Source organism: Vibrio sp. 10N.222.49.A3 (genome assembly GCF_041475145.1).
GTDB classification, from domain to species: Bacteria; Pseudomonadota; Gammaproteobacteria; order Enterobacterales; family Vibrionaceae; genus Vibrio; species Vibrio tasmaniensis_A.
This window is the reverse complement of record NZ_JBFRVM010000035.1, coordinates 1-89,175: the sequence shown is the minus strand read 5'-3', so window position 1 is coordinate 89,175 and position 89,175 is coordinate 1. Positions and strand designations below refer to the sequence as shown.

Annotated in this window: 71 protein-coding genes, 4 tRNA genes, 4 pseudogenes and 1 other annotated feature; of the genes and pseudogenes, 26 read left to right on the top strand and 53 right to left on the bottom strand. The window is 44.1% G+C overall.

Annotated elements, in window-relative coordinates:
- Nucleotides 1-61: 61 nt before the first annotated feature.
- The 9 genes from AB4589_RS07250 to AB4589_RS07210 form a co-directional block, all read right to left on the bottom strand.
- Nucleotides 62-1,945 carry a methyl-accepting chemotaxis protein gene (locus tag AB4589_RS07250; RefSeq protein WP_017101414.1) on the bottom strand — a complete coding sequence of 628 codons (1,884 nt, stop codon included), beginning with the start codon at nucleotides 1,943-1,945 and terminating at the stop codon, nucleotides 62-64.
- A gap of 297 nt (nucleotides 1,946-2,242) precedes the next feature.
- Complete coding sequence (locus AB4589_RS07245) at nucleotides 2,243-3,814, bottom strand: BCCT family transporter (RefSeq protein ID WP_009847132.1); 1,572 nt, start codon at nucleotides 3,812-3,814, stop codon at nucleotides 2,243-2,245.
- Nucleotides 3,815-4,086: 272 nt separating this feature from the next.
- Nucleotides 4,087-5,685: a BCCT family transporter gene (locus AB4589_RS07240; protein WP_012604297.1), complete on the bottom strand. Its 1,599-nt coding sequence runs from the start codon at nucleotides 5,683-5,685 to the stop codon at nucleotides 4,087-4,089.
- 169 nt (nucleotides 5,686-5,854) lie between these two features.
- Complete coding sequence (locus tag AB4589_RS07235) at nucleotides 5,855-6,493, bottom strand: response regulator transcription factor (RefSeq protein WP_009847134.1); 639 nt, start codon at nucleotides 6,491-6,493, stop codon at nucleotides 5,855-5,857.
- Complete coding sequence (locus AB4589_RS07230; RefSeq protein ID WP_012604299.1) at nucleotides 6,486-7,841, bottom strand: cache domain-containing protein; 1,356 nt, start codon at nucleotides 7,839-7,841, stop codon at nucleotides 6,486-6,488. Before AB4589_RS07230 ends, AB4589_RS07235 begins: the two co-directional genes overlap by 8 nt.
- Before the next feature lie 104 nt (nucleotides 7,842-7,945).
- The gene (locus tag AB4589_RS07225) at nucleotides 7,946-9,229 is read right to left on the bottom strand and encodes a TRAP transporter large permease subunit (protein ID WP_009847136.1); all 1,284 of its coding nucleotides are present in this window, start codon (nucleotides 9,227-9,229) and stop codon (nucleotides 7,946-7,948) included.
- A gap of 9 nt (nucleotides 9,230-9,238) precedes the next feature.
- Nucleotides 9,239-9,784 (bottom strand): TRAP transporter small permease subunit, encoded by a 546-nt coding sequence (locus tag AB4589_RS07220; protein ID WP_052879091.1) that lies wholly within the window; start codon nucleotides 9,782-9,784, stop codon nucleotides 9,239-9,241.
- Nucleotides 9,785-10,012: 228 nt separating this feature from the next.
- Nucleotides 10,013-11,107 (bottom strand): TRAP transporter substrate-binding protein, encoded by a 1,095-nt coding sequence (locus AB4589_RS07215; RefSeq protein WP_009847138.1) that lies wholly within the window; start codon nucleotides 11,105-11,107, stop codon nucleotides 10,013-10,015.
- 564 nt (nucleotides 11,108-11,671) lie between these two features.
- Entirely contained in the window at nucleotides 11,672-12,064 is a 393-nt protein-coding gene (locus AB4589_RS07210) for a hypothetical protein (RefSeq protein WP_012604302.1), read from the bottom strand.
- Between the two features lie 220 nt (nucleotides 12,065-12,284).
- On the opposite strand from AB4589_RS07210, the pseudogene AB4589_RS07205 reads away from it, so the two are divergent.
- A pseudogene (locus AB4589_RS07205) lies at nucleotides 12,285-13,085 on the top strand (DUF2982 domain-containing protein).
- 107 nt (nucleotides 13,086-13,192) lie between these two features.
- On the opposite strand, the gene AB4589_RS07200 reads toward AB4589_RS07205, so the two are convergent.
- The 15 genes from AB4589_RS07200 to nrfB all read right to left on the bottom strand — a co-directional run bounded on the left by AB4589_RS07200 (nucleotide 13,193) and on the right by nrfB (nucleotide 28,116).
- Nucleotides 13,193-13,846, bottom strand: a complete 654-nt coding sequence (locus AB4589_RS07200) for an MBL fold metallo-hydrolase (protein WP_029223976.1) — start codon at nucleotides 13,844-13,846, stop codon at nucleotides 13,193-13,195.
- Between the two features lie 99 nt (nucleotides 13,847-13,945).
- Nucleotides 13,946-14,494, bottom strand: coding sequence for a YcbK family protein (locus tag AB4589_RS07195; protein ID WP_009848830.1), 549 nt, complete (start codon nucleotides 14,492-14,494; stop codon nucleotides 13,946-13,948).
- 199 nt (nucleotides 14,495-14,693) lie between these two features.
- The gene (locus AB4589_RS07190) at nucleotides 14,694-16,232 is read right to left on the bottom strand and encodes a murein L,D-transpeptidase (RefSeq protein WP_009848831.1); all 1,539 of its coding nucleotides are present in this window, start codon (nucleotides 16,230-16,232) and stop codon (nucleotides 14,694-14,696) included.
- Nucleotides 16,233-16,313: 81 nt separating this feature from the next.
- A complete protein-coding gene (locus tag AB4589_RS07185) occupies nucleotides 16,314-17,402 on the bottom strand; it encodes a DUF1513 domain-containing protein (protein ID WP_009848832.1) in 1,089 nt (362 codons plus the stop codon).
- The gene (locus tag AB4589_RS07180) at nucleotides 17,392-18,453 is read right to left on the bottom strand and encodes an imelysin family protein (RefSeq protein ID WP_372099926.1); all 1,062 of its coding nucleotides are present in this window, start codon (nucleotides 18,451-18,453) and stop codon (nucleotides 17,392-17,394) included. Before AB4589_RS07180 ends, AB4589_RS07185 begins: the two co-directional genes overlap by 11 nt.
- Nucleotides 18,454-18,595: 142 nt before the next feature.
- A complete protein-coding gene (locus AB4589_RS07175) occupies nucleotides 18,596-19,984 on the bottom strand; it encodes a di-heme oxidoredictase family protein (RefSeq protein ID WP_372099924.1) in 1,389 nt (462 codons plus the stop codon).
- Between the two features lie 275 nt (nucleotides 19,985-20,259).
- The gene (locus AB4589_RS07170; RefSeq protein WP_372099922.1) at nucleotides 20,260-21,519 is read right to left on the bottom strand and encodes an imelysin family protein; all 1,260 of its coding nucleotides are present in this window, start codon (nucleotides 21,517-21,519) and stop codon (nucleotides 20,260-20,262) included.
- 177 nt (nucleotides 21,520-21,696) lie between these two features.
- Nucleotides 21,697-22,293 carry a GTP cyclohydrolase II gene (gene ribA, locus AB4589_RS07165; protein WP_009848836.1) on the bottom strand — a complete coding sequence of 199 codons (597 nt, stop codon included), beginning with the start codon at nucleotides 22,291-22,293 and terminating at the stop codon, nucleotides 21,697-21,699.
- Nucleotides 22,294-22,542: 249 nt separating this feature from the next.
- Entirely contained in the window at nucleotides 22,543-22,719 is a 177-nt protein-coding gene (locus tag AB4589_RS07160) for a hypothetical protein (RefSeq protein ID WP_009848837.1), read from the bottom strand.
- An 89-nt stretch (nucleotides 22,720-22,808) separates the two neighbouring features.
- Nucleotides 22,809-23,249, bottom strand: coding sequence for a cytochrome c-type biogenesis protein CcmH (locus AB4589_RS07155; protein ID WP_065680452.1), 441 nt, complete (start codon nucleotides 23,247-23,249; stop codon nucleotides 22,809-22,811).
- Nucleotides 23,246-23,833, bottom strand: a complete 588-nt coding sequence (locus tag AB4589_RS07150; protein WP_371709173.1) for a DsbE family thiol:disulfide interchange protein — start codon at nucleotides 23,831-23,833, stop codon at nucleotides 23,246-23,248. The genes AB4589_RS07155 and AB4589_RS07150 overlap by 4 nt, the downstream gene beginning before the upstream one ends.
- Nucleotides 23,814-25,736: a heme lyase CcmF/NrfE family subunit gene (locus AB4589_RS07145; protein WP_371709172.1), complete on the bottom strand. Its 1,923-nt coding sequence runs from the start codon at nucleotides 25,734-25,736 to the stop codon at nucleotides 23,814-23,816. Before AB4589_RS07145 ends, AB4589_RS07150 begins: the two co-directional genes overlap by 20 nt.
- 128 nt (nucleotides 25,737-25,864) lie before the next feature.
- The gene (gene nrfD, locus AB4589_RS07140) at nucleotides 25,865-26,839 is read right to left on the bottom strand and encodes a cytochrome c nitrite reductase subunit NrfD (RefSeq protein ID WP_029223547.1); all 975 of its coding nucleotides are present in this window, start codon (nucleotides 26,837-26,839) and stop codon (nucleotides 25,865-25,867) included.
- A gap of 2 nt (nucleotides 26,840-26,841) precedes the next feature.
- The gene (nrfC, locus tag AB4589_RS07135; RefSeq protein WP_012604317.1) at nucleotides 26,842-27,528 is read right to left on the bottom strand and encodes a cytochrome c nitrite reductase Fe-S protein; all 687 of its coding nucleotides are present in this window, start codon (nucleotides 27,526-27,528) and stop codon (nucleotides 26,842-26,844) included.
- A 3-nt stretch (nucleotides 27,529-27,531) separates the two neighbouring features.
- Complete coding sequence (nrfB, locus tag AB4589_RS07130) at nucleotides 27,532-28,116, bottom strand: cytochrome c nitrite reductase pentaheme subunit (RefSeq protein ID WP_009848843.1); 585 nt, start codon at nucleotides 28,114-28,116, stop codon at nucleotides 27,532-27,534.
- Between the two features lie 481 nt (nucleotides 28,117-28,597).
- On the opposite strand from nrfB, the gene nrfA reads away from it, so the two are divergent.
- Both nrfA and AB4589_RS07120 read left to right on the top strand, forming a co-directional pair.
- Entirely contained in the window at nucleotides 28,598-30,028 is a 1,431-nt protein-coding gene (nrfA, locus tag AB4589_RS07125; RefSeq protein WP_371709170.1) for an ammonia-forming nitrite reductase cytochrome c552 subunit, read from the top strand.
- A 126-nt stretch (nucleotides 30,029-30,154) separates the two neighbouring features.
- Entirely contained in the window at nucleotides 30,155-30,499 is a 345-nt protein-coding gene (locus tag AB4589_RS07120) for a rhodanese-like domain-containing protein (protein WP_009848845.1), read from the top strand.
- 51 nt (nucleotides 30,500-30,550) lie between these two features.
- On the opposite strand, the gene AB4589_RS07115 is transcribed toward AB4589_RS07120, so the two are convergent.
- Both AB4589_RS07115 and gyrA read right to left on the bottom strand, forming a co-directional pair.
- Nucleotides 30,551-31,180 (bottom strand): hypothetical protein, encoded by a 630-nt coding sequence (locus AB4589_RS07115; protein ID WP_371709169.1) that lies wholly within the window; start codon nucleotides 31,178-31,180, stop codon nucleotides 30,551-30,553.
- 269 nt (nucleotides 31,181-31,449) lie between these two features.
- Nucleotides 31,450-34,122: a DNA topoisomerase (ATP-hydrolyzing) subunit A gene (gene gyrA / locus AB4589_RS07110; RefSeq protein ID WP_017106649.1), complete on the bottom strand. Its 2,673-nt coding sequence runs from the start codon at nucleotides 34,120-34,122 to the stop codon at nucleotides 31,450-31,452.
- A 258-nt stretch (nucleotides 34,123-34,380) separates the two neighbouring features.
- On the opposite strand from gyrA, the gene ubiG reads away from it, so the two are divergent.
- The 4 genes from ubiG (at nucleotide 34,381) to yfaE (ending at nucleotide 39,429) form a co-directional block, all read left to right on the top strand.
- On the top strand, nucleotides 34,381-35,127 hold the full coding sequence (ubiG, locus tag AB4589_RS07105; RefSeq protein WP_065680458.1) for a bifunctional 2-polyprenyl-6-hydroxyphenol methylase/3-demethylubiquinol 3-O-methyltransferase UbiG: 747 nt from the start codon (nucleotides 34,381-34,383) through the stop codon (nucleotides 35,125-35,127).
- Between the two features lie 504 nt (nucleotides 35,128-35,631).
- The gene (gene nrdA, locus AB4589_RS07100) at nucleotides 35,632-37,914 is read left to right on the top strand and encodes a class 1a ribonucleoside-diphosphate reductase subunit alpha (RefSeq protein ID WP_009848849.1); all 2,283 of its coding nucleotides are present in this window, start codon (nucleotides 35,632-35,634) and stop codon (nucleotides 37,912-37,914) included.
- 103 nt (nucleotides 37,915-38,017) lie between these two features.
- The gene (nrdB, locus tag AB4589_RS07095; protein ID WP_004733365.1) at nucleotides 38,018-39,151 is read left to right on the top strand and encodes a class Ia ribonucleoside-diphosphate reductase subunit beta; all 1,134 of its coding nucleotides are present in this window, start codon (nucleotides 38,018-38,020) and stop codon (nucleotides 39,149-39,151) included.
- The gene (gene yfaE, locus AB4589_RS07090; RefSeq protein ID WP_009848850.1) at nucleotides 39,151-39,429 is read left to right on the top strand and encodes a class I ribonucleotide reductase maintenance protein YfaE; all 279 of its coding nucleotides are present in this window, start codon (nucleotides 39,151-39,153) and stop codon (nucleotides 39,427-39,429) included. Before nrdB ends, yfaE begins: the two co-directional genes overlap by 1 nt.
- 239 nt (nucleotides 39,430-39,668) lie before the next feature.
- Here the strand turns inward: yfaE and AB4589_RS07085 are convergent, their stop codons facing one another.
- Nucleotides 39,669-40,904 (bottom strand): CinA family nicotinamide mononucleotide deamidase-related protein, encoded by a 1,236-nt coding sequence (locus tag AB4589_RS07085; protein ID WP_102250188.1) that lies wholly within the window; start codon nucleotides 40,902-40,904, stop codon nucleotides 39,669-39,671.
- A 208-nt stretch (nucleotides 40,905-41,112) separates the two neighbouring features.
- Here AB4589_RS07085 and AB4589_RS07080 point away from each other — a divergent pair, with 208 nt between their 5' ends.
- The 4 genes from AB4589_RS07080 to AB4589_RS07065 all read left to right on the top strand — a co-directional run bounded on the left by AB4589_RS07080 (nucleotide 41,113) and on the right by AB4589_RS07065 (nucleotide 45,146).
- Nucleotides 41,113-42,024, top strand: a complete 912-nt coding sequence (locus AB4589_RS07080; protein WP_009848852.1) for a DUF3943 domain-containing protein — start codon at nucleotides 41,113-41,115, stop codon at nucleotides 42,022-42,024.
- 252 nt (nucleotides 42,025-42,276) lie between these two features.
- Entirely contained in the window at nucleotides 42,277-42,789 is a 513-nt protein-coding gene (locus AB4589_RS07075; protein WP_009848853.1) for a glycine cleavage system protein R, read from the top strand.
- A 192-nt stretch (nucleotides 42,790-42,981) separates the two neighbouring features.
- Nucleotides 42,982-44,604 carry a DUF1566 domain-containing protein gene (locus AB4589_RS07070; protein WP_372099917.1) on the top strand — a complete coding sequence of 541 codons (1,623 nt, stop codon included), beginning with the start codon at nucleotides 42,982-42,984 and terminating at the stop codon, nucleotides 44,602-44,604.
- Nucleotides 44,604-45,146, top strand: a complete 543-nt coding sequence (locus AB4589_RS07065) for a DUF1566 domain-containing protein (protein ID WP_371709164.1) — start codon at nucleotides 44,604-44,606, stop codon at nucleotides 45,144-45,146. The genes AB4589_RS07070 and AB4589_RS07065 overlap by 1 nt, the downstream gene beginning before the upstream one ends.
- A gap of 74 nt (nucleotides 45,147-45,220) precedes the next feature.
- Here the strand turns inward: AB4589_RS07065 and nspC are convergent, their stop codons facing one another.
- From nspC to uvrY, 10 genes are all read right to left on the bottom strand, one after another.
- Entirely contained in the window at nucleotides 45,221-46,360 is a 1,140-nt protein-coding gene (gene nspC, locus AB4589_RS07060; RefSeq protein ID WP_371709163.1) for a carboxynorspermidine decarboxylase, read from the bottom strand.
- 199 nt (nucleotides 46,361-46,559) lie between these two features.
- Nucleotides 46,560-47,813 carry a carboxynorspermidine synthase gene (locus tag AB4589_RS07055; RefSeq protein ID WP_009848867.1) on the bottom strand — a complete coding sequence of 418 codons (1,254 nt, stop codon included), beginning with the start codon at nucleotides 47,811-47,813 and terminating at the stop codon, nucleotides 46,560-46,562.
- 8 nt (nucleotides 47,814-47,821) lie between these two features.
- Nucleotides 47,822-50,761, bottom strand: a complete 2,940-nt coding sequence (locus AB4589_RS07050) for a pyridoxal phosphate-dependent class III aminotransferase (protein ID WP_372099916.1) — start codon at nucleotides 50,759-50,761, stop codon at nucleotides 47,822-47,824.
- 870 nt (nucleotides 50,762-51,631) lie between these two features.
- Nucleotides 51,632-51,707, bottom strand: a tRNA-Gly gene (locus AB4589_RS07045).
- Between the two features lie 36 nt (nucleotides 51,708-51,743).
- Nucleotides 51,744-51,830: transfer RNA gene (locus AB4589_RS07040), tRNA-Leu, on the bottom strand.
- 80 nt (nucleotides 51,831-51,910) lie between these two features.
- Nucleotides 51,911-51,986: transfer RNA gene (locus tag AB4589_RS07035), tRNA-Gly, on the bottom strand.
- A 27-nt stretch (nucleotides 51,987-52,013) separates the two neighbouring features.
- A tRNA-Cys gene (locus AB4589_RS07030) sits at nucleotides 52,014-52,087 on the bottom strand.
- Nucleotides 52,088-52,353: 266 nt separating this feature from the next.
- A complete protein-coding gene (gene pgsA / locus AB4589_RS07025) occupies nucleotides 52,354-52,911 on the bottom strand; it encodes a CDP-diacylglycerol--glycerol-3-phosphate 3-phosphatidyltransferase (protein WP_371709161.1) in 558 nt (185 codons plus the stop codon).
- Between the two features lie 46 nt (nucleotides 52,912-52,957).
- Entirely contained in the window at nucleotides 52,958-54,790 is a 1,833-nt protein-coding gene (gene uvrC / locus AB4589_RS07020; protein ID WP_372087499.1) for an excinuclease ABC subunit UvrC, read from the bottom strand.
- A gap of 15 nt (nucleotides 54,791-54,805) precedes the next feature.
- Entirely contained in the window at nucleotides 54,806-55,450 is a 645-nt protein-coding gene (gene uvrY, locus AB4589_RS07015) for a UvrY/SirA/GacA family response regulator transcription factor (RefSeq protein WP_004729778.1), read from the bottom strand.
- Between the two features lie 426 nt (nucleotides 55,451-55,876).
- Between uvrY and AB4589_RS07010 the strand changes: the two genes are divergently transcribed.
- Nucleotides 55,877-58,240: a DNA polymerase II gene (locus tag AB4589_RS07010; protein ID WP_372099913.1), complete on the top strand. Its 2,364-nt coding sequence runs from the start codon at nucleotides 55,877-55,879 to the stop codon at nucleotides 58,238-58,240.
- A 132-nt stretch (nucleotides 58,241-58,372) separates the two neighbouring features.
- Here AB4589_RS07010 and AB4589_RS07005 read toward each other — a convergent pair whose 3' ends face one another.
- Complete coding sequence (locus AB4589_RS07005) at nucleotides 58,373-59,140, bottom strand: nucleotidyltransferase domain-containing protein (protein WP_371708366.1); 768 nt, start codon at nucleotides 59,138-59,140, stop codon at nucleotides 58,373-58,375.
- Between the two features lie 137 nt (nucleotides 59,141-59,277).
- Between AB4589_RS07005 and yeiP the strand changes: the two genes are divergently transcribed.
- From yeiP to AB4589_RS06990, 3 genes are all read left to right on the top strand, one after another.
- The gene (yeiP, locus tag AB4589_RS07000) at nucleotides 59,278-59,847 is read left to right on the top strand and encodes an elongation factor P-like protein YeiP (protein ID WP_009848748.1); all 570 of its coding nucleotides are present in this window, start codon (nucleotides 59,278-59,280) and stop codon (nucleotides 59,845-59,847) included.
- A 10-nt stretch (nucleotides 59,848-59,857) separates the two neighbouring features.
- On the top strand, nucleotides 59,858-60,187 hold the full coding sequence (locus AB4589_RS06995) for an HI1450 family dsDNA-mimic protein (RefSeq protein ID WP_372099911.1): 330 nt from the start codon (nucleotides 59,858-59,860) through the stop codon (nucleotides 60,185-60,187).
- Between the two features lie 89 nt (nucleotides 60,188-60,276).
- The gene (locus AB4589_RS06990; protein ID WP_004729783.1) at nucleotides 60,277-60,768 is read left to right on the top strand and encodes an RNA methyltransferase; all 492 of its coding nucleotides are present in this window, start codon (nucleotides 60,277-60,279) and stop codon (nucleotides 60,766-60,768) included.
- Between the two features lie 204 nt (nucleotides 60,769-60,972).
- On the opposite strand, the gene rluB is transcribed toward AB4589_RS06990, so the two are convergent.
- The 3 genes from rluB to rnm form a co-directional block, all read right to left on the bottom strand.
- The gene (gene rluB, locus AB4589_RS06985; protein WP_004729784.1) at nucleotides 60,973-62,001 is read right to left on the bottom strand and encodes a 23S rRNA pseudouridine(2605) synthase RluB; all 1,029 of its coding nucleotides are present in this window, start codon (nucleotides 61,999-62,001) and stop codon (nucleotides 60,973-60,975) included.
- A 159-nt stretch (nucleotides 62,002-62,160) separates the two neighbouring features.
- Complete coding sequence (locus AB4589_RS06980) at nucleotides 62,161-62,781, bottom strand: L-threonylcarbamoyladenylate synthase (protein WP_009848751.1); 621 nt, start codon at nucleotides 62,779-62,781, stop codon at nucleotides 62,161-62,163.
- Nucleotides 62,782-62,843: 62 nt separating this feature from the next.
- Nucleotides 62,844-63,698 carry an RNase RNM gene (gene rnm / locus AB4589_RS06975; RefSeq protein ID WP_372099909.1) on the bottom strand — a complete coding sequence of 285 codons (855 nt, stop codon included), beginning with the start codon at nucleotides 63,696-63,698 and terminating at the stop codon, nucleotides 62,844-62,846.
- 120 nt (nucleotides 63,699-63,818) lie between these two features.
- Here rnm and AB4589_RS06970 point away from each other — a divergent pair, with 120 nt between their 5' ends.
- The 7 genes from AB4589_RS06970 (at nucleotide 63,819) to trpA (ending at nucleotide 70,966) form a co-directional block, all read left to right on the top strand.
- On the top strand, nucleotides 63,819-63,944 hold the full coding sequence (locus AB4589_RS06970; RefSeq protein WP_009848753.1) for a trp operon leader peptide: 126 nt from the start codon (nucleotides 63,819-63,821) through the stop codon (nucleotides 63,942-63,944).
- Nucleotides 63,891-64,005 (top strand) — a sequence feature (Trp leader region). (Overlaps the previous gene by 54 nt.)
- A 125-nt stretch (nucleotides 64,006-64,130) precedes the next feature.
- The gene (locus tag AB4589_RS06965) at nucleotides 64,131-65,720 is read left to right on the top strand and encodes an anthranilate synthase component 1 (RefSeq protein WP_371709156.1); all 1,590 of its coding nucleotides are present in this window, start codon (nucleotides 64,131-64,133) and stop codon (nucleotides 65,718-65,720) included.
- 2 nt (nucleotides 65,721-65,722) lie between these two features.
- The gene (locus AB4589_RS06960; protein ID WP_004729794.1) at nucleotides 65,723-66,349 is read left to right on the top strand and encodes an aminodeoxychorismate/anthranilate synthase component II; all 627 of its coding nucleotides are present in this window, start codon (nucleotides 65,723-65,725) and stop codon (nucleotides 66,347-66,349) included.
- Between the two features lie 9 nt (nucleotides 66,350-66,358).
- Nucleotides 66,359-67,354, top strand: coding sequence for an anthranilate phosphoribosyltransferase (gene trpD / locus AB4589_RS06955; RefSeq protein WP_372099907.1), 996 nt, complete (start codon nucleotides 66,359-66,361; stop codon nucleotides 67,352-67,354).
- A gap of 25 nt (nucleotides 67,355-67,379) precedes the next feature.
- On the top strand, nucleotides 67,380-68,831 hold the full coding sequence (gene trpCF / locus AB4589_RS06950) for a bifunctional indole-3-glycerol-phosphate synthase TrpC/phosphoribosylanthranilate isomerase TrpF (RefSeq protein WP_371709154.1): 1,452 nt from the start codon (nucleotides 67,380-67,382) through the stop codon (nucleotides 68,829-68,831).
- A 138-nt stretch (nucleotides 68,832-68,969) separates the two neighbouring features.
- Complete coding sequence (trpB, locus tag AB4589_RS06945; RefSeq protein WP_048607243.1) at nucleotides 68,970-70,160, top strand: tryptophan synthase subunit beta; 1,191 nt, start codon at nucleotides 68,970-68,972, stop codon at nucleotides 70,158-70,160.
- A complete protein-coding gene (trpA, locus tag AB4589_RS06940) occupies nucleotides 70,160-70,966 on the top strand; it encodes a tryptophan synthase subunit alpha (protein WP_017080965.1) in 807 nt (268 codons plus the stop codon). Before trpB ends, trpA begins: the two co-directional genes overlap by 1 nt.
- Before the next feature lie 116 nt (nucleotides 70,967-71,082).
- On the opposite strand, the pseudogene AB4589_RS06935 reads toward trpA, so the two are convergent.
- Together AB4589_RS06935 and AB4589_RS06930 are read right to left on the bottom strand one after the other, a co-directional pair.
- Nucleotides 71,083-71,880 (bottom strand): annotated as a pseudogene (locus tag AB4589_RS06935) (slipin family protein).
- A 69-nt stretch (nucleotides 71,881-71,949) separates the two neighbouring features.
- Nucleotides 71,950-73,370, bottom strand: a pseudogene (locus AB4589_RS06930) (NfeD family protein).
- A 410-nt stretch (nucleotides 73,371-73,780) separates the two neighbouring features.
- Between AB4589_RS06930 and AB4589_RS06925 the strand changes: the two are divergent.
- Nucleotides 73,781-75,100, top strand: coding sequence for a dicarboxylate/amino acid:cation symporter (locus AB4589_RS06925; protein ID WP_012604345.1), 1,320 nt, complete (start codon nucleotides 73,781-73,783; stop codon nucleotides 75,098-75,100).
- Nucleotides 75,101-75,183: 83 nt separating this feature from the next.
- On the opposite strand, the gene AB4589_RS06920 is transcribed toward AB4589_RS06925, so the two are convergent.
- From AB4589_RS06920 to AB4589_RS06905, 4 genes are all read right to left on the bottom strand, one after another.
- Complete coding sequence (locus AB4589_RS06920) at nucleotides 75,184-76,137, bottom strand: class I SAM-dependent methyltransferase (protein ID WP_372099904.1); 954 nt, start codon at nucleotides 76,135-76,137, stop codon at nucleotides 75,184-75,186.
- 8 nt (nucleotides 76,138-76,145) lie between these two features.
- A complete protein-coding gene (locus AB4589_RS06915; RefSeq protein WP_029223967.1) occupies nucleotides 76,146-76,844 on the bottom strand; it encodes a TIGR01621 family pseudouridine synthase in 699 nt (232 codons plus the stop codon).
- Between the two features lie 191 nt (nucleotides 76,845-77,035).
- Nucleotides 77,036-78,652: a methyl-accepting chemotaxis protein gene (locus AB4589_RS06910; protein WP_372099902.1), complete on the bottom strand. Its 1,617-nt coding sequence runs from the start codon at nucleotides 78,650-78,652 to the stop codon at nucleotides 77,036-77,038.
- Between the two features lie 189 nt (nucleotides 78,653-78,841).
- Complete coding sequence (locus AB4589_RS06905; RefSeq protein ID WP_012604350.1) at nucleotides 78,842-80,275, bottom strand: sodium-dependent transporter; 1,434 nt, start codon at nucleotides 80,273-80,275, stop codon at nucleotides 78,842-78,844.
- Nucleotides 80,276-80,642: 367 nt separating this feature from the next.
- On the opposite strand from AB4589_RS06905, the gene cls reads away from it, so the two are divergent.
- Together cls and AB4589_RS06895 are read left to right on the top strand one after the other, a co-directional pair.
- Entirely contained in the window at nucleotides 80,643-82,097 is a 1,455-nt protein-coding gene (cls, locus tag AB4589_RS06900; RefSeq protein ID WP_012604351.1) for a cardiolipin synthase, read from the top strand.
- A 183-nt stretch (nucleotides 82,098-82,280) separates the two neighbouring features.
- Nucleotides 82,281-83,465, top strand: coding sequence for a cystathionine beta-lyase (locus AB4589_RS06895; RefSeq protein WP_135382796.1), 1,185 nt, complete (start codon nucleotides 82,281-82,283; stop codon nucleotides 83,463-83,465).
- Nucleotides 83,466-83,551: 86 nt separating this feature from the next.
- Here AB4589_RS06895 and AB4589_RS06890 read toward each other — a convergent pair whose 3' ends face one another.
- From AB4589_RS06890 to AB4589_RS06880, 3 genes are all read right to left on the bottom strand, one after another.
- The gene (locus tag AB4589_RS06890) at nucleotides 83,552-84,025 is read right to left on the bottom strand and encodes a hypothetical protein (protein WP_371700877.1); all 474 of its coding nucleotides are present in this window, start codon (nucleotides 84,023-84,025) and stop codon (nucleotides 83,552-83,554) included.
- Nucleotides 84,016-85,038, bottom strand: a complete 1,023-nt coding sequence (locus tag AB4589_RS06885; RefSeq protein WP_372099900.1) for a transcriptional regulator — start codon at nucleotides 85,036-85,038, stop codon at nucleotides 84,016-84,018. Before AB4589_RS06885 ends, AB4589_RS06890 begins: the two co-directional genes overlap by 10 nt.
- 109 nt (nucleotides 85,039-85,147) lie before the next feature.
- The gene (locus tag AB4589_RS06880; protein ID WP_372099898.1) at nucleotides 85,148-85,255 is read right to left on the bottom strand and encodes a DNA-3-methyladenine glycosylase I; all 108 of its coding nucleotides are present in this window, start codon (nucleotides 85,253-85,255) and stop codon (nucleotides 85,148-85,150) included.
- Here AB4589_RS06880 and AB4589_RS06875 point away from each other — a divergent pair.
- Nucleotides 85,246-86,790: a recombinase family protein gene (locus AB4589_RS06875; RefSeq protein ID WP_372099896.1), complete on the top strand. Its 1,545-nt coding sequence runs from the start codon at nucleotides 85,246-85,248 to the stop codon at nucleotides 86,788-86,790. The two genes, AB4589_RS06880 and AB4589_RS06875, sit on opposite strands and share 10 nt — an antisense overlap.
- 472 nt (nucleotides 86,791-87,262) lie before the next feature.
- On the opposite strand, the gene AB4589_RS06870 is transcribed toward AB4589_RS06875, so the two are convergent.
- The 3 genes and pseudogenes from AB4589_RS06870 to AB4589_RS06860 form a co-directional block, all read right to left on the bottom strand.
- Nucleotides 87,263-88,213, bottom strand: a complete 951-nt coding sequence (locus AB4589_RS06870) for a hypothetical protein (protein WP_372099894.1) — start codon at nucleotides 88,211-88,213, stop codon at nucleotides 87,263-87,265.
- Between the two features lie 9 nt (nucleotides 88,214-88,222).
- Nucleotides 88,223-88,471: a hypothetical protein gene (locus tag AB4589_RS06865; RefSeq protein ID WP_372099893.1), complete on the bottom strand. Its 249-nt coding sequence runs from the start codon at nucleotides 88,469-88,471 to the stop codon at nucleotides 88,223-88,225.
- A 411-nt stretch (nucleotides 88,472-88,882) separates the two neighbouring features.
- Nucleotides 88,883-89,175, bottom strand: a pseudogene (locus tag AB4589_RS06860) (hypothetical protein); the annotation flags it as partial.

Genomic DNA, 89,175 nt, shown 5'->3' with positions numbered 1-89,175 from the left:
TTAAACGATCGGCATTACAACCTAAGTTGGGGCTTCTATCTATCTATCTATCTATCTATAATTACAGCTTAAAACGGCTGATTTCATTTTCTAGTTCATTAGACAGTTCAGAAAGCTGAGCAGCTTGTTCTGCAGCTTGGTGCGCTTCACCTGCTAGCTCGTTAGATACGTCACGGATTCCTTCAGTGTTACGAGTAATCTCAGACGTTACTGACGCTTGCTCTTCTGCAGCAGAAGCGATTTGAGTCGCCATATCACTGATACGTTCAACAGCAGCATGAATTTGCGTTAAGCTAGCGGCCGCTGAGTTTGAGTCATCAACACTGGTTTCAGCAAGCGTTCGGCTATCGTTCATGATACTTACCGCTTTGCCCGTTGTACCTTGCAGTAATTCAATCGTTTGTTGAATTTCTTGAGTTGAACCGTGTGTACGTTGGCTCAAAACTCTCACTTCATCAGCAACAACCGCAAAACCGCGACCTTGTTCGCCAGCACGGGCAGCTTCAATCGCTGCGTTAAGTGCAAGTAAGTTAGTTTGTTCAGCAATGCCTTGGATATTGGACAAGATAGCGTTGATGCTATTGCCGTGCTCTTCAAGCTCAAGAATCACGTTCGTTGCAACTTGAACTTCTTGTGCAAGGTTTTGGATTGAGCTTTGAGTCTGTGTAACTTGACCCGTACCGTGCTCACACGCGCCAACAGCTTCAGATGAATTCTGTGCAGTTTGATCAGCATTACCCGCAATCTCTTGTGTTGCTGCAGCCATTTCGTTCACGGCTGTTGCTACCATATTGATTTCGTCTTGTTGCATCTGAATGCGAGCACTACGCTCTTCAGCTTGAGAAGCCGTTTGACGTGCTTGGTTACCTAGCGCAGCAGATACTTCGCTTAGCTTGATCACCATGGTGTGCATGTTGCCTACAAAACGGTTGAAGTTTTCAGCAAGCTTACCAATTTCGTCATCGCTCTTAGGCTCAAGACGTTGTGTAAGGTCGCCCTCACCTGAAGCAATTTCTTCAAGTGCCGCTGAAACACGGTTCAAATCACGGAATAGGAAGCTCACTAACCAGGACACTAATACGATTACGATTAACGTAATAATGACCGCCGTTGTGATCAACTGAGTAAGTAGTGTTGAGTGATTCGCTTCTTCTGTTGCTTTGTCCATCTGAACTGCAAAAATCCAGTTCGTATTAGGCACATTAGTGAAGTAAAGAAGCTTCTCAGCACCGCGCTCTTTGATGATCTCGATGCTACCCGTACGCACTGCGTTTTCGATGATAGGCATAGAAATGTCGTTTGAAAGCTGGCTTACAGGCTTAAGGCTCAGTGCTGAGTCTGGGTGTGCTAGGAATGTGCCGTCAGAGGCATCAATGAGCATTGCGTAAGCGTTGTCACCAACATCTAAGCTGATAACATCGTTGACTAGTTGATCAATAAGTACATCCGCACCAACAACACCAACAAGCTTACCGTTATGACGAACAGGTTCAGCAATCGTAACTAGAAGCGCTTGGGTAATCGCATCTTGATAAGCGGTTGTAATAATTTGCTTACCGGCTGCGTTTGCTTCCTGGTACCAAGGGCGTTGACGAGGATCGTAACCGGCGCGATTACGTTCAGGATGTGAACGGTACATTCCGCCTTCTGGAGTACCTAAAAAGATATCGTCAAAGCCACCCGCTACACGAGCTTGCTTAAGGAAAGGAACAACATCATCCTCTCGTGAAAAGTCATTAAATGCTGATGCGATATCGGTGCGGATATCAATCCAGTTTTTAATACCTTCAGATGCTGCTTCTGATACGCTTTCAGCTCGCAGGTATACGCCGTTACGAGTCTGTTCAAATAATTGGTTTGCTGATAACCAAGTTAACGCTGTTGCCATAACGACAACAGCAGATAGGCTAGCACCTATTAACTTCTGCTTAAGTGTTAGTTTCATGTCAAAGTTTCACGAGTAGTGGATAATCTAGCGAATACTACCCAATTTAAGCAAACGATTCGAGCTATTTCACAGTTTTACATCACATTATATTTGCAATAAAACCAAAAACTTAGCTTTCGCCAATTACTTGGCTTTTCGCCAAATTCAAGGCGCCATTTCAACGACGATTTCTACGATATATACAGTTTTACAGGCTGTAAAATGGATAAAAAAAGGCAGGAGAGTTTCCTCTTCTGCCTTTTGTTTTACTTTGTATTCGACATCAAAAAGATGAAAAATCGAATAGTAGGTAGTCTATCTTTTCTCTGTTCGCATACCCATTAGTAGGCTCACACACATCAACAATAGAATGATGGTGAATGGCAATGCTGTTGAGATTGCACCCGCTTGCAGAGCTTGAACGGCTTCAGTACCGCCAACCCACAATAGAGCTACTGCAATCGCACCTTCAAGGAACGCCCAGAATACGCGTTGAGGCACTGGCGTATCAACTTTACCACCAGCGGTAATACTGTCGATGACTAAAGAGCCCGAGTCAGACGATGTAATAAAGAATACGAGAACCAATACAACCGCAATGATTGAAAGCAGAGTACCAAACGGCAATACATCAAACATTTGGAACATTGCCAGTGATACATCAGTTAAGCCATTTTGACCTAGGGTACCAACCTTATTCACGATTTGATCAATTGCCATACCACCGAACACTGACATCCAAATGATAGTCACTGTCGTTGGAACAATCAGTACCGCTGTAATGAACTCACGAACAGTACGACCTTTAGAAACACGCGCGATAAACATACCGACAAATGGAGACCATGAGATCCACCAGGCCCAGTAGAATACAGTCCAACCATGTAACCAAGCTTCATCTTCACGACCGTGAGGGTTGCTCAACGGAATGATGTTCTCGATGTATGCCATCAATGTTGTAGGGATTGAACCTAGAGTCACTGCGTAGCCGATTAGAGCTACTAGGATAAGCAGTAGGAAAGCAACCAACATGTTGATGTTACTGATAACTTTAACGCCACCATCAATACCACGAAGTACGGATACGACCGCTAGCAAAGTTACTACGGTAATAACAATGACTTGTAACCCTAAGCCTGCCTCAATGCCGAATACATGCTGAATACCACTTGCGGCTTGCTGCGCACCAAGGCCAAGCGATGTCGCCAAACCAAACAGGGTTGCAAGTACAGCAAGAATATCAACGATGTGACCAGCCCAGCCCCACGCTCTATCACCTAAAATTGGGTAGAAGATAGAACGAATTGAAAGCGGTAATCCCTTGTTGTAAGAGAAGAAAGCCAGTGAAAGCGCCACAACACCATAAATAGCCCAAGGGTGAAGCCCCCAGTGATACATGGTTGCACCGAGTGCTAGTTTTGCGGCTTCTGGTGTATTTGCCTCTACGCCAAGTGGCGTTTCATACCAACCTGTGTAGTAAGCCGCAGGTTCTGCAACACTCCAGAACATCAAGCCAATACCCATACCTGCAGCAAATAGCATCGATAACCAAGACATGAATGAGTAATCTGCCGTTGCATCAACACCACCAAGGCGGATTTTACCAAACGGAGAAACAATCAAGCCTAAGCAAAATATAACGAAAATATTGCCGGACCAAATGAACAACCAATCAAATGAATTGATAATTTGCCATTTAACACCATCCAATGCTGACTTTGCTGAAGCGGTATCTGTAAGCAGCACACCGATCAAGAACAAAGTGATGAGTCCTGCACTGATACCAAACACTGGGTTATGAACGTCAAAACCCCATTTTTGGACGTTATCTTGACCAACAGTGTAATCCGTACTGTCGATACTGTATTTATCTATACCTTTAGTCATTATTCCTCTCTACGGAATACTTATAAGATCTGTTGACCTCATATCCCTTACTTTCCTGTGACTGAATCACAAACTCGAACATACGATCCAAGTAGTACAAGCTGTTGTCACAATAATTCAAATACTTGGATGTCTGAAGTTTAGCAGGTTAACTTATTGTTTTCAGTAAACTAGAATCAGTTCGATGGATTTTCAAACAAAATATAGATAATCACTTATATTTGCGGCGAAAAAAAGGCCGACTAAGTCGGCCTCTATTTGAAAAAATACTTTTAGCTCAAAGCACTTTGCTGCTTAACCAATTGATTCTCTGTACGTAAACCAAGAAATAAACTTAGGCACATAAGCAATAATATGAAAGCAAATGGTAATGCCATTGAGACTGTTCCAGCTTGTAATGCCTGAATAGATTCAGTACCACCAACCCACAGTAGAACCGCCGCAATCGCGCCGCCCATCAATGCCCAAAATACACGCTGTGGAACAGGTGCATCGACTTTACCGCCAGAAGTAATGCTATCAATAACCAATGAACCTGAGTCTGATGAAGTGATGAAGAACACCATAATCAAACCAATCGATACCACTGAAAGCACTGAGCTCATTGGCAGCGCATCATAAGTGTGGAATAGAGAAAGTGTAATATCTTGCAGACCATTTATACCAATCTCACCCACTTTATTCGCCACCTGGTCAATCGCAATACCACCGAAAATAGCCATCCAAATGATAATGACAGACGTCGGGATAAATAAGACTGCAACGATGAATTCACGAATTGTACGACCTTTAGAGATACGAGCGATGAACATGCCTACGAATGGTGACCATGAAATCCACCAAGCCCAGTAAAATACCGTCCAACCTTGCATCCATGTTTCATCATCACGACCATGAGGGTTGCTAAGAGGAATAAAGTTCTCAATGTAGCCCATTAGCGCGGTTGGTATCGCCTTAATACCCGCCATGCCACCCGCGATAGTTACGAAGATCAGCAAGCCTAATGCAACAACCATGTTGACGTTGCTTAGAACCTTAACACCACCGTTAATACCGCGAATCACCGACATTGTTGCCAACAGTGTTACCACTGCAATAACAATAAGCTGCATACCAATACCGCCATCGGTACCAAATACATGGTTAATACCGCTTGCGGCTTGCTGTGCACCTAGGCCAAGTGATGTTGCAAGGCCAAACAATGTTGCAAGTACTGCGACAATGTCAACGATATGACCAAACCACCCCCAAGTTCTGTCACCGAGTAGCGGGTAAAAGATTGAGCGAATAGAAAGCGGTAAGCCTTTATTGAAAGTAAAGAAGGCAAGAGACAAAGCAACAACGGCGTAGATTGCCCAACCGTGCAAGCCCCAGTTGTAGATGGTTGCACCTAGTGCCAACTTAGCCGCTTCAGGAGAATACGCTTCAACACCGAGCGGTGTTTCATACCAACCGGTAAAGTAAGCTACTGGCTCTGCCACACCCCAGAACATCAAACCAATACCCATTCCCGCGGCGAATAACATCGACATCCAAGATAGGTTAGAGTGCTCTGCTTTAGCATCATCGCCACCTATACGTATCTTTCCGTACGGGGAGATAATGAGGACAAAACAGAAAAATACGAAAAGGTTCGCAGCCCACATAAAGAAACCATCGAAGTTACCGATGACTTTCCACTTAACGCCATCAAGTGCCGCTTTAGCTGTTTCAGGTTCTGCAACCAAAAGCGCAATCAGGAAAGCAATTATCGCCCCAGCACTGATTCCAAATACAGGGTTATGAACATCAAAACCCCATTTCTGAACATTATCTTGTCCTACGGTATAATCAGTATTATCAATACTATACCTATCCTTTACAGGCTCCATGCATCCTCTCTAATTAGTAGCGCACAATTTGCAACATTGCATTTGGCACTTAAATTTCGAAAGGAAGAATAACAACTCGTCGCAAAAATACTAAAAAAACCATCAAAAAACGGGTGTAAACGGCACATTTGGTAATTAAATTACACATTCACTGTAATTTAGCGTAACATCACTCAACAAGCCCAGAGCTAACAGCATACTTGGCAAGCTCTGCCGTAGAGTGAATGTCGAGCTTATGCTTGATATTTTGTCTATGGGTTTCAACCGTTCGGTAACTGATATTTAATCCCTTCGCGATCTCTTTACTGCTCTCCCCTTTAGCCACTAATTTCAACACAGCTTCCTCACGCCTACTCAATGGGTTCTTCACAGATTGTGTGGGAGTAATAGGCTGAGTAAACAAGTTCTGAGTCACTTTTTCACAGAAATAGGTTGAGCCTTGATTGACCGTCTTGATTGCCTGCACCATTTTTTCAGCCGAAATTTCTTTCAACATATAGCCGACAGCACCCGATTGCATCACCTTCATGATGTATTCACGGTTGTTATGCATGGTCAGCATCAGCACCTTAGCTTGAGGATCTTCCTCTTTAATCAGGTGAGTGGCATCAATACCATTCATGATAGGCATGCTGATATCCATCAACACTACATCAGGGCGCAGGTCTTTAACCATTTCAACGGCTTCTAATCCATTGCTGGCTGTACCTATCACGCTAATATCAGGCTCGAGTTCTAATCTCGCCATAAAGCCATCCAGTACCACTTGGTGATCATCTGCAATCACAACTCGAATAACTTCACTCATTCACTAATCCCTCTAGTGTCAGTAACACTGTAATTTCCGTTCCAAAGCCAACCTCACTCATCAATTCAAAGTCACCACCGATGAACTCCACCCGTTCTCTCATGTTACGTAACCCAATACCTCGCTTTTCCATTGCTTTATAGGTATTGAAACCGACTCCATCGTCTTGGATGAGCAACTGCAACACATTTCCAATTTGCTGTGCGATAACCGTTACTTTGGTCGCTTGTGCGTGTTTCTCTATATTATTCAGTGACTCTTGCACCACTCGATATAAAGTCGTCGCAGCTTCTGATTTCAACTTTCCCGGCTGCGTATTAAACAAGGTTTCCACTTCAATGCTCGAGTGCGCCTGAAAGTCTAATAACAGCGAAGACAACGCCGCTTCTAAGCCGATATCATCCAATGAACTTGGTCGAAGTTGATGCGAAATATGCCTCACCTCTTCGATTGCCCGCATCAGTGAATGCTGAGACTTATTCAAATGCACTTTAAGGTCTTCGCTTTGTAGCTTATTACCGAGCAGTTCTAAGTGACAGCGACTCGACACTAATAACTGGTTAATACCATCATGCAACTCACGCGCTAGGTGCTTCTTTTCGTCCTCTTGAAACATCACCGTCTTATGAGCTAGTTCCTTCAAGTTGTTATCCGCTATCCGATGTTCATGCATGTTAATGGCCAAGGTCAGTACAATGATGACCGCGACCGTCACACTCAGAATCACCACAATCGAAAAGAACGTGGTTTCAATATTCTTGTTAATTGCGGCCTGCATCGAGGCCACTTCTTGATGCACATCCTCAATATACAAGCCGGTGCCAATCATCCAGTCCCAGCGCTCTAACCAAGCGGCGTAACTCAGCTTCGAGACCACCTCACCTGTCGAAGGTTTTTGCCACAAATATTGGTGAAATCCTCCGCCTGTTTGTGCTTCTCTTAACAAGGCTTCTATCAGAAAGTCGCCATCTTCATCTTGCAGTTGAAGTAAGTTTTGCCCTATCAACTCTGGCTGGATTGGATGAACCAAATTGGTTCCGTGGCGATCATACGCAAAGAAGTAACCGTCAGAGCCATACCTTAGTTTAGACAATATGGTTCGAACTTCTCTTTTGGCTTGTGCTTCTTGGATATCGGGATCATTGTAGATATGTTCGATGGCATCAAATGCGAGATCAACAGTGTCTTTGAGGGCGTTTTCACGCGACTTAATTAAGCTGTCTCGGAAGATTTCGACCTCTTTCTCACCCAACGTCTTAGTTTGGTGTAACGAGATCCAACTAATGCTCGCCGTTACAATCAGCAACGGGAGTAGCGTCAGCAAAATCAGCTTAACTTTTAGAGGCATTCCTTTTCCTCACAAAAAACGGCTTATTGAACATCAATAAGCCGTTTTACTTTATCAATTTATGGATAGCCGTTGAAACATATCATTCACATTCTAGGCTTCACTCACATTCCATAGAAAGATGGGAAAGCGAGAAGTGATCCAAGTACGAGGATTTGAATCAAAATGAAAGGCATCACGCCTCGGTAGATATCCTTGGTAGTCACACCTTTTGGTGCCACCCCTTTTAGATAGAACAAACTGAAGCCAAACGGTGGCGTCAAGAATGAGGTTTGAAGGTTCATCGCGATAAGGATTGCGAACCAAGTCATGTTGATTCCCATCAGTTCAGCAACAGGCGCAATAATCGGCACAATGATGAAACAGATTTCTACGAAGTCGATGAAGAAACCCAGAATCAAAATCACCAACATGGTAATGATCAAGAAACCCCACTTCTCACCCGGCAACTGCAGCATCCATTCTTCAACCAGATAATCACCGCCAGTATAAGTAAACGCCATTGAGAATGCCGTTGCACCCAACAAGATAGCAAATACCATTGCCGTTACTTTGACCGTCTCTTTAGAGGCGTCATACACCATCGACCAACTAAACTGACCGTAGAGCAAAGCGAGTACCATCGCACCCGCACCACCCAGAGCAGCAGACTCTGTCGGCGTAGCAACACCCGCAAAGATAGAGCCCAATACGACAATAATCAGCGCGAGTGGCGGTATGATTGCTTTCAATGCGTTGATGACTTCTTGTTTACGGCTGATGGAATCATCACGCTCAATTGGTTGAGCGGCTTCAGGGTTAAGCTTCGCGTATATTAAGATATAAACGATATAAGCCCCCACTAACATCACGCCCGGCCAAATCGCGGCTTGGAACAAGTCACCTACCGGAACACCCAATACGTCCCCCAATAGAATCAAGACGATGGATGGCGGAATGATTTGCCCTAACGTACCAGACGCACAGATGGTGCCGCAGGCTAAGCCTTTGTCGTAGTTGTACTTGAGCATGACGGGCAACGAGATAAGCCCCATTGCAACCACAGAAGCGCCTACCACACCGGTTGAAGCGGCAAGCAGTGAACCTACGAGAACTGTCGAGATTGCGATACCACCTCGTACACCACCAAACAGTCGTCCCATAGACTCAAGTAACTGCTCAGCAAGCTTAGTCTTTTGTAAAACAAGTCCCATGAAAACAAACAATGGAACGGCCATCAGCACCGTATTTTCCATGATTGATTGAATTCGATATGGCATGAAGGCAAACATTTCGATGCCTTCCGCCCAAACACCAAAGATTAGTGCGATACCACCAAAGGTAAACGCCACAGGGAAGCCAAGTAAAAGTGCAAACAAGGCTACGAAAAACATTACTATTCCAATCATGTTCAGCCTCTACTTATTCTTTGTATGAGTATTGTTTGCATGGATAAGGTGCGGATTAAAAATCTTGTTCAATGAGTGCAGGATCAAACCGACTCCGCTGAGTGCCATCAAGAAAAATGACAGTGGAATCATGGCTTTGATGATCCATCGATATGGCAGGCCACCCGGGTCACCTGAGGTTTCGCCGAGGTTATAACTCTCTTTGGCAACATCAATACCAAACCAAGCAACCAGCAAACAGAAAGGCATCAGAAAGATCAGTGTGCCTAGCAGGTCAATAATGGCTTGCGCTTTAAAGCTCAATTGTTCGTAGAACACGTCTACTCGAACATGACCACCTGCCTTGATGGCATAAGGAACACCTAATAGAAAAACGGCTGAGAAAAGGTGCCATTCCATCTCTTGGAAGGCGATAGACACATCGTTAAAGGCGTATCGCATCACAACGTCATACACAACGTTAGCGATAAGTAGAATAAACAACATACTGGAAAGCCATCCCAGTGCATCACCGATACGATTAAACAGGCGTTCAATATAAATTAGACTTCGCATTCCCGACTCCATGGAATTTGAAAAGACATCGCGCAGCACAACTGACCCAAACTAAAAACGATTCAGTTTATAGCTAGCAATAGGCACGACGTAGAAAGGGTTCTTGGGCGTATTACAGGATTTAACCTGCTTAATTATTATGGTTAAAATGAACCCGCCGCTTAATCACTCTTAGTTACCTAAAAAGAATAGCTTTGGGTTCATTAGCTTCAGTTCAACAACTGTCGATTATTTCGCTTGGCTATTTAAATAAGCTCTATGTGAAATATCTGTCCATGAACGTACTTGCTCTAGGTAGCTTGCTTGTGAAGCTTGAATCTCTTTTGCCAATGCATCTTTCTCAGCGTGCTTAGCAAGTAGGCGATCGTTCGCTTCTTTCAGTGCAGACATAACCTCTGGTGGGAAATCTTTAACTTGTACGTCTGGGTATTCTGTTTTCATTGAAACCCAGTTCTTTCCACTTTCGTGCGTTGCTTGTGTGTACATGTCGTAAGCCGCTGTACGCATTGCAACACGCAAGATTTCTTGTAGGTCTTCAGGAAGCTTGTTCCATGTACGCTTGTTCACTAGGAATTGAAGCTCTGAACCCGGCTCATGCCAACCTGTGTAGTAGTAAGGCGCGATCTTGTGGAAGCCCATACGCAGATCAAGTGATGGGCCTACCCACTCTAGTGCATCGATTGTGCGACGCTCTAGAGACGTGTAAAGCTCACCTGGGGCAATATTGGTAGGTTTAGCGCCTAGCTCCGCTAGAATCTCACCAGCAAAGCCAGGGATACGCATTTTCAGACCTTGTAGGTCTTCCACACTGTTGATCTCTTTTTGAAACCAACCGCCCATCTGGATATCCGTATTACCACCTGGGAACGACATCAAATTATGTGGAGAGTAAACCTGCTCCATCAACTCCATACCACCACCGTGATAGAACCACGCATATTGTTCAGCTGGCGTCATACCGAAAGGCATAGAAGTGAAGTAAAGCGTGTTTGGAACTTTACCTTTCCAGTAGTAAGAGCCTGAGTGTCCCATGTCGTATTGACCAGACTTAACCATGTCAAAAACGCCAAGCGGTGCTTTGTGTTTGTTCGCAGAATCGATTCTGATTTGCAGTCGACCGTTCGACATTTTCTCAGCCATCGCAGCCATGTTCTTCGTCGCGTCACCGAATACAGGGAAGTTTGGTCCCCATGTTTCAGCAAGCTTCAAGCGATAAACCTTATCAGCAGCAGTAGCACCAGTAGCGACCAAAGCTAAACAAGCCGCTGCAGTAACTGCAACGTTTTTAAAAACTCGTGTGAGGGAGTTAGAAATGAGACTCATATTCACGTCCTTTGTTGGGTTAACACTCTTTCTATGAGCATTTTTTATGATTCAACATAAGAGTGCACCGTGATGTAGCAACAAGATATCAGGGAGAGCACGCACGACGGACTCACATAAACTGCGTATTAGACCAAAGGGTTACGTAGAACTACGTAGGAGATAATTTAGCGATGTCGATTTTAAAGGCTCTGGGAGATTCATTAGGGTAATTAGTATTGATAAATACCTAAGTAGTTATAGTGAAACTGCATTAACAATTGATTTCCATTTCGTGAGGAAGCTCTATTCTCGCCACACATCGAATACGCACTTAAATGCATTTATCCATATAAATCAAAGTTTCAGAGAATTAGACGTCCTACTTTGGTACCTACTGATTCGAAACATGGGACACGCGAAAGACTGGTGAATAACGGAAGGGGCCTGCCGATTGGGAAAAGGCTTCTGGGGCTAGGTTTGAATGTGTGTATGGGGTTAGGGTTAGCATGATCCTCCAGATACAAAAAAGCCTCGATAATCGAGGCTTAAAAACTTTAACGAAGCGAATGTAATCCCGCGGGATTACATAGCTTTGTAGATAACCTTGTTACCTGCAAGTTGCTCTTTCGCTACTAGGTTTTCTTCAAGAAGTTTTTTCAATGCGCCTGTTGCCCATGAAGCTGCTTTCGCGTCTTCTTGACCAGCTGCTAGGCCGATACCTTTAGGGTTAATGCCTTCAGCATTGCTAACAACGATGTCTAGAACTTGTTGTTGCTTAGGAGTCAGTGCTACTGCAACTTCTTTAGTTGCTGCTACTGCTTTCTCTACCGCTGGTTTTGCTGCTACAGTTTTTTCTGCTACAACTTTCTCTGCGACAGGCTTCGCTTTTTTCGGCGTTGCCACTGCTTTAACTACAGCCGCTTTAGTGCGTTTCTGCAGTTTAGCCTGCACCTTACGCTTATGAGCAAGTCTCATTGAATATTTCTCCAGTTCACTGCTCTTTTCGCAGTGGTGAAAATTTGAAGCGCGATTTATACCAAAAAACCGGAGCTATTTGTAGAGTGAAGCGTCGAAAGTCGACGAAAAATACCGATATTGTCTACTAGCGTCTATTATTTAATCATCGACTTATCAATTCAGGGTCATATACACTGGTTATCCATCCAGACAAAAATATGAAAACTTGGTGTTGCCTATGGACACTCGTCACCTTACAAATTTCTCTTTGCCTGCATTTACGCAATCATATCGAATTATCGCCATCATTTTAGGATTCGCTTGCCTAATCATGGCGTTATACATTGATAACTCAAAATTACTGATCGTGGGTGCATTTTGCATTAGCGCACTTTTGGGCACGGGCTATTATTTGATGCTTCGTAGCAGAGTGATGTTCACGCTCACCCCCACTCACTTTCAACAGCATTTTTATAAAGGTGGGTGGGTTTTAAAGTGGAGCAATATTGAAAAGATTGGCATGTGTACCTACGAACAAGAGGGTTGGCATCAACCTCTCCCTTGGGTCGGCATTAAAATGAAAGATTACTCGTCCTACCTTGACTCTATTTGCCCAAAAATAACCTGCGAATTATTGCTCAGCCAACGAGCACTTTTGTACTTGGGAGCGAAGCAAGCGGGTAAAGAATCGAACTTTGAAGATATGGTTTTAGACTCATCGCACTACCACACTCGTTGTACCGAAAACGGGTGTGTGGAATTAAGCCAATATAAAGAATCAAAGAATACCGACAAAGTGAGTTTCAGCGCTCAACAAACGCAAATGGATGCGGATTCATCCGATAAAGCAAATAATCACAACGCGGTGATTAAAGACTATTCTTGATTACAGGCGATGCTTGCCAACAGAATGAAATATCAAAGAGGCTTCCACGGGTATGACATTTTCATATCAACCCATGATCTGAAGATCAGTGGGGAGGAGTTTGTTGGACTGGCTCGACGCTACTTGGCGGCAGCCGAACGTCTTTCTGATTAAAATTAAACTGGTTTAAAAGTAAAACCGCACGCAATAAAAAAGCTTAGCTTCCATAACAAAAGCTAAGCTTCATTTTCAATCGTTCTTATATTAAATCAAAGATTTAATTAATATATAGGCATCTCGTCGGCAACGAATGGATTTGATGCGCGCTCACGGCCAAATGTTGACTCAGGACCATGACCCGGTACGAATGTTACATCACTGCCTAGCGGCCAAAGCTTAGTCTTGATTGAAGCAATTAGCGTGTTGAAGTCGCCTTGCGGGAAATCCGTGCGACCAATAGCACCGTTAAATAAAACATCACCAACAAACGCCATACGCGCTTGCTCACTGAATAGCACGACGTGACCCGGAGTATGACCCGGCGTGTGAATCACATCGATAACTTGGTTACCAAAAGTCACTTTGTCGCCCTCTTCTAACCAAGTGTTTGGTTCAAAGGCTTTACACAGTGGGAAGCCGAACATCTGGCTTTGATTCTCTAGACCTTGAAGCCAAAAGTTATCGGCTTTATGTGGGCCAACAATGTTCACGTTCAAGATTTCAGCAAGCGGTACTGTTCCGCCCACATGGTCTAGGTGACCGTGAGTCAATACCAAATTCACCACTTTAACACCTAACTCTTCGATGATAGCAGCCAGTTGCTGAACATCACCGCCCGGATCGACAACGATGCCTTCCATTGTCTCATCACACCACACAATTGAGCAGTTTTGAGAGAACGAGGTAACAGGGACAACTTGATACTTAAGAGACATATACAAACCTTAGAGGGCAAACTGAAATTTGGGCAAACTATGACATTGGATGTCTACTTTGACAAGTACCTAGCATTCGCTCGTAAATTCAGCTTAACACTACCAACTGCGTGCTGGACCTGTATCAATATGGATAAAGTTGCTACGTGCATAATAACCGACACCACCCGCATTCAAGCTTTTAGCAACGTCTCTTAATTCTTTTAGGTTAACGCCATCAATACGGAAATCGATCGCTTTACCTAACATGTGGTAGCTCTTCTTGGCTACGCCACTCGACTTTGAGCGCAGTGCTTCATTGGTCGCTGGAGAACGGTAACCAGAGATGATTTGAACTTCTTTTTGAATACCCAGTACATTTTGAATCTGAGTGATCTGATCAAACAGGTTCTTATCCATTGGATGAATCTCATTACGACGGAAATCACGGCACAGTTTGCTTAGACGAGCCATTTCATCACCAACATAGTTAGTACCATCGAAATAACAGGTCTCTAATCGTTCACCTGTGTGAAGATTGTTCATGCTAATCGTTCTTGGTTGATCAGGGTATGACGCAAAAGCGATAGAAGGAGTAATTGAGGCGACAACAGCAGTACCACCAGCGTAAGTCAGAAACTGACGGCGTGAAAATAAACTTTGAGACATACAGCAAAAAAACCAATTAGATCGAACGAAAAATGCACGATACATAATGGAAATTGCTGCGTCAACGTACAAAAACCGCCCAAAAGGTTAGTAATTGTAACCTTTGTACGGTTAGTTATTGATCCACATTATAATTTTATCAATAGAAGCTTGGTTGTCATTTTTTGGTCAAGATCACCCTTATTGGCTTCAATGATGGTTAACCACCCTCTTTATCATATTGGTAGATGTCACCACGATACTGTATACCCCCTTCTTCAAACAGCACAGTTTGATAGATGATATGCACGGGGATTCGCTTCTTGAGGCGAACCTTAGTATTAGGAGCAAGATCGTTACTTTGGTTAGGTACTTTCCTTACCTTGGTGGCAAACAACAATTCAGCCAATTCCTCTGCATGTTCGACACGTATACAACCTGAACTGTAAGCACGGAAGTCATCATTAAACAGGCCTTTACTTGGCGTATCGTGCAGATAGATCGCTCGCTTGTTGGGCGTGTTGAACTTGTACAAACCTAATGCATTACGTGAGCCCGCCTGTTGACGCATTCGATATGGGAACGAATTGAAATTGATGGTCTGCCAATCAATATCTGTGGTGTCGACGGTTTCCATGGTGCGCCAACCATCAATCACTTGAAAGTTGTGTGTCTCTAGGTAGCTTTCGTCCGCTTTTACTTTAGGCAAGATGTCTTTGACCATGATTTTCCATGGCACGTTCCAAGTAGGATTTAAGATAACCGAATCTAGGTTTATCTCTAAAAGCGGTGTTTTTCGCGACTTTCTGCCCACGACCACTTTGGACTCAAAGACCTCTTCACCATCTTCCCAATACTTCATATCAAAACTAGGGACATTGACGACGATGAGAGAGTCTCTGTCTCTTGGCCACAAACGAACACGTTCGGCATTGAGAGCCAGCGAAGTCAATCGTTCATCAAAGCTCATGTTGATCCATTTGATCGTATCCGGCCCGACGATCCCATCGTCTGTCAGGCCGTGCATTCGCTGAAAAGACTTAATTGCCGATTGCAGATCTTGGTCAAATACAGGGAAATCGACCGCGATCATCGAGGTATCAACACCAACCAAAGCAATGCGTTCAACAAGAATGGTTTTGTCTGAAAGCTCATCACCTAAGCGTTTCAACCCTTTCTGTCTGTATCGCTCTATATTGAGTTCAGACGCAGTTTCTAGCACGGAGTAGGTCGCCTTGAATTGGTCAAAATCCCCAACAGGCGGCGCATAGGACAATACCATTTCTAATAAGTAATCATTGGTGACACTGCTTTTCAATCTCATCAGGATATGTGGAGAAGGCGCAGGCAACTTGGAATGCAGCTTGCCCGAGAAATACCACTCTTTACCGGCAAGTGGCGCATTCTCAACGTAGCTTAGGTAATAAATAAAGGTATCGGTTAATAAGATGTCCAACTCTTGCCATTGCCCACGAGTTTGATAGTGGCGGATTTGCTTAAGTTGTCGTTCAAAAAGCGGGGCCATTTGCGCTTGTTCGAGAAGCGACAACTGGAATTCAAACGCCTTAACAAGTTCAGGCGAATCCCACAAAATTGGAAGAGATGAGTCTTGATAAATACTTTGGGTAAGCTCTGGATAAATCAGCATAAAAGAGAGCTCTGAATCAGCCGGAATAAATCGGCTCTCGTCAGAACTCGTATAGCTCCATGCATGCACAGAGACTAACACCAATAATCCACAGAAGTATTTTGCTAACATGCTTAACCCCATCACCAATCATCTCATAAGTATGGCAAAGAAATAGGAGTAAGCATGTTATTTTTTAAGGAGTTTTATGAACTAGATTGCACTCCAGTGGTTATCCCACTGGACCGATGATTGCTGAGTTGATTTCTCATAAGGCTTGTGTTGGCTCACCACACTGCCCGCTCCAGAGCTGAGTCGAAATTCACCATCAAGCAGCACTGCGCCAGAAGCATCAGACAACGCAGAGAGCTCCACTAACTCTTTAGTCTCTTTAGACCAAATACCATAACAGTTGCCTCTTGGCGAAGTCGCAATAATCCAATCATCTGACGCCGCAATACTGGCGATATAGTGATTGAACCTTGCCCATTGCTCTGGTTCTGCATTCAGTGATTCAAACTGCCCGCCTTTGGTATGCATCACCAAAAGTGAAGGATACTCATCTGGTTCACCACGATATTGCTGGCCACATAGTACGGTTTCAGCACCATCATGGGCTAAGTGTCGAATGCTCAGCTTCTTGTCTAGCAATTCAACCTGATCAAGCAGCGCACCTTCAGGTGAAACATAACTTAAACTCGGTTGCATTGAATTCAAGTTTTTCGGTGTTCTACCGTCAGTATGAACGCCGCCAACGCCGATCGCGAGATTTCCATCCGGCATGATGATCACTTCATGAGGGCCAATACCAAAGCCAGTGAACTCCTCGACCTTACGATAGCCTTGTGAGACATCGTAAACACCAATCACACCTTGGCTGCTGTCGGTTTTCCCTTCCGTGGCATACAGTAACTTGCCATCTAATGAGTAAACGCCATGACCATAGAAGTGGCGATTGTTACCTTTCACGACCATCTTGATCTGCTGACCATTTTTATAGTCAAACACCATAAAATAGTCACCAGGACGACGAGCAAAAACCACCGCATGTGATGATGTTGGGCAAATCGCGACGCCATGCCCACGATCTGGGATCGGCAGTTGACTCAGCGGCATACCATATTCGTCAGCCACAACCGCTGAATATTGGCCACGACCATTAAGCGCACAGCCGATCAGTTGAGGATCATTAGATGTGCTTGCGGCGCCAGAGCGACTAGCGCAGCCAAACGGAAGTACAGGTACAGCTGCACAACCCAGTGCAGCCTTGAGTAGCGTTCTTCGTGTAGTATCAGTCACCATCGGTAGCATTAAATCCTATTACCACGCCAAGCTCTATCGCCACTTCTTCATGAATCAAGTACTTCAAACGTTCTAGTTTGTTGTATTGAGTCAGCACATTTCGGTAGCCCTCTTTGCTCTGCAGCAACTCGAACAAACTTGAGTCTGTAGGCCAAGTATCTAGCGTTAGCGTGAACTGGTCAGCAACACGGTCAGCAAGATCGTTTAAGCCCCTCTCTCTTAATAAGCCATCAAGACCATTACCATCAGCCAGATAAAGCTTTTGAAGTGCTGCTACATTCGCTTTTAGTTGAGTCATCGAAGTTTGTGCACGCCATGATTCTGAGAAGTAAGGACGCGGATGACCGATTTTGGCCATTGGGCGACTCAGCTTTTTCATGCTGTAATCAAGTTGGTTGGTCAATAAAGCGATGTATTCAGACTCCCAACGAGTCTCGTCTAACGCTAACCAAGGGTTAACCTGCCATGCCTGTGCAATCGAAGATGACTTAATCGCTAAGTTTTCAGTAATCGCTTGTGATGATTGGCAGCCTAGTGTTTTGTCTTGAAGCAGTGGCGATTGCTCGTCATAAAGCGACCATTCCAACGCACCCAGCCCTTGAACGGTCACGCTCTGCTGTGCGATTTCGTCTTGAGACCATGCTTTATCCTGCTGAGTCAATTGACGCATTTTAAGACCGGTGGTGTTCTTCTTATCTGGCCAAAATTGAATATTCCAGCTCTCTTCAAGTGCCGCTGTTGGGCCTCTTTCTTGCCCTTGCAGTGCCATCCAACTGTTCATGGTGAGCTGCCACTGACTTTTTAAAGCATCTAACTCAACATCATTAGTTTGGCAGTAACCCTGCATCAAGACTTCTAGCTCGTTGGCTTGCTTGGCGAATAGGACGGCTGAATCAAACTCTTGTTGATAGACACTGCGACTGATGTGGTCGGTCGTATCTGCTTGATAAGACACACCATTAACCTCAGATGAAGCAGCTTGTTCACCCGATGATTGGCAGCCTGCCATGATTAATACCAACAAAGGCATTAACAAAAATTTATGCGTCATGCTGTTACCTTACTTCCTAATTTTTCTTTTAATTATATGAGTTCATTAAATACCAAACGACCGCTGAACTCGTATTCCTACACGTTCAGCGGTTGTGTTCTTTGGGTTAACTCGATCTTTGAATGTCTGAATCTCAGACCGACTATAGCGAATTCAAAAACGCCAGTAGTGCTTCACGCTCAGTGGCATTCAAAGACAGAACGTTTTGTTTCGCCATTTCTGCTTCACCACCGTGCCAAAGTACCGCTTCCATAACGTTTCTTGCGCGACCGTCATGAAGCAGGAACGTATGACCATTCACTTCTTTGGTATAGCCTAATCCCCATAATGGCGTCGTACGCCACTCTTGGCCATTGGCAAGGTATTCAGGGCGATTGTCGGCTAAGCCTTCCCCCATATCGTGCAACAACATATCGGTATACGGACTGATTAATTGCTTAGACAACGCAGGTAACCCTTCACGCTCTGCTGTGCGAATTTCAGCTTGGTGGCAACTCTGACAACCAACGTCTTTGAATAATTTTTTACCTTGCACGACGGCTGGGTTGTCGACGTTGCGACGAATAGGGACCGCTAAATGCTGCGAATAGAACTCAACAAAATCTAGAATATTGTCGCTGACTTCTGGCTCGCCACCGTTCGCAAAATCATCACAGGTTGATTGCGCTGATGTGCAGTTTTCATTCGGGAATAAGCGACTCGTTAAGCCCAAATCACCGTTAAACGCCGCCGCATTTTGCTGCATTAGGTTTGGCTGGCCAGCTTTCCAACCGAATCGACCCAACGCCATTTCGTTAGTTTGAACATCAAGAACGTAGTTCGCTTTGCCTGAAACACCTTGCTTGTCGGCCAACTGCTGTTTAGCAAATCCGAGAATCGTTTCTTGCGGGATGCTTTCAAGTAAACCAAGGCCAATCATTGGCGGCGCAACACGAGCTGAAAACTCAGTTTTAGGATGCATCTCGCCAAAGGCAAGATCAGTAATCTTTAAAATTGGTTTACGCAAAGTAACGACTGTACCGTCTTTGAATTCAACAGGAACATCGGTGTAGCTGATGTTCACTTTGCCCTCGGGTTTTACACCTTGAAGCGCGAAATCTTGTAACTGGCCGCCGTAAGTTGGTTCAGGAATACCACCATCACGAATGAAGGCTTGTCTCTGTTCTGGCGTTTCAGCAGGGATACTTAAGCGGACCAACAATGAAACCGCGTTCTGGTCATCTTTTTCAGGCGCATGACCACGACCATCTTTGATGTGACAGTTTTGACAACCGTTGGTATTGAACAATGGACCTAACCCATCACGTGCATCGGTTGATGACGGCGCAGGAACCCAAGGGTTTCTAAAGAAGCTGTTACCTACGTTGAAATCCAAGCGTTTGCTCATTGGAAGGTTGGCTGCAGGAAGAGAAAAAGCGTTCGCGCCCTCTTTCTTTACTGTGGTTTTGCCACCAGAGTAGGTTTCATGGGCGTGCAACGGAGATAAGAAAAACAGTGCGGTTAATAGTGAGGCTGAGAGATACGACTTCATACATTGCCTTGCTGTGTTTTTGATTTTAGTTTTTATTAGGGAGTAACTTTTTTGAATAACAAACAATTAAGGGCTCAATAAGAGCCCTTACATTAGTTCTATACCAATCACAGTAAGTAAGTGATCAGAAATAGCTCAGGAAAAAGGCTTGAGAACAAGGCGTGATTTTCTGATAAGTAGTTATTCTACAATCAAAAATTACAACGCAGTTATCGAGCGTTTTAACTAGCTAGGCTGACCAGTTATTTACTACGATTGGTATTAACCTCGGGTTCTTAAAACTCGTGATCCGCTGTGTCTGGGTTTAGGCTATCAATGCCAATAACACCAGCAGCACGCTCGATTGCAGCGGTTTGAGACACTAGCGCAACAATCGTTTTGTTTACTAGTGCGTTACCCGCAGCGTTGTCAGCAGAAATTAGCTGATCGAAGTGCTGGTTATTTTTCTCTGCTGACACAACAAGTTGACCAACTTGTGCACGTGCTAGGTCAAACTGCTTTTGAATCTCTTTCGCCGCTTGCTCGTCTTTTTGCTCAACGAGGTCAAACAGGCTAGGACCAGAAAGTAGAGAACCATCTTCACGCTTGTACAAGCCAGTGTATACGTTGTAGATACCTTGCTCGTTGTAGTAGTGAGAGTTATGCGTGTTATCAGAGAAACAATCATGCTCGTCTTCAGTCGAGTTTGCTTCTAGTGCAACTTTCATACGCTCACCCGCTAGTTCACCTAGAGATAGTGAGCCCATACCAAATAGCATTTTACGTAGACCGTTCTCGCTAGATTCAGAAAGAAGCTCTTGACGGTAGTTGCCTTTTTCGCCTTCAGCCCACTGCTTTTCCATCCACTCTAGGTCTTGGATAAGTAGTTCAGCTGATGCTTTTAGGTATGCGCCACGACGGTCACAGTTACCATTAGTACACTCAGCACCAACAACGAAATCAGTGTAAGCACGCTCACCTGCACCGCTGTTAGTACCGTTTAAATCTTGGCCCCAAAGTAGGAATTCAATCGCGTGGTAGCCAGACGCTACGTTCGCTTCAGAACCACCGATCTCGTTCAGGTCTGCAATTAGCTCTGGAGTAATGTTAGTTGCGTCTACTGTTGTCTGACCAATTTGGAAAGTCTTATTTGCAACGATGTTTGCGCTAGCGCCTTCGTTACCAAGTTCATATTGGTAATCAGTCGAAACGTAATCGATAAGGCCTTCATCTAGCGGCCATGCATTTAATTGGCCTTCCCAATCATCTACAACAACGTTACCAAAGCGAAATACTTCAGACTGTTGGTAAGGTACACGAGAGTCTAGCCAAGCTTGCTTTACTTGTTCGAAATTGCCAGCAGAAGGAGAAGCTAAGAAGGTATCAATAGAAGAGTTCAACGCTTTTGCTGTAATTACTGAATCTGCAAACACTGCATGAGCAATATCGGCGTAATGTTCTACAACTTGATCTTGAGTTACTGCTGCAAAAGAAGAAGCAGAGGCAAAAATGAGTGACGAAGTTACGGCTTTTGTCACTAAAGATTTAATGGTCATGAAGCATCCTTGTTGAGCTTTGAATTATTATTCGTAGTAATAGTGCAAACCATTATCATTTACACTACAGATTTGAATAATACAAACTTACAATTTTATTGCAAGATAAATACAAAAAAACCTCACATTTGTGAGGTCTTTAAATACTTTTGTGCTATAGCAATAAAAGGAAGCTTATCAAATATCCAGATTATGCTTACCGTGTGAGACTTTCGCCTTCAGGTAACTCTCATTTCCCGACTTGATATGTGCAGAAGTATTCACCACTTCTTCAATCTCAATACCGAAAGATTTCAGCTCATTGATCTTCTTAGGGTTGTTAGTAACCAAACGAATTTTTGTGGTTCCTAAAGCGCGAAGCATTTCTGCCGCTTCGGTAAAGTCGCGTAAATCATCACCAAAACCTAGGTGGTTATTCGCTTCATAGGTGTTCATGCCTTCGCTTTGCAGACGGTACGCATCGATTTTGTTATACAAACCAATACCACGACCTTCTTGGCGTAAGTAAAGAATCACTCCCCCCGTCTCACCCATAATTCTGATGGTTTCATCTAACTGCTCACCACAGTCACAGCGAGAAGAATGAAAAACATCACCAGTCAGGCACTCAGAGTGCATACGAACAAGAGGTATGTCTTGTGTCTTATCCGCTGATTTAAATATCACAGCAACATGCTCTTTATCTGTTTTCAATCCATGAAAAGACAGAAGTTCAGCATCAATACTGCTTGTTACCCCTACTTTGAAATCTATTCTGGCACGCACTTCCGCCATAGCTATACTCACTTGAAAATTCGATGTATTTAACAACACTACACTATATGTCTAGGCAATATTTTGTAGCTAACTATCTAATGATAGACACTATGAGGCTGTTAACAATTTTTTTCAAGGTCGACCACGTACAAATTGTTATATTATAACAATTAATTTTCTAGGTAACAAAAAACCCCACGTTGGGATGACCAACATGGGGTTATAAATCAATCAATTGCGGCTAAGACTACACTTTTTGCGGAACGATCAGCTTAGTTGAGTTTGCTTCCAGATAACAAGCTGCACCCAAGCATTTTCTAATTCACTTAACTCTTCTTGTGTCAGTGTAGAGATGCTCGACTTTGCACTGTATTTTTCTGCCCATTTATCAGAACGGACATGAGTATAGAACTCTTTTTTTAAATTTGAGATTACGTTATCCACAAACACATCCTTATATAACAGTGCTTAGCCTTTATAATCCGTTAATATTACAAAATACAGCTCAATTGGTAAACAGTAATACACAATTTTTATGAGTCATTCCTAACACTCGCTACTGATAAATATACAAACAAAAGAAATAATAGACTCGGTAACACCCAAAGTAATATGTTTGAAACACTCATTGCTGGCTTATAAAGCACAAATTCACCAAACCTTTCTGTCATGTACTGAGTGATTTCATTGTTGCTCTTCCCTGCTTTCACCATATTGAATACAACAAGGCGTAAATCTTTTGCTATGGGAGAGTTCGACTCAATCAGATTTTGATTCTGACATTGTGGGCAGCGCAGCGATTTTGCCAAACTAATAGCACGCTGTTGTTGATTAAGGCTTTCAAACTCAAATAACTCTACCTGAATGCTTGTATCTTTATCACTCGCCGTAAACAAATCCTCAGCTAATACAGGGAAGTTGACGACAATAGCAGCGCTAAGTATGAGCACTATGTTGAGCAGGAACTTCATCATCCATTTGTACCTTTAAAATAGTGAGCGAGTTCTTTGCGCCAAACCGATTCATTAATCACGCCTAGCAACTTCTTCACTATTTGGCCTTCAGCATCGACTAAATACGTCTCAGGAGTACCGATTACACCGAGTTCTAACGCCAACTTCCCTTGAGGATCGCTGATCACAGTTGCGTATGGGTTGCCGTCGTTGGACAATACATTGAGCGCAGCACCGGGGTTATCTCGATAATTGAGACCAACAATTGGAATACCTTCCTTTTGTAGTTCGAGTAAAAAAGCGTGCTCGGTTTTACATATTCCGCACCATGAAGCCCATACATTGACCAGTTGGTAAGGATGTTGAGTAATATCAGCGAGCGTAAGCTTAGCCGTTTCATAGCTTAATATTTCAGAACTTAATGCTTCAGAATCGAATGACTCATCAGTAACGAGTTTTTCTGCCGTAAATTCAGGGAAAGTCCTTTTTTGCTCTGAAACGCTGGTCGTTTGTTGCTTACTGTCGAGCGCATATGAAAATGCAACGACCAAAGCAACAGCCACTGAAAATAGAGCAATGAGTTTATTACGAACGCTGGTATGCATACTGTGCAGCCTTAACGGTTTTCTTTTTACGATTGGTCAGTGAAAGCACAGCACCTAGAATTGAGAACAGCCCACCAAGCCATATCCAACGAGCATACGCTTTGTACTGAACTCGAAATGCATAAGCGGTAGCGTCAACTTTCTCACCCATGGTGATATACACATCGCCATGCCAGAACCATTTCATTGCGGGCTCGCTCATGTTCATCACTCGAACTTGATAATGTCTTCTTTCCGGCGAAATAGAAAAACTTTGCTCGCCAGTATCTAGCTTAAGTATCGCCTTTTCAGCGGTAAAATTTGAGGCGACATAAAGCTCTGTATCTTCATGAGCAAGCGTCCAGCCCATAAACTCCACTTGTTCATCTGGGCTTAATTTATAACTGCGCTCAAACGAGTGGTAACTGTTCATTGCAGCGCCTACAGCTAAGACCGCGACACCGACATGGGCAAAGGTCATCACCCAGACTTTTCGTTGGAACTTGGAACTGTGCGTGACCGCTAAGCCATAAACATGAGTGAGTAAAACCCAAAATGCGAGTGACCATGTTATCAGAGCCATCACTTGTCGTTGGACTTGTTCCACTTGCCAAGAATAACAAACGTAACCCAATGCCAACGACACCAGAGCTAACAGTGAAATAACACCTTTGGTTGCTTGAGGTTTAACACTCAACAATGGGGCTAAGCCAACCACGCCAAGTGCGAGCAAAGCCAAAGGCGCAATCAACAGATTAAAGTATGGCGCACCCACCGATATGTTACCCAGCCCAAGCAGTTCAAAGATCATTGGATAAAATGTACCAAACACCACAACAGCGGTCGCTAATACAAAAATGAGCACCGCAACTAGGCTTAAAAAGCTCTTACTGGCGAAGCTAGTAATCGGGTTAGATTCAAAAGATTCACCTCTGACGATAAGCAGAGAAAATGAGCTCACCAGTACCAACACTAATATAAGTAGCAGTGCGATACCTTTGGTTGGGTCAACCGCAAACGCATGCACCGACGTTAATACGCCAGAACGAACAATAAAGGTGCCTAAGATACTCAAACAAAATGTAATGAAAGCAAGGCTTAGAGACCACTTCAGAAGCTGTTGTTTGCCCTTGGCAACACCTAAACAGTGCAGCAAGGCTGTCGAAGTGAGCCACGGCAACAAGCTGGCATTTTCAACAGGATCCCAGAACCACCAGCCGCCCCAGCCTAATTCGTAGTACGCCCACCAAGAGCCAAGAATGATCCCTGCGGTTAAAAAGATCCAAGCGACTAGACACCAACTGCGACAATGGGCAACCCAATCAAACTCAATAGGATCAACCAGCAAAGCGGCAACGGCAAATGCCAGCACCACAGAAAAACCGACATAGCCAAGGTAAAGTAATGGAGGGTGAAAGATCAGGCCGACATCTTGCAACATTGGGTTAAGGTCACGCCCTTCTAGCGGCAAGATCGAATTCATTTCAAATGGGTTTGATGCGAATAAGGTGAACCAAGCAAATATCGCGAGCAGTAGATTCATTACCCACAACACGCGGCTTTGGTATTCATTCGAATAGTGTTTTTGTAAGGCAATCACGCCAGACCAGACGCTGATCGTCAGTACCCAAAATAACAAGGAACCTTCATGGCCTGCCCATACAGCTGCTAGCTTAAAAAATGAGGGTAATTGAGTATTTGAATGTTCAGCGACATAGAGAATAGAGAAGTCATCACTGACAAAAGCATAGCCAAGCAATGCGACAGAAGTGAGAGAAAACAATGCACTTGAAAGAGAGAAACTACGGATTAAACTTATATTTTGCGTCCGTTTGTTTAGCATTTGATAAAACGAATGCACACCAATAATGCTACTGAGTACAGCAACCAACACTAAACTAAACAGCCCCAAAGAACCGACCATATCACCTCAATAAGGCTCCGCTAGAGCAGAGCCGATCTGAACACGCATCTCATGTTTACTAAAAGCATGTTCATTAATAAGCAGATGTTTAGTATCCGACATCTGCTCAATAATAAACTTGCGCGAAATTAAGCTATCGTTAACTGCCCTGCATAAAGGACAAAAGTTCGCAGCATTAATACGCCCATTAGGCTTAGCGAAGTCACGGAGAAAATATACACCGAGCTATGGCGAATTGAGGTTGGTGTAACGGCATTCAACAACAACGGTAAAACCATGCCGACACCGATGACGCCATACCAGAACCAACTCGCCCAGAAACCACTGCCAATTGCGTTCCATACTGCTTGTTCACTTTGACCGCCAGCGAAGATCAGCCCAGTAAAGAAAGTAATAAGAACAAACAACTCAAACATCACAACCGGGCGTTCAAAACCGTGGATCCATGAAATACTCGGGCTATGAGGTGACTCTTTAAAGACCAACACACCAAATAAAATACACGCCGCCGCACCCGAAGATAAACTCGAGAACAAGAACAAAATCGGCAGTACTGGGTTATTCAATAGTGGGAAGGTATTTAAAGCTGACAGCAAGAATCCGGTATAAGCGGCAAGCATCAAAGCAAGAACAGCTAGGAATATTTCCAGAGCATTCTCAAACACTTCTAATTTGCCAATCCAGTTCCCGACAAAGTCGAGTCGCCCTTTTAACCATGTTTGGTCATTCAAGAACACGACAATTTGATCTCTAAATATAATGCCGATCCAAAGGAACAAGATCACCATATACACTTGGAATAAGATCACACCCATCGACATCACAGACGTTGGATTATAGAAGATCATGATCTTCCAAAATGACAGTGGTTTTGTCAGATGGAAAACCAAGATCAGCAGGCCTGAAATGATCCCAAATGGCGCAAGAAAAGCTGTCGCCTTTAACACACCATTATGAGCAGGATCGCCTTCAATAACCTTGCGCTTAAGGTAAATGGAGATCATTACGGCACCCGCCGACATCCCCGCGAGAAATAGATAGATTGCTATAATCCAGTCCCATACCACGGTACCAGACTGAAAAGCTGCGTCCCATGCACTCATAATCAAATCTCCCCTTTTTGGTGTGGCACTTTATAGAGTTTTGGTTGAGTGCCTAGATAGGCTTTATCTCTGTAAACCACCTCGGATTGAAGTACTTGGTTTATCTCACTCTTAGGGTCATTCAAATCGCCGAATGTCAGCGCTTTGGTTGGGCAAGATTCGACACAAGCAGGCAACTTCCCTTGTGCTAGATTGGTATCACGACAGAAGTTACATTTATCGGCTGACTTGTTCTCTGGATGGAAAAAGCGCACTTGATATGGACACGCTAACAAACAGTAACCACAACCGACACACTTCTCTTGATGAACGTCGACAATGCCGGTTTTTTCATCTTTGTAGGCTGCACCTGTTGGGCAAACCATGACACACGGCGCGTTATCACAATGTTGGCAAGAGTTACGAGTAAAACGGTAATCAACATTTGGATATTCGCCTTGGGGTTCGCTCTTAATAATTTCTAAGCGCGACACGCCTTCAGGCACTTTATTCACTTCACGACATGCTTCTGTACAAGCAGTACAACCAATACACGCGGTTTCGTCATGAATCATTCCATAACGTTTAGCACCATCTTCTTGAACATTGGCTAACGTTTTACGACTTGTCACCGCCGCAGTTCCCGCGACACCCGTGGTAAAAATAACGGCACCAGCGCCTGCTAAAAAGTTTCTTCTTGAGCAGCTCATAGATTACTCCCCTTCTTTCTTCTGGTTGAAGTCTGAATGGCAATCCACACACAGCTTAATGGTTTGCTTTTTATCTAAGCCCAACACCTTTGCTTCAGTCGCATGAACATCATGACAGTTTGAACACGTTAAGTTTTGCGCGTGAACATCGTGAGTCCAGCTAGCTTCACGCAGATCATCAGGTTTGTGACAATCGATACATTGGCTATTGGCATCTAAAATTAAGCTAGGATCGAGGAAAACCTTTTCGGTTCCTGGTTGTGATTGAGCCGCGCGATACTTCACCACTTCAGGTGCACCTTCTCGGTGATCGGGGCTAATTGAACTATGACAATCGGTACAATTTACTTCACGGCCAAGTAAAGCGTGTGCACTTTCACCATGTGAACCCAATACCGTTTCTTTTGAATCTTTATGGCATTGAACACACTTGTAGTCTTTGTCGCGGATTAATTCGACTTCATGTCTTGTTGATTCTCCTACTGGCGTAACAGCAGGCTCAGCAACAGCATGAATGGAATAACCATAGAGGCAGAATGCTAGAAGGGATTTAAGCATTATGACTATGGCCAATTTAATATTGCCCATTTTATCCTTTCCTTATACCGGTATTATTTAACTCTCAACTAAATAATATTCCGGTTAAACAAAAGTACCCTTAAACGATATTATTACCGCTTAAATGATATCAATTCTTATTTTGGATAAGCCACAACGCTTTCTATAATCAGAATATACCTCTAATTAGGTAATGCGAAATTTCGATAGGTTAATCTGTGAACGCTATCACCCTATTTATATCATGGTCAATTTAGGTAATTGGTTGTTATATATGATAATAATTCTCAGTTAAATTCTAATTAAACTAACCATCAATACCACTTTAGGGGTATATAAACTTCAACGTGATTGAAGTCACTACCGTTAATTGATCTAAGACAAGCTATATCCAACACGTAACAAAATGTGTTTGTTTATGAATTAATATAAACAGGAATTCTCCAGTTCTTAATTTGAATAGCAAACTCACAACGCTTGGTATAAGAATCAGTATATTGGAGATATCACTGTGAAAAAGCATTGGATACGTAATTCGGTCACAGCACTATTAATGGTTAGCGCATCACTAGCAAGCGCGACCAGTTTTGCTGCGTCTGAAAAAAAAGAAATTGGCGACCCTCGTAACGACCAGTTCGAACAAAACCACCCAGATCAATATCACTCATGGAGACAGACTTCAGAAAGCGAAGTTATTGAAGACGCACTAAAAGAAGATCCAAACATGGTCATCATGTGGGCTGGCTACGGGTTCGCAAAGGATTACAACAAAGCACGCGGCCACTTTTATGCCATTGACGATGTAAGACAAACACTTCGTACTGGCGGCCCAACGGACGAAAGCTCTGGCCCAATGCCAATGGCGTGTTGGAGTTGTAAGAGCCCAGATGTCGCTCGTGTTATCGAAGAGCGTGGTGAAGATGGTTATTTTGAAGGTAAATGGGCGCGTCTTGGCAACGAGATCATTAACCCTATTGGCTGTTCAGACTGTCACGATACCCAAAGCGAAGGCTTTAAGAATGGTGAGCCAGCATTGAAGGTGACTCGTCCTTACGTTGAACGAGCATTTGAAACGATTGGTAAAAAGTTTGATGAACAAAGTCGTTTAGACCAACAAGCTTCTGTTTGTGCTCAGTGCCACGTGGAATACTACTTCACAGGGCCAACCAAAGGTGTGAAATTCCCTTGGGACCAAGGTACAACCGTTGGCGACATGGAACGCTACTATGATGCAATCAACTTTAAAGATTGGACGCATAAAGTATCGAAAGCACCCATGCTGAAAGCGCAACACCCAGGTTTCGAAACATGGCGCGAAGGTATTCACGGCAAAAACAAAGTTGTTTGTGCTGACTGTCATATGCCGAAAGTGACCAAAGAAGATGGCACCGTTTATACCGACCATAAAGTGGGTAACCCATTCGACCGCTTCGAAGATACGTGTGCAAACTGTCACACTCAATCGAAAGAAACTATGCGTAACATCGTTTCAAGCCGTAAAGCGCAAGTACTAAACATGAAGCTGACTGCTGAGAAACAAATCGTTGCTGCTCACTTTGAAGCAGGCGCAGCATGGGAAGCGGGTGCGACAGAGCAAGAGATGGAACCTATCTTACTCGATATCCGTCACGCTCAATGGCGTTGGGACTACGCTATCGCGTCTCACGGTATTCACATGCACGCACCTGAAATCGCTCTAGAAGTGCTAGGTACTGCCGTTGACCGCGCCGCGGATGCTCGTACTAAGATTGTTCGTCTACTGGCGAAGAAAGGCATCACCGATCCAATCGAGATTCCAGATATCTCGACAAAAGAAGCGGCTCAAAAAGCGCTTGGAATGGACATGGATAAGATGAACGCAGAGAAACAGCACTTCTTAGACACGGTTGTTCCTAAATGGGAAGAGCAAGCTGAAAAGCGTGAAGCCAACTACGAATACTAGTTTCTTCCATTAGACCATTAAGTAAAAACCAGTCACACTATTGTTGTGTGGCTGGTTTTTTAGGTTTTAGGGGAATACAGATCAATATCGAATCCCCGATCCACTCGCCAATTCAAGGAATAAACAATGAAAATCTTACTTTCGCTTTCGGCATTATGTATTGCACTACTCAGTTCAAGCGTTCACGCATCTGAGCGTGCTGAGACAGGGTGGGAATTAATAGAGAAAGGTGCATTAGTGGTTGATGTCAGAACACCTGCAGAGTTCGAACAAGGGCATCTAGACAACGCCATCAACTACCCTCTTTCTGAAGTGGCTACTCACTTTGCTAAGATAGATAAAGACCAACCCATCGTGTTGTACTGCCGCAGTGGCAATCGTTCAGGGCAAGCTTATCAATTCTTGCGCGCTCAAGGGTTTACTCAAATCCACAATGCTGGTGGCTTAATCGAAATGCAGGAAAACCAATAGTCTTCGAAATGAGATCTTAAGTAAGATCGCCTCTTTAGCAATTAGCCAAGCTTAACGGATCATCTGTTTGGCTTGGTTGATCGAATGGATAATAGAGACACTATCAATGCCCTTCTGATTGGAATCTAAGATTTGAGTCCACGCATCGATCGCTTGTTGATAGCGCATGCTGATGAAGTGATCGGTCGCAATCAACATCAATGCCGTACGATCATTGGGATCAAGCTGCATGGAGTGCTCCAACAACGCATTAACATCATCACTCATCGCTTGAGAGCTAAGATAATAAAGTGCTGTTGCTTTGGCAGCATAGAGGCCAGAAGGCGCTTGAGGATCTAAGCGAATCGCATAATCGTAGCAAGTGAATGCCGCATCAAACTCCGCTTTCTGCATGTACACACCACCAAGCTTAAACCACAAGTCGGATTGATTCGGGTCTTGCTCAAGGCTTTGCTGAAGCTCATCTTCGAAATCTGTTGCCGTGTAGTTATTGCTATCATCCAAAGGAAGTTGAGGTAACTCTTGTTTCAGTTGAGACCAGACCAGCACGCTCAAAGCCACCGCTGTAAGAGAAATCACCACATTGCCTTTTAGATGGCTGCCATTGTTGCTCGCGGCAATAACGACCGCGATCAAAAACAGACTCATTAGTACCAACGCAACCAACAACCAGATATCCATTCCACATCCCTTTTATTTAGATCTATCTCTACTCTATCGTTTTCGCACTGTCTCGTTATTGATCAAAGTTTAGCGTTCGAGATTTAGTATCAAACTTTTGCATAAAAGCGACGGGTTAAGGTTGGTGCTAAAACCTAAGCCATAAGCCATAAGCCATAAGCCATAAGCCAAATGAGAAGAGAAAAAGAGTGAAATGACAGGCAATAAAAAACCGAGCACTTAGGCTCGGTTTTTTCATTGGTAAGCTTAATTACTTAACGTAATCGAGATTACTCAGTGTCTTGCTCGCTATCACTTTCAGAGTCAGAAGCATCAGATGCTTGCTCTTCACTTGATTCAGAAACAACAGCCGTTTCAGCGTTTACTGCGTCAGCATTTGCTTCTTCAGTTTCTTCGCCTTCAACAATCTCAGCTTCTTCTACTTCGTCGATACGTTGTAGACCTACAACATTCTCGTCTTCAGCAGTACGAATCAGTGTTACACCTTGAGTGTTACGACCAACTTGGCTTACTTCCGCTACGCGAGTACGTACTAGTGTACCTGCGTCGGTGATCATCATCATTTCATCGCCTTCTTCAACCTGAACAGCACCAACTACTGGGCCATTACGATCAGAGACTTTGATAGATACTACACCTTGCGTTGCACGGCCTTTCGTTGGGTATTCAGCCAGCTCAGTACGCTTACCGTAACCGTTTTGAGTCACAGTTAGGATATCGCCTTCGTTTGAAGGAACAATCAGTGAAACCACTTGATCGTCTTCTGGAAGCTTCATACCACGAACACCAGAGGCAGTACGACCCATTGGACGTACTTTGTCCTCGTTAAAGCGAACAACTTTGCCCGACTTCGAGAACAGCATGATGTCGCTATTACCGTCAGTAATATCAACGCCAATCAGTGAATCATCGTCACGTAAGTTAACTGCGATTAGGCCGTTAGCACGTACGTTTGCGAATTGATCCAGTGATGTCTTCTTAACGGTACCGTCGCCTGTTGCCATGAAGATGAATTTCTCGTTAGAGAACTCAGAAACAGGCAGGATAGCCGTAATACGCTCACCTTCTTCTAGAGGAAGAATGTTAACGATAGGCTTACCACGAGCCGTGCGGCTTGCTTGAGGCAGTTGGTAAACTTTCAAGCGGTACGTTTTACCACGAGTAGAGAAACATAAGATGTTATCGTGAGTATTAGCAACAAGCAGACGCTCAATGTAATCCTCATCTTTCATCTTAGTTGCACTCTTACCTTTACCACCACGACGCTGAGCTTCGTAGTCGCTTAGGATTTGGTACTTAACGTAACCTGCGTTAGAAAGCGTTACTACCACGTCTTCTTGAGCAATTAGCTCTTCCATGTCGATGTCATGAACCGCTGCTGTGATTTCTGTACGACGTTCGTCGCCATAGATATCACGTACCGCTTCAAGTTCTTCACGGATCACTTCCATCAAACGCTCAGTGCTTGCAAGGATATGCATTAGCTCAGCGATCTCTTCTAGAAGTGCTTTGTATTCGTCTAGAATCTTCTCGTGCTCAAGGCCAGTTAAGCGGTGAAGACGAAGTTCTAGAATAGCTTGCGCTTGAGTTTCCGTTAGGAAGTATTGACCATCACGGATACCGTATTGGTCTTCAAGCCAATCTGGACGAGCTGCATCAGTACCAGCACGTTCAAGCATTGATGCAACGTTACCAAGATCCCAACCACGAGATACTAGACCAACTTTAGCTTCTGCTGGTGTTGGTGCGTTCTTGATCAGTTCAATGATTTCATCAATGTTTGCAAGCGCTAAAGATAGAGCTTCCAAGATATGTGCACGGTCGCGCGCTTTCTTCAATTCGAAGATAGTACGACGTGTCACAACTTCACGACGGTGATCAACAAAACACTTCAACATATCTTTAATGTTGAAAAGTTGTGGTTGGCCGTTGTTCAGAGCAACCATGTTGATGCCGAAAGTTGTTTGCAGTTGAGTTTGTGAGTAAAGGTTGTTTAGTACAACTTCACCGACAGCGTCACGCTTACATTCAATAACAATACGCATACCATCTTTATCAGATTCGTCACGCAGTGCACTGATGCCTTCAACTTTCTTGTCTTTTACAAGTTCTGCAATCTTCTCGATCAGACGAGCTTTGTTCACTTGATATGGAATTTCAGTAACGATAATTGTTTCTTTACCGTTCTTTTCCATTTCAATGTTCGCGCGCGAGCGCATGTAAACTTTGCCACGGCCAGTCTTATATGCATCGACAATGCCCTTACGGCCACTGATTAATGCTGCTGTCGGGAAGTCTGGACCCGGGATGTAGTCCATTAGCTCATCAATAGTGATGTCTTCATTATTGATAAATGCTAAACAGCCATCAACAACTTCGCCAAGGTTATGTGGCGGGATGTTGGTAGCCATACCTACTGCGATACCAGAAGCACCGTTAACCAATAGGTTTGGTATTTTTGTTGGTAAAACTGCTGGTATTTGCTCGGTTCCATCATAGTTAGGAACGAAGTCAACCGTATCTTTATCAAGATCCGTTAATAGCTCACCAGCTATTTTTGACATACGAACTTCGGTATAACGCATTGCCGCAGCTGAATCGCCGTCAACCGAACCAAAGTTACCTTGGCCATCGACTAACATATAGCGTAGTGAAAACGGCTGAGCCATACGAACAATTGACTCGTATACCGCACTATCACCGTGTGGGTGATATTTACCGATTACATCGCCTACTACACGAGCAGACTTTTTATATGCTTTGTTCCAATCATTACCTAATACATTCATCGCGAACAAAACGCGGCGGTGTACTGGTTTTAGGCCATCACGCACATCTGGAAGGGCACGACCAACGATGACGGACATCGCGTAGTCTAGGTATGAACCTCTAAGCTCATCTTCAATATTTACGGGCGTGATCTCTTTCGCTAGATCGCTCATAGAGCCATTTTCCCTCTATAGTCAGATCGTATTTTTGAATACGTATAAGACCGAAAAATATAACACAAATTTACCTACGGAGGCATCACTTTCCCTCTCCTTTTACCATCTTGTGACCCTTGTAGCCAATCTATTGATGAGAAATTGCACCTCAGCGTCATATCTTGCTGAAACATGGTCACTTTACACTCAATAAACTAGCAAAATTGTAGATCTTCTGGTCAGCAGGAAAAGGCAAGTTATAATGCCTGCAATTTCATGGATGCATTATTTAACTTGGAAATGCCGATTATGACTAAATCACAAAACGTAGACCCAGCAGAAATCAAAAAATTCGAAGACATGGCGTCGCGCTGGTGGGATCTAGAAGGCGAGTTTAAGCCACTACATCAAATCAACCCACTGCGCCTAAATTACGTTCTAGAGAAAACCGAAGGCCTATTTGGCAAGAAAGTTCTCGATGTTGGCTGCGGTGGCGGTATTTTGGCTGAGAGCATGGCCGTTGAAGGTGCGCTAGTCACTGGTTTAGATATGGGTAAAGAACCGCTAGAAGTCGCTCGTCTGCATGCATTAGAAACCGGCACCAAGCTTGATTACATTCAAAGCACCATTGAAGATCATGCTGAGCAAAACCCACAAACTTACGATGTGGTGACCTGCATGGAAATGCTAGAGCACGTACCAGACCCACAGTCGGTTATCTCGGCTTGTTCAAAGTTGGTTAAACCGGGCGGCCATGTGTTCTTCTCGACATTGAACCGTAACTTTAAGTCTTACCTATTCGCTATAGTAGGTGCAGAAAAGCTACTTAAGATTGTCCCAGAAGGTACTCACGACCACGAAAAGTTCATTCGCCCAGCGGAACTTATCAAGATGATAGACAACACTCCGCTGCAAGAATTGGGGATTACAGGACTGCACTACAACCCGTTAACGGACACTTATCGTTTGGGCACGAATGTAGATGTTAACTACATAGTCCACACGCAAAATCTCACCCAATAACTATTAATATCCCCAGCTTAAAATCTTTTAGAAAAAGACGATTGAAAAGAGTTGTAATTAACATAACTTTACGACTTTTTTCAGTCTAAATTTCGTGCGCTCGCTTCCATTTTGACCACCTAGATTTAATTTTAATCATCCAAAATCCATTGCCCATTTTGCTCAAAGATCAAGGGATTTTTTTTTATGTGTGCGCAAAAATAAAGCAACCTTAAAAGGCTATTTTTATACAATCAAGTCACATCGAACCTCGTCAGTTAGTGGTCACTTACAGTTTTTTTTCAATCCACCACTTATCCACAAGCACTCCCATTTCTTTACCTTGAAAAATATAAGCTGTAGCACTATCTTGTAACCCAACAAACAAATGACCCCTATATGTTGTGTTTGAACTACAATGTATGGGTAGACCAAGATCACAAAGCCGAAACGTAATTTACAAAAATTACACAGAAATACACAAAAACACGGCTTTGTTCAGTTTTGTTAGGGAAATTAAGCAGAATGAACCAACAACTTACTGTTACCAAACGTAACGGGCGCAAAGAAACAATCGATTTAGAGAAAATCCATCGAGTGATCACTTGGGCAGCTGAAGGCTTGCACAATGTTTCTGTATCACAAGTAGAATTGAAAGCTCACATTCAGTTTTACGATGGCATCACCACCACTGACATCCATGAGACAATCATTAAGTCAGCAGCGGATTTAATCTCTGAAGAGACTCCTGATTACCAATATCTAGCAGCACGTCTGTCAGTATTCCACCTACGTAAAAAAGCGTACGGCGAGTACGAGCCACCGGCTCTATATGACCACGTTGCAAAACTGGTTGATATGGGTAAATACGATAGCCACCTAATGGAAGACTACACGAAAGCTGAGTTTGACGAGCTTGACGCGTACATCGACCACAAGCGTGACTTAGACTTCTCTTATGCAGCGGTCAAGCAGCTTGAAGGTAAATACTTCGTGCAAAACCGTGTAACAAAAGAAATTTACGAGAGTGCTCAGTTCCTTTACATCCTAGTTGCTGCTTGTTTATTCGGTAAATACCCGAAATCAACTCGTCTGGATTACATCAAACGTTTTTACGACGCCTCATCTACGTTTAAGATTTCTCTACCTACACCAATTATGTCTGGTGTACGTACGCCTACTCGTCAATTCAGTTCTTGCGTACTGATCGAGTGTGGTGACAGCCTTGATTCTATCAACGCAACAGCAAGCTCTATTGTTCGTTACGTATCTCAACGTGCTGGTATTGGTATCAACGCAGGTCGTATCCGTGCGCTTGGTTCTGAAATTCGTGGTGGTGAAGCGTTCCACACTGGCTGTATCCCTTTCTACAAATACTTCCAAACAGCAGTAAAATGTTGTTCTCAAGGTGGTGTTCGTGGCGGTGCAGCAACCGTGTTCTACCCACTATGGCACGGTGAAGTTCAGTCTCTATTAGTACTGAAAAACAACCGTGGTGTTGAAGAGAACCGTGTTCGTCACATGGACTACGGCGTACAGCTTAATAAGCTTATGTATTCTCGTCTTGTTCAAGGTGGCAACATCAGCCTGTTCTCCCCTTCAGATGTACCTGGACTTTACGATGCGTTCTTCGAAAACCAAGAGCGTTTTGAAGAGCTGTACGTTAAGTACGAAAACGATCCTTCAGTGAAACGTGAAACTGTGAAAGCGGTTGAACTGTTCTCTCTACTAATGCAAGAGCGTGCTTCTACTGGTCGTATCTACATTCAGAACGTTGACCACTGTAATACACACAGCCCGTTTGATTCTGAAGTAGCACCTGTTCGTCAATCGAACCTATGTCTAGAAATCGCGCTACCAACTAAGCCACTTTCTAACGTGGAAGATGACGAAGGTGAGATTGCACTGTGTACGCTTTCAGCGTTCAACCTTGGCGCAATCAATGAACTCGACGACTTAGCAGAGCTTTCTGAGTTGGTTGTTCGTGCACTTGATGCACTGCTTGATTACCAAGACTACCCGCTTCCAGCAGCATACAAATCGACAATGAATCGTCGTACTTTAGGTGTGGGTGTCATCAACTATGCATACTACCTGGCGAAGAATGGTGTTAAGTACTCTGACGGCAGCGCAAATGGCCTGACTCACCGTACTTTTGAAGCAATTCAATACCACTTACTAAAAGCGTCTGTTGAACTAGCGAAAGAACAAGGCCGTTGCCCATCTTTCCACGAGACCAACTACGCGAAAGGCCTACTGCCAATCGATACTTATAAAAAAGATATCGACTTAGTCTGTGAAGAGCCTCTGCACTACGATTGGGACACGCTACGTGAAGAGATCATGGAGCACGGTCTGCGTAACTCTACGCTAACAGCGCTTATGCCTTCTGAGACTTCGTCTCAAATCTCGAACGCGACTAACGGTATCGAGCCACCACGTGGTTATGTATCAGTGAAAGCGTCGAAAGACGGTATCCTGAAGCAAGTTGTTCCTGATTTCTTAAATCTTAAAAACAACTACGAGCTACTTTGGAACATTGGCAATAACGACGGTTACCTACACTTAGTGGGTATCATGCAAAAATTCGTTGACCAAGCTATCTCTGCAAACACTAACTATGATCCAAGTGTTTACGACAGCGGTAAGGTTCCAATGAAGCAGCTGCTTAAAGACCTACTAACTGCATACAAGTATGGTGTTAAAACGCTTTACTACCATAACACGCGTGATGGTGCTAAAGACGACCAAGGCGATGCAGTTCAAGTGCCGGAAGAAGATTGTGAAGGCGGCGGTTGTAAGATCTAAACCGCAATAAACATTAAGACCCCAGAGAAGAGTTATCTTCTCTGGGTTTAAAGCATTAACAGGGTCCGTTTTATTGCGGGTCTTTAAAGGATTTGAGGCATTTATGGCTTACAGTACTTTTTCTCAACAAAAAAATGACCAACTAAAAGAACCAATGTTCTTGGGTCAGTCGGTAAACGTTGCACGTTACGACCAACAAAAATTTGAAATCTTCGAAAAGCTTATCGAAAAGCAGCTTTCTTTCTTCTGGCGCCCAGAAGAGGTCGACGTGTCTAGTGACCGTATCGACTACAACAAGCTTCCTGAGCATGAAAAGCACATCTTCATCTCTAACTTGAAGTACCAAACGCTTCTAGATTCTATCCAAGGCCGCAGCCCTAACGTTGCCCTACTTCCATTGGTATCACTACCAGAAGTTGAAACTTGGATTGAGACATGGTCATTCTCTGAAACGATTCACTCTCGTTCTTACACGCACATCATCCGTAACATCGTAAATGATCCAGGCGTAGTATTCGACGACATCGTTGAAAACGAAGAGATCCTGAAGCGTGCTAAAGACATCGCATTTTACTACGACGATTTGATCAAGCTGACGGCTGACTACCACCGCTACGGTGAAGGCAACCACAACATCAACGGCGAAGACGTTAAAATTTCACTTCACGACCTGAAGAAGAAGCTTTACGTATGTCTAATGTCTGTAAACGCACTGGAAGCGATTCGTTTCTACGTGAGTTTTGCATGTTCATTCGCATTCGCTGAACGTGAGCTAATGGAAGGTAACGCGAAGATCATCAAGCTAATCGCTCGTGATGAAGCACTTCACCTTACTGGTACACAGCACATGATCAACTTGCTGCGTAATGGCCAAGATGACTTCGAATTCATGCAGATCGCTGAAGAGTGTAAGCAAGAATGTTTCGACCTATTCAAAGAAGCAGCAGAGCAAGAGAAAGAGTGGGCAGAATACCTATTCAAAGATGGCTCTATGATTGGTCTAAACAAAGACATTCTTTGCCAATACGTTGAGTACATTACTAACATCCGTATGCAGGCTGTTGGTCTAGGTACCGCTTACCCAGAAGCAACGTCGAACCCAATTCCATGGATCAACGCTTGGTTGTCTTCAGATAACGTTCAAGTTGCTCCACAAGAAGCTGAAATCAGTTCTTACCTAGTTGGCCAAATCGACAACGAAGTAAAAGCTGACGACTTTGAAGGGTTTGAGCTGTAATGCCAACAATCAAAATCAACAAGCTGACTTCTATTGAATCTAACCCTTCAAATACTCTATTGGAAACAATGGAACAAGCAGGGTTAGAGCCAGAATACAACTGCCGAGATGGCCACTGTGGCGCTTGCCGCTGTACGTTGGATTCCGGTGAAGTTGAGTACGTTGGTTTTGCTATGGCTTACACGCAAGGTAATGAAATATTACCTTGTATCTGTAAAGCAAAAACAGAACTATCGCTGAGTAACGTTATTCACAGAAATAAGCAAAAAAGTGCTTAATACTTGTACTTAGATCTTATACTTAGCTACTTAGCGCGATTAGTACAATGTTGAATCGTTAACAGAAAAGCTTAAAAATTTAAGGGCCCGATAATCTTCATTATCAGGCCCTTTTTGTTTTTCATGTTGGCTCAATCAGACAACTCGCTTATTGCACCAACTCGGCTTTGTTGATGTATATGATTTATTACATATATAGCTTTATAGCTTTAACTTGGACTTTATAGCGTTAACTTGGTTTATAGTACCGCTTTAGGAATAAACATGTCTTTCAATCGCTTAACCGAAGAGTAAGTACCAAACATCGGTTTGTTGTCTAGATGCCTTCTCAGCATATCGGCGGCAACGGTCTTAATCACGTTGCGTTGGTCTTCGCGTGAGTACTGACGATAAAACTCAAGCACCTGTCCCCACTCTCCTGCTTCAGTCGACAATGCGACGCTAAATGTGTTGCCTTCTAATTTACCAGTCACCAAAGCCAATTCTGTACCGCACTTCTCTCTTGTAGCGCCAGCCAGTGCAAAAGTTGCGGCTAATGGATCACTCTTTTCAAGTTCGCTCTCTTTTGGCTCAGCCATGACCCATGAATGCCCAAAGCAGTCTTCAACCTGCTCATTCAATTGCAGCCACGCTGATAGGGCTCCTTTGGTCGACACTTCAGATACAGATAACGTCTTCTTTTTTTCCGCCATGATGTGTCCAATATGGTCAATCATTGGCTCATCAACGCTCACGACATTACTCTCTAGGAGCTTGTAAACCATTTGCAGAAGCTTAACGCGAGTTTCTAAGTCTGCCTTAGGACCAAACAGTTTGACCTCAATAAAAGGCAGATAAGAGCGGTAGCCAAGTTCATAGCCTGCTGGAAGCTTAAGCTGGTCTAACACATCCGAGATACCCGATTCAGACAAACCAAACGTAAACAATCGACTGCATTCAGAGGCAACCACTTGAGGGTAGGTACGCGACAAGTCAGGAAGAATCTCAAACGTAACCATACGTTTGAATTCACTCGGTACACCAGGAGTGAAATAGAAAGTAGCATCATTGATTTTCAGCTTGAAGCCGCAAGCCGTACCCACAGGATTATCAACAATCTCTGAACTCGCGGGCAATAAAGCTTGCTTAAGGTTACTGTCAGGCATCGGCATGCCACGTCCAGAGAACATCTCTTCCATACGAGTCAGCCACTCAGGGAACATGACAAGCTTTTGATCTGAGGCCGCAGCCGCAGCGGCCGCACTCATATCATCAGTTGTCGGCCCCAAACCACCATTGACGATAACCACATCATAGTTGAAGCTCAGCATCAGCAGTTCTTCAATCAGAGCGTTCATTTGGTCGCCCACAGTTGAACGCTTTGCCAAAGCAAAGCCGTGCTGATAAAACTCAGCAGACATCCAAGCTGCGTTTGTGTCGACAATGTCCCCATGAAGAACTTCTTCACCAGTGCTTAACATTGCGATTTTCGTCATATTTATATCCCTTGTGGCCATTAAAAGACACGGCATTATTTACAAACTAGTCTAAGGTTGAGTTTGAGTCATTCACCTTTTCACAAATATTACTAATGCTTAATCTAAGGTTTTCTTAGGAAAAGCAATAAATTATTAGTTCCCTAAACTAAGCATTTAATAGATAATTGTGACTCGGATCAATTATTAACTTCTCATGGAGACCCTTGTGGCCAAATCACCGTTACTAACGAAGGTTACTGCTGCATTTACAATGCTAATGTCAGTTAACTCGGTTGCAAGCCAATACGACTTCGACCAACCAATCAACCTTTCTTATTCGGATGAATGCGCTCAAGATTACTGTGTTAATGAAAGCTTGTACACCTATAAGCCTAGTAACAATTATGCGCTAAGCGAAACAAGCGACCAATATGATTTAACGATCGAAAAACAACCACTCTACCTTACCGTTAGCGATGGCAAAGATTGGGATTACCTCATGGGCCAAACTTATACCATTCTTGGTTTAAGTGTCGCAACCGTTGGCCTCATGACGCTTTTACCTGAAAGCATCACTAAGTGGGATGATGACCAGCGTGATATCAGTGCACTAGGTAAAAAATGGAAAGATAACGTTTCTGAAGGCCCAGTATGGGACCGTGATGAACACTTCCTAAACTACGTAATGCATCCGTATTTCGGTGGTGTTTACTACACCGCAGCTCGACATGCTGGTTATGACGAGTTTGAGTCTTTCTTATACTCTTGGACAATGTCGACATTTTTCTGGGAATACGGCGTAGAAGCGTTTGCTGAAGTACCGTCATGGCAAGATATATTTATTACACCATTCTTTGGGGCTGTTGTCGGTGAAATGATGCTAGAAGCAGAGCAAGACATTGTTGCTTCAGGTGGCGAAGTGATGGGCTCTCAAACCATGGGTGATGTTTCATTATTCTTCCTCAACCCTGTTGGCCATATCCACTACTGGGTAAGTGATGCATGGGGTGGTGACGCAGAAGTTAATCTGAATACTAACCCTTGGTGGGATAACAAAGACGCAGCCCGATTCGCCTACGATGCAGGGGCAACATATGACTCTCAGTTTGTTGGTATGAACTTTAAAGTAACGTTTTAAATCGGCTTCCAGTCTCTGAACTCTAAGTTACTGCATTTCAAATAAATGCGACAACTCTTCTAAAAGCGGCTCTCTAGCCGCTTTTTTTGTGCCCTACTCTTCATTCTCTTTTTTTGCATCACAGCTTAGTTTCAAAAATTGACACAGGTCAAACATTGTTCGATGTAACCTTCTACACTGAAATTAAAGAACTTTATCGCGTGATATCAAACATTTAATTAGCAACGAACAATTGAGACTTTGGGGGCTGATATGAACAGTACATTTATCGTAAACTTTATCGGACAAGCATCACCAGCAACAATCAAGCAACTTGCTGCGGTTACTCACGAAAACGACGGAAAATGGCTCATCAGTAAAGTTAACTTTATTGAAGATCAAGTTGCAGGCGTATTAAAGATTCAACTTCCTGCCATCAACGAATCAATTGTTAAGGATGCTTTCAGTGCCAATGCTGACTTGATCGTGCAGTTTGTTGATTCAGACCACACTCACAACGCACAAGACACAATACATCATTTACGACTCGACTCTAACGACCGAGCTGGCATCGTCAACGAAGTGACACATGTACTAGACAGACAAGGGATCAGCATTCTTGATATGGATTGCCACCGAGTCTTCATCGCTGGCGGCGGTGGTGTTAGCTCAAGCTTATTTACTTCCAAGATTGCCGTTAAGCTACCAATCGAAGTTTTGATTGATGACGTAGTGAATGAATTAGAAACGCTCAGTGAAGATACTCGAGTGATGATTGAAAGCTAACAAGCTAGCCTCCTGATGATAAATTCATCATTGGGAGGCTCCCCTCCAGACAGCCCCCTCCTCTTACATAACCTACAAAAACCCATATGGAAACATTCGAAATACATAACTTAACCATATGAATTCAGGCATTCGTATAATATTTTTGTTACCATAGATTATCTTATACAATTTAATGGTTTAGGTTCAAACATGGAAAGAAACACGTCGAGTTGGCAGCTCAATACCATCTCAGTAATCCTTCTCATAACACTATTCAGTGGCTGTAAAAGCGGTCATGAGAATAATGGTAAAACAACGTCTACTTCGTCATCATCACAAATTAACGTTAGCATCCCGAAAAGTGTTTCATTTTCTGAACCACAATCAGGGTCGAAGACAGAGTCAATTACAGTTTCTTTTTCCAAAGCCTTAAGCCAAGAGCTCACTCTCACTATCGTCACCAGCGATATCACAACACGCTCTACTGGTATGTTTAAAAGCTACGATGCTATCTCTAGCCAAAACGTCAAGGTTTCGGCGGGTGCAACTAGTGCAGCTCTTCCTTTGAATCTTACCCATAATAATCTTTACGAAGGGAACAAGACCTTCCACTACACCATTGGTGTGGATAACAGTGCAAATTACACTCTGACCAACAAGCAAACCGAAGTAACCATTAATGATATTGACGCTCAGCCAACAGTCCGGTTTAGCAAAGACTTAAGTACCGTTGTTGAGGGTGACAGCGTTGTTCAGCAAGCGACTTTAAGCCACTACACCTCTAAAGAGGTTACGCTGACACTCGCTCAAACGGGCATCGCCACCGCTAAAGACTTCAGTGTTGATATCGCTGGTTCAAGTATCAAGATACCCGCAGAAACACTATCAACAAACATCAAATTTTCTGCGATTACCGACAGTTTCAATGAAGGCGGAGAATCCGTCATCTATACCATAGCTAGTGCAGGAAACGCGGCTATCGATGCTAAGAACAATTCTCTTTCGTTCTATATTCCCGGCCAAAAAAGCTTCAACGATACGGGTTATGTGACCTATTTCGATGGTACAGACTACGACAGTGTCACTCCACCAGCCTCGCACCCTAATCAAGATGCCGATTTTGGTTTAGATAAAACAGATGGAATTGAACACGCTGATGGGGAATATGGCTTCCGCTACACCAAGATCGATGCGAATTCTAACCCTGTCAGCTCATCAGCGTCGAGTTGGCGTTGTGTAAAAGATGGACGCACTGGGCTATACATCGAGAATAAACAACCAGCTAAAGCACTGCCTTCGACAGGTGTCATCGAAGATTGGGTGAAAAAACACAAGCTAGATGCGAACGCAAACCCTTACCCTTGGGTAGATGAATCAAGCTCTTGGCGAAGTGCTTCATACACCTACACTTGGTATGACTCCGATGCGACCACCAATGGCGGTTATGCCGGTGCGCCTAACGACCTACTCTATAACGAAGGACCAATATCTTCTAAATGCGCTTACCCTGATGACAAGTCAGGTAACCGCTATTGCAATACCAGTAGCTATATTAATGCCCTAAACAGTTATGCCATCTGTGGTATTACCGATTGGCGTCTGCCTTCTCCTGCTGAGGCACGCTCATTTATAAGCTTTAATGTGGGTAACAAGCCATCAACTAGCGTGAACTTCTTCCCTCACTTAGGGAGCAAGATTTTTACAAAAACAAGCTCAGTAAAACAAAATGGTAGCGTGCGATGCGTTGATACGGCTACAGGAGAGCTCAAGCTTTGTAGCAAAAACATTTTTGGCTCAGCAGGTATTGTCGCTGTGAGCGGAGGTTTAGATTAATGAAATTCCATATATGCTTAGGAGCACTGACCGCCTTACTATGCGGTAACGTATTCGCACAAACATGTGTAACGACGCAGCCAGCATCGATCAAAGACGGGCAGTTTATTGACCGTAAAGATGGTACATTACTGGACGTTACCACTAATTTACTTTGGTCTAAATGTAACGTAGGTGAAAGCTACAATTCGGCACAAGATAAATGTGAAGGAACAGCGCTGAAATACAAAAACTGGCAAGATGCACTCAATGCAACTAAAGATACAAGCCTAACTACCATTGCGAGTCAAACGGGCTTTCGCTTGCCAAATATTAAAGAGCTGAGTTCAATCGTAGAGTATCGCTGTACTAAACCTGCAATTAACCTGACCTATTTCCCAACAACAACCAATGAACCTTACTGGACGAACACGCCAGACGCACACAAAATTAATAGTGCCTATGATGGTTTGATCATTGATTTCGAAGACGCTCTGGAAACGATTACCGTTCCAAGTAACTTTCCTTCCCCTCTTATTAGATTAGTTAAACCATTTAACTAGTTTTGTTCGAAACTGGAAATAAAAAAGAGCAGCTCAATCGCTGCTCTTTTTATTTATATGAAGATACAATTCAGTTACTTAACCGACCATTGTGACAATGAGCGTTTAAAGTCTTGATAGCCGAATTCATTCAGCTTTTGAATGTCGCCATTACTGCGCTCGCAGTAAATTGATGGCATCTTCAAACCATTAAACCAGTTCAGCTTCACCATGGTGTAACCTGCACTGTCCAACAAATGAAGCTTTTGACCAATCTTCAACGGCTCATCAAAACTCGCTTCGCAAAACTGGTCGCCCGCCAGACATGAACACGAACCAATCACATAATCATGTTCGCCATTTTCAGAAGCTTCCAATACCGATGCTGGCTCATTGTAGATAAGCGTGTCTAAACGGTGTGCTTCGGTTGCTGAATCGACAATTGCTGTTTTCTTCACGTTCTCAACAATATCAACCACGGTCACAACTAGGTCGGTTGTTTTAGTGATGATCGCTTCACCCGGCTCAAGGTACATCTGCACGCCGTGCTTTTCAGAGAAGGCTTTTAGCGCAAGACCCAGTTTCTCGATGTCATAACCCGGCCATGTGAAGAACACACCACCGCCCATGCTCACCCAGTCCAACTTATCTAGGTGCTCACCAAACTGCTCTGAGATTGAATCAAGCAAACCGATAAATGCATCGACGTCTTTGTTCTCACAGTTCATGTGGAACATCACACCATTAATCTCATCGAAGATCTCTGGCTTGATGTGATCAGCTTGTACGCCCAAACGCGAGAATTGACGTGCTGGGTTTGCCAGATCTTGCCCTGCGTAGCTCACACCTGGATTTAAACGTAAACCCAGCGAAGCCTTACCTTCAACAATATGACGGTAAGCGGCAAGTTGGCTTTGTGAGTTGAAGATCATCTTGTCGCAGATGTCAGCAATTTCTTTCACGTCATCTTCGCTGTAACCCACACTGTAAGCGTGCGTCTCACCACCGAAGGTTTCGTGGCCAAGCTTCACTTCGTATGGACCAGAGCTTGTCGTGCCATCGAGGTAAGGTTTGATGATGTCAAACACACCCCATGTCGAAAAACACTTCAGTGCCAATACCAATTTCACACCTGAAATCTCTTTCAGTTGCTTGGCTTTCTCTAGATTCGCAATCAACTTGTCTTCGTTGATCATGAAATATGGGGTTTTTAGTTCTTCTTTCTTAAACGTCATTTTTGTAAACACTCAAGCAGTATCTATAGATGGAAAGGTAAATTAACAATTTTGGTGTGATTTATTTTGATTTTGTCCTGTCCGAGCGCAGTGAGTTACAAAATCAAAATAAATGATACCAAAGCTTCAAGGCTATCATCATCGAAAAGGGAACAATCCATGTCCCCTTTAATTAGCAATCAAAACAAGAAATCAGTTCTTATTTTTTCAGCTCTTGAATCACAGGAAGACCTTGGCCTGCATCAAGTTCTTGAACATGCCAATCTAGACCGATTTCCGGCATGGTTGCTAGGAACGGGTCTGGGTTTAGCTGTTCCATGTTGAACACGCCTTTATCAGCCCATTCGCCACGGAAGAACTGAAGTGCAGCAGTAATCGCAGGTACACCCGTAGTGTAAGAGATTGCTTGGTGTTCTACGTCTTCGTAAGCCACTTCGTGGTCTGCGTTATTGTAGATGAATACGCTGCGCTCTTTACCGTCTTTCTTACCTTGAACCCAAGTACCGATACACGTTAAACCAGTGTAACCCGGAGCCAGAGATGTTGGATCTGGTAGTAGTGCTTTAAGAACATGTAGAGGCTGAACCACAGTGCCGTCATGTAGCGTTAGTGGATCAGGGCTAAGAAGACCGATGTCACGCATGCAGTTGAAGTAGTTCAGGTATGCATCACCAAAGCCCATCCAGAATTCGATACGCTTAGCTGGGATGAACTCTTTCATTGAACGCACTTCATCGTGTGCCATTGAGTACACTTTGTGAGAGCCGCAGTTAGGGAATTCAAACTCAAGCATACGAGAGTGACAAGGTACTTGTTTCCACTCTTCATTTTCCCAGTAGAAAGAATCGCCTTGAATCTCAAGCATGTTGGTTTCTGGGTCAAAGTTCGTCGCAAACTTCTTGCCGTGGTCGCCAGCATTCACGTCCATTACATCAATTGAGTCAATCTCATCGAACAAGTGCTTAACCGCGTACGCAGCAAAGATTGATACCACACCTGGATCGAAACCAGCGCCAAGAATACCTGTGATGCCCGCTTCAGCGAACTTCTCACGGTAGCCCCACTGCCAATCGTAAGCTTGTGGTACTTGTTGACCTTCAGAACATAGGTCAACCGCTACCGATGTATCTAAGTAAGATACTTTAGATTGGTAACACGCTTCCATGATCGCCATGTTTACCCAAGGAGGACCAGCGTTGATCACTAGATCCGGCTTAACTTCTTTAATCAAAGCAACAAGCGCATCAACATCGTCAGCGTCTACTGAACGTGCTTCTAGTTTCTTAGTTGAATCTTTAAGGTTGTTTTTACCTTTGATCGATTCGATGATTTTTTCACATTTCGCGATTGTGCGCGAAGCGATTGTGATATCACCCAGTACTTCGTTATTTTGTGCTGCTTTGTGTGCAACAACCCAACCAACGCCGCCTGCACCAATTTGTAGAATAGCCATAGTTTTAATTACCCTTGTTGTTCTGCTAGCTCAATGGCTAGAGTTTGAATTTTGTTAATTAGAGATTTGAAATCTGATGTCGTTAAGCACGGATTCAAGATGGTGAATTTCAACGCGCTTTTACCATCAACGACCGTTTCGCCAAGTACTGCAACGCCACGAGTCAGCGCCTCCAGTCTTAACGTCTGATTCAGTTTGTCTAAATCTAGCTCACCGTTTGCTGACGGCTTAGATCGGAACAGCACTGTTGATAGTGAAGGCTCCGCGAGTAGCTCTAAGTCCGCTTGGTTTTGAATCAGGCCTGCCACTTCTAGCGCTTGCTCAAGAAGGTGGTCGTACATATTGCCCAGTTGCTTTGGACCGACACTTTGCATCGTCATGAAGACTTTCAACGCATCGAAACGCTTGGTGGTCGCGATAGACTTATCGACTAAGTTCGGTAGCTCATCGTGTTCGCGATTCAAATAGTCTGCGTGATGCAGTAGGTACTTAAAGTTCGCTTTGTCTTTCAGCAGCACAGCGCCACAGCTGATGGTTTGGAAGAACAACTTGTGGAAGTCGACACTCACTGAGTCCGCTTTTTCGATACCTTTTAAACGAGCTTTGTGGCTACTTAAGATAAGCGCGCCACCGTAAGCACTGTCGACATGGAACCAAAGATCTTGTTGGTTGGCGATGTCAGCAATCGCTTCAAGATCATCAATAGCACCGTGATCGGTTGTGCCCGCCGTACCAACCACAGCAAAAGGAATCAGACCTTGAGCTTTAAGTGCTTTCACTTCTGCGTCTAGCAAATCTGGCTTTATGGTGCCATTTGCATTGGTATCAACGCAGCACACTGCTGTTTCGCCTAACCCTAGTAGAGAAGCTGACTTTTGAACCGTGAAGTGAGATTTCTTTGAACATAAAATACGAAGCTTGCTTGCGTATTCTGGTAAGCCAAGCTTTTGGATTGAGTGGCCATTGTGCTTATCTGCAACCCAGTCTCTCGCAAGCAATAAGCCCATTAGGTTACTTTGCGTGCCACCGCTCGTGAAAACACCGTCAGCTTGTGCGCCAAGTTGGTATTTCTCACACATCCAATCAACCACTCGTTGTTCAACATAAGTCGCTGCAGATGCTTGGTCCCATGAATCCATTGATTGATTCAACGCTGCGATAATCGATTCCGCAGCTACCGAAGCCATAAGAGGTGGAGTGTGAAGGTGTGCAATGCAATCTGGGTGTTGCACGAAGATGGAGTTTGCAGCGACAAGGTCTGCCGTGCTATCTACAACATCAACCAAAGTGTGTTGATTGTTATCGAGGTCAACAGCATTGATAGCGGCTTCTAGCACTTTTGGATCTAAACCCGAATAAGGGGTTTCAACCTGTTCAAAAACGGCTTTCATTGCTTGAGTGGTTTGGTTCATCACGCTAGCAAATTCGTCGCTACCGCCTAAACCTGTCTGAATGAAATGCTTGTTCCATTCTTGGTTAGTTTGTTCGCTTGAAGCTGGGTCTTGTTGTAAACCACCACCCGCTACGATGATCGCTTCTTCCATGACGCGCAGTGCAAAGTCGATCTGCTCGAAAGAGATAATCATTGGCGGAAGGAAACGAATGACCGAGCCATCACGACCACCCTTTTCAACCATCAAGCCGCGCTCTAATGCTGCTCGTTGAATCGCTAACGTCAGTTCGCCGTCGGATTGCGGCTCTCCAAATTTGTTGAGCTCACCGTTTGGTTGCTTGATCTCAGCGCCAAGCATCAGGCCTTTACCACGAACTTCAGCAATACAGTTCACGCGTGCTTGAATTTTCTCGAGCCCGTGACGTAAGTATTGGCCGGCGATGTTCGCGTGCTCAACCAAACCATCACGTTCGATGATTTCCAACGCCTTAGCGCCAGATACCATTGCCAACTGATTACCACGGAATGTGCCAGTGTGCTCACCCGCTTTCCAAGTATCGATGCTCTTATCGAATACAAGCAGCGACATAGGCAGTCCGCCACCAATCGCTTTAGACAAACACAAGATATCAGGATTAACACCAAATTCTTCAAACGCAAAGCGGTGGCCGGTTTTACCCACACCACACTGAATTTCATCAAAAATCAGTAGGATGCCGTGCTCATCACAGATGCGACGTAGACCTTGTAGCCAAGACGCTGGAGCTGGAATCACACCGCCCTCACCTTGTACAGGCTCAACGATCATCGCGGCAGGTTTCATGATGCCAGATTCGTCGTCATTCAACATACGCTCGATATAACGAATGCTCGCGTTAGCACCCGCCTCACCACCAATGCCAAACGGGCAACGAAGGTTGTATGGGAAAGGCATGAAATGTACGTCAGACATTAAGCCACTACGACGTTCTTTAGTGCCAAGGTTGCCCATCATGCCCATGGTGCCGTTAGTCATGCCGTGGTAAGCACCACGAAAAGCAAACATGATGTTGCGACCTGTAGTTTGCTTAGCTAGCTTGATCGCGGCTTCCACAGCATCAGCGCCAGACGGGCCACAGAATTGAAGAACCGAGTTCGTTGAAAAGTCTTGAGGGAGAAAAGCTTTAACTCGCTTGATAAACGTCTCTTTTGCTTGAGTCGTAATATCAAGGGTCTGGTATGGCAAACCTGAATCGAGTTGGTCTTTAAGTGCTTGGTTAATCTCAGGGTGGTTGTAACCCAGAGAAAGTGTACCTGCACCGGCCAAGCAATCGAGAAAGAGTTGGCCACGAGTATCTTCAACTAAAACACCACATGCTCGTTTAATAGCAATCGGTAGGCGTCTTGGGTATGAACGAACATCCGATTCATGCTGTTCTTGCTCAAGCAAAATAGCGTCGGGTGTTAGGTCATAAGTTCCCTCTACGATAGGAACCATCGTTGAAAATGAATTTGCGATAGTATTAATATCGACTTCAAAGGCGGTAGTCATAAAAGTCCCCTTGAATGTGTTCATACTCACCTCCATCAGACGCAATTGCACACCGTCCCTCTATTGATTTAGAGAGAATTCATAGTGAAACACGCGTATTGTCTAGAAATGAGATATAGCTGTACGCTCGCATAAGTCAAATGACGAATACGAAATTAGGCCGTCTTAGGACAGCAAAAAAATTAGTTAGCGTGAGCTCAAGGTTCAGTAATGCTACTGTTTTGAAGAATTGGACATTTTTGCAGGATCGGGCAGCTATGAGGAGCTGGTCCCTTTGGAAATGCAGAGCTGATTAGCAATGTTGTTATTAGTGTGTTCAATGTTGGGTTTCCCATTAACATGACGAACTGCGCCATAAGTATCCCGTCTATCAGCTAAAGAATTAGCCGATACCTACCCTACGTAATGTCCCAATCAGCAAGAATGGTCACTACGCGTATCCCCCAGAAGCAATCGCTGCTCTTTTTGAGCATTGTTCATTCCGAGATTGCACGAAAAATAACATAAAGTGAAATGAACGATCAATAGTTTTTAATAATGACTTAAGAAATAAGAGTAACGATTAAGCAAGAGCTGCAAATATCGTCAACACTATCGTTTAGGAAAGAGATCCCCGGTTCGCTCGTTCCTCGCGCCCGAGGATGACGACATGGGTATATAAACGTTGTTAGTGAGGCTTTGAGATCCTGCATCCTTTCGTCACTTCTTAGTACAAAGAACCAGTTCATAGGGAATCTCGCTTTTAAAAGCTAAGTAATGTAAACGAACTTGATAGCAACATTTTGAGATAGAAAAGGAAGTTTGGGTGTGTTCAAACAGAAAGAGGAATAACGCATAAAAATCAGAACAGCAGAAACCAAAAAGCCCGAACATTTCTGTTCGGGCTTTTTAATTTGGAGCGATACATCGGGTTCGAACCGATGACCTCAACCTTGGCAAGGTTGCGCTCTACCAACTGAGCTAGTATCGCATTTGCTACATCTGTTAAGACGTAGACTTTAATAGATGGTGCCCCGGGCCGGACTTGAACCGGCACAGCGCGAACGCCGAGGGATTTTAAATCCCTTGTGTCTACCAATTCCACCACCAGGGCACGCAATTCTTTATTGCGATGCCGATTACTGAAAAGTAAAACACCATCTTAATGCTGACGCCAATCAACATTACAAATTTTGGAGCGATACATCGGGTTCGAACCGATGACCTCAACCTTGGCAAGGTTGCGCTCTACCAACTGAGCTAGTATCGCATATTCATTACTCTACGAAAGAGATAATGGAGGCGCCTCCCGGAGTCGAACCGAGGTCCACGGATTTGCAATCCGCTGCATAGCCACTCTGCCAAGGCGCCTTAGTAACTCCAATCGAATCGCTTATTGCCATCCTCTTGGGTACGGGATGCATTCTACGGATTCGAGCGTTTGAGTCAATATTATTTTTGTATTTTTAATTCGTTTGAATAGATTTTATACGAAACAGGCTAAATAGCTGACTTTGTGTGCAAAGCACTTTGTGGACAGGCTATTCAAAGGAGATCTATATCACATTAGATATCCACTATTGATAATTTAACCTTAGGTTAAAGATCAAAAAAGCGAGCCTCAGCTCGCTTCTTCATCAATGGTGTTTTTCGTCTAACAAATCATCTTTGGCGGCCATCAAGTATTGCGCCATTGACCAGTAAGTAAGAACGGTTGCAACATAGAGTGCAATGTAACCCACCCAAACCATCCAGTCGTCGTATCGCCAGATAAGTATCCAAAGAGCGAACATCTGAGAAACGGTTTTTACTTTACCAACCCAAGATACCGCAACGCTTGCACGTTTGCCGATTTCAGCCATCCATTCACGAAGCGCCGAGATGATAATTTCACGACCAATCATGGTCACAGCAGGAATAGTCACCCAGATCGAGTGATAATGCTCGGTAACTAAGATAAGAGCAGTAGCAACGAGCACTTTATCCGCCACTGGGTCAATAAAGGCACCAAAGCGAGACGTTTGTCCTAGTTTACGAGCCAGCATGCCATCTAGCCAGTCAGTAAAACCCGCTACCCAAAACACCATTGCAGCAGCAAAAGGAGCCCATTCATAAGGTAGGTAAAAAACAACAACGAATACTGGGATTAAAAATAGTCTCAGTAAGGACAAAATGTTAGGTATATTCAAACGCATATTATTAGGCTCTTATCAATTGCGCTTTAATGGTGCGGGATTTTTACTATTGTTTCAATGCTTGATAAATGTTTTCTGCCAAAGAATGACTAATGCCCGGCACTTTGGCTATTTCTTCGACAGTTGCACGCTTAAGTTCTTGTAAGCCACCCATATATTTCAACAAAGATTGACGACGCTTAGGCCCTACCCCTTCAATTCCTTCAAGTGCACTGGTTCTACGCGTTTTACCACGTTTTGCTCTGTGCCCGGCAATAGCATGATTATGGCTTTCGTCACGAATATGTTGGATAAGGTGTAGCGCTGGCGCATCACTGGGTAAATTGAACTCTTCGCCTTCAAGAGTCACCAAGGTTTCTAAACCCGGTTTACGCGTAACCCCTTTGGCTATACCCATCATTCTTGGTCGAAATGGCCAATCACCCCAATATTGAGAAATGATCTCATGAGCGCGGTTGAGCTGACCTTTACCACCGTCGATAAAAATGATGTCTGGGATCTTATCGACATCAAGTTGCTTCGAGTAACGCCTCTCAAGCGCCTGAGCCATGGCCGCGTAATCATCACCACCGGTAATGCCAGTGATGTTGTAACGGCGGTATTCCGGCTTAACAGGGCCTTCCTGATTGAACACCACACAAGACGCTATCGTACTTTCACCCATGGTATGACTGATATCAAAACATTCCATCCGTTTAATCACATCCATCGACAACACTTCTTGAAGCTCTTTAAAGCGCTGGTTGATGGTCATCTTGTGATTAATTTTGGTGGTAATAGCCGTCAATGCATTGGTATTCGAGAGTTTAAGGTAACGACCTCGAGTACCTGAAGGGTAGGTATTGAAGTGAATCTTACGACCCGCCACTTCACACAAGGCTTCTTGAATCGGTGTGATATCTTCCATCAAATCGGCATTGAGAATCAAACGAGTTGGGATGGTTCTCGCTTCATTATGCGCAAGATAGTATTGGCTTAAAAAGCTCGAAAAAACCTCTTCTCGCACCGTATTGTTGGGAATTTTCGGGAAATGGCTTCTACTGCCTAAAACCTTGCCTTGGCGAATCATCAAGATATGAATACACGCTACGCCATTCTCTTGAGCAAAGCCCAACACGTCCATATCTTCCATTGAATCGTCGGATACATATTGTTGTTCTTGCACGCGTCGAATCGCTTGGATTTGGTCACGGAACGCGGCAGCTTGCTCAAAGCGAAGCTCTCGGCTTGCTGTGTCCATCTTTTCGATGAGCGTCTCAAGGACTAACCTGTCCTTCCCTTGCAAGAACAGACGAACGTAGTCGATAAGTTCACTGTACTCTTCATCAGAGATGATTGAGCTGACACATGGCGCAGCACAACGGCCAATCTGATACATCAAACACGGGCGCGTTCTGTTGGCATAAACCGTATCTTCACACTGGCGAGCAGGAAAGATTTTTTGTATTAGGTGCAACGTCTCACGCACAGCGCCGGAATCAGGGTAAGGACCAAAGTATTCGCCCTTTTTCTTTTTAGCACCACGATGCATCGACAAACGAGGATGCTTGTGACCGCTAATAAAAATATAAGGGTACGACTTATCATCACGCAAAAGTACGTTGTATTTAGGCAAGTACTGCTTGATGTAGTTATGCTCAAGGATGAGCGCTTCTGTTTCCGTGTGCGTTACAGTGACATCGATCTTGTCAATATTGCTGACTAAAGCGCGTGTTTTTTCACTGTCGACTTTTTTACGGAAATAACTGGAAAGGCGTTTTTTGAGGTTCTTAGCTTTACCGACGTAAATAACAACAGCCTCGGCGTTATACATTCGATAAACGCCGGGCTGCTCTGTTACTGTCTTGAGGAATGAGACTGAGTCAAACAAGTTGGTCACTATACGATCTCAGTGTTAAAGGGTCTCAGTGTCTAACATTCCATGTCTAATCGCTAAATGCGTCAGCTCTACATCGCCACTGATATCCAGCTTACTGAACAAGCGGTAGCGGTAACTGTTGACTGTTTTAGGACTTAGATTGAGTTGTTCTGAAATATCCGTCACTTTCTGACCTTTGGTAATCATCATCATGATTTGAAGTTCACGTTCAGATAAGTCTGCGAATGGATTTTCAGACGCAGGCGAGAATTGGCTCAAAGCCATCTGCTGCGCAATTTCTGGCGAAATGTATCGTTGGCCACTATTAACCACTCGAATTGCATTTACCATTTCATCCGGACCTGCCCCTTTAGTAAGGTAACCAGCAGCTCCAGCTTGCATCACTTTAGTTGGAAACGGATTTTCCGTATGAACAGTTAAAACGATGATTTTAACATCAGGGTTGAAACGCAAGATTTTCTTGGTTGCTTCTAAGCCACCAATACCAGGCATATTCATATCCATCAAAATAACGTCAGTATTATTAGTACGACACCATTTTGCAGCATCTTCACCGCTTTCAGCTTCCCCTGCTACGTTCATTCCACGGACGTCTTCAATAATACGTCGTATCCCTGTGCGAACCAGCTCGTGATCATCTACAAGGAAAACATTTATCAAACTTGTATCTCCACACTATTAATTGGCTCTGCAACCACTGTGTCATTTCATCTGTTTGAAACAATTGAACAAAGGAACAGTGAATCGCAGCATTGAGTACATCTTAACTTAATTACTAAAAAAAAGCTCTGTTGAATATGTGCTGAAACACGAACTTTAGCAAGTACTTATTAACAAATAAGCTAACTAAAACAACAAGCTTTTTCTAAAAATCAACCAGTTAAAACAACACCCAATAAAATTACACAAGATAAAGATATTTTCAATACCATTGAATAACCATTCGCGACAATTTCACTTATTTGCTTATGGAGTCCCGTTATTTGCCTCTGTTAACTAGAATTTAGTTAGTATTTTGGTTGCCTGTTGTGCGCAGAGAGCTGCTAGATGGTAGTATTCGATTCCCCATTTCAATAGGTTACTACATTGGATATTCAGCAAGGCTTTGTACTCACAAGACAAGCAAGAGACTTTTCAGGGCGCACACAAATCGACTTGTGGTTAAGCACCCCTCAAGGCCCTACTCTACTGACAATTCAAAATGAAAAGCCTGTCTTTTTTGTTGCTCAATCTGATATCGAAACGTGCCAATCTATTGCCGATAAAGAGGCCATAGATTGTCAGTTTAAGCCTTTAGAGTTGGCGACATTTGACCAAACCCCTTTAGCCGCTTGTTACACTTCCTTATCGAGAAGCAGCTTCGGGTTAGCTCAAGCCTTTAACGGTGAAGAAATCCAAACCTTTGAAAGCGATATTCGACTCGCCGATCGATTCTTAATGGAACGCTTTATTAAAGGCAGTATCGAATTCACAGGGACTATCACCCCAAAAAGACAGCATCGCAGAGTATCGAACGCAAAATGTCGAGCTGGCGATTACTTGCCAAACTTGTCTGTGGTTTCGCTTGATATTGAGTGTTCGGAAAAAGGTGTGCTTTATTCCATCGGTCTAGACAGTCCAATGGATAGCCGAGTGATAATGATTGGCGATCTACAAGAAGCAGACACCAATATCCAATGGGTTACCAACGAGAAAGCGCTGCTTGAAGCTATGATTGCGTGGTTCTCCGAGTTTGACCCGGACATCATCATCGGTTGGAATGTCATTGATTTCGACTTTAGGCTGCTGCACAAGCGTTCGGAATGGAACGAAGTGAAACTCAGTATCGGTAGAGACAATCAAGCAAGCTTTTTCCGTAGTTCTGCACAAAACCAGCAGGGCTTCATTACCATTCCTGGTCGCGTGGTTTTAGATGGCATCGACATGCTCAAGACAGCGACCTACCATTTCCGTTCTTGGTCTCTTGAGTCCGTCTCACAAGAGTTGCTGGGCGAAGGCAAAGACATTCATAATGTTCATGACCGCATGGATGAAATCAATCGAATGTTTAAGTTCGATAAACCTTCGCTTGCCAAGTACAACCTTCAAGACTGTGTGCTCGTAAACCGAATCTTCGAACACACTCACCTACTCGATTTTGCTATTGAACGTTCTCGCTTAACTGGTGTTGAACTTGATCGCGTTGGCGGCTCTGTCGCGGCTTTTACTAACTTATACATGCCTCAGATACACCGAGCGGGTTATGTCGCGCCGAACTTAGAACCCGAGAACTGGATCGCTAGCCCCGGTGGCTATGTGATGGATTCGATTCCCAACCTTTATGACTCGGTTTTGGTACTCGACTTTAAAAGCCTGTACCCATCGATAATTCGATCTTTCTTGATTGATCCTATGGGGTTAATTGAAGGGCTAAAGTTAGAGTTAGGCTCTGAAGAAGACCAAGCAGTAGCTGGGTTCCGTGGCGGTCAATTCCACCGTTCTAAGCACTTTCTACCAGAGATGATCGAAAACCTCTGGGCAGCGCGTGATGTCGCAAAGAAAAACAACGAGAAAGCTTTTTCTCAAGCGATTAAGATCATCATGAACTCTTTCTATGGCGTGCTGGGTTCTTCTGGTTGTCGTTTCTTTGATACTCGCTTAGCATCCTCTATCACCATGCGTGGGCATGAGATCATGAAGCAAACCAAGGTTCTGATAGAAGATAAAGGGTATCAAGTAATTTACGGAGATACCGATTCAACTTTCGTGTCTCTTAATGGCAGTTTTGAGCAAGAACAAGCAGACGAGATTGGTCACTCCCTTGTGGATTACATCAACGACTGGTGGACGAATCACCTTAAAGAGGTCTACAACCTCACCTCGATACTTGAATTGGAATACGAGACCCATTACCGCAAGTTTCTAATGCCGACCATTCGAGGCTCTGAGACAGGATCGAAGAAACGTTATGCAGGCTTAATCAACCAAGGTGACCAAGAGAAGATCATCTTTAAAGGCCTTGAAAGTGCACGAACCGATTGGACGCCCCTCGCACAACAATTCCAACAAACCTTGTATGAGATGGTCTTTCACGACCAAGATCCAAGTGATTATGTTAGACAGTTTGTCGATGAAACATCCGCGGGCAAACACGATGATTTACTGGTGTATCAAAAGCGCTTGCGCCGTAAGTTGCATGAATACCAGAAGAACATTCCGCCACAGGTTCGCGCAGCAAGATTGGCCGATGAGATCAATGCCCAGCTTGGTCGCCCACTTCAATACCAAAACAAAGGGCGTATTGAATATTTGATTACGCTGAGTGGCCCCGAGCCCAAGGAGTATTTGAAGAGCGGTATCGATTATCAACATTACATCGACAAGCAGATTAAACCGGTCGCAGAAGCGATTCTGCCATTTATAGGGTTAGATTTTGAAAGAGTCAGCGGCCAGCAGCTAGGTCTGTTCTAGATTGAATCCTCTTTTAGAGGCGACATTAAACTCGATATACCATTAAAACTCGAACCAGGCATCAAAACGAAAAAAGCAGAGGAGTGCTTAACTCGCTCTGCTTTTTCATATCAATGGATAGCTTACGACCCCCTACCCGATTCGAAACTCAGTTTTCTGATACTGCTTAACCAGCCATTCACCAAAGCCATCAAGAATACCTATTACTGAACGTTTAGGAATCGCTCGCCCAGATAGTAAAATACCCAACCTTTGAATCTCAACTTCTTTCTCTGGATGATATCTCAAGAACTGTTGACCGCACTCAATAGGTGCGTCGAACCAATTCTTGTCTCGGTACATAACCAAAGAATAACTGGCTCGCAGAAGCTTCTTGGCAATAATCACTTGCGCGGCTACTTGCTGTTCTGGCGTTGTTGCTCGGGCTATCTTATTACGATAAACCGCTAACCAATTTTCCGCGTCCATATTCCAATGCTTAGCAATTTCCCAACTCGTTTCGAAATCACCATAGCAATCAGATAAGTCTTCACCATGCACACACACAGCTAAATGCTTGAGCATAAAGCCCCACGTAAAGATATTGTCGAAATCAACTATCTCGCTCACCAAGGTAGTTTTGATCGCCACTTGAGTGACCTGAGGGAAGCTCTTTTGGAAGCGCCATTTGATGGTATTCAGCAGCGTGGTTCGTTGGTCTGGGAAAGAACGATGAGTAACCACAACCACATCTAGATTCGAGCGACCGACAACGGCTTGCTTGCGTGCCACACTGCCATAAACATAGACACTGTGCAGATTAGAACCTAACCCACCTTTTAGAAAGGTAATCAGATCGTTAACCACAGGTTGAAATTCAGGTTGAAATGGCTGTGTTGGGTCAATAACAGGTAGCTGCATAGGTCGTTTCGGTAAATAAAATAATGATTTAACTGTCTCTCTATGATCGCTTAGGTGACTTTATGATTCAAGCTATTCCTATTTATAGCGTCTACGAGATATAATCACCGGATAGACCCAATAAGGACAAACACAAAATGCCTAGAGCAAGTGAGATTAAAAAAGGTTTTGCGATCAATGTTGATGGCAAAACAGTACTAGTTAAAGATATCGAAGTAACAACACCAGGTGGCCGTGGCGGTCAAAAGATTTACCGCTTCCGTGGTCACGATGTAGCAACTGGCGTTAAAACAGAAGTTCGCCACAAGGCTGACGAAATCGTTGAAACGATCGACGTAACTAAGCGTGCGGTGATGTTCTCTTACGTTGATGGCAACGAGTACATCTTCATGGATAACGAAGATTACACACAATTCATCTTCAACGGTGAAATGATCGAAGACGAACTGCTGTTCATCAACGAAGATACGCAAGGTATGTACGCGATTCTTATCGACGGTACTGCGGCGACTCTTGAGCTACCAACTTCAGTTGAGCTAGTAATCGAAGAGACAGACCCTTCAATCAAAGGTGCATCTGCTTCAGCTCGTACTAAACCAGCTCGTCTGTCTACAGGCCTTACTGTTCAAGTTCCTGAGTACATTGCAACTGGCGACAAAGTTGTTGTGAACACAGCTGAACGTAAATACATGAACCGCGCAAGCTAAGATACTGATTATGACCGAAGCTAACGACCTAATGTCTTACGACGATGCAATTGACGCTGCATACGACATCTTTCTAGAGATGGCTGCTGATAACCTTGAACCTGCAGACGTGATCTTATTCACGGCTCAGTTTGAAGATCGTGGCGCTGCAGAACTTGTTGAAACTGGTGACGATTGGGTTGAACATGTTGGCTTTGAAGTCGACAAAGAGATCTACGCTGAAGTACGCATTGGTCTTGTAAATGAAGCTGATGATGTCTTAGATGACGTATTCGCTCGTCTACTGATCAGCCGTGACCCTGAACACAAGTTCTGTCACATGTTGTGGAAACGCGACTAGGCTCTTCTTAAACCAGCTCAGAGTACTGAGCTGGTTTTCTTACGACTTCATAGCCTCATCACTTTACCAAACTGCAACTCTACAAAATTATGACCAAAGCAAAGACAGATACCCTATCCAAAGGCTATGCCTGTGTTGGATTAGTAAATCCCAAAACCCCTGAAAATGTTGGCTCAGTAATGCGAGCAGCTGGTTGCTACGGAGCAAACTCTGTATTTTATACTGGCACCCGTTATGACCACGCTCGACAATTTCATACCGACACCAAGGAAAAGCACCTTGAGCTACCATTAATTGGTGTTGAAGACCTGAAAGACATTATTCCAGTTGGCTGCGTGCCCATCGCGGTTGATTTGATAGAAGGCGCTAAGCCTCTGCCTGATTATAAGCACCCACCTCGTGCTTTTTATATCTTCGGCCCTGAAGATGGAACTCTGAAAAAAGAGATCACGGACTTCTGTCGTGAAACCATCTACGTTCCGACTAATGGCTGCATGAACCTTGCTGCCGCGGTCAATGTTATTTTGTATGACCGCATGGCGAAGGGTGACAACTTCTCGAATCATTTGAAAGTGACCTAATACCAATCGTAGTCCATAGCTAGTCACCCTAGCTAGTGAAGCACTTCTACCTGGTTAATCGTTTCTACTTGGTAAGCACTTCGACATGATTTGAACTGCGCCATATTCAAGACGAAAAAAAACCTGCTAAGTTAGCAGGTTTTTTAGTATTCGAAACGTTGGATTAAGCTTTAAGCTTAAGAACTGTAGCAACTACTGGTGTAATTACTTACGTGATCTTGGCTTAGCCGGTTTAGCCGGGCGTCCGTTGTTCAGTTTAGGCTTTTTGGTAGCCTGAGGTTTGCCATTGGTCGCTGGAGCACTACGGCCTGAATCAGGTGTTGTAGTACCGCGAGTTGCAGGCTTCTTACGCTTAGTCTGGTTGCTACGGCCTTTAGGAGCATTTGCACGCTCTTCGTGACGCTTAACAGCGCGACGAATTTTTTGGCTACGAGAACGCTCACGCTTACGAGAAGTGTTTGCAGGATCAAGATCCAACAGTGTCTCTTTTTCTGGCTGAAGTTCAACAAGCTCTCGCAAGTAGTTTACTTCTTGAAGATCTAGCTCTTTCCAACCGCCACGAGGCAGTTTCTTATCAAGGTAGATATCACCGTAACGTACACGTTTCAGACGGCTTACTGTTGTTTCTTGTGATTCCCAAAGACGACGAACCTCACGGTTACGACCTTCGTTAATTGCTACGTAGAAAGTATGGTTCATACCTTCACCGCCAGCGTAAACCACATCTTCGAAACGAGCCATACCATCTTCAAGTTGAACGCCACGAGTCACGTTCTTAACTTTTTGCTCGGTTACTTCACCAAATACACGTACTAGGTACTCACGCTCAACCTGACGGCTTGGGTGCATTAGGCGGTTTGCTAGTTCACCATCGGTTGTGAACAACAGTAGGCCAGATGTGTTTGCATCAAGACGACCAACTGAAATCCAACGAGAACCACGGATCTTAGGTAGACGATCGAAAACAGTACGGCGACCTTCAGGATCGTGACGAGTACAAAGCTCACCTTCAGGTTTGTAGTAAGCAAGTACACGACAAACCACTTCTTCAGAGGCTTTGCCTGTAATAGTGTGGCCATCGATACGGATCACTGAGTTCTCGTCTTCAAGACGCTCACCCAATTTCGCAACTTGACCGTTAACACTTACACGACCAGATTTGATTAAACCTTCTAGTTCACGACGAGAACCGTGACCAGCTCGCGCTAAAACCTTCTGTAATTTTTCGCTCATTTACTCTTTTCTACCTAATTGTCGTCTTCACAGACGTCGAATGAATTTTTCGCGACCAAATCGCGGTCGCGTATTATCGCAAATAACCTGCCAAAAAGCACTTGTTATTTACTCTGGCAGGTTTGCTGTTTCGTTACAGACTGTTAATCAGTAACGCTATTATTCAAACGGCGCTGGATCACCGGCACCACGACGTAAAACAACAGCGTCATCGTCACTGAAGTCAATAACCGTAGTCGGTTGCTCACCTAAGTAGCCGCCATTCAAAATGACATCAACCGCATGCTCTAGGCTGTCACGAATTTCTTCAGGATCCGATTCAGTGGTCTCGTTACCCGGAAGAATCAGAGACGTCGACATCAATGGCTCGCCCATTGCTTCTAGAAGGTCTAGGGCAATTTTGTTGTCCGGTACACGAATACCGATCGTTTTACGCTTAGCGTTCATCAAACGCTTTGGCACTTCTTTTGTTGCTTTGAAAATAAACGTGTAAGCACCTGGCGTGTGCGCCTTAAGCAGACGGAAAGCCACGTTATCTACTCGTGCATACAGTGACAACTCAGAAAGATCACGGCATAACAAAGTGAAATTGTGCTTATCATCGATTCTACGAATTTTACAGATGCGTTCGAGTGCTTGTTTATTTTCAAGCTGACAACCCAGTGCATAACCTGAATCTGTTGGATAAACCACAACGCCGCCATTGCGAATAATCGCAACCGCTTGAGTAATTAAGCGCGCTTGTGGGTTATCTGGGTGTACATAAAAAAACTGGCTCATTGTTGATCCTCGTTATCGAATCTCTCGACTCTATCATCAGAAGGAGCTGGTTCACCTAAAGACTATTCAGATGGTGAAACCGTTTGAAACTCCCAATCTTTCCATACTTCTTCGACCCCAGAAGGTAGCCAGAGATTACGTCCAAGTTCCATCCATGAGGATGGGTAATGGAAGTCGCTGCCTTGGGAGGCTAATAGTTTGTATTGTATAGCATAATCCGCAAGTGTGCGTCTTTCTTGTTGCGCTTGCTGAGGTTGAGCCACTTCCATAGCGTCACCATTTGCTTCAACAAATGCAGCTAATAGACGTTTAACCCACTTGGCGGTAAGGCCATATCGCGCAGGGTGAGCTAATACCGCTTGACCACCAGCCGCATGAATAGCCGTGACAGCATCACTCATTGAGCACCATGTTGGCGGCACATAACCTGGGTTATTGCGCGTAAGAAACTTTTTAAACACCTGCTGCATGGTTTTCGCGTAGCCATTGTCGACTAACCATTTCGCAAAGTGTGCTCGAGTAATTGGTGCATCACCTGCAATCAACTTAACCTCTTCTAACACACCTTCACGAGTCGCTTTTTCAAGACGTTGCGCAATCATCTCTGCACGTCCGACACGGTGTTGCTTCTGTTGTTCAATTAACGCTTTCAATTCTGGTGATTCAGGATCGACGTTTAACCCAACAATATGGATATCTTTGTTTTGCCAAACGGTTGAGATCTCGATGCCGTTAATCAACTGAATAGGAAGATTGTTATCAGCAATATAGCTGCGTGCTTCTGCAAGCCCATCAGTCGTATCATGATCTGTAATCGCTAACGCTTCGATGTTAAAGCCTAGCGCTCGGTCAATCAGTTCAGGTGGAGTAAGTCGGCCATCTGAGGCTGTTGTATGACTATGTAGATCAATTCTCATATATTCTTTTTCATTGTTTTCAATTTTTATCGTTATATTTGTGTCAACGCACTTGACCTGCAAGCGCAAAACTAGTTAACTAGTACACAAATACGAAGTATCACATTTGATAGGTTCACTATGTTACAAGAATTTAACCAAAACCATAAAGATAAAGTTTTAGAACTTTCTTCAGTAGAAGCAAGTTCAGAGCTTAATTGGTGGCGCACTTGGACAAGTTCTTGGTGGGCCAACGTGTACTTCTAATTAAACAGTTTGTTTATAAAAAAGTTATCACCAAGCCCGCTTTCATAGCGGGCTTTTTAATTTGTCGAACATCTCACATTCAACTGACTAACAAATCAACGAATTGACCATATTCTAGATTGGGTGAAAGGTATCTTTATGCGACTATGTACGGCAGGAAATTTAAAGAATCATAAAGGAGGTCTTGTGAACAAGGCCATTGAAATCAAAAAGCTGGGAACCATTGAGGTCATCAATTCTTCCGTTCCTTACTCGCAAGATCCAACCAGTGTTTTTCATACTCTGTGTGAAAACAAAACAGACAGTCTGTTGTTGGAATCTGCTGAGATTGAATCTAAACAGAACCTGACAAGCCTACTCCTTATCGACTCTGCTGTTCGCATCGTATGTCGCGGACATGAAGTAACCTTTCAAGCGTTGACTCAAAATGGTCAAGCGCTAATCGAACACCTAGCTCAAAACGTTAAAACAGAGATAAAATCTGACCTTACGGATAACGTATTGACGCTGACTTTTGTCGAACCAAGCAACGAATTAGACGAAGATTCACGTTTAAGAGAAGCGTCTTCATTCGATGCACTGCGTTTGGTTCAGCACAGCTTTGAGCAAGACGTGGATAACAAACACGCGCTATTCATGGCGGGTCTATTCGCTTACGACATCGTGGCAAACTTTGAGCCACTCGGTGATGCTGAAGCAACCAACAATTGTCCTGACTTTGTCTTCTACGTAGCTGAAACACTATTACGTTTCGACCACCAAGAAAACGAAGGCCTGCTTCACGCGAGCTTGTTTGCTCAAGATGAAAGCATCAAAGCGCAATTAACAGACCGCCTAGTCGACATTCAGACTCAATGTCAGTCATTGAAAGCCATCACAGAAGTTACGCCGCTCGACAATGTTGACGCTGTACCAAGCGTTTCAGATGAAGACTTCTGCCAAACGGTTCGTGATTTAAAAGAATACGTCGTTAAAGGCGATGTATTCCAAGTGGTACCTTCACGTCGCTTTACGCTACCTTGCCCTGCTCCACTGGCGGCTTACAAAGAACTCAAGCAAAGTAATCCAAGCCCTTACATGTTCTACATGCAAGACGAGCTGTTTACTCTGTTTGGTGCTTCTCCAGAAAGTGCACTGAAGTACGAAACTGAAACCAACCAAATCGAAATTTACCCAATTGCTGGTACTCGTCGTCGTGGTAAGCGCCCGAATGGTCAAATTGATTTCGACCTAGATAGCCGCATTGAACTTGAACTGCGTACCGACAAGAAAGAAAACGCTGAACACATGATGCTGGTCGACCTAGCACGTAACGATGTAGCACGTATCGCAGAAGCTGGCACTCGCCACGTAGCAGACTTGCTGAAAGTTGATCGCTACAGCCATGTAATGCACTTGGTTTCTCGTGTTGTTGGTCAGCTCCGTGAAGACTTAGATGCCCTACACGCTTACCAAGCTTGTATGAACATGGGTACGCTAACGGGTGCACCCAAAATCCGCGCAATGCAGCTTATCCGTGACGTAGAAAAAACGCGTCGTGGTAGCTACGGTGGTGCAGTCGGTTACCTAACCGGTGAAGGCACTTTAGATACTTGTATCGTAATTCGTTCTGCTTACGTTGAAGATGGCGTAGCACAAGTACAAGCGGGCGCGGGCGTGGTGTTCGACTCTGACCCACAAGCAGAAGCAGATGAAACGCGCGGCAAAGCTCAAGCGGTCATCTCTGCGATTCAAGCAGCTCATACTAAAAACCTAACAACTAAGAAGGAGTCGTAATCATGGCTGATATTGTATTCATCGATAACTTCGACTCATTCACATACAACCTTGTAGACCAGTTTCGTTCATTAGGTCACAGCGTAAAGATTTACCGTAACAACATTCCTGCAAAAGTAGTTGAAGCGGCGATCAACGAACTAGACAACCCTGTTGCACTGCTTTCACCAGGCCCTGGCGCTCCAGCGGATGCGGGCTGCATGCCTGAGCTAATTCAGCTGCTAAAAGGCAAAGTGCCAATGATTGGTATTTGCTTAGGCCACCAAGCGATTGTTGAAGCCTACGGCGGCACCGTTGCAGGCGCTGGCGAAATCATTCATGGTAAGGTGTCGATGATGGAACACCAAAACCATGCGACTTACCAAGGCTTACCTTCGCCGCTGGCTATCGCTCGCTACCACTCTTTAGTGGCAACGCATGTATCCGATAGCCTAACAGTGACCGCTGAAGTCGATGATTTGGTAATGTCTGTAGTTCAAGAACAAGACAAGGTTTGTGGATTCCAATTCCACCCTGAATCGATTATGACGACCTACGGTGCAACGCTTCTAGCGAACGCGATCGAATGGGCTCTTGAGAAACCTCTTCATCTAGAGAAAAGCTCTACTCTTGATAAAAAGACTAACTAGGAAACGATCATGGAACAGATTAATAAACTTTACGAACAACAGTCTCTTACTCAAGAAGAAAGCCAACAGTTGTTTGATGTCATCATCAAGGGCGAACTAGACCCAATCCTGATGGCTTCTGCACTGACAGCACTAAAAATCAAAGGCGAGACACCAGAAGAAATCGCTGGTGCGGCGAAAGCACTGCTTGCCAATGCAAACCCGTTTCCACGCCCTGATTATGATTTCGCAGACATCGTAGGTACCGGTGGCGACGGTCATAACACCATTAATATCTCAACGACGTCTGCGTTTGTTGCAGCAGCTTGTGGCTTAAAAGTCGCAAAGCACGGTAACCGCAGTGTATCGAGCAAGTCAGGTTCTTCGGACCTACTCGACTCGTTCGGTATCAACTTAGCGATGACAGCAGAAGATACACGTACAGCTGTCGATGAGCTTGGCGTAGCATTCCTATTTGCCCCGCAATATCACGGCGGTGTACGTCACGCGATGCCAGTTCGTCAAACAATGAAAACACGTACTATCTTCAACATCCTTGGCCCACTGATTAACCCTGCTCGCCCTAACATCGAGCTAATGGGTGTTTACAGCAAAGAGCTTGTACGCCCTATCGCAGAAACCATGCTGCAAATGGGCATGAAGCGTGCGGCGGTTGTTCACGGTAGCGGCCTTGATGAAGTAGCGATTCACGGTGAAACCATGGTTGCGGAAATCAAAGATGGCGCAATTCACGAATACACAGTGACACCGGCAGACTTTGGTTTGAACACTCACCCGCTTGAAGCTATCAAGGGCGGCGAGCCAGAAGAAAACAAAGCCATCACAACAGATATCCTGACGGGTAAAGGCACTGAAGCCCAAGTTGGCGCAGTAGCCGTGAACGTTGCTCTGCTGATGCGTCTATTTGGTCACGAAGACCTAAAAGCCAACGCACAACAGGCCATTGACGCGATGAATTCTGGCAAAGCCTACGAGCTTGTACAAAAGCTTGCAGCTCACGCCTAACGAACGACGAATTGAGACAAAGAACATGACACAGACTACCGATAAACTGTCGACCCACGTTTCAGTCAAAGAAGCTGAAATGGCGGAAGTATTAGCAAAAATCGTTCGTGATAAATACCAATGGGTTGAAGCGCGTAAGCAAACTCAACCATTGGAAGAGTTTAAAACAGCGTTAACCGCAACAGATCGCAGCTTTTATGATGCACTGAGCGGCGAGCAAACGGTTTTCATCACTGAATGTAAGAAGGCATCTCCGTCAAAAGGGTTGATCCGTGACGAGTTTGATTTGGACTACATTGCATCGGTGTACAACAACCACGCAAATGCAATTTCAGTTCTGACCGACGAGAAATACTTCCAAGGTGACTTTGAGTTTTTACCAAAGGTTCGCAGCATTGCTAAGCAACCGATTCTGTGTAAAGACTTCATGGTTGATACTTACCAAGTTTACCTAGCTCGTCACTACTCTGCTGATGCTATCTTGTTGATGCTATCGGTATTAGATGACGAAGAGTACCAAGCACTGGCGGAAGTCGCTCACTCACTCAACATGGGTGTACTTACCGAAGTCAGCAACGAAGAAGAGCTTCACCGCGCAGTCGCTTTAAAAGCAAAAGTGATCGGCATTAATAACCGTAACCTGCGTGACCTTTCGACTGATTTGAACCGTACCAAAGAGTTGGCTCCGCTGATTCGCGAACTGGCTCCAAACGCAGTCGTAATTTCAGAGTCTGGCATCTACACACATCAACAAGTTCGAGACCTTTCAACGTTTGCAGATGGTTTCTTAATCGGCAGCTCTCTGATGGCTGAAAAGAACCTTGAGCTTGCGGTGCGTAAAGTAACGCTGGGTGAAAACAAGGTGTGCGGTTTAACTCACTCTGATGATGCAGCGAAAGCGTATCAAGCTGGTGCGGTATTCGGTGGTCTGATTTTCGTTGAAGCGTCTAAGCGTCATGTGGATATCGAAGCGGCTCGTTTGACTATGAGCGGCGCACCTTTGAACTACGTGGGTGTGTTCCAAAACCATAGCGTTACTGACGTTGCAAAAACGGTTGCTGAGCTAGGTTTGTTTGCGGTGCAACTGCACGGTGATGAGTCTCAAGCATTTGTCGATGAGTTAAAACAATCACTACCTGAAAACGTTGAGATTTGGAAAGCCTACGGTGTGGCTTCTGGTGCTGGAAACGGCGTTGAGAGCTCGCTGCCAGAATTACTAGAAAGCAACGTGACTCGTCACCTGCTAGATACTAAAGTGGGTTCTCAAACGGGTGGTACAGGTCAAGCGTTCGACTGGAGCCTAATCAACAACCAAAGCGCAATCATGTTAGCGGGAGGCCTAAATCCAGAAAATGCTAACCAAGCCGCTAAGTTGGGTTGTTTAGGATTAGACCTAAACTCTGGCGTTGAATCAGCTCCGGGTAAAAAAGACGCAGACAAACTGCAACGCGCTTTTGCAGCGATTCGTAATTACTAGTCCAAACTCGGCGCTAGAAATCAGAAAGCAGAAAGCAGAAACTAAAAACATATTTGTGGGCTTTGCCTTTTGCGAAGCTCAAGCAAGATTAAATGACTTGGTGTGAATACACATCAGTAGAATTGAAGGAATAACACAATGGCTAAACTCGATGCCTACTTTGGTGAATACGGTGGTCAATACGTACCGCAGATCCTAGTGCCAGCACTAGACCAACTTGAACAAGCATTTATCGATGCACAAGCCGATCCTGAGTTCCGCAGCGAATTCATGACGCTTCTTCAAGAGTACGCTGGTCGTCCAACGGCGCTAACACTAGCACGCAACCTAACAAAAGGTACAAAAACAAAACTGTACCTAAAGCGTGAAGATCTACTTCACGGCGGTGCTCACAAGACAAACCAAGTACTTGGTCAAGCATTGCTAGCAAAACGTATGGGCAAGCAGGAAATCATCGCTGAAACTGGCGCAGGCCAACACGGTGTGGCAACAGCTCTAGCTTGTGCTCTATTAGGTCTTAAGTGTCGTGTTTACATGGGTGCAAAAGACGTTGAACGTCAAAGCCCGAACGTGTTCCGTATGAAGCTAATGGGCGCAGAGGTTATCCCTGTTCATTCTGGCTCTTCAACGCTAAAAGATGCGTGTAACGAAGCTCTACGTGACTGGTCTGCAACTTACGAAGACGCGCACTACCTATTGGGTACTGCAGCGGGCCCTCACCCATTCCCAACGATTGTTCGTGACTTCCAACGCATGATTGGTGAAGAAACGAAGAACCAAATTCTAGCTCGTGAAGGTCGCCTTCCTGATGCAGTTATCGCTTGTGTCGGCGGTGGTTCAAACGCTATCGGTATGTTCGCGGATTTCATTGAAGAAGAAACTGTGCGCCTAATAGGTGTAGAGCCAGCGGGTAAAGGTATTGATACCGACCAACACGGCGCGCCACTTAAACACGGTAAAACCGGTATCTTCTTTGGTATGAAAGCACCATTGATGCAAGATGAGAACGGCCAAGTAGAAGAGTCTTACTCTGTTTCTGCGGGTCTAGATTTCCCATCAGTGGGTCCTCAACACGCGCACCTAAATGCGATTGGCCGTGCTGAATACGACAACGTGACCGATGACGAAGCACTAGAAGCTTTCCAAGCTATCGCACGTAACGAAGGTATTATCGCAGCGCTAGAGTCGTCTCATGCTTTGGCTCATGCAATCAAAATGGCTCACGACGATCCAGAGAAAGAACAGCTATTAGTCGTTAACTTATCTGGCCGTGGTGACAAAGACATTTTCTCTGTACACGACATTCTTAAAGAGAAAGGAGCATTATAATGGATCGCTATCAATCACTCTTCACTCGCTTAGCTGAAAAGAATCAGGGCGCATTTGTACCATTCGTAACGGTTGGCGATCCTAACCCTGAGCAATCACTTAAGATCATGGAAACCTTAGTTGAAGCGGGTGCAGATGCACTTGAGCTTGGTATCCCATTCTCAGATCCGCTTGCAGATGGCCCAACAATCCAAGGCGCAAACATTCGTGCTTTAGATTCTAAAGTAACGCCAGATGTGTGTTTTGATCTTATTGGTCAAATTCGCGCTAAATACCCAGAGCTACCAATCGGCCTACTGATGTACGCAAACTTGGTTTACGCACGTGGTATAGAAAATTTTTACGAACGCTGCGCAAAAGCAGGTATCGATTCAGTATTGATTGCTGATGTACCAACCAACGAGAGTGGCGAGTTTGTTGCTGCTGCGAAGAAGTTTGGTGTTCACCCAATCTTTATTGCTCCACCAACAGCAAGCGATGAAACGCTTCAATCAGTTTCTGAGCTAGGTGGCGGTTACACATACCTACTTTCTCGCTCAGGCGTAACGGGTGCAGAAACAAAAGCAAACATGCCTGTAACTGCCCTACTTGATCGTTTGAACAAGTTTGATGCGCCACCAGCACTGCTTGGTTTCGGTATCTCTGCTCCTGAACAAGTGAAAGAAGCGATTGTAGCGGGCGCTGCAGGTGCTATCTCTGGCTCAGCGGTTGTGAAAATCATTGAAAACAACGTTGAACAACCAGAAGCAATGCTTAAAGCACTTGCGGAGTTTGTTACGCCAATGAAAGCGGCAACGCAGAAATAATCGACGGTCATTAAATAGACGTTCGTAATCAATGGTCGTTAAATAAAACCAGCGATTCAAATACTAAAAGGCTCCACAACTGTGGAGCCTTTTTTATAACTCGTCATTCACGCTAACTACTCATCAGCTTTCATCGCTTTCTTAATCGCAGCCTCATTGAGCGTCGCTTTGATCGGGTCGGTTATCTTCTCCACTAGATCGATGGGCATTGGAAAGATGATGGTGGAGGTTCTTTCGTTGGCCACCTCGGTTAACGTTTGCATATATCGCAATTGAATGGCATTGGGCGCTTGATTCAGCACTTCGGCCGCTTCACGTAACTTTGAAGATGCTTCAAGCTCACCTGTTGCATGTATTACCTTAGCTCGACGAGAACGCTCGGCTTCCGCTTGTTTAGCAAGGGCTCGCACCATACTGTCATCCAGATCAACATGCTTGATCTCGACATTGGCAATCTTGATCCCCCAGTTATCGGTGTGTTGATCCAGTATCGCTTGTAAGTCTCTATTGAGCTCTTCTCGCTCAGACAATAGCTCGTCCAACTCATGTTACCCAAGCACCGAACGCAGCGTTGTTTGTGAAAGTTGGCTGGTCGCTTCAAGGTAATTCTCAACGTTGTTGATCGCCATCTTCGGATCCAGCACTCGGAAATACACCACTGCATTCACCTTCACTGACACGTTATCGCGTGTGATCAAATCTTGCGTCGGCACGTCCAACACGATAGTTCGTAGATCCACTCGCACAATTTGTTGGATGAAAGGAATGATGATAATTAACCCCGGTCCTTTCACTCCGTAAAAGCGCCCAAGGAAAAACACCACTGCACGTTCATATTCGCGCAGTACTCTGAACATGCTGGCTATCAACAAGATAACGAGCACAATGACAATACCTATAGTGTGTATAAACATAACCGCCCCCTAATGGTAACGATGGTTAAGCAATAAATAATTCAATCAAGTTTGTTCTAGCATGTCGCGCTAGCTAGATTTCGATGATGTCTCATCGGGCAACACCTCAACATCCAACAACAACCCAGTCAGTTTGGTCACTCTAATAAGCTGCCCCGCTTGCAATTCACTCGCACATTTGGCTTGCCAGATCTCACCTTCGACTAGCACACGCCCCGCACCGGGGAAACCGCTTACCACTTTGCCAGTGTCGCCTACTACCGCTTCCATCCCCGTAGTCACTGGTTTGTTTCTCACTCGGACTAGCATTGATATTGTTACGACGATAAAGGAAACAGAGAACAAACTGATCCCGATAATTAACGGCAATGCGATTTGATAACCCGGCACTTCGGTATCCATCAACATGATCGAGCCGAGCGTAAACGCAGCGACGCCGCCCAAACCGAAAATACCGAAGCTCGGGCTAAAGGCCTCTACGACCATCAAAGCAATTCCCAATAGGATTAAAGCAAGGCCTGCGTAACTCACCGGCAGCATTTGTAAGGAGTACATTGCCAATAACAGACAGATCCCCCCCAATACACCCGGTAGCCCGAAGCCCGAAGCCCGAAGCCAGGGTTATAGAACTCAAGGAGCAAACCATAGATACCGATGAGCATCAAAATATATGCAACGTTCGGGTTCGTGATCACTGACAGCAAACTAAATCGCCAGTCTTGTTCTCGCTCGACAAAAGCAACATCACTAAGTTGGATTTCCTGACTGACCCCGTTGATGGTGATGACGCGTCCGTTACTCAGTTCAACCAATTGCTGAAGGTCGCTGGCAATAAAATCAATCACGTTAAGTGTGAATGCGTTCTCTGAGTCTAAACTCGCCGCTTCTCTTACCGCTTTTTCTGCCCATTCTTCATTGCGATTGTGTAGCTTAGCCAAACTGACAATGTAAGCCGCAGCATCATTGATGACTTTCTTTTCCATCGCAGTGGTGGCTTTTACTTGGTCTGAGTTCTCTTGTTTTGTTTCGTCTTGCTCACCCGCTGACGTGTTGTCATCTTTATTGGCGTCGTCTTGAGGAGATAACGGACTAGCAGGCGCTTTGCCACCACCAAGCGACACAGGTGTTGCTGCACCTAGATTAGTTCCGGGCGCCATCGAAGCAATGTGGCTGGCTAGCAAGATATACGTCCCCGCGCTCGCAGCACGTGAACCCGCAGGCCCAACCCAAGTTGCTATCGGAACCGGTGACGTGGTGATGGATCGAATAATGTCACGCATCGACGAATCTAACCCGCCAGGCGTGTTCATTTTCAAAATGATGAGCTTTGCTTGCTCATCGTGAGCTTGTTCTATTTCTCTAGTGAGGTAATCACTGGTCGCCGGACCTATCCCTCCGTTCACCTCAATCACCCAAACATCATCTGCCTGAGCGAACACAGAGCTGAACAACAGAAGAAACACAAACAAGTACTTTAATATAAAAGTCATAGCCCCTCTCCTTACAACTGAGATGCTAGATAGACGTTTTATTTAAAGCGCAGAGGTAACATCTTGGTAATAAATAGATACCTTAAGCATAGTTCAGGCTAAATTTCCCACAACAAGCTTTATCATTTTCAGCCAGATTAATCTGTATAGAAAAAACGCAAAGATATGGATTAAATGTTAACAAAAGTAAGCAAGCGACGCGAAGCACAATCCATTCACAAAGCGATCAATAAAAACACTTTTATAAATCTTACAAATAACCGAACAACGAAAAACCAAAGCAAACGCTTGCTTTGGTGTGAAAAAACATCTAATAGCGATTCACCTGCTGTTTTTAAGAGACTTTCACCTCTGCTCATATTGATAAATGTAAAGGATACGTGTAAAACTCTTCGCGAAATATTTATCCAATGGCACATCGTTCATTGGTGAGTAATTCTGGGATTTTTATATTTAGTAGCACAGAGGTTATGGAAGTGTTAAAAGAAAAGAGTTTACTAAGCAATATTGGCATTCAAGTCGTTATTGCAATGATCATCGGTACAGCAGTCGGCGCGATGATGGGTGACAGCGCAACAATGTTCGCTCCACTGGGTGCTATCTTCATCAATTTGATCAAGATGCTGGTGATTCCTCTAGTCGCAGTTGCCCTAATTTCAGGTGCTGCAGGTCTAGGTAATAGCTCATCGGCTGGTAAAGTCGGTGTAACAACACTGGGTTACTTTGCACTAACTTCTGCACTTGCTGTGGCACTAGCGCTTGTAATGGGTGAAGTGTTCGAACCCGGTCGTGGTATCGATGTTTCTGGCGTTGAAGGTATGTTCTCTTCAGAATACGCTGCGAAAGGCGAACTTCCAACGTTCTGGGCAACCATCACTGGCATGATCCCTACCAACGTTTTCCAATCACTGAATGAAGCAAACATTCTGCAAATTCTCGTTTTCTGCTTATTCTTTGGTATTGCGATTTCTAAACAAGCAAAAGAGAAACGTGACCCTATCATCAACGGTGTAAATGCTATCGTTGACGCTATGGTATGGATGATCAACAAAGTTATGATCATTGCACCACTTGGCGTATTCGGCCTAATGGCTGAAGCAGTAGGTACGTTTGGTTTTGGCGCGCTTATGGTCGTGTTCAAGCTGTTCATTGTTTACATCGCTGCGATTCTTATCTTCGGCTTTGTTGCTTACCCACTGATGATTCAAATCTTCACTAAGACTTCAGCTAAGAAGTTCCTAGTGGCAATGAAGAAGCCTCAAGCGGTTGCACTATCAACAGCATCTTCAATGGCGACACTACCAGTAACAATGGAAACGGTAGAGAAAGAACTTGGCGTTCGCAACTCTACGGCTTCATTCGTTCTGCCACTTGGTGCGACGATCAACATGTCTGGTAATGCAATTTACTACGGCCTGGTTGCTATCTTCTTTGCACAGCTGTTCAACATCGACCTGTCTATGGGCGCTTACGTTGCTATCATCGTAACCTCTACGCTAGGCGCAGTTGGTCAAGCAGGTGTTCCAGGTCCTTCTTTCCTAGTGGTTGCGGTTCTTCTAGCAGCTGGTATCCCTATCGAAGGTCTACCTCTGTTGTTCGCTCTAGACCGTATCTTCGACATGATCCGTACTGCCCTTAACATCACTGGTGATGCAGCATGTGCGGTAATCGTTGATTCTCTAATCAAAGACGAAGTGAAAGAAGCTGAGCTAGAGAAACAACAAGCTTAAACTTCTTAGAAACCTAAAGACCAAAAAGCCACTCATTTGAGTGGCTTTTTTACTTTCAAACGTTGATATTTGTTTACTCTAAATTAAGCGTCTTCAGAAACGTTAATTTTAAATCTCAGGACTTTCAAACTTGAATCGGGGTCAACATCGACAAACTCAGGTGGGTTATCTAGACGCTCGATAAACTCAACACTTGGCGCTTCTTCTACCATCGTCTCAATCAAGAAGTTTGGTGACACTGCTGGTGAGTTAACACAAGCAATCACTTCACCACCTTCGGTTAGAAGCTCAGGCAAACGACGTAAGATCTTTTTGTAGTCTTTAGTAAGTGCAAAGCTGCCTTTTTGGAACGAAGGCGGATCGATAATAACCAGCTCATATGGGCCACCCTTCTTGATTTTTCCCCACGACTTAAAGATATCGTAGCCAAGGAAGTTCACCGAGCGCATATCATGCTCATTCAAGCGGTGGTTATCACGGCCTTTGTTCAGTGATCCGCGAGACATGTCTACGTTCATACATTGTCGAGCGCCACCCGCAATCGCCGCCACAGAGAAACCACAAGTGTATGCGAACAGGTTAAGAACGTTCTTATCCTTAGCATTATCTTGTACCCACTGACGGCCATTACGCATGTCTAGGAACAGACCGAAGTTCTGATTGCGGCCAATGTCTAGTTGGTACTTAAGCCCATGTTCAACCACGACTGGTGAGTCGTTCAATTGACCCCACAACACTTCAGAGGGCGCGCCATCAGCATAACGGTGTTGCAGCACAATGCTTGTGCCCTGTTTTACTTGCCAGATATCTTTGTTAGTGAGGTCGACCAATCCAGTCTTTAGAGATGATAAGAACGCTTGGTCCACTTCTTTAAACACGTTAACCAATAACTGTCCATCAACCCAATCACAAGTGAGTTGATCTAGGCCGGGCCAAAACTTGCCACGCCCGTGAAAAATACGACGTAGTTCATTCGGCACTTCATTCAATTGCTGTTCAATATGACTAAAAAACAGAGGTAAAGCTGATGCTTCCATTATTTCACTCACTTAGTGTTTAGCTTTGGCCACGTTAATGACCAAGGTTCAAGCCAACCGTCTAAACCATTAGACACGATCTCTTGATGCCATTTCTCACCCAAAGAGTCGAGGTTTCTTGGATCGCAGACATATTCGTAGGCTTGTGATTGATAGGTAAATCGAATCGCGAAGGCATGCAGATAGCCTCTGTCAGCCTCGTTCGATGGATTGTAAATAGGATCACCAACAATAGCCGAGCCAATGGACTTCATCGCGACACGGATCTGATGAGTTCGCCCCGTATAGGGTTTACATAAAAGTAGACGCTCACCGGGTTCAGCCGTTGCAGATAAAAATTGGGTAATCGCTGGGTTTTCTTTGGTTGTCAGCAGCTTCCAGCTTGAGCGTCGTGAACGCTCCATATCTCCTGAGATCAGCCCCTGCTTTTTCTTCGGCTTCTTGGAGCCTATCGCAAGGTAGTACTTCTCTACTTCACGCTTTGCAAACAACTGTGAAAGCTCACTCGCTGCCGGGGCATCTTTTGCCAGCAGTAGAATTCCTGACGTCATTTTATCGAGACGATGGACTAAATATAGCTTCGGCTCATTGATTGCCTTAGCAACTTCTTGCAATAACATCGTATCACCATCGTCTTTATGGACGCTGACGCCTGGATGTTTGTTTATAAGTAAAAAATCAGAGTGATTCAGAAGAATGTCGAACATGTAAAGGCTAGCTCCATTGTAGAACGTGGAGTATACCGTGTCTGAATCCAGATTCCAGCTACGAAAAAGCCCAACGAGTTCAATAAACATTGAATCGTTGGGCTTATGTTTCAATAGTCAACTTTCACTGGGAAGTCTTTAATCAATTCGCTCTAAGCTTATGTTCTAGACTTATGATCCAGCTCTAAGCTCTAAGCAAGTTTGAACTTACCTACTAAGCCTTCAAGTTCGGCAACTTTAGCATTCAAACCTGATGTGTTCTCAGAGCTGCGAGTCGCTAACTGTAATGACTGTTCAGAGATATCACTGATTGCCGTAATATCCGCTGCGATTTCTTTTGTCACCGCTGTCTGTTCTTCTGCCGCAGTCGCAATTGAGTTAACCATACTTTGTACGTTGCCCGCACCGCTAACAATTGCTTCTAGAGCCGATACCGCCCCTGTACTTTGCTCTACACCAATTTCAACTAAACGACAGTTGTCTTGAGTGTAAGTAACCGCTTCTTGAGTACCAGATTGAATAGATTGGATGATACCAGACACTTCTTGTGTTGCTTTAGTCGTTCTCTCCGCTAGCGCTCGTACTTCATCAGCTACCACGGCAAAACCACGACCGAACTCACCAGCACGCGCAGCTTCAATAGCCGCGTTCAGAGCCAAGAGGTTGGTTTGTTCTGCGATATCTTCGATTACCTTGATAACACTGCCAATCTGCTCACCATGTGAACCCAGCGTGTTCATTTGTAAAGACATGTCGCTCATTTGAGTAGACACTTGTTGGATGCTCGCAACCATCTCCACGATCACTTTACGACCGTCTTCTGCAGACGTTTCTGAGCGGCGCGCTTCTTCATAAGTAGAAGTACCTTGTTGCGCTACTTCAGAAATGGTTAAGCTTAGTTCTTCTGCCGCAGTCGCAATCAATGTCGCTTTATCTGCTTGAGCAGAGGCGCCAGATACGATGTCGTGGCTGATTGATGATAGCTCACCAGTAACGGATTGAACTTGGGTAGTCACTGATGAGATAGAACCGAGGAGATCGACCAATGACTTTTGCATCTGGTTGATCGATTGAGCAAGGTCAGCCAACTCATCACCAGAATCATCAACAATGTCACCTGCCGTTAGATCACCATTTGCTACGCGTCGTGCAACTTGCTCTACACGAGTTAAGCGATTAGTAATAGAGCTAGACAATACAAACGCAATTACGCAACCAAACACAATCGCAACCGCAGTCAACACCATAATCGTGCGTTCGATTGTAATAAACGAATCCGTTAGTGTTAGCAGAGCTCGCTCTGTATCAGCAATCTCACTTTCAGATGCTTGATCAAGCAAATTTTCAATCGGGATAAGATTACTCTCATACAAAGAGCGAAGCTGCTGCATATTTGATAACAATGCAGTTTCATCATTAAGCATAGGTACGAGCTTCGATTCAAACTCTTGAGTAAAGCGCCCCATTAGCTCTTCAATTCGCTGAACACGACGATGGTCCTCTGAGCCTTTACTCTCTAAACGCTTTACTTCTTCAATTGCTTGAGAAAATTGAGTCTTATTAGCTCGATAATCATTGAGCGCATTACCGCCCTGAACAACCGCGCCCAAAGCATCACGGTAAACATCACCAGCTTCATCGATCAATATAAGGTAGGTAACAGTTCCTGGAACATCATCCAGTCTAATTTCATCAGAGCTCTCGTGAGCCCCAATCACTTCTATCGATACAATCCCTACTAACGTGACAAGCACCGCCAATATAGATCCAAAACCCAAATATAGTTTTTTTCTCACTGACAATTTCACAGAACACCTACCTAAAATAAATACAGGCCGATATAGCCTAACCGAAAGATATATCGGCCACCACACGGATAACTTTAGGGGACGATGTTTTTATTTCTCGAAAAACAATAAGTGCGTCGCATAAAAAAACGGGAGCCAATGGCTCCCGTTTATCAATTAACTTTAGTTTGCGATTAGAGTTTCTAAGAATTATAGCTTCTTAGAGATAAGCGCAGAGCCAGCAATAATACCAATACCTAGTAGCATGATTGCACCTTTACCGCTGTCGAAGCCAGAAGAGATACCCATGAACGCTACGATAGCGATAGCTACTGGAATGATGTACTTAACGAGTGTGTACCATAGACCGAATAGAGGGAAAGATACTTCACCGTCGTTAGTGATTTCTTTCTCTAGGTCAGCACGGTTCAGTCTCCAACCAGCGAAGATACATACCAACATACCGCCAACTGCTAGGAATATCTTATCCGTTAGTAGGTCGAAGATATCGAATGCACCAGTACCAAACAGCGTTGGACCAAAGCCACCAAGAGATAGAGAAGCGAAGATACATAGAATCGCCATTACGACACTTGCAGACAGTACAGCTGTTACACGCTTCATGCCTTTCTCATCGATTAGGTACGAAACAACAACTTCAAGTAGAGATACTGAAGAAGTCAGTGCCGCAACACTTAGACCAACGAAGAACATAAGAGCAAATAGAAGACCAACTACGCCGCCCATTTCAGCGAATAGCTGAGGAACAACAACGAATACTAGACCAGGACCTGCTGCAGGTTCCATACCGAATGCGAACATTGCAGGGAACATTGCAACACCAGCTAGGATAGCAACGCCTGTATCCATCGCCGTAACCATAGCTGTAGTTTGAACTAGGTTCTCTTTCTTCTTAAGGTAAGAACCGTAAGTCAACATACAACCCATACCAAGAGATAGTGAGAAGAATGCTTGACCCAGTGCAGCTAGGATTACACCGCTGTCTACTTTAGAGAAGTCAGGGCTGAATAGGAATTCAAGACCAGCCATCGCGCCCGGAAGCATTAGGCCTTTGATTGATACCACGATAAGGATGATGAAAAGAAGTGGCATCAGAATCTTACCCGCTTTCTCAATACCGCCAGAAATACCCTTCATAACGATGACAACGTTAAGTAGTAGGTATAGGCCCATCCACATTAGTGGCTGAACTGGGTTTGAGATAAAGCCACCGAAGCTGTCGCCAATTGCTTCAGGTGCGTCTAGTAGACCACCAGCAATTTTACCGATGTATGCGATAGACCAGCCACCTACTACAGGGTAGAAACCCATGATAAGTAAACCACTGACTACGCCAATAACACCAGCGAACGTCCAGCGACGGTCAGTTGATTTAAATGCACCTACTGCTGATTTTTGCGTATGACGGCCAATCGCAAATTCAGTCAGCATCACACTAAAACCGATGAAGATTACAAAAAACAGATAAATTGCAACGAATGCACCGCCGCCACTTTCACCTGCTGTGTATGGGAATTTCCAGATGTTACCTAAGCCAACAGCAGAACCTGCTGCAGCCATTACGAATCCTAATTTCGAACCCCAGGTATCGCGGGGTGTAGTGGTTGTATTACTAGTAGCCACGTTTACTCCAAACTTTTGTGTTATGTGATGTTGTATTTTGCTTTGTGTGGCGTCATTAAAAGATAAGGTGTATATAATAATTTACACCATTAAAAGATTTGATTGACGCTCGTTATCTAGCAAGTAAACCAGTTTAAGAATACAATTGGAAGCCCGAACCGTATATATTTCGTTATCAATGTAAATCTTTATGGTTAAATGCCGGTTTTTCATACAAAACAATTGCATTCGTCTTAAGTTAACTAAAACTTAACAACTTTAACCTGTTTACAGCTTTTGCTCTATTTTGTAAATAGTTGATTCCTTAAATTCCCATATCCGTAAAATAGCATTACTATCTAAGTGTCTCTTTTTTCGAGTATTCAATGTGGAAAAGCTCTACCATTTTTTAACTTTAGCTTCTGTCGCTTTATACTGGGTCCTTGTCGCCGGTGTGACTTTTCGTGTCGTACTAAAACGACGCTCTGTCAGCGTTTCTCTCGCATGGTTGATGGTTATCTACATTATCCCTATTGTTGGCGTCGCTTGTTACTTCCTTTTCGGAGAGCTAAATCTTGGTAGAAAGAGGGCTGAGCGGGCACATCGCATGTTTACGCCTTTTGGTGATTGGTTCCGCCAATTAAATGATTGCCAAGTCCACCTTCCAGGTAAAGTCGGCTCGCCTATCCACAAAATTGATGAGCTTTGTAACAATCGGATGGGCATTCCAGCGCTCAGCGGAAACACACTTTCACTGCAGGCTTCTCCTAATGAGATCCTACACGCAATTATCGAAGATATAGAAAACGCCCAGACTAGTATCAAAATGGTTTTCTATATTTGGCACCCCGGCGGCTTAACTGACTCCGTTGCTTCCGCACTTATTCGAGCAGCAAAACGTGGTGTCGATGTTAAAGTTTTACTCGATTCTGCAGGTAGCCCGCGCTTTTTCAAAAGTCACTGGCGTTCAATGATGAAAGACGCTGGCGTTCACGTTGTCCAAGCATTAGAGGTTAGTCCTTGGCGTATTTTCTTACGCCGTTTAGATCTAAGGCAGCACCGGAAGATCATCGTGATTGATGAGTCCATCGCCTATACCGGGTCAATGAATATGGTAGATCCAGCTCATTTCAAACAGAGCTCAGGTGTCGGCCAATGGATTGATGTCATGGTTCGCGTCACTGGGCCAACCGTTAACGTGTTGTCAGCAATTCATGGTTGGGATTGGGAAGTGGAAACCGGTGAACGCATTCTTCCTGATTTACCAGAGTGCCCGGTTGAAGAAATAATGACGCATCATCCAGTTCAAGTAGTGCCATCTGGGCCGGGCATGCCGGAGTATTTGATTCTGCAAGTTCTTACTATTGCGATTAATCAAGCAAACCATTCAGTTCGTATTACAACACCCTACTTTGTACCGAGTGCCGACTTATTAGAAACACTCAAAATGACGGCACAACGTGGTGTCAGCGTAGAATTAATCATTCCACATAACAACGATTCATTAATGGTTAAATGGGCTTCTCGCGCCTTCTATACCGAACTGCTTGAAGCCGGAGTGAAGATATATGAGTTTTACGGCGGGCTTCTTCACACCAAATCGGTAGTGATTGATGAAGAGTTTTGCTTAATCGGAACGGTCAATATCGACATGCGCAGCCTATGGCTTAACTTCGAAGTAACGCTAGCCGTTGATGATGTGCACTTCACCAAGCAACTGTTTGATTTGCAGCAATCCTATATTGAATCATCTCATCCAGTGGAATTGGAGCAATGGGAGCAGAGAAACCTACGCAACCGCTTCTTCGAAAGGTTGTTTTACTTATTCAACCCGCTGCTTTAATTCCATCAATGCGTCCACCGCGGCTCATCACTCGCCGACTATCGGATTTTAAACCTTTCACGATAAACGACGTGGAAGGTTAAAAAGCAAAAGAAAAGCGCAAAAACTCCCGCTCTCCTCTTGCTTTGAAGGCTATTGGCATGTTTTAAATAGGACATAACCGATTGATAAGGAATTCACAGCATGTCCGAGAACAAAACCACTAAACTGATCACTGCAGGTCGTGATAAGAAGTGGACTAATGGTGTCGTTAACCCACCAGTACAACGCGCTTCAACTGTCGTGTTCAACACAGTAGAAGAGAAACGCAAAGCGACCATCAACCGCGCTAACAAGACACTTTTCTACGGACGCCGTGGCACCACGACTCATTTCGCATTTCAAGATGCAATGGTTGAAGTTGAAGGTGGTGTAGGTTGCGCACTTTACCCTTGTGGTACGGCAGCCATCTCTAATGCCATCCTCTCTTTTGTTGAAACAGGTGACCATATTCTGATGGTCGATACCTGTTACGAACCCACTCGTGATTTCTGTGACACCATAATGAAAAAGATGGGTGTAGAGACCACTTACTACGAGCCAACGATCGGTGAAGGTATCCAAGACCTTATTAAGCCAAATACTAAGGTTCTATTTACTGAGTCTCCGGGTTCAGTCACCATGGAAGTTCAAGACATCCCAACACTCGCACGTATTGCCCATGAACATGACATCATTGTAATGCTCGATAACACGTGGGCGGCTGGTGTTAACTTCTCACCGTTCGATTTTGGCGTCGACATCTCAATTCAAGCGGCGACTAAATACATTGTTGGTCACTCTGATGTGATGCTAGGAACGGCGGTAGCCAACGAAAAATGTTGGGATCAACTGAGAGAGCAGAGTTACTTGATGGGACAGTGCGTATCTCCAGATGACGCTTATCTTGGTCTTCGCGGTATTCGCACTCTTGACGTTCGACTTCGCCAACATGCTGAAAGCAGCCTAAAAGTAGCAAAGTGGTTAGAAACACGCCCTGAGGTTGACCATGTTCGTCACCCTGCCCTTGAGTCTTGTCCCGGTCATGAATTCTTCAAACGAGACTTCACTGGCGGTAATGGTTTGTTCTCTTTCGTTCTTAAGAACTCAAACACAAAAGCAACGACTGCTCTGCTTGATGGTATGACGCACTTTAGTATGGGTTACTCATGGGGTGGATTTGAAAGTTTGATTCTAGCGAACGAACCGAGCAGCTTTAATAGCTTGAGAACGGTAGCGAACCCTAACTTCGAAGGAACCTTGATACGCGTTCATATCGGCTTAGAAGACGTCGATGACCTGATTGCGGATCTAGAAGCTGGACTAGATCGTTACAACGCTCTGGTTTAAGTAAAACAATAAACAAGTTTCCACAAAAAGGCAGGGACAACCTGCCTTTTTTAGTTCGGTAAGCTCTTGGTGTAGAAGTTATATGACTACTTCTGGACCTTAAAACATACCCAATTAAAAATTTCGAAACGATTCTTATTAAATAAATAGAGTGAGTCATCGGTGACAACAACTGAGTAATCAATATTCAGCCCCTTATACGAGCTATACTCTCGATTAATAACAGGATCATCAGTTTCAGTTGTCGGCGAATAATCAATGATAGAGATAGACAACTCGCCATCTTCTAACGAATAACGACCTGAGGAGTGGTGCTCCAATTTACTCACCTGACCATCCTTCCTTTCAATCTTTACCGCCTCTGCAATCATAAACGTATTGTCTGATTGGAAGGTAAAAGTCATACGTTCATACAACGATTGATAAGGTTGAAATGCCTGCGTCATAAAGCCCGTTTTGATGGTTTTACAGTGCCAACGAGTGCCCGCTAATACGTTTCTATCAATCATGAAACTTGCAGCTGTGAGTGCTAATACCAATAGCAAACCAATTATTCGCAAAAGTAACTCCTTTGAGCCATGTAATTCACAAACGAATCAAAAGATGACTCAACTTCAAAAATAGATGACAAGTAATTAAGAGCTTCGCCATCCTTTCTCTCAATTAGCATATACAAAGCATCATTTTCAGGTTGGTTGACAGATGGATAAATGCGAACAAAAACATCAACATTACAGTGGCTAGGTATAACTTGTATCAGTCTCTCAGTGATCGCAGGCAACGAGTAGGCTTCATTGCGAACAATATGGAAAAAGTAGTGATTAGTTTCATCTACGAAGCTGTCGTGATACTCACTTTTATCAACAAAGTATGGCAATGGCTGATAGTAAGCCTGAAATATATTAAACAAAGAGATTAACACACAGGTAAAGGCCAAAAAGTAGCCCACGCAGGCTAAATGGCGACGTACAAAAGGCTTAAAGCTAGGTGGTACCGCGTTGACTGAACCACTCGGGCTAACTGTGGACAATGGCATTTCCATGTCGCCTTCAACGCTTTGTGTTACTGATACAGGCATAACATGAGCCTGCTCATCTTGCGGCTTTTTCTCTGGTGACTCGCCTGAGGTTTGTGTTTGATTTGTCGTTATTGATGATGGGTTAAGTTCGGCTTGCGATAATCCTATCGTTTGAGGAGACTCTGATACAAAATCCGCCTCAGGGACTGTCGCTTTAGGCTCTGTATTTTGAGCTTGAGATGATTCCTCTATCTCCAGAGAATACCCCATTTTACTGACGGTACGAATCGTGGCGCAACCACAAGTCACTCTGTTCAGTGTTTTTCTAAGCTTAGATATCACGTTGGTCAACGCTTGCTCAGAGACAATCACATCCCCCCAACATCTATCAAAGATCAGGCCTCGCTCAATGCATTCGCCTGTATTTTCAAGCAAGAATAGGAACACTTTACCTTCTAGCGGCGCGATAGTTTCTACGTGGCCATCCTCACGCATAAACTGCCTAAGCAAGGGATCATAGTTAGCATCACATATTTGGTAGTTTTGTTGATTCACTATCGTTGTCTACATTTGAATTTGGTCGCATATAATATTGAAAAGTTTATAAATGACCAGTGAATTTTTCAATTTACACACAATTATTTCGCGTCGAGAAATAACACCTTTATTTATGTGGGCAACCTTCTAAATGGTCATTAACCATACCTGTCGCTTGCATATAGGCGTATTTACTAGGTGTATTCTTTAAGTTAAGATTGAGAAATGAACGCATACAGTTACAGACGCTTTTCTTCAGCAACTCAAAGCCATGGGGACTCAATACGTCGCCAAATACAGCTAGCCGAAGACTATTGCCACAAGCATAACCTAGAGCTTAGTACAGATTCTTTTGAGGATTTGGGAGTCTCTGCATACCATTCAAACAATAGCCTTGAGGATGCTGGCTTAGGGCAGTTTATAGCTGCTTTAGAGGAAGGTAAGATACCAACTCCTTGCTACTTATTGGTTGAGAGCTTAGACCGCTTAAGCCGAGCTAATATTGATGAAGCACTACAACAACTTCTAGCCATTACTAATCAAGGTGTCATTGTAGTAACCCTGTTTGATAACCAAACCTATAAGAAAGGCATGGGGTTAGCTGAGTTCATAACAGCCATAGTTACGATGGCTAGAGCCAATGAAGAATCAGAAACCAAATCAAAACGTTTAAAGGCTGTATGGCACAAGCGTAGAACAGACCCTAATGCACTGAAAACTAACAATAAGCCTTTCTGGCTAGACCTTTCCGATGATAAGAAGTCATTCATCCTTAATGAAAGTGCTGAGTTAGTTAGGGAAATATACGAGCTAAGCATTGGTGGTATGGGTTCTCACCTTATATCTAAGCACCTCAATGCTAAAGGTATCCCTAGCCCTAAAGGCAAGACATGGGGTGATGCTGTAATTACTAAAGTGCTTAATACCAAAGCCGTTCTTGGCGAGTATCAACCTAATCAACGAGTAAACCGAAAGTCAGTTCCAATTGGTGAGCCAATACAAGACTTTTACCCTTCAGTGATTGAAGAGCAAACCTTCTATCTATCCCAAGCTCAAATAAAGCAAAGGGCTAAATCTCTAAAGCGAGGCTCAACCTCTAGCTACCTTAATATACTTAAGGACGTTGGTACTTGTAGACGTTGCAGTGCTCCACTTAGATTACAAAAGCAGTCCCACCTTTATTACTTCAGATGCCCTGAATCACTCAAAGGCACATGCAATTCAAAGCCTATTAACATCATGTTTCTAAGGGATTGGTTAAAAGAGCAGTGGCTTACTCCTGCATTCTATAAAACATGGAGTACGCCCAAACCTAAGCTTAATAAGCTGAAGCCACTGGAAGCCAAGAGGCAAAGCCTTGGTGATGCTTACGAAACGATGCTAGAAGCCTTTGGTTCTTCATCTAGCTCTAGCACCATCAAAAACCTCCAAAAGCGCGATAGTGAACTACAAGAGTTAGACAAGCTGATAGAGCAACTAAAGCAAGAGCAAGCCGAGGAATCTAACCCAATTAAACTAAATATGGGTGAGTCTATTAAGTTAATAGAGACAGCCTTTAAGCCTGAGATAACAGCCGAAACCATTACTGCTCGCAACAAGCTTAGGCAGTTAATGAACCAGTTCTCAAGGTTTGAGGTCGATATGATAGACAAGCAAGCAATCTTTGAAATTGACTCTACGAGTAGTTTTGTATTCCAATCCATCCAGAACCCATATCACTATATGAAGGCTAAGCCTATGTTTGCGTGGAAGATGCTAAGTATTAGGTAGCTCTATAAAGTCAATAGGATGCTTGATTTGAATACTTGGTATAACGGTTTTCAAGTTTATAGATGTATACATGTTAATTAGTTATTACTAATAAGAAACTAATTCACACACAAGCTAGATGTATACCTATCCATTTAATAATGGGAAATTGTTGGAACATCAGCAGTTTAACCGTTTTTATTGGCTCTTCACGGGCTGGTCGGAGTGTATTGTTAGTCAAGGGTAGTGCCTAGTTAAAGCAGAGTTGATAACCATAAGTATGGTTGTTTTAGGGTGGTATATGGCTCCATACTGTCAGTGAACTATCGGTAATTATAGCTAAATACGAAGTTAGTATGATTGCACGTTATTATTGTTTTCGACCCTATATACTACCTAGGAAATAGCACAAGCAATACCCTTTCAGCCCTTACGTACCAAGGGCTACAGGCGATTTAGAGTGTAACCAAAACAGCAATTCTAGGTAAACCTTCTACGCCACAAGTCCAACTCTTTGATTTTCTTGAACTTCAAAGTACATCTGGTTCTGTTCAAGGTCTAGTGGCGTTAGCATATCCGCAAGATGATTAGCTTCATCTCCACCTAACTCTCCTTGAGCCTTCAGCTCTTTCAATCTCTCCATTGCTTTAGCTGATTTCATTTTTATCAGCGTATCGTCTACATCAAATTCATTGCTTGCTTCTATATCAAATCCCATAATTCCATCCTGTTGTTTTCTATAATTGAGTAGCTGTTGATGCATGTCATCAAAGCCCATTAGTGTTTCTAGTTGTTCTAATCCATTGGCTAATTGGCTGAATTTACTCAGTTGTTGATGGTAATTAGACACTAATAGCTCAGTGCCTTTCGGCTCTTCTCCTAAACGCTCAGCCTCTATTTGAAGTACTTCATCCATTGGTAAGCCATTGGTTTCAAAGTCATTAACATTAGTAGCCTCAGAATCTCCTATATAAGCCTGTAAGCGTTCTATATCAAAACTAGCAACGTAGTCCTTGAACTCATCTAAAGTCCAATGACCTTCGGTACGCTCAGCCCGATAGTACTCCAGCCCTTCACCATGCTTATCTCTCAGTGTTAAGTTAACCAAAGCAGGCATGACAACTAAGTTCTCAGCAATCAACTTGCCTCCTTTTGAAGCAGGGTATCTATGACCAATGTGATAGCTATACTTAGTGCCTAGGCTTTGATTCTCCCTATAGTAACCCCTTGCTTTAATAGCAAACTTCCTGACTTCAAAGACCTTAATCAATTCGTCAGTGCAACTAGGCATAGCTTGCTTATCAGACCGCTTAGCCATGTCCCAAAGCCAGTGAAAGTAAGAGCCACTAAAGAAGCCATCTTGCTTGCATTGACTACATATACGCTGGTGGCGTGTCATACGCTTAGCTTTCTTGCATCTAGAGCACTTCTTTACCTTCTTCATTCATACCCCTTAGCTTGCTTTGGCTTGCATGACCCATTTAACCTTCTTACCTTCAGCGTTATTAGCAATTAAGCGCACTTGCCCTTTAGCATTGGGCTTTAAGACTCTGTGAGTATTCTTGTTTCTATATAAGCCACTGATGTTATGACGCTGATAGTTAGGGAAGCCTTCAACATTATCAAAACCTAGTGTTTCTAACACTGAAGCATCCAAGCCATTCTTAGTAGCTAGTTCTATTAATTCTGTTACGTTATTCAAATTGAAATCCTTATTTAAGTTATTGAAATATATAAGTTAGATAGATTAAGCAGTGTTCAGATACAGTTATACTTAAACCATAGGAACTCTTCAGAGCTAACACCTATGGCAGCCCGACCTGAAGTAAACCTTGGGAGTTGGTTAATCTGCATCCCATCAAACCTTCAGTGTCGTTTAAGCAAGTTGTAGTCGTCCTGCCAGAGCTTTATTAACTTATCTATCTAATTGTATTTACTACATTTAATAGTATGCATGTCAGGCCTGATTTGTGACCACATCCATACCACACTTATAAAACATCACTAACTCATCGATTTGTGACTACAACTACAAGCTTCTTTCTTTAGGCAATAAAAAAGCCCAAAGGATAACCCTTGGGCAAAAAGTAAATGTCTGTATTAATGGTTATAGCTACTGTGAATAGACTTCTATGACTGCTTTTTTTACTGCATGTGGAAGTGAATAGTCGTCATCATTACTTATGACTAGCCCCTGTTTTACCAGCTCATCAGCATAATACTTCATCCTTCCTGGGGAGGGGTAATCATCAAATAATTCAATAGCATCAACCGGATACAGTTGCTTGGATAAATCATTAAGTACACTAATAGACATAGAATCTTTTTCTGAATAAGGAGCTTCTTTACTCAGTAACTTAACTGCTCTTTTGTAGAGTTCTTCTTCCGAATTGTAAACGCGCCATA

Coding starts and splice junctions, on each gene's coding strand:
- ribA (WP_009848836.1), bottom strand. CDS start 22,293: ATGGCGGAAGTGCGTGCCAGAATAGATTTCAAAGTAGGGGTAACAAGC.
- rnm (WP_372099909.1), bottom strand. CDS start 63,698: ATGAGAATTGATCTACATAGTCATACAACAGCCTCAGATGGCCGACTT.
- AB4589_RS07210 (WP_012604302.1), bottom strand. CDS start 12,064: ATGAGACTTGCTCATAAGCGTAAGGTGCAGGCTAAACTGCAGAAACGC.
- AB4589_RS07175 (WP_372099924.1), bottom strand. CDS start 19,984: ATGAAGTCGTATCTCTCAGCCTCACTATTAACCGCACTGTTTTTCTTA.
- AB4589_RS06970 (WP_009848753.1), top strand. CDS start 63,819: ATGTTACAAGAATTTAACCAAAACCATAAAGATAAAGTTTTAGAACTT.
- nrfD (WP_029223547.1), bottom strand. CDS start 26,839: ATGAGTGCATGGGACGCAGCTTTTCAGTCTGGTACCGTGGTATGGGAC.
- AB4589_RS07225 (WP_009847136.1), bottom strand. CDS start 9,229: ATGATTGGAATAGTAATGTTTTTCGTAGCCTTGTTTGCACTTTTACTT.
- AB4589_RS07220 (WP_052879091.1), bottom strand. CDS start 9,784: ATGCGAAGTCTAATTTATATTGAACGCCTGTTTAATCGTATCGGTGAT.
- AB4589_RS07065 (WP_371709164.1), top strand. CDS start 44,604: ATGAAATTCCATATATGCTTAGGAGCACTGACCGCCTTACTATGCGGT.
- ubiG (WP_065680458.1), top strand. CDS start 34,381: ATGGATGCATTATTTAACTTGGAAATGCCGATTATGACTAAATCACAA.
- trpCF (WP_371709154.1), top strand. CDS start 67,380: ATGACACAGACTACCGATAAACTGTCGACCCACGTTTCAGTCAAAGAA.
- AB4589_RS06980 (WP_009848751.1), bottom strand. CDS start 62,781: ATGAGCCAGTTTTTTTATGTACACCCAGATAACCCACAAGCGCGCTTA.
- AB4589_RS07195 (WP_009848830.1), bottom strand. CDS start 14,494: ATGTCTCAAAGTTTATTTTCACGCCGTCAGTTTCTGACTTACGCTGGT.
- trpD (WP_372099907.1), top strand. CDS start 66,359: ATGGAACAGATTAATAAACTTTACGAACAACAGTCTCTTACTCAAGAA.
- AB4589_RS07155 (WP_065680452.1), bottom strand. CDS start 23,249: ATGATGAAGTTCCTGCTCAACATAGTGCTCATACTTAGCGCTGCTATT.
- AB4589_RS07245 (WP_009847132.1), bottom strand. CDS start 3,814: ATGACTAAAGGTATAGATAAATACAGTATCGACAGTACGGATTACACT.
- AB4589_RS06915 (WP_029223967.1), bottom strand. CDS start 76,844: ATGTTCGACATTCTTCTGAATCACTCTGATTTTTTACTTATAAACAAA.
- AB4589_RS06995 (WP_372099911.1), top strand. CDS start 59,858: ATGACCGAAGCTAACGACCTAATGTCTTACGACGATGCAATTGACGCT.
- AB4589_RS06875 (WP_372099896.1), top strand. CDS start 85,246: ATGAACGCATACAGTTACAGACGCTTTTCTTCAGCAACTCAAAGCCAT.
- nrdB (WP_004733365.1), top strand. CDS start 38,018: ATGGCTTACAGTACTTTTTCTCAACAAAAAAATGACCAACTAAAAGAA.
- AB4589_RS07200 (WP_029223976.1), bottom strand. CDS start 13,846: ATGTCTCTTAAGTATCAAGTTGTCCCTGTTACCTCGTTCTCTCAAAAC.
- AB4589_RS07180 (WP_372099926.1), bottom strand. CDS start 18,453: ATGACGCATAAATTTTTGTTAATGCCTTTGTTGGTATTAATCATGGCA.
- AB4589_RS06925 (WP_012604345.1), top strand. CDS start 73,781: ATGGCACATCGTTCATTGGTGAGTAATTCTGGGATTTTTATATTTAGT.
- AB4589_RS07240 (WP_012604297.1), bottom strand. CDS start 5,685: ATGGAGCCTGTAAAGGATAGGTATAGTATTGATAATACTGATTATACC.
- AB4589_RS07185 (WP_009848832.1), bottom strand. CDS start 17,402: ATGGTGACTGATACTACACGAAGAACGCTACTCAAGGCTGCACTGGGT.
- rluB (WP_004729784.1), bottom strand. CDS start 62,001: ATGAGCGAAAAATTACAGAAGGTTTTAGCGCGAGCTGGTCACGGTTCT.
- AB4589_RS07235 (WP_009847134.1), bottom strand. CDS start 6,493: ATGAGTGAAGTTATTCGAGTTGTGATTGCAGATGATCACCAAGTGGTA.
- AB4589_RS07230 (WP_012604299.1), bottom strand. CDS start 7,841: ATGCCTCTAAAAGTTAAGCTGATTTTGCTGACGCTACTCCCGTTGCTG.
- gyrA (WP_017106649.1), bottom strand. CDS start 34,122: ATGAGCGATCTAGCGAAAGAGATCACGCCCGTAAATATTGAAGATGAG.
- AB4589_RS07050 (WP_372099916.1), bottom strand. CDS start 50,761: ATGAACACATTCAAGGGGACTTTTATGACTACCGCCTTTGAAGTCGAT.
- AB4589_RS06960 (WP_004729794.1), top strand. CDS start 65,723: ATGGCTGATATTGTATTCATCGATAACTTCGACTCATTCACATACAAC.
- AB4589_RS07085 (WP_102250188.1), bottom strand. CDS start 40,904: ATGACGAAAATCGCAATGTTAAGCACTGGTGAAGAAGTTCTTCATGGG.
- AB4589_RS07005 (WP_371708366.1), bottom strand. CDS start 59,140: ATGCAGCTACCTGTTATTGACCCAACACAGCCATTTCAACCTGAATTT.
- nrfC (WP_012604317.1), bottom strand. CDS start 27,528: ATGAGCTGCTCAAGAAGAAACTTTTTAGCAGGCGCTGGTGCCGTTATT.
- AB4589_RS07070 (WP_372099917.1), top strand. CDS start 42,982: ATGGAAAGAAACACGTCGAGTTGGCAGCTCAATACCATCTCAGTAATC.
- trpA (WP_017080965.1), top strand. CDS start 70,160: ATGGATCGCTATCAATCACTCTTCACTCGCTTAGCTGAAAAGAATCAG.
- AB4589_RS06920 (WP_372099904.1), bottom strand. CDS start 76,137: ATGGAAGCATCAGCTTTACCTCTGTTTTTTAGTCATATTGAACAGCAA.
- AB4589_RS07120 (WP_009848845.1), top strand. CDS start 30,155: ATGAAAATCTTACTTTCGCTTTCGGCATTATGTATTGCACTACTCAGT.
- pgsA (WP_371709161.1), bottom strand. CDS start 52,911: ATGCGTTTGAATATACCTAACATTTTGTCCTTACTGAGACTATTTTTA.
- AB4589_RS06895 (WP_135382796.1), top strand. CDS start 82,281: ATGTCCGAGAACAAAACCACTAAACTGATCACTGCAGGTCGTGATAAG.
- trpB (WP_048607243.1), top strand. CDS start 68,970: ATGGCTAAACTCGATGCCTACTTTGGTGAATACGGTGGTCAATACGTA.
- AB4589_RS07170 (WP_372099922.1), bottom strand. CDS start 21,519: ATGACCATTAAATCTTTAGTGACAAAAGCCGTAACTTCGTCACTCATT.
- AB4589_RS07055 (WP_009848867.1), bottom strand. CDS start 47,813: ATGGCTATTCTACAAATTGGTGCAGGCGGCGTTGGTTGGGTTGTTGCA.
- AB4589_RS06880 (WP_372099898.1), bottom strand. CDS start 85,255: ATGCGTTCATTTCTCAATCTTAACTTAAAGAATACACCTAGTAAATAC.
- AB4589_RS07190 (WP_009848831.1), bottom strand. CDS start 16,232: ATGTTAGCAAAATACTTCTGTGGATTATTGGTGTTAGTCTCTGTGCAT.
- AB4589_RS07150 (WP_371709173.1), bottom strand. CDS start 23,833: ATGCATACCAGCGTTCGTAATAAACTCATTGCTCTATTTTCAGTGGCT.
- nspC (WP_371709163.1), bottom strand. CDS start 46,360: ATGACGTTTAAGAAAGAAGAACTAAAAACCCCATATTTCATGATCAAC.
- AB4589_RS07215 (WP_009847138.1), bottom strand. CDS start 11,107: ATGAGTCTCATTTCTAACTCCCTCACACGAGTTTTTAAAAACGTTGCA.
- nrdA (WP_009848849.1), top strand. CDS start 35,632: ATGAACCAACAACTTACTGTTACCAAACGTAACGGGCGCAAAGAAACA.
- AB4589_RS06870 (WP_372099894.1), bottom strand. CDS start 88,213: ATGAAGAAGGTAAAGAAGTGCTCTAGATGCAAGAAAGCTAAGCGTATG.
- AB4589_RS07250 (WP_017101414.1), bottom strand. CDS start 1,945: ATGAAACTAACACTTAAGCAGAAGTTAATAGGTGCTAGCCTATCTGCT.
- AB4589_RS07115 (WP_371709169.1), bottom strand. CDS start 31,180: ATGGATATCTGGTTGTTGGTTGCGTTGGTACTAATGAGTCTGTTTTTG.
- yeiP (WP_009848748.1), top strand. CDS start 59,278: ATGCCTAGAGCAAGTGAGATTAAAAAAGGTTTTGCGATCAATGTTGAT.
- AB4589_RS07075 (WP_009848853.1), top strand. CDS start 42,277: ATGAACAGTACATTTATCGTAAACTTTATCGGACAAGCATCACCAGCA.
- nrfB (WP_009848843.1), bottom strand. CDS start 28,116: ATGGGCAATATTAAATTGGCCATAGTCATAATGCTTAAATCCCTTCTA.
- AB4589_RS06990 (WP_004729783.1), top strand. CDS start 60,277: ATGACCAAAGCAAAGACAGATACCCTATCCAAAGGCTATGCCTGTGTT.
- yfaE (WP_009848850.1), top strand. CDS start 39,151: ATGCCAACAATCAAAATCAACAAGCTGACTTCTATTGAATCTAACCCT.
- AB4589_RS07145 (WP_371709172.1), bottom strand. CDS start 25,736: ATGGTCGGTTCTTTGGGGCTGTTTAGTTTAGTGTTGGTTGCTGTACTC.